The organism is Kitasatospora sp. NPDC088391 (genome assembly GCF_044753345.1).
Classification (GTDB): domain Bacteria; phylum Actinomycetota; class Actinomycetes; order Streptomycetales; family Streptomycetaceae; genus Kitasatospora.
Map to the genome: position 1 here is coordinate 1 of NZ_JBIVNB010000016.1, position 109,829 is coordinate 109,829.

The 109,829-nt window shown below is 75.0% G+C and carries 104 protein-coding genes and 2 pseudogenes (1 of these 106 running past the window's edge); 52 read left to right on the top strand and 54 right to left on the bottom strand.

Annotated elements, in window-relative coordinates:
- The first annotated feature begins 304 nt into the window (after positions 1–304).
- The 3 genes from ACIQBJ_RS32590 to ACIQBJ_RS32600 all read left to right on the top strand — a co-directional run bounded on the left by ACIQBJ_RS32590 (position 305) and on the right by ACIQBJ_RS32600 (position 4,665).
- Positions 305–1,279 carry a carbohydrate ABC transporter permease gene (locus ACIQBJ_RS32590; RefSeq protein WP_400717943.1) on the top strand — a complete coding sequence of 325 codons (975 nt, stop codon included), beginning with the start codon at positions 305–307 and terminating at the stop codon, positions 1,277–1,279.
- Positions 1,276–2,121 (top strand): carbohydrate ABC transporter permease, encoded by an 846-nt coding sequence (locus ACIQBJ_RS32595; RefSeq protein ID WP_400717945.1) that lies wholly within the window; start codon positions 1,276–1,278, stop codon positions 2,119–2,121. Before ACIQBJ_RS32590 ends, ACIQBJ_RS32595 begins: the two co-directional genes overlap by 4 nt.
- A 66-nt stretch (positions 2,122–2,187) precedes the next feature.
- A complete protein-coding gene (locus tag ACIQBJ_RS32600; RefSeq protein WP_400717947.1) occupies positions 2,188–4,665 on the top strand; it encodes a glycoside hydrolase family 3 C-terminal domain-containing protein in 2,478 nt (825 codons plus the stop codon).
- On the opposite strand, the gene ACIQBJ_RS32605 is transcribed toward ACIQBJ_RS32600, so the two are convergent.
- The 3 genes from ACIQBJ_RS32605 to ACIQBJ_RS32615 all read right to left on the bottom strand — a co-directional run bounded on the left by ACIQBJ_RS32605 (position 4,643) and on the right by ACIQBJ_RS32615 (position 7,159).
- Positions 4,643–5,143, bottom strand: coding sequence for a peptidylprolyl isomerase (locus tag ACIQBJ_RS32605; RefSeq protein ID WP_400717949.1), 501 nt, complete (start codon positions 5,141–5,143; stop codon positions 4,643–4,645). The two genes, ACIQBJ_RS32600 and ACIQBJ_RS32605, sit on opposite strands and share 23 nt — an antisense overlap.
- A gap of 130 nt (positions 5,144–5,273) precedes the next feature.
- Complete coding sequence (locus ACIQBJ_RS32610) at positions 5,274–6,509, bottom strand: cytochrome P450 (protein ID WP_400717951.1); 1,236 nt, start codon at positions 6,507–6,509, stop codon at positions 5,274–5,276.
- A gap of 17 nt (positions 6,510–6,526) precedes the next feature.
- On the bottom strand, positions 6,527–7,159 hold the full coding sequence (locus tag ACIQBJ_RS32615) for an AAA family ATPase (protein ID WP_400717953.1): 633 nt from the start codon (positions 7,157–7,159) through the stop codon (positions 6,527–6,529).
- Between the two features lie 174 nt (positions 7,160–7,333).
- On the opposite strand from ACIQBJ_RS32615, the gene ACIQBJ_RS32620 reads away from it, so the two are divergent.
- Positions 7,334–8,515, top strand: a complete 1,182-nt coding sequence (locus ACIQBJ_RS32620) for a hypothetical protein (protein ID WP_400717955.1) — start codon at positions 7,334–7,336, stop codon at positions 8,513–8,515.
- A gap of 22 nt (positions 8,516–8,537) precedes the next feature.
- Here the strand turns inward: ACIQBJ_RS32620 and ACIQBJ_RS32625 are convergent, their stop codons facing one another.
- Complete coding sequence (locus ACIQBJ_RS32625) at positions 8,538–9,299, bottom strand: hypothetical protein (RefSeq protein ID WP_400717958.1); 762 nt, start codon at positions 9,297–9,299, stop codon at positions 8,538–8,540.
- Between the two features lie 270 nt (positions 9,300–9,569).
- Between ACIQBJ_RS32625 and ACIQBJ_RS32630 the strand changes: the two genes are divergently transcribed.
- From ACIQBJ_RS32630 to ACIQBJ_RS32640, 3 genes are all read left to right on the top strand, one after another.
- Positions 9,570–11,855, top strand: a complete 2,286-nt coding sequence (locus ACIQBJ_RS32630; RefSeq protein WP_400718197.1) for an FdhF/YdeP family oxidoreductase — start codon at positions 9,570–9,572, stop codon at positions 11,853–11,855.
- A 114-nt stretch (positions 11,856–11,969) separates the two neighbouring features.
- Positions 11,970–12,143 (top strand): LPXTG cell wall anchor domain-containing protein, encoded by a 174-nt coding sequence (locus tag ACIQBJ_RS32635; RefSeq protein ID WP_400717960.1) that lies wholly within the window; start codon positions 11,970–11,972, stop codon positions 12,141–12,143.
- Between the two features lie 25 nt (positions 12,144–12,168).
- On the top strand, positions 12,169–13,545 hold the full coding sequence (locus tag ACIQBJ_RS32640; RefSeq protein ID WP_400717962.1) for a glycosyltransferase: 1,377 nt from the start codon (positions 12,169–12,171) through the stop codon (positions 13,543–13,545).
- Between the two features lie 35 nt (positions 13,546–13,580).
- On the opposite strand, the gene ACIQBJ_RS32645 is transcribed toward ACIQBJ_RS32640, so the two are convergent.
- Positions 13,581–14,243, bottom strand: coding sequence for a GNAT family N-acetyltransferase (locus ACIQBJ_RS32645; protein WP_400717965.1), 663 nt, complete (start codon positions 14,241–14,243; stop codon positions 13,581–13,583).
- Between the two features lie 300 nt (positions 14,244–14,543).
- Between ACIQBJ_RS32645 and ACIQBJ_RS32650 the strand changes: the two genes are divergently transcribed.
- Entirely contained in the window at positions 14,544–16,946 is a 2,403-nt protein-coding gene (locus ACIQBJ_RS32650; protein WP_400717967.1) for an ATP-binding protein, read from the top strand.
- A 36-nt stretch (positions 16,947–16,982) separates the two neighbouring features.
- On the opposite strand, the gene ACIQBJ_RS32655 is transcribed toward ACIQBJ_RS32650, so the two are convergent.
- Positions 16,983–17,207 (bottom strand): acyl carrier protein, encoded by a 225-nt coding sequence (locus ACIQBJ_RS32655; RefSeq protein ID WP_400717970.1) that lies wholly within the window; start codon positions 17,205–17,207, stop codon positions 16,983–16,985.
- Positions 17,208–17,244: 37 nt separating this feature from the next.
- Positions 17,245–18,093: a hypothetical protein gene (locus tag ACIQBJ_RS32660; protein ID WP_400717972.1), complete on the bottom strand. Its 849-nt coding sequence runs from the start codon at positions 18,091–18,093 to the stop codon at positions 17,245–17,247.
- Between the two features lie 586 nt (positions 18,094–18,679).
- Between ACIQBJ_RS32660 and ACIQBJ_RS32665 the strand changes: the two genes are divergently transcribed.
- From ACIQBJ_RS32665 to ACIQBJ_RS32685, 5 genes and pseudogenes are all read left to right on the top strand, one after another.
- A complete protein-coding gene (locus ACIQBJ_RS32665; protein WP_400717974.1) occupies positions 18,680–19,789 on the top strand; it encodes a phytanoyl-CoA dioxygenase family protein in 1,110 nt (369 codons plus the stop codon).
- Complete coding sequence (locus ACIQBJ_RS32670; protein WP_400717976.1) at positions 19,771–21,060, top strand: DUF6271 family protein; 1,290 nt, start codon at positions 19,771–19,773, stop codon at positions 21,058–21,060. The genes ACIQBJ_RS32665 and ACIQBJ_RS32670 overlap by 19 nt, the downstream gene beginning before the upstream one ends.
- A 134-nt stretch (positions 21,061–21,194) precedes the next feature.
- A complete protein-coding gene (locus ACIQBJ_RS32675) occupies positions 21,195–22,895 on the top strand; it encodes a condensation domain-containing protein (protein ID WP_400717978.1) in 1,701 nt (566 codons plus the stop codon).
- Positions 22,892–24,199 (top strand): MFS transporter, encoded by a 1,308-nt coding sequence (locus tag ACIQBJ_RS32680; RefSeq protein WP_400717980.1) that lies wholly within the window; start codon positions 22,892–22,894, stop codon positions 24,197–24,199. The genes ACIQBJ_RS32675 and ACIQBJ_RS32680 overlap by 4 nt, the downstream gene beginning before the upstream one ends.
- A gap of 85 nt (positions 24,200–24,284) precedes the next feature.
- Positions 24,285–24,503: pseudogene (locus ACIQBJ_RS32685) on the top strand (CPCC family cysteine-rich protein); the annotation flags it as partial.
- A gap of 166 nt (positions 24,504–24,669) precedes the next feature.
- Here the strand turns inward: ACIQBJ_RS32685 and ACIQBJ_RS32690 are convergent.
- The 3 genes from ACIQBJ_RS32690 to ACIQBJ_RS32700 form a co-directional block, all read right to left on the bottom strand.
- A complete protein-coding gene (locus ACIQBJ_RS32690; RefSeq protein ID WP_400717983.1) occupies positions 24,670–25,908 on the bottom strand; it encodes an MFS transporter in 1,239 nt (412 codons plus the stop codon).
- A gap of 154 nt (positions 25,909–26,062) precedes the next feature.
- A complete protein-coding gene (locus tag ACIQBJ_RS32695) occupies positions 26,063–26,653 on the bottom strand; it encodes a hypothetical protein (protein ID WP_400717985.1) in 591 nt (196 codons plus the stop codon).
- Positions 26,654–26,757: 104 nt separating this feature from the next.
- Entirely contained in the window at positions 26,758–27,810 is a 1,053-nt protein-coding gene (locus tag ACIQBJ_RS32700; RefSeq protein ID WP_400717988.1) for a hypothetical protein, read from the bottom strand.
- A 369-nt stretch (positions 27,811–28,179) separates the two neighbouring features.
- Here ACIQBJ_RS32700 and ACIQBJ_RS32705 point away from each other — a divergent pair, with 369 nt between their 5' ends.
- From ACIQBJ_RS32705 to ACIQBJ_RS32720, 4 genes and pseudogenes are all read left to right on the top strand, one after another.
- A complete protein-coding gene (locus ACIQBJ_RS32705) occupies positions 28,180–28,893 on the top strand; it encodes a hypothetical protein (RefSeq protein ID WP_400717990.1) in 714 nt (237 codons plus the stop codon).
- Positions 28,894–28,931: 38 nt separating this feature from the next.
- Positions 28,932–29,405: a hypothetical protein gene (locus tag ACIQBJ_RS32710; protein WP_400717993.1), complete on the top strand. Its 474-nt coding sequence runs from the start codon at positions 28,932–28,934 to the stop codon at positions 29,403–29,405.
- A 95-nt stretch (positions 29,406–29,500) separates the two neighbouring features.
- A pseudogene (locus tag ACIQBJ_RS32715) lies at positions 29,501–30,261 on the top strand (hypothetical protein).
- A 103-nt stretch (positions 30,262–30,364) separates the two neighbouring features.
- Complete coding sequence (locus ACIQBJ_RS32720; RefSeq protein ID WP_400717995.1) at positions 30,365–30,790, top strand: DUF6210 family protein; 426 nt, start codon at positions 30,365–30,367, stop codon at positions 30,788–30,790.
- A gap of 220 nt (positions 30,791–31,010) precedes the next feature.
- Here ACIQBJ_RS32720 and ACIQBJ_RS32725 read toward each other — a convergent pair whose 3' ends face one another.
- The 3 genes from ACIQBJ_RS32725 to ACIQBJ_RS32735 all read right to left on the bottom strand — a co-directional run bounded on the left by ACIQBJ_RS32725 (position 31,011) and on the right by ACIQBJ_RS32735 (position 34,372).
- Positions 31,011–31,766: a hypothetical protein gene (locus ACIQBJ_RS32725; RefSeq protein WP_400717997.1), complete on the bottom strand. Its 756-nt coding sequence runs from the start codon at positions 31,764–31,766 to the stop codon at positions 31,011–31,013.
- A gap of 72 nt (positions 31,767–31,838) precedes the next feature.
- Positions 31,839–32,255 carry a DUF5958 family protein gene (locus ACIQBJ_RS32730; RefSeq protein WP_400718000.1) on the bottom strand — a complete coding sequence of 139 codons (417 nt, stop codon included), beginning with the start codon at positions 32,253–32,255 and terminating at the stop codon, positions 31,839–31,841.
- A gap of 23 nt (positions 32,256–32,278) precedes the next feature.
- On the bottom strand, positions 32,279–34,372 hold the full coding sequence (locus tag ACIQBJ_RS32735; RefSeq protein ID WP_400718002.1) for an FUSC family protein: 2,094 nt from the start codon (positions 34,370–34,372) through the stop codon (positions 32,279–32,281).
- Between the two features lie 436 nt (positions 34,373–34,808).
- On the opposite strand from ACIQBJ_RS32735, the gene ACIQBJ_RS32740 reads away from it, so the two are divergent.
- The 3 genes from ACIQBJ_RS32740 (at position 34,809) to ACIQBJ_RS32750 (ending at position 37,343) form a co-directional block, all read left to right on the top strand.
- Complete coding sequence (locus ACIQBJ_RS32740) at positions 34,809–36,110, top strand: MFS transporter (RefSeq protein ID WP_400718004.1); 1,302 nt, start codon at positions 34,809–34,811, stop codon at positions 36,108–36,110.
- 34 nt (positions 36,111–36,144) lie between these two features.
- Positions 36,145–36,972, top strand: a complete 828-nt coding sequence (locus ACIQBJ_RS32745; RefSeq protein ID WP_400718006.1) for a MarR family transcriptional regulator — start codon at positions 36,145–36,147, stop codon at positions 36,970–36,972.
- A gap of 101 nt (positions 36,973–37,073) precedes the next feature.
- Positions 37,074–37,343: an acylphosphatase gene (locus ACIQBJ_RS32750; protein WP_400718200.1), complete on the top strand. Its 270-nt coding sequence runs from the start codon at positions 37,074–37,076 to the stop codon at positions 37,341–37,343.
- A gap of 21 nt (positions 37,344–37,364) precedes the next feature.
- On the opposite strand, the gene ACIQBJ_RS32755 is transcribed toward ACIQBJ_RS32750, so the two are convergent.
- Entirely contained in the window at positions 37,365–37,817 is a 453-nt protein-coding gene (locus tag ACIQBJ_RS32755) for a cytidine deaminase (RefSeq protein ID WP_400718008.1), read from the bottom strand.
- Positions 37,818–37,883: 66 nt separating this feature from the next.
- Here ACIQBJ_RS32755 and ACIQBJ_RS32760 point away from each other — a divergent pair, with 66 nt between their 5' ends.
- Both ACIQBJ_RS32760 and ACIQBJ_RS32765 read left to right on the top strand, forming a co-directional pair.
- A complete protein-coding gene (locus ACIQBJ_RS32760; RefSeq protein WP_400718011.1) occupies positions 37,884–38,573 on the top strand; it encodes a DinB family protein in 690 nt (229 codons plus the stop codon).
- Positions 38,566–39,498 carry a hypothetical protein gene (locus tag ACIQBJ_RS32765; RefSeq protein WP_400718014.1) on the top strand — a complete coding sequence of 311 codons (933 nt, stop codon included), beginning with the start codon at positions 38,566–38,568 and terminating at the stop codon, positions 39,496–39,498. The genes ACIQBJ_RS32760 and ACIQBJ_RS32765 overlap by 8 nt, the downstream gene beginning before the upstream one ends.
- Here the strand turns inward: ACIQBJ_RS32765 and ACIQBJ_RS32770 are convergent.
- Entirely contained in the window at positions 39,485–39,868 is a 384-nt protein-coding gene (locus ACIQBJ_RS32770; protein ID WP_400718016.1) for a VOC family protein, read from the bottom strand. The genes ACIQBJ_RS32765 and ACIQBJ_RS32770 overlap by 14 nt on opposite strands.
- A gap of 49 nt (positions 39,869–39,917) precedes the next feature.
- The gene (locus tag ACIQBJ_RS32775) at positions 39,918–40,097 is read right to left on the bottom strand and encodes a hypothetical protein (protein WP_400718018.1); all 180 of its coding nucleotides are present in this window, start codon (positions 40,095–40,097) and stop codon (positions 39,918–39,920) included.
- 90 nt (positions 40,098–40,187) lie between these two features.
- Between ACIQBJ_RS32775 and ACIQBJ_RS32780 the strand changes: the two genes are divergently transcribed.
- Positions 40,188–40,889 carry an IMP cyclohydrolase gene (locus ACIQBJ_RS32780; RefSeq protein ID WP_400718021.1) on the top strand — a complete coding sequence of 234 codons (702 nt, stop codon included), beginning with the start codon at positions 40,188–40,190 and terminating at the stop codon, positions 40,887–40,889.
- Positions 40,890–40,947: 58 nt separating this feature from the next.
- Here the strand turns inward: ACIQBJ_RS32780 and ACIQBJ_RS32785 are convergent, their stop codons facing one another.
- Positions 40,948–41,169: a hypothetical protein gene (locus ACIQBJ_RS32785; RefSeq protein WP_400718023.1), complete on the bottom strand. Its 222-nt coding sequence runs from the start codon at positions 41,167–41,169 to the stop codon at positions 40,948–40,950.
- A gap of 330 nt (positions 41,170–41,499) precedes the next feature.
- On the opposite strand from ACIQBJ_RS32785, the gene ACIQBJ_RS32790 reads away from it, so the two are divergent.
- The gene (locus tag ACIQBJ_RS32790; RefSeq protein WP_030916923.1) at positions 41,500–41,703 is read left to right on the top strand and encodes a cold-shock protein; all 204 of its coding nucleotides are present in this window, start codon (positions 41,500–41,502) and stop codon (positions 41,701–41,703) included.
- A gap of 110 nt (positions 41,704–41,813) precedes the next feature.
- On the top strand, positions 41,814–43,220 hold the full coding sequence (locus ACIQBJ_RS32795; RefSeq protein ID WP_400718027.1) for a DEAD/DEAH box helicase: 1,407 nt from the start codon (positions 41,814–41,816) through the stop codon (positions 43,218–43,220).
- A 25-nt stretch (positions 43,221–43,245) separates the two neighbouring features.
- On the opposite strand, the gene ACIQBJ_RS32800 is transcribed toward ACIQBJ_RS32795, so the two are convergent.
- The 5 genes from ACIQBJ_RS32800 to ACIQBJ_RS32820 all read right to left on the bottom strand — a co-directional run bounded on the left by ACIQBJ_RS32800 (position 43,246) and on the right by ACIQBJ_RS32820 (position 48,934).
- Complete coding sequence (locus ACIQBJ_RS32800; RefSeq protein WP_400718030.1) at positions 43,246–43,710, bottom strand: hypothetical protein; 465 nt, start codon at positions 43,708–43,710, stop codon at positions 43,246–43,248.
- 74 nt (positions 43,711–43,784) lie between these two features.
- Entirely contained in the window at positions 43,785–45,176 is a 1,392-nt protein-coding gene (locus ACIQBJ_RS32805; protein WP_400718032.1) for an NAD(P)/FAD-dependent oxidoreductase, read from the bottom strand.
- Between the two features lie 84 nt (positions 45,177–45,260).
- On the bottom strand, positions 45,261–45,629 hold the full coding sequence (locus tag ACIQBJ_RS32810) for a cupin domain-containing protein (protein ID WP_400718034.1): 369 nt from the start codon (positions 45,627–45,629) through the stop codon (positions 45,261–45,263).
- Positions 45,626–47,134, bottom strand: coding sequence for an APC family permease (locus ACIQBJ_RS32815; RefSeq protein ID WP_400718036.1), 1,509 nt, complete (start codon positions 47,132–47,134; stop codon positions 45,626–45,628). The genes ACIQBJ_RS32810 and ACIQBJ_RS32815 overlap by 4 nt, the downstream gene beginning before the upstream one ends.
- A gap of 279 nt (positions 47,135–47,413) precedes the next feature.
- Entirely contained in the window at positions 47,414–48,934 is a 1,521-nt protein-coding gene (locus ACIQBJ_RS32820) for a PHB depolymerase family esterase (protein ID WP_400718038.1), read from the bottom strand.
- A 258-nt stretch (positions 48,935–49,192) separates the two neighbouring features.
- Between ACIQBJ_RS32820 and ACIQBJ_RS32825 the strand changes: the two genes are divergently transcribed.
- Together ACIQBJ_RS32825 and ACIQBJ_RS32830 are read left to right on the top strand one after the other, a co-directional pair.
- Positions 49,193–50,308: a PP2C family protein-serine/threonine phosphatase gene (locus tag ACIQBJ_RS32825; protein ID WP_400718040.1), complete on the top strand. Its 1,116-nt coding sequence runs from the start codon at positions 49,193–49,195 to the stop codon at positions 50,306–50,308.
- A gap of 130 nt (positions 50,309–50,438) precedes the next feature.
- Positions 50,439–51,461: a 2-dehydropantoate 2-reductase gene (locus ACIQBJ_RS32830; RefSeq protein WP_400718042.1), complete on the top strand. Its 1,023-nt coding sequence runs from the start codon at positions 50,439–50,441 to the stop codon at positions 51,459–51,461.
- Between the two features lie 4 nt (positions 51,462–51,465).
- Here the strand turns inward: ACIQBJ_RS32830 and ACIQBJ_RS32835 are convergent, their stop codons facing one another.
- Entirely contained in the window at positions 51,466–51,909 is a 444-nt protein-coding gene (locus ACIQBJ_RS32835; RefSeq protein ID WP_400718044.1) for a hypothetical protein, read from the bottom strand.
- 122 nt (positions 51,910–52,031) lie between these two features.
- Here ACIQBJ_RS32835 and ACIQBJ_RS32840 point away from each other — a divergent pair, with 122 nt between their 5' ends.
- Complete coding sequence (locus tag ACIQBJ_RS32840) at positions 52,032–52,853, top strand: phosphotransferase family protein (protein ID WP_400718046.1); 822 nt, start codon at positions 52,032–52,034, stop codon at positions 52,851–52,853.
- A gap of 7 nt (positions 52,854–52,860) precedes the next feature.
- Here ACIQBJ_RS32840 and ACIQBJ_RS32845 read toward each other — a convergent pair whose 3' ends face one another.
- From ACIQBJ_RS32845 to ACIQBJ_RS32855, 3 genes are all read right to left on the bottom strand, one after another.
- A complete protein-coding gene (locus ACIQBJ_RS32845) occupies positions 52,861–53,772 on the bottom strand; it encodes a GNAT family N-acetyltransferase (RefSeq protein ID WP_400718048.1) in 912 nt (303 codons plus the stop codon).
- A 55-nt stretch (positions 53,773–53,827) separates the two neighbouring features.
- Entirely contained in the window at positions 53,828–54,532 is a 705-nt protein-coding gene (locus ACIQBJ_RS32850; RefSeq protein WP_400718050.1) for an HAD family hydrolase, read from the bottom strand.
- A 107-nt stretch (positions 54,533–54,639) separates the two neighbouring features.
- Complete coding sequence (locus ACIQBJ_RS32855; protein WP_400718054.1) at positions 54,640–55,179, bottom strand: GNAT family N-acetyltransferase; 540 nt, start codon at positions 55,177–55,179, stop codon at positions 54,640–54,642.
- Between the two features lie 152 nt (positions 55,180–55,331).
- On the opposite strand from ACIQBJ_RS32855, the gene ACIQBJ_RS32860 reads away from it, so the two are divergent.
- Positions 55,332–55,739 carry a nuclear transport factor 2 family protein gene (locus tag ACIQBJ_RS32860; protein WP_400718057.1) on the top strand — a complete coding sequence of 136 codons (408 nt, stop codon included), beginning with the start codon at positions 55,332–55,334 and terminating at the stop codon, positions 55,737–55,739.
- A gap of 46 nt (positions 55,740–55,785) precedes the next feature.
- On the opposite strand, the gene ACIQBJ_RS32865 is transcribed toward ACIQBJ_RS32860, so the two are convergent.
- The 6 genes from ACIQBJ_RS32865 to ACIQBJ_RS32890 form a co-directional block, all read right to left on the bottom strand.
- Positions 55,786–56,238: a MarR family transcriptional regulator gene (locus ACIQBJ_RS32865; RefSeq protein ID WP_400718059.1), complete on the bottom strand. Its 453-nt coding sequence runs from the start codon at positions 56,236–56,238 to the stop codon at positions 55,786–55,788.
- Positions 56,239–56,311: 73 nt separating this feature from the next.
- Positions 56,312–57,001: a hypothetical protein gene (locus tag ACIQBJ_RS32870; RefSeq protein WP_400718061.1), complete on the bottom strand. Its 690-nt coding sequence runs from the start codon at positions 56,999–57,001 to the stop codon at positions 56,312–56,314.
- 295 nt (positions 57,002–57,296) lie between these two features.
- The gene (locus tag ACIQBJ_RS32875) at positions 57,297–58,061 is read right to left on the bottom strand and encodes a hypothetical protein (protein ID WP_400718064.1); all 765 of its coding nucleotides are present in this window, start codon (positions 58,059–58,061) and stop codon (positions 57,297–57,299) included.
- Between the two features lie 93 nt (positions 58,062–58,154).
- Positions 58,155–58,943: a hypothetical protein gene (locus ACIQBJ_RS32880; protein WP_400718066.1), complete on the bottom strand. Its 789-nt coding sequence runs from the start codon at positions 58,941–58,943 to the stop codon at positions 58,155–58,157.
- 320 nt (positions 58,944–59,263) lie between these two features.
- Positions 59,264–60,670: a family 2B encapsulin nanocompartment shell protein gene (locus ACIQBJ_RS32885; protein WP_400718069.1), complete on the bottom strand. Its 1,407-nt coding sequence runs from the start codon at positions 60,668–60,670 to the stop codon at positions 59,264–59,266.
- Between the two features lie 383 nt (positions 60,671–61,053).
- The gene (locus ACIQBJ_RS32890) at positions 61,054–61,923 is read right to left on the bottom strand and encodes a patatin-like phospholipase family protein (RefSeq protein WP_400718072.1); all 870 of its coding nucleotides are present in this window, start codon (positions 61,921–61,923) and stop codon (positions 61,054–61,056) included.
- Between the two features lie 207 nt (positions 61,924–62,130).
- Here ACIQBJ_RS32890 and ACIQBJ_RS32895 point away from each other — a divergent pair, with 207 nt between their 5' ends.
- Entirely contained in the window at positions 62,131–63,219 is a 1,089-nt protein-coding gene (locus ACIQBJ_RS32895; RefSeq protein ID WP_400718074.1) for a hypothetical protein, read from the top strand.
- A gap of 52 nt (positions 63,220–63,271) precedes the next feature.
- Here the strand turns inward: ACIQBJ_RS32895 and ACIQBJ_RS32900 are convergent, their stop codons facing one another.
- A complete protein-coding gene (locus tag ACIQBJ_RS32900; protein WP_400718076.1) occupies positions 63,272–64,216 on the bottom strand; it encodes an esterase/lipase family protein in 945 nt (314 codons plus the stop codon).
- Positions 64,217–64,585: 369 nt separating this feature from the next.
- On the opposite strand from ACIQBJ_RS32900, the gene ACIQBJ_RS32905 reads away from it, so the two are divergent.
- From ACIQBJ_RS32905 to ACIQBJ_RS32925, 5 genes are all read left to right on the top strand, one after another.
- Positions 64,586–65,908, top strand: coding sequence for a helix-turn-helix domain-containing protein (locus ACIQBJ_RS32905; RefSeq protein WP_400718079.1), 1,323 nt, complete (start codon positions 64,586–64,588; stop codon positions 65,906–65,908).
- 272 nt (positions 65,909–66,180) lie between these two features.
- Positions 66,181–66,537 carry an ArsR/SmtB family transcription factor gene (locus tag ACIQBJ_RS32910; RefSeq protein ID WP_400718081.1) on the top strand — a complete coding sequence of 119 codons (357 nt, stop codon included), beginning with the start codon at positions 66,181–66,183 and terminating at the stop codon, positions 66,535–66,537.
- 109 nt (positions 66,538–66,646) lie between these two features.
- Positions 66,647–68,041 (top strand): MFS transporter, encoded by a 1,395-nt coding sequence (locus ACIQBJ_RS32915; protein WP_400718084.1) that lies wholly within the window; start codon positions 66,647–66,649, stop codon positions 68,039–68,041.
- A 51-nt stretch (positions 68,042–68,092) separates the two neighbouring features.
- Positions 68,093–69,055 carry a tetratricopeptide repeat protein gene (locus tag ACIQBJ_RS32920; protein ID WP_400718086.1) on the top strand — a complete coding sequence of 321 codons (963 nt, stop codon included), beginning with the start codon at positions 68,093–68,095 and terminating at the stop codon, positions 69,053–69,055.
- An 88-nt stretch (positions 69,056–69,143) separates the two neighbouring features.
- Complete coding sequence (locus ACIQBJ_RS32925; RefSeq protein ID WP_400718088.1) at positions 69,144–70,526, top strand: serine hydrolase domain-containing protein; 1,383 nt, start codon at positions 69,144–69,146, stop codon at positions 70,524–70,526.
- A 39-nt stretch (positions 70,527–70,565) separates the two neighbouring features.
- On the opposite strand, the gene ACIQBJ_RS32930 is transcribed toward ACIQBJ_RS32925, so the two are convergent.
- Both ACIQBJ_RS32930 and ACIQBJ_RS32935 read right to left on the bottom strand, forming a co-directional pair.
- Positions 70,566–71,027 carry a MarR family winged helix-turn-helix transcriptional regulator gene (locus ACIQBJ_RS32930; RefSeq protein WP_400718090.1) on the bottom strand — a complete coding sequence of 154 codons (462 nt, stop codon included), beginning with the start codon at positions 71,025–71,027 and terminating at the stop codon, positions 70,566–70,568.
- A 2-nt stretch (positions 71,028–71,029) separates the two neighbouring features.
- Complete coding sequence (locus ACIQBJ_RS32935; RefSeq protein ID WP_400718203.1) at positions 71,030–72,859, bottom strand: MFS transporter; 1,830 nt, start codon at positions 72,857–72,859, stop codon at positions 71,030–71,032.
- A 226-nt stretch (positions 72,860–73,085) separates the two neighbouring features.
- Here ACIQBJ_RS32935 and ACIQBJ_RS32940 point away from each other — a divergent pair, with 226 nt between their 5' ends.
- Complete coding sequence (locus tag ACIQBJ_RS32940) at positions 73,086–73,583, top strand: DUF6221 family protein (protein ID WP_400718092.1); 498 nt, start codon at positions 73,086–73,088, stop codon at positions 73,581–73,583.
- Between the two features lie 83 nt (positions 73,584–73,666).
- On the opposite strand, the gene ACIQBJ_RS32945 is transcribed toward ACIQBJ_RS32940, so the two are convergent.
- Both ACIQBJ_RS32945 and ACIQBJ_RS32950 read right to left on the bottom strand, forming a co-directional pair.
- Positions 73,667–74,167: a DinB family protein gene (locus tag ACIQBJ_RS32945; protein WP_400718094.1), complete on the bottom strand. Its 501-nt coding sequence runs from the start codon at positions 74,165–74,167 to the stop codon at positions 73,667–73,669.
- A gap of 52 nt (positions 74,168–74,219) precedes the next feature.
- Entirely contained in the window at positions 74,220–76,247 is a 2,028-nt protein-coding gene (locus tag ACIQBJ_RS32950; protein WP_400718096.1) for a beta-galactosidase, read from the bottom strand.
- Positions 76,248–76,514: 267 nt separating this feature from the next.
- On the opposite strand from ACIQBJ_RS32950, the gene ACIQBJ_RS32955 reads away from it, so the two are divergent.
- The 4 genes from ACIQBJ_RS32955 to ACIQBJ_RS32970 all read left to right on the top strand — a co-directional run bounded on the left by ACIQBJ_RS32955 (position 76,515) and on the right by ACIQBJ_RS32970 (position 80,972).
- Positions 76,515–77,831 (top strand): ABC transporter substrate-binding protein, encoded by a 1,317-nt coding sequence (locus ACIQBJ_RS32955; RefSeq protein ID WP_400718099.1) that lies wholly within the window; start codon positions 76,515–76,517, stop codon positions 77,829–77,831.
- 204 nt (positions 77,832–78,035) lie between these two features.
- The gene (locus tag ACIQBJ_RS32960; protein ID WP_400718102.1) at positions 78,036–78,962 is read left to right on the top strand and encodes a carbohydrate ABC transporter permease; all 927 of its coding nucleotides are present in this window, start codon (positions 78,036–78,038) and stop codon (positions 78,960–78,962) included.
- 1 nt (position 78,963) lies between these two features.
- Positions 78,964–79,854 carry a carbohydrate ABC transporter permease gene (locus ACIQBJ_RS32965; protein ID WP_400718105.1) on the top strand — a complete coding sequence of 297 codons (891 nt, stop codon included), beginning with the start codon at positions 78,964–78,966 and terminating at the stop codon, positions 79,852–79,854.
- A gap of 71 nt (positions 79,855–79,925) precedes the next feature.
- Positions 79,926–80,972 (top strand): LacI family DNA-binding transcriptional regulator, encoded by a 1,047-nt coding sequence (locus ACIQBJ_RS32970; protein ID WP_400718108.1) that lies wholly within the window; start codon positions 79,926–79,928, stop codon positions 80,970–80,972.
- Positions 80,973–81,029: 57 nt separating this feature from the next.
- Here ACIQBJ_RS32970 and ACIQBJ_RS32975 read toward each other — a convergent pair whose 3' ends face one another.
- Together ACIQBJ_RS32975 and ACIQBJ_RS32980 are read right to left on the bottom strand one after the other, a co-directional pair.
- Positions 81,030–81,581, bottom strand: coding sequence for a dihydrofolate reductase family protein (locus ACIQBJ_RS32975; RefSeq protein ID WP_400718111.1), 552 nt, complete (start codon positions 81,579–81,581; stop codon positions 81,030–81,032).
- 82 nt (positions 81,582–81,663) lie between these two features.
- Complete coding sequence (locus ACIQBJ_RS32980; protein ID WP_400718114.1) at positions 81,664–82,593, bottom strand: RNA polymerase subunit sigma-70; 930 nt, start codon at positions 82,591–82,593, stop codon at positions 81,664–81,666.
- A gap of 75 nt (positions 82,594–82,668) precedes the next feature.
- Between ACIQBJ_RS32980 and ACIQBJ_RS32985 the strand changes: the two genes are divergently transcribed.
- A complete protein-coding gene (locus ACIQBJ_RS32985) occupies positions 82,669–83,646 on the top strand; it encodes a sigma-70 family RNA polymerase sigma factor (RefSeq protein ID WP_400718116.1) in 978 nt (325 codons plus the stop codon).
- Between the two features lie 7 nt (positions 83,647–83,653).
- Here ACIQBJ_RS32985 and ACIQBJ_RS32990 read toward each other — a convergent pair whose 3' ends face one another.
- The 3 genes from ACIQBJ_RS32990 to ACIQBJ_RS33000 all read right to left on the bottom strand — a co-directional run bounded on the left by ACIQBJ_RS32990 (position 83,654) and on the right by ACIQBJ_RS33000 (position 86,814).
- Positions 83,654–83,932, bottom strand: a complete 279-nt coding sequence (locus ACIQBJ_RS32990) for a hypothetical protein (protein ID WP_400718119.1) — start codon at positions 83,930–83,932, stop codon at positions 83,654–83,656.
- 76 nt (positions 83,933–84,008) lie between these two features.
- Entirely contained in the window at positions 84,009–84,548 is a 540-nt protein-coding gene (locus ACIQBJ_RS32995) for a hypothetical protein (RefSeq protein ID WP_400718122.1), read from the bottom strand.
- A 46-nt stretch (positions 84,549–84,594) separates the two neighbouring features.
- On the bottom strand, positions 84,595–86,814 hold the full coding sequence (locus ACIQBJ_RS33000) for an MMPL family transporter (RefSeq protein ID WP_400718125.1): 2,220 nt from the start codon (positions 86,812–86,814) through the stop codon (positions 84,595–84,597).
- A 108-nt stretch (positions 86,815–86,922) separates the two neighbouring features.
- Here ACIQBJ_RS33000 and ACIQBJ_RS33005 point away from each other — a divergent pair, with 108 nt between their 5' ends.
- Positions 86,923–87,507 carry a TetR/AcrR family transcriptional regulator gene (locus ACIQBJ_RS33005; RefSeq protein ID WP_400718127.1) on the top strand — a complete coding sequence of 195 codons (585 nt, stop codon included), beginning with the start codon at positions 86,923–86,925 and terminating at the stop codon, positions 87,505–87,507.
- Positions 87,508–87,528: 21 nt separating this feature from the next.
- Here the strand turns inward: ACIQBJ_RS33005 and ACIQBJ_RS33010 are convergent, their stop codons facing one another.
- The gene (locus tag ACIQBJ_RS33010; protein WP_400718129.1) at positions 87,529–88,332 is read right to left on the bottom strand and encodes an SDR family NAD(P)-dependent oxidoreductase; all 804 of its coding nucleotides are present in this window, start codon (positions 88,330–88,332) and stop codon (positions 87,529–87,531) included.
- A 115-nt stretch (positions 88,333–88,447) separates the two neighbouring features.
- Between ACIQBJ_RS33010 and ACIQBJ_RS33015 the strand changes: the two genes are divergently transcribed.
- Positions 88,448–89,029 carry a TetR/AcrR family transcriptional regulator gene (locus ACIQBJ_RS33015; RefSeq protein ID WP_400718132.1) on the top strand — a complete coding sequence of 194 codons (582 nt, stop codon included), beginning with the start codon at positions 88,448–88,450 and terminating at the stop codon, positions 89,027–89,029.
- Between the two features lie 99 nt (positions 89,030–89,128).
- On the opposite strand, the gene efeU is transcribed toward ACIQBJ_RS33015, so the two are convergent.
- The 4 genes from efeU to ACIQBJ_RS33035 form a co-directional block, all read right to left on the bottom strand.
- Positions 89,129–89,980 carry an iron uptake transporter permease EfeU gene (gene efeU, locus ACIQBJ_RS33020; protein ID WP_400718134.1) on the bottom strand — a complete coding sequence of 284 codons (852 nt, stop codon included), beginning with the start codon at positions 89,978–89,980 and terminating at the stop codon, positions 89,129–89,131.
- 58 nt (positions 89,981–90,038) lie between these two features.
- Positions 90,039–91,331 carry an iron uptake transporter deferrochelatase/peroxidase subunit gene (gene efeB / locus ACIQBJ_RS33025; protein ID WP_400718136.1) on the bottom strand — a complete coding sequence of 431 codons (1,293 nt, stop codon included), beginning with the start codon at positions 91,329–91,331 and terminating at the stop codon, positions 90,039–90,041.
- Between the two features lie 138 nt (positions 91,332–91,469).
- Positions 91,470–92,630, bottom strand: coding sequence for an iron uptake system protein EfeO (gene efeO, locus ACIQBJ_RS33030; RefSeq protein ID WP_400718138.1), 1,161 nt, complete (start codon positions 92,628–92,630; stop codon positions 91,470–91,472).
- A gap of 307 nt (positions 92,631–92,937) precedes the next feature.
- The gene (locus ACIQBJ_RS33035) at positions 92,938–94,095 is read right to left on the bottom strand and encodes an acyl-CoA dehydrogenase family protein (protein ID WP_400718141.1); all 1,158 of its coding nucleotides are present in this window, start codon (positions 94,093–94,095) and stop codon (positions 92,938–92,940) included.
- Positions 94,096–94,193: 98 nt separating this feature from the next.
- Here ACIQBJ_RS33035 and ACIQBJ_RS33040 point away from each other — a divergent pair, with 98 nt between their 5' ends.
- The 4 genes from ACIQBJ_RS33040 to ACIQBJ_RS33055 all read left to right on the top strand — a co-directional run bounded on the left by ACIQBJ_RS33040 (position 94,194) and on the right by ACIQBJ_RS33055 (position 97,768).
- Complete coding sequence (locus tag ACIQBJ_RS33040) at positions 94,194–94,919, top strand: TetR family transcriptional regulator (RefSeq protein WP_400718144.1); 726 nt, start codon at positions 94,194–94,196, stop codon at positions 94,917–94,919.
- A gap of 186 nt (positions 94,920–95,105) precedes the next feature.
- The gene (locus ACIQBJ_RS33045; protein ID WP_400718147.1) at positions 95,106–95,528 is read left to right on the top strand and encodes a Zn-ribbon domain-containing OB-fold protein; all 423 of its coding nucleotides are present in this window, start codon (positions 95,106–95,108) and stop codon (positions 95,526–95,528) included.
- A 273-nt stretch (positions 95,529–95,801) separates the two neighbouring features.
- On the top strand, positions 95,802–97,220 hold the full coding sequence (locus ACIQBJ_RS33050) for a hypothetical protein (RefSeq protein WP_400718149.1): 1,419 nt from the start codon (positions 95,802–95,804) through the stop codon (positions 97,218–97,220).
- Between the two features lie 197 nt (positions 97,221–97,417).
- On the top strand, positions 97,418–97,768 hold the full coding sequence (locus ACIQBJ_RS33055) for a tetratricopeptide repeat protein (protein ID WP_400718152.1): 351 nt from the start codon (positions 97,418–97,420) through the stop codon (positions 97,766–97,768).
- A gap of 78 nt (positions 97,769–97,846) precedes the next feature.
- On the opposite strand, the gene ACIQBJ_RS33060 is transcribed toward ACIQBJ_RS33055, so the two are convergent.
- A complete protein-coding gene (locus tag ACIQBJ_RS33060; protein ID WP_400718154.1) occupies positions 97,847–98,653 on the bottom strand; it encodes a hypothetical protein in 807 nt (268 codons plus the stop codon).
- A 171-nt stretch (positions 98,654–98,824) separates the two neighbouring features.
- Here ACIQBJ_RS33060 and ACIQBJ_RS33065 point away from each other — a divergent pair, with 171 nt between their 5' ends.
- Positions 98,825–99,250: an SRPBCC family protein gene (locus ACIQBJ_RS33065; protein WP_400718156.1), complete on the top strand. Its 426-nt coding sequence runs from the start codon at positions 98,825–98,827 to the stop codon at positions 99,248–99,250.
- A gap of 15 nt (positions 99,251–99,265) precedes the next feature.
- Here the strand turns inward: ACIQBJ_RS33065 and ACIQBJ_RS33070 are convergent, their stop codons facing one another.
- Positions 99,266–101,284 (bottom strand): SpoIIE family protein phosphatase, encoded by a 2,019-nt coding sequence (locus ACIQBJ_RS33070; protein ID WP_400718159.1) that lies wholly within the window; start codon positions 101,282–101,284, stop codon positions 99,266–99,268.
- Positions 101,285–102,107: 823 nt separating this feature from the next.
- Here ACIQBJ_RS33070 and ACIQBJ_RS33075 point away from each other — a divergent pair.
- Positions 102,108–102,467 carry a 5-carboxymethyl-2-hydroxymuconate Delta-isomerase gene (locus tag ACIQBJ_RS33075; RefSeq protein ID WP_400718161.1) on the top strand — a complete coding sequence of 120 codons (360 nt, stop codon included), beginning with the start codon at positions 102,108–102,110 and terminating at the stop codon, positions 102,465–102,467.
- Positions 102,468–102,522: 55 nt separating this feature from the next.
- On the opposite strand, the gene ACIQBJ_RS33080 is transcribed toward ACIQBJ_RS33075, so the two are convergent.
- A complete protein-coding gene (locus tag ACIQBJ_RS33080) occupies positions 102,523–102,885 on the bottom strand; it encodes a VOC family protein (RefSeq protein ID WP_400718163.1) in 363 nt (120 codons plus the stop codon).
- A 304-nt stretch (positions 102,886–103,189) separates the two neighbouring features.
- Between ACIQBJ_RS33080 and ACIQBJ_RS33085 the strand changes: the two genes are divergently transcribed.
- The gene (locus ACIQBJ_RS33085; protein ID WP_400718165.1) at positions 103,190–104,764 is read left to right on the top strand and encodes an arabinogalactan endo-beta-1,4-galactanase; all 1,575 of its coding nucleotides are present in this window, start codon (positions 103,190–103,192) and stop codon (positions 104,762–104,764) included.
- A 316-nt stretch (positions 104,765–105,080) separates the two neighbouring features.
- On the opposite strand, the gene ACIQBJ_RS33090 is transcribed toward ACIQBJ_RS33085, so the two are convergent.
- Positions 105,081–106,289 (bottom strand): glycoside hydrolase family 6 protein, encoded by a 1,209-nt coding sequence (locus tag ACIQBJ_RS33090; protein WP_400718167.1) that lies wholly within the window; start codon positions 106,287–106,289, stop codon positions 105,081–105,083.
- A gap of 150 nt (positions 106,290–106,439) precedes the next feature.
- Positions 106,440–106,955 (bottom strand): hypothetical protein, encoded by a 516-nt coding sequence (locus ACIQBJ_RS33095; RefSeq protein WP_400718169.1) that lies wholly within the window; start codon positions 106,953–106,955, stop codon positions 106,440–106,442.
- Positions 106,956–107,190: 235 nt separating this feature from the next.
- On the opposite strand from ACIQBJ_RS33095, the gene ACIQBJ_RS33100 reads away from it, so the two are divergent.
- On the top strand, positions 107,191–108,195 hold the full coding sequence (locus ACIQBJ_RS33100) for an ArsR/SmtB family transcription factor (protein WP_400718172.1): 1,005 nt from the start codon (positions 107,191–107,193) through the stop codon (positions 108,193–108,195).
- A 19-nt stretch (positions 108,196–108,214) separates the two neighbouring features.
- On the opposite strand, the gene ACIQBJ_RS33105 is transcribed toward ACIQBJ_RS33100, so the two are convergent.
- Complete coding sequence (locus ACIQBJ_RS33105) at positions 108,215–109,018, bottom strand: AraC family transcriptional regulator (RefSeq protein ID WP_400718174.1); 804 nt, start codon at positions 109,016–109,018, stop codon at positions 108,215–108,217.
- Between the two features lie 49 nt (positions 109,019–109,067).
- On the opposite strand from ACIQBJ_RS33105, the gene ACIQBJ_RS33110 reads away from it, so the two are divergent.
- Positions 109,068–109,541: a DUF2000 family protein gene (locus ACIQBJ_RS33110; protein WP_400718176.1), complete on the top strand. Its 474-nt coding sequence runs from the start codon at positions 109,068–109,070 to the stop codon at positions 109,539–109,541.
- 72 nt (positions 109,542–109,613) lie between these two features.
- On the opposite strand, the gene ACIQBJ_RS33115 is transcribed toward ACIQBJ_RS33110, so the two are convergent.
- Positions 109,614–109,829, bottom strand: the final stretch of a protein-coding gene (locus ACIQBJ_RS33115) for a metallophosphoesterase (protein WP_400718178.1). 1,029 nt of this gene lie beyond the right edge of the window; the window shows 216 of its 1,245 coding nt (coding positions 1,030–1,245); its start codon lies off the right edge, out of view; it ends in the stop codon at positions 109,614–109,616.

The window sequence follows — 109,829 nt, forward strand, 5'->3', positions numbered from 1 at the left end:
CCCTGCTCACCCGGGCCCAGGCGGAGGTCGCGCCCCGCGCCGAGGTCGCGGCCGCCAGCGTCCAGGGCTACATGGACGCCCGCACCGACCGGGCCGGCGCGCTCGGCCGGGCCCGGCACCGCCAGCTCGACCTCCTGCTCACGGGCGCCGCCCCCGCCGCCCAGGCCGCCGCCGCCCCCGCCCCCCCCCGGCGGGGGCCGCCCCCCCCCCCCCCCCCCGGGGCGGGGGGGGGCGGGGCCCCCCCCCCCCCCCCCCCCCCCCCGCGACCCGCCCTCTCCCCGCCCCTGCTCCCGGGAGCCCTCCCTTGGCCGCGACGACCGCCGTCCCCCCGCCGTCCCTGTCTCCCCCGTCCCCTCCTCCGCCCCTTCGCGGCCGCCGGTGGCACCGGCTGGACCGCGCCGCCTCGCCCTACCTGTACCTCGCGCCGTTCTTCCTGGTCTTCGGCGTGTTCGGCCTGTTCCCGATGCTGTACACCGGCTACGTCTCCTTCACCGGCTGGCGCGCGGACCGCCCCGGCAGCTCCGGCGACTGGGTCGGCTTCGAGAACTACCGCCGGCTGCTGGACGACCCGTTCTTCTGGAACGCCGCCAAGAACACCCTGGGCATCGGCGTGCTCGCCACCGTCCCGCAGCTGCTGCTGGCGCTCGGCCTGGCCCACCTGCTGAACTACCGGATGCGCGGGCGGACCCTGCTGCGGCTGGGCGTGCTACTGCCGAACGTCACCTCGGTGGCCGCCGTGACGCTGATCTTCGTCCAGCTGTTCGGCCGGGACTTCGGCCTGGTCAACTGGTTCCTCGGCCTGTTCGGCGTCGGGCACGTCGACTGGCAGGCCGGGACGCTCTCCTCCTGGTCGGCGATCGCCGCGATCGTCACCTGGCGCTGGACGGGCTACAACGCGCTGCTGTACCTGGCCGCGATGCAGTCGATCCCGTTCGACCTGTACGAGGCCGCGGCACTGGACGGGGCGAGCCGCTGGCGGCAGTTCCGTTCGATCACCGTCCCGATGCTGCGGCCGACGATCCTGTTCACCGTCATCGTCTCGACCATCGGCGCGCTGCAGCTGTTCGGCGAGCCGATGCTGTTCAGCCAGCAGCAGGACCCCACCACCGGCGGCTCGCAGCACCAGTTCCAGACCCTGGCGCTGTACTCGTACAACCAGTTCTGGGGCCGCTTCAAGTACGGCTACGGCGCGGCGGTCTCCTGGGCGATGTTCCTGCTGATCGTGCTCGTGGTCGCCGTCAACTTCCTGGCCGCGCGCCGGATGCGGGGTGCCGAGTGAACGGGCGCCGCGGTGCGAACCGCCGACTGACCGCCGGGCGCGGGGTGTACGCGGTGCTCGCGGTCGCCGTGCTGCTCTCGCTGTTCCCGCTGTACTGGACGCTGGTGGCGGCCTCCCGGAGCAACACCGAGATCCACCGGATGCCGCCGGTGCTGCTGCCGGGCGGGCGGCTGTGGCAGCACGTCACCGAGGTGTTCGCGCAGACCGACCTGCGGCTGGCGATGGTCAACTCGCTGCTGGTGGCCGGGACGGTGACCGCCAGCGTGGTGCTGACCAGCACGCTGGGCGGCTTCGCCTTCGCCAAGCTGCCGTTCCGGGGCCGCAACCCGCTGCTGGCCTCGGTGGTGGCCACCATGATGGTGCCGACCCAGCTCGGCATCATCCCGCTGTACATCATGATGGCGAACTGGTTCCACTGGGCGGACCACCTCCAGGCGCTGATCGTCCCGGCCGCCGCCAACGCCTTCGGCCTGTTCTTCATGCGGCAGTACCTGGTCGGCGCCGTCCCCGACGAGCTGCTGGACGCCGGGCGGATGGACGGCTGCTCCACCTGGGGCCTGGCCTGGCACGTGGTGCTGCCCGCGGCCCGGCCGGCGATGAGCGTGCTCGGCATGCTCACCTTCATGGCCGCCTGGAACGACTTCTACTGGCCGAAGGTGGTGATGACCCAGCAGAACCCGACCGTGCAGCTGACCCTGTCCGAACTCGCCAGCGGCTACATCAAGGACTACTCGCTGGTCCTCACCGGCGCGCTGGTCGCCAGCGCCCCCGTCCTGGTCGCCTTCCTGCTGATGGGCCGCCAGATCATCGACGGCATCATGCAGGGCGCCACCAAGGGCTGACCCCCCGCCACCTCTTCCTCCCCGTCTGCCCGTCTCCCCGTCTCATCGAGAGGACACCGCCTTCCCATGGCATCCCGACTCCCCTCCTCCCCCGCCGAGTTGCTGGACGTGGCGGCCAAGGCCCGGCTGGTCTCCGGCGGCGACACCTTCCGGACCAGCGGCGAGCCCGCGGTGGGCCTGTTCCCGATCGTGTGCTCGGACGGGCCGGTGGGGGTGCGGGGCGAGCGGTGGGACGAGGAGGACACGGCGCTGCTGCTGCCGTGCGCGACCGCGCTGGCGGCGTCCTGGGACGAGCGGCTGGTCCACCGGATGGGCGGGTTGCTGGCGGCGGAGGCCCGCCGCAAGGGGGTGCACGTGCTGCTCGCGCCGACCCTGAACCTGCACCGGTCGCCGCTCGGGGGGCGGAACTTCGAGTGCTTCTCGGAGGACCCGCTGCTGACCGGCCGGATCGGCGCCGCGTACGTCGCGGGCGTGCAGTCCGGCGGGGTGGCGGCGACGGCGAAGCACTACGTGGCGAACGACGCGGAGACCGGGCGGCTGACGGTGGACGTCCGGGTGGACGAGCGGACGCTGCGCGAGGTGTACCTGGCGCCGTTCGAGGCGGCGGTGCGGGCGGGGGTGTGGGCGGTGATGTCGGCGTACAACCGGGTCAACGGGACGCCGATGGTCGAACACCCGCTGCTGGCCGAGCCGTTGAAGGGCGAGTGGGGGTTCGACGGGCTGGTGGTGTCGGACTGGGGGTCGGTGCGCGACGCGGTCGGGCCGGGCGCGGCGGGGTGCGACCTGGCGATGCCGGGGCCGAATCCGGCCTGGGGGGCGGCGCTGGCGGCGGCGGTCCGTTCGGGCGCGGTGCCGCTCGCGGCGCTGGAGGACAAGGTGGAGCGGCTGCTGCGGCTGGCGGACCGGGTGGGGGCGTTCGACCCGCCGCCGGCGGTGCGGGCGCCGGTGCCCGTCGGTGCGGCGGTCCGGGCCGAGTTGCGGGCGGCGGCCGCGGCGGGCACGGTGCTGCTGCACAATCCGGGGCGGCTGCTGCCGCTGGACGGTGCGTCGCTGCGCCGGGTGGCGGTGCTGGGGCCGAACGCGGCGACGGCCCGGGTGCAGGGCGGCGGCAGTGCCTCGGTGTTCCCGGCGGCGCCGGTCTCGCCGCTGGCGGGGCTGCGGGCCGCGCTCGGCCCGGGCGTCGCGGTCGAGCACGCGCCGGGGGTGCGGACGGGGCTGCGGCCGACGCCGCTGGCGGCGGCGGACTGCGTGCTGCCGGACGGTTCGGGGCCGGGCGTGCTGGTCCGCTACCTGGCGGCGGACGGGTCGCTGCTGCACGCCGAACCCCGGTCGACGGGGCGGGTGTTGGAGCCGTCCGCGGAGGTCGACCTGTCCCCGGTGCGGACCGTCGAGGTGAGCACGGTGTTCACGGCGCCGTCGTCGGGGCGCTGGCGGTTCGGCGTGGTCGGCCTGGGCGCGCTGCGGCTGACGGCGGACGGGGCGGTGCTGCTGGACGAGTACGTCGCGCCGGTCTCGGACGATCCGACGTACCTGCACGTCGCGCCGTCGTTCCGGCAGGCGGAGCTGGAGCTGGCGGCGGGGCGGCGGGTGCGGCTGGTGGCCCGGCGGGCGGTGGAGGCGGCGCACGGGCGGGTGCTGGTGCTGGCGGCCGACCCGCCGGCGGCGGAGCTGGAGCGGGAGTTCGCGGCGGCGGTGGAGCTGGCCCGGGCCGCGGACGTGGCGGTGGTGGTGGTCGGCACCACGGACGAGCACGAGAGCGAGGGCTTCGACCGGGCGGGGCTGGAGCTGCCGGGCGGCCAGGACGCGCTGGTCGCGGCGGTGGCGGCGGCCAACCCGCGGACGGTGGTGGTGGTGAACGCCGGGAGTCCGGTGCTGCTGCCCTGGCGGGAGCGGGTGGGCGCGGTGCTGACCTGCTGGTTCCCGGGGCAGGAGGGCGGCCACGCGCTCGCGGACGTGCTGCTGGGCCGGGTCGAGCCGGGCGGGCGGCTGCCGACCACCTGGCCGGACGCGGCGGCGGACTGCCCGGTGTACTCGACCGCCCCGGCGGGCGGGCGGCTGGAGTACGCCGAGGGGCTGCACCCGGGGCACCGGGGCTGGCTGCGCTCGGGGCGGACGCCCGCGTACTGGTTCGGGCACGGGCTGGGCTGGGGCGAGTGGCGCTACCTGGCGCTGGACGCCGATCCGGCGCCGGGGCCGGACGGGTCGTGGGCGGTGCGGGTGGCGGTGCGCAACGACGGGGCGCGGCGGTCCCGGGAGACGGTGCAGCTGTACCTGTCCCGGCCGTCCTCGGCGGTGGAGCGGCCGGTGCGCTGGCTGGCCGGGTTCGGGCGGGTCGAGGCCGGTCCTGGCGAGCGGGTGGACGTCGAACTGCGGCTGCCCGCGCGGGCGTTCCAGCACTGGTCGACCGCGGAGCGGGCCTGGCGGACCGAGCCGGGGGCGTTCACGGTGCTGGCGGGCCCGCACGCCGGGGAGCTGCCGCTGACGGCGGTGCTCCGGCCCGGCGCGCGGGCCCGGGCCGCTGCTACTCCACGACCTCGGCGCTGATCAGCACCACGTCCTCCTTGGGGACGTCCGCGTGGCCCTGGTGCGAGCCGGTGCGCACCGACTTGATGGCGTCGACGACGTCCTGGCCCTCGACGACCTCGCCGAACACGGCGTAGCCCCAGCCCTGCGGGTTCTTGCCGCTGTGGTCGAGGAAGGCGTTGTCGGCGACGTTGACGAAGAACTGCGCGGTCGCCGAGTGCGGGTCCGAGGTGCGGGCCATCGCCACCGTGTACTTGGTGTTCTTCAGCCCGTTGTCGGCCTCGTTCTGGATCGGCGCGCGGGTCTCCTTGCGCTTGAGGCCGGGCTCCATGCCACCGCCCTGCACCATGAAGCCGTCGATGACGCGGTGGAAGACCGTCCCGTTGTAGAAGCCGTCGGCGACGTACTGCAGGAAGTTCTGCACGGTGGCCGGGGCCTTCTCGGCGTCCAGCCGGATCACGATGTCGCCGTGATTGGTGCTCAGCTTGACCTTGGACATGGCAACCTCACTGGGGGTCGGGACCGCGCGCCGCGCGGTACGCGAGTACTCAGGTAAAAAGATCGCCGCCCATTCTCGCAGCCCCGCGCCCCCACCCCGCACCACGCCACCCCGGCCCGGCGGGCCGGGCTCAGCCGGTCGGGGTGGCGTGGTGCGGGGTGAAGGTGGTGGGGAGGGTGGTCAGGCCGCGGAAGTTGAGGCTGCGCTGCCAGGTGGGGGCGGGGGTGTCGAGGCGCCAGTCGGGGAGGCGGGTGAGCAGGGCTTCGAGGACGAGGGTGCCCTCCAGCCGGGCGAGGGCCGCGCCGAGGCAGAAGTGCGGGCCGTAGCCGAAGGCGACGTGGCGGCCGCCGGGGCGGTGGAAGTCGAGCCGGTCGGGGTCGGGGAAGACCGCGGGGTCGCGGTTGGCGGCGCCGCAGACCAGCAGGACGGCCTGTCCGGCGGCGATCCGGCGACCGGCCAGGTCGAGGTCGTGGCGGGCCCGGCGCAGCATCAGCTGCACGGGGCTGTCGTAGCGCAGGAGTTCCTCGACGGCGGCGGGTATCAGCTCCGGCCGGGCCCGGAGTTCGTCGGCGGCCCGCGGGTGCCGGAGCAGGGCGAGGGCGGCGTTGCCGATGAAGTGGGTGGTGGTCTCGTGGCCGGCGATCAGCAGCAGGGCGCAGTTGGCGAGGAGTTCGTCGAGGTCCTGGTCGGCGTCGTCGGTGCCGGCGGCGAGCAGGGCGCGCAGGGTGTGGGGGGCGGGGCTCCCGCCCTGCCGGGTGAGCAGGGTCCGGAGGTGGTCGAGCATCCGCTCCATGCTCCGCGAGGCGGCGGCGCTCTCCTCGGCGTCGAGCCGGGAGCTGCCGATGGCGGCGGCGACCGGGTCGGACCAGGCGGACAGGACGGGGCGGTCGGCTTCGGGGACGCCGAGGAGGTCGCAGATGACGGCGAGCGGCAGCGGGCGGGCCAGGTCGGCGACGACGTCGAGCCGGCCGGTGGGGGCCGCGCGGGTGAGGACGCGGTCGACGGCCTCGCCGATCCGGCCGCTCAGCGCCGCCACCGAGCGGGGGGTGAAGGCCCGGCTGAGCAGGCCGCGCAGCCGGGTGTGGTCGGGGGCGTCGCTGTAGAGCATCTGCCGGCTCAGGACCCTCGCCAGCGGCCGGAGTTCTTCGGAGACCGCCTCGATGTCGGGGTAGCGCACCGAGGAGAAGCGCGGGTCGCCCGCGGTGCCGGTGACCACCTCGTGGCCGGTGGCGACCCAGGCGTTCAGGGTGCGGTCCCAGCGGAGTTCGTCGGCGGTCCGGAGGTCCCGGTAGAAGTCGTAGAGCCGGTCCTGGTTCTGCGGCCGGAGGGCGGACAGCAGCGACGGCGGCGCGGTGGGGGCGGTCACCGCCGCAAGGTAACACCTCAGTCGAAGCGGATGTGACGGACCTTCAGCGCGGTGCGGCGCAGGGCGGCGCGCAGCGGGGGGTGCGGGTCGGGGGGCAGCCGGAGCCCGGCCAGGGTGGCGATCCGGTCGGCGACCTGGGGGATCGTCAGGCGGTCGGTGGCGAGGTGGGTGGCGAAGGCGGGGGCGGCGAGCCGCTCCAGGCAGTCGTCGAGGCGGCCGAGCGCGAAGCTCTCCCGCCGGGACGGCCCGCCGCGCCCGGCCAGGCGGCGCAGCCGGTGCACCGGGTCGCGCTCGGCGAGCCGCCGCAGCACGGTGGCACGCTCCGCGAGCAGGGTGAAGTGCCGTACATCGTGCCCGAGTTCACGCAGCCGCCCGACCGTCTCGGCGAAGTACCGGGAGTCGGTGACGGTCATCGGCACCAGCACGGTCCCGACGTGGCGGCGCACGGCGAGGTCGAGCACCTCGACCGTCCCGGCCCGCCAGGCCGGCAGGTCCTGGAAGTCCCCGCGCAGCGCGGGCGGCAGCATCCGGTGCAGCCCGAACCCGAGGTGCTCGGGGTCGCAGACGACGGCCCCGGGCAGCCGGTGGGCGATCTCGTACGCGGTCTGGGTCTTCCCGCCCCCGAAAGGCCCGTTGATCCACAGCAGCATCCCCGCATGCTAGGCCGTTTCACCGGTCGGTTCAGCATTCCGGTCCGGTCGGTCCGCGCCGGGGCCGCCGTCCTCTTCCTCGGGATCGACGACCGACCGAGCACGTCCCCGTCGGCTGCGGCCGACCCGGCAGCGCGTGAACGGGCGTGTACGACGAGCCCATAGGGTGGGCGGATGGATGACGGGTCGACGGCCGGGGCACGGGTGTTCGCCGAGGGTTTCGCGGGGCACGGCGGTGCGGTGGCGGTGGACCGGTGCGGGTGCGGGAAGCAGGGGCGGGCGGTGCGGTTCCACGGGGAGCGGCAGGACGTCTCGGCGCCGGGGTGGCTGCGGTTGCGGGAGCTGGTCGCGGAGGCGGCGGCGGACGGCCGGGAGGAGTTCGCGCCGTTCCGGGGGATGCCGGCGGAGCTGCGGCGGCAGGTGGTGACGCTGCCGGCGGAGGTCGGGGGGCTGACCCGGGTGCGGAGCCTGGTGCTGTACGGCTCGAACCTGGTGCGGCTGCCCGCGGAGGTCGGCGGGATGCGGGCCTTGGAGAGCTTCGAGCCGTACACCTCGTACCGGCTGCACTGGTTCCCGTACGAGTTGGCGCGGCTGCCGCTGCTGCGCGGGAGCACGGTGAGCACCCGGGCCGTGTACGGGAACCCGAAGAACCGGATGCCGTTCCCGGTGCTGGCGGGGCCGGTGGCGGGCGGTGACCCGGCGGCGCTGGACCCGGCGGTGCGGGGCGCGGAGTCGGTGCGGGCGTGCAGCGTGTGCGACGGGCCGGTCGGGGGGACGGCGGGGCTGCGGCAGGCGTGGATCTCGCTGCGCACCTCGGGGCACGACGTGCTGCCGCTGCTGGTGAACGCGTGCTCGGCGGCCTGCCTGGCCGCGCTGCCCGCTCCCCCGCCGGGGTACCTGCCGGGCCCGCACGGGGGGCGGCCGCTGGACGGCCTGGTGGCGACGGCGGAGCTGGTGCTGTTCGCGGACGGGTGCCGGCTGCATGTCCGGGACGTGGCGGCGGACGAGGTGCCGGCGGGGGCGTGGACGGCGGCGGCGGTCGCGGGCGGGCTGGTGGCGGCGGGCCGGGCGCTGGCTTTCGGGACGGTGTCCGACGGGCGGGTCGCGGTGACGGTGGAGGTGCTGGAGCGGGAGCCGGTCCCGGGCCGTGACCGGTTCGACCGCGTGGTGGAGGGGACGATCGACGTCCCCTCGGGCCGGGTCGCGGTGCTGGCGCCGGAGGACGTCCCGTGGGAGGAGGACGTCTTCGCGGTTCCCCCGGGCCCGGTCCGGGTGCGGGTCCACCACCGGCCGGAGCGGGTCCTGGTCCGGATCTGGCCGGTCGCGGGGCCGACCGCGGGGCCGACCGCGCCCTGACGGCCCGGCGCGGCGGGCTCGTTCAGACGGCGCGGGCGGCGAGGGCGGCGACGAGTTCGGCGGCGGTGAGGGCGTCCTCGGCGGGGCAGTAGAGGGTGCGGCCGCCGCGCGGGTGGTCGCCGGTGGTGAGGTGGAGCAGGCCGAGCGGGGGCGCGGGCGCGGGGCGGTCGGCGACCCGGGCGCGGACGGCGGTGACGGTGCCGAGCGGGACGGCGCCGTGCTCGGGGGTGCTGACGGCCTGTCGGGTGATCCGGAGTTCACCGAAGACGGCTTCGCCCAGGGTGTCGAGGGCGAGCAGCGCGGCCGTGAGGCGGTCGTCGGGTCCGTCGGGGGCGCCGCCGAGCAGGGCGTGCGCGACGCGGGTGCCGCCGCCGGTGAGCTGGCGGGCGCCGAAGCCGAAGCCCTCCCGGTCGTCGACCGAGAGGGCGTAGGCGAACAGCGGCGGTCGTCCGTACCGGGGCAGGACGCGCTTGATCCGCAGGCTCAGGGCGCCGCGCGGGGCGGCGGCGCGGACCCGTCCGAACAGGTCGGTGCGGACGGCGCCGCCCTCGTACAGGTGGACGGCCCGGTGGGCGCGCGTCAGCCAGGTGCCGACGGCGCCGGCCAGGGTGAGGAGCAGGCAGCAGGCCACGCCGACGGGGCTGCGGCCGAGGGCGTACCCGGCGGCGGGCAGCAGCGGCCAGCCGGCGGCCACCATCCAGAGCACCCCTCGGTCGTGGTGGCTGCTCAGCGCGGCCCCCAACTGTCGCTGCCGTGCCGCCCGTTCGACCGCCGCTGCCCCCACCGCGCGCCCCCGCCCCGTTCGTCGCCACCGGTTCCGGCCGTCCGCCGCCGGTTCCGGCGCCATCGTGACACCCCGTCAGATCCGCGCGCCAGGGATTTGCCGGGCCCCGGCCCGGACCCCGGCTCGGGCGGTCGGGCGGTCGGGGACCGGCGTGGCGTTCGCGCGGGCGTTCGGCCGACGGGCAGAATCGGGGCGCCGTTGTCGTGTACCGCCTGAGCCGGGAGTGCCGTCGTGACCGCAGCCGAGGATCCTTCGCAGGAGCGTGCCGGGGTGGAGCCGGAGGTGGGGGCGGCGCCCGCGGGGCCGCCCGCGGTGAAGCCGTACCGGCATCCGGCGGCGGGCTGGGGCGCGGCGAAGAGCGTGACGAAGGTGCTGGCGCGGACGGGCGAGTGGGTGGACGGGCCGCGCGCGATCCTGAAGATGAACCACGAGAACGGCGGCTTCGACTGTCCGGGCTGCGCCTGGCCGGACGACTACAAGGGCCTGCACCTGGACATCTGCGAGAACGGCATCAAGCACGTCACGTGGGAGATGACGGGCAAGCGGGTGACCCGGGAGTTCTTCGCCGCGCACACCGTGACGGAGCTGTCGGGGTGGAGCGACTTCGCGCTGGAGGACCAGGGCCGGCTGACCGAGCCGATGGTGTACGACCCGGAGTCGGACCGGTACCTGCCGATCGACTGGCAGGGGGCGTTCGACCTGTTCGGCTCGGTGGTGCGCGGCCTGGACGACCCGAACCAGGCCGCGTTCTACACCTCGGGGCGGCTCGGCAACGAGGCCACCTTCCTGTACCAGCTGATGGCCCGTGAGCTGGGCACCAACAACCTGCCGGACTGTTCGAACATGTGCCACGAGGCGTCGGGCCGGGCGCTGCAGGCGTCGATCGGGACGGGCAAGGGCACCGCCGACCTGAAGGACTGGGAGAGCGCGGACGCGCTGTTCATCATGGGCGTCAACGCGGCCTCGAACGCGCCCCGGATGCTGACCGCGCTGGCCGACGCGACCCGGCGCGGCGCGCAGGTGGTGCACGTCAACCCGCTGGTGGAGGCGGCGGCGACCCGCACCATCGTGCCGCACGAGTTCCTCGACATGGCGCTGATGAAGGCCACCTCGACGGGCACGCTGAACCTGCAGGTGCGGATCGGCGGCGACATGGCGCTGCTGCGCGGCATCGCCAAGGCGGTGCTGGAGCTGGCCGAGCACGACCCGAAGGCGGTCGACCGGCAGTTCGTCGAGCGGTACACCGCCGGGTTCGAGGAGTACCGGGCGCTGGTCGCGGCCACCCCGTGGGAGGAGCTGGAGCGGCAGAGCGGCCTGAGCCGGCCGCAGCTGCTGCGGGCGGCGCAGGTGTACCGGGAGGCGGACCGGTCGATCTTCTCCTGGTGCCTGGGCGTGACCCAGCACGAGCACGGCGTGGACACCGTCCGGGAGATCGTCAACGTGCTGCTGCTGCGCGGCAACCTGGGCCGGGAGGGCGCGGGGCCGTCGCCGGTGCGCGGGCACTCCAACGTGCAGGGCAACCGGACCTGCGGGATCGACCACCGGCCGGCGCCGGAGTTCCTGGACCGGCTGGCGGAGGTCTGCGGGATCGACCCGCCGCGCGCGCACGGGCTGGACACGGTGGCCGCGATCGGAGCGATGGCGCGCGGCGAGGTGAAGGTGTTCCTCGGCATGGGCGGCAACTTCGCGCTCGCCGCGCCCGACACCGCCTACACCTACGAGGCGCTGCGCACCTGCGAGTTGACGGTGCACGTGTCGACGAAGCTGAACCGCAGCCACCTGGTGCACGGGCGGCGGGCGCTGATCCTGCCCTGCCTGGGCCGCACCGAGCAGGACCGGCAGCGCGGCGGCCTGCAGGCCACCTCGGTCGAGGACTCGATGAGCATGGTGCACCTGTCGCGCGGCATGCGGAAGAAGCCGGCGTCCCGGCAGCTGCTCTCCGAGCCGGCCATCGTCGCGGGCCTGGCCCGGGCGGCGCTGCCGGACAGCGCGACGCCGTGGGAGTGGTACGTCGAGGACTACGACCGGATCCGCGACACGATGGCCGAGGTGCTGGACGGCTTCGAGGACTTCAACCGGCGGGTGCGCCTGCCGCTGGGCTTCCGGATCAAGCAGCCGGCCCGCGAGCTGGTGTTCCTGACGCCGTCCGGCCGGGCCGAGTTCTCCACCGCCCCGCTGCCGGACGTGCTGCCCGCGCCGGGGACGCTGGTGCTCGGCACGATGCGCTCGCACGACCAGTGGAACACCACCATCTACTCGGACGACGACCGCTACCGGGGCGTCAAGAACCTGCGGACGCTGGTCTTCATGAACCGGCAGGACATGCGCGAGCGCCACCTCGACGAGCTCGCGCCGGTCGACATCACCGCCACCGCCCGGGACGGCTCCACCCGCGCGCTGCACGGCTACCTCGCCGTCCCGTACGACCTGCCGCGGGGCTGCGCGGCCGGGTACATGCCGGAGATGAACGTGCTGTGCGCGCTCGGCGACTACAGCACGCAGAGCGACCAGCCGATCATGAAGCACCTGAACGTGACGATCACCGCCGCGGGGTGATCCACCGCCGGGGAGGAGTTCGTCACATTCCCGCCTCGATTGTCCGATTGCTTCACCAATTCCCCATATGATCGTTTCCTGTCACCCATCAGGGCGAGGAACGAAGGAGGGGCCGTGTACGGATCGGCGGGCAAGGGCGTGGCGGGTGCCGGGGCACTGCTCGGCGGCGCGGAGCTGGCGCGCACCGGGGCGGGCGCGTCCGCCGTGCTGGTCGTGCTGGCCGCCGTGCTCGTGCTGGGCGGACTGCTGATGGTCCGTCGGGCCCGGATCAGCCGCTCCGGCGACTGATCCGGCCGCGGCTCCGGGAGAATCCGTGTCCCTGCTCGACCCGGCCGGCCTGCTGACCCTGTTCTCGGGCGTCGGCGCGGTGCTGGGCGCGGCGTTCCTGTGCTACCTGTTCGCGCTGGTGGTCCCGCTGCTGCGGCGCCGGCCGGGGCGTCCGGGGTCGGCCGCGGACTACCGGTGGCACCTGTTCGTGCCGTGCCGGGACGAGGAGGCGGTGATCGGCGAGACCGTCCGCCACCTGCGCCGGGCCTGCCCGCAGGCGCACGTGTGGGTGGTCGACGACGACTCCGCGGACGCGACGGCCGAGATCGTCCGCCGGGCCGCCGAGGACGATCCGGCGGTCCACCTGGTCCGGCGCCGCCGCCCGGACGCCCGGCTCGGCAAGGGCGCGGCGCTGAACGCGGCCTACGACGCGCTGTGCGCCTGGCTGCCGCCGGACGCCGACCGCGCCCGGGTGGTCGTGGGCGTCTTCGACGCGGACGGCCGGCCCGCGGACGGCTGCCTGGACCTGGTCGCGGGCCGCCACCAGTTCGGCCGCCCCGAGGTCGGCGGGGTGCAGATCGAGGTCCGGATGCTGAACCGGGACGACGCCCGCCCCGTGCCGGGGGCCGGGGCGCTGCGCACCGCGCACGGCCGGCTGCTGGTCCGGATGCAGGACCTGGAGTTCCGCGGCCCGGTGGCCGCGCTCCAGCTGGCCCGGGCCACCTCCCGCACGGTCTGCCTGGGCGGCAACGGGCAGTTCGTCCGGCTCGCCGCGCTCGACGACCTCGCCGCCGAACGCGGCCGCCCGTGGACGGGGCGCCTGCTGGAGGACTTCGAACTGGGCCTGCACCTGATGCTGGCCGGCTGGGTCAACTCCTTCTGCGCGGACACCCACGTCGAGCAGGAGGCGCTGGCCGACACCCGGCGCTTCCTGACCCAGCGCACCCGCTGGGCGCAGGGCGTGATGCAGTGCGCGAAGTACCTGCCGGCGATCTGGCGCAGCAACCGGATCCCGAACCTCGGCCTGCTGGAGCTGGGCTTCTTCCTCTGCCAGCCCTGGCTGCAGCTGCTCGGCGCACTGCTGTGGCCGCTGCCGCCGCTGGCCCTCGCGCTGGCCTGGCGCCGCGACCCGGACGCCGTGCTCGCCGCCCTCTCCTCCGGCGGCTGGCTGCTCCCCCTGCTGTACGCGGTCGTCGGCGTCGGCCAGTTCGTGCTCTGGGGCCCGGTGTACCGGCGCGCCTGCGAGCCGACGGCCGGCTTCTGGCGCTCCGTCGGCTGGGGCGCGGCCTACCCCGTCTACCTGCTCTCCCTGTACGCGGTCTCCTGGCGCGCCGCCGCCCGCACCGTCCGCGGCCGCACCGGCTGGGCCAAGACCCGCCGCAACGCGGAGACCCGCACCGGCCCGGTCGCCCGCGAGGCGTAGCGCCCGCTTCCCGCCGCGGCGTACCGCCGCGTCCTTCAGGAGCGGTCCTCGTCGGGCGGGAGGCCGAAGAGTTCGGCGCAGGGGGCGAGGCCGTCGAGGGTGATCCGGGGGCGGGTGGTGGCCGTCCAGTCGGCGCGGGTGAGGCGGAAGCGCTGGGTGGTGGCGGGTTCGCCGTGGCGGTTCTCGCGTTCGAGGCCGTCGGGGCGGTAGCCGAGTTTGCGGGAGACGGCGATCGAGGCGGCGTTGTCGGTGAAGGAGGCGGAGGCGGCGTCCTCGGCGCGCAGGCCGGCGAAGGCGAGGTGGAGCATCGCGGCGCGCGCCTCGGTGCCCAGGCCGCGGCCGTGGTGCGGCAGGGTGAGCCAGGAGCCGGAGAGGGTCTCGCGGCGTACCGCGAACTCCTTGGCGCGGATCGACTGGACACCGATCGGGTGCCCGTCGAGGAAGACGGCGAGCGGCAGCGACCAGTCCTCGGGCGTCCAGTTCGCCTGGGACCGCCAGTGCGCGCGCAGCACCGCCCGGGCCCGTTCGGCGGGTGTGCCGTAGGCCCAGTCGGAGCGGAACGGCCGGGTGCCGGGGGCGACCACGCCGTGCGCGGCGCGGTCGGCCAGTTCGAAGAGCTCGGGTTCGGTGGGCAGCCGCAGCTCGACCCGCGGGGCACGCACCCGCAGGCCCGGCAACGGCCAGTGTTCGGTGGGCATCCCCCCAGTCTGCCCGCGCGGGGCGGGCGAGGGGGAGCGGTTTTCGCGGTGGCGGCTCCGTGGCCTGGGCGGTTGTGGTGGACGGCCGGTCCGTCGCTTCCCCGGCGGCGGATAGGCTGGCGCGCGGCCTGCTGCGGAGTCCGGGCGCCGTTCCCATCGTTCGGGGGCGGACGGGCGCGCGGCAAGGTGTTGCCCGTTGACAGGGTGTTGACAGCGCGGGCGTGGCAACACCGGGCGCGGCGGCGCGGGCCGTACGGCGGTGACAGCGCATCAGGAAGTGGAGTGGGGGGACCGGGGCCGGTGACGTTCGGCGAGCGGTTGCGGCGGCTGCGGGAGGAGCACGGGGTCTCGCTGGCGGAGCTGGCCCGCGCGACCCACTACAGCAAGAGCTACCTGAGCCGGGTGGAGACGGGCGGGCGGCCGGGCAACGAGGTGCTGGCGGCGGCCTGCGCCCGCGCGCTGGGGGTGGACGCCGCGCTGCTGGGCCCGGTCGACGGCCCGGGCGGCCGGACGGCCGGCGGGGACGGCGGGGACGGCGACGCGGGCGGTGCGGGCGGCGTCCCGAAGGCGGGGCCCGTCCCGGTGCCGGTGCAGTTGCCGCCCGCGCCGGGCGTGTTCGCGGGGCGGGAGGGCGCGCTCGCGGAGCTGGACTCGGCGCTGGCCGCGGCCCGTTCGCCGTGGGGCGAGGGCGGGCCGCGGATCTGGGTGGTCGACGGGATGGGCGGGATCGGCAAGACCGCGCTGGCGGTGCACTGGGCGCACCGGGCCCGCTCCTGCTTCCCGGACGGGGTGCTGTTCAGCGATCTGGCGGGGCACGGCAGTTCGGGGGCGCCGCGGGAGCCGGGCGAGGTACTGGACAGTTTCCTGCGGGCGCTGGGCGCGGACCCGGGGCTGGTGCCGGCGGGGCTCGCGGACCGCAGCGCGCTGCTGCGCACCCTGCTGGCGGAGCGCCGGGTGCTGCTGGTGCTGGACAACGCGGCGGCCCCGGCCCAGGTCCGGCCGCTGCTGCCGGGGGCGCCGGGCTGCCTGGTACTGGTGACCAGCCGGACCAGGATGGCGGGCCTGGTGGCCCGGGACGGGGCGCGCCGGGTGACGCTGGCGCCGCTGGCGCCGGAGCCCGCGGTGGAGCTGCTGCGCCGGACGCTGGGGGCGGGGCCGGTGGACGCGGACCCGGCGGCGGCCCGCGAACTGGTGCGCCTGTGCGGGCGGTTGCCGCTGGCGCTGCTGCTGGCGGCGGAACGGGCGGCGGCCCGGCCGGGGCTGACGCCGGCCCGGGTGAACGAGGAGCTGCGTTCCGACCGGGACCGGCTGCGGGTGCTGGCGGCGGCGGACGACGGCGACTCGGCGCTGCGCGCGGTGTTCTCCTGGTCGTACCGGGAGCTGGACCCGGAGCCGGCCCGGGCGTTCCGGCTGCTGGCGCTGCACCCGGGTCCGGCGCTGACGGCGGACCCGGCGGCGGCGCTGCTGGGCACCACGGCGGGCAACGCCGGGGAGCTGCTGAACCTGCTGGCGGACGTGCACCTGCTGGAGGTGGAGGCGCCGGAGCGGTTCCGGTTCCATTCGCTGCTGCAGGTGTACGCGCGGGAGCTGACGGAGACCCAGGACCCGGCGCGGGACCGGACGGCGGCGCTGGACCGGCTGTACGACTGGTACCGGCAGGGCGCGGCCGCGGCGGGCCGGCTGCTGGAGCCGGGGGGCCGGTCGGTGGCGGCGGCGCCGCTGCCGGGGGTGCGGCCGCCGGTGTTCGCGGGGTACGGGGACGCGGCGGCCTGGTGCGAGGCGCACCTGGCGGACCTGCTGTCGCTGATCCGGCACGCGGCGGCGACGGGGCGGCCCCCGGCGGCCTGGCAGCTGCCGTTCGCGCTGTGGTCGTTCTTCGATCTGCGGCAGCACCGGGCGGAGTGGTTGAACGCGGCCCGGATCGCGGTCGCGGCGGCCGCGGACAGTGCCGATCCGCGGGCGCTGACGGTGTCGCTGGTGCTGCTGGGCGCGGCGCAGTTCCACGCGGGGCGGCCGGCGGAGGCGGAGATCCACCTGCGGCGGGCGCTGGCCCGCTGCACGGAGGGTGCCCCGGACGCCGCCGACTCCCCCCGCGCCCCGGTCCCGCCGGACGCGGAGAGCGAGTGCGCGGCGCGCAACACCCTGGCGGAGCTGATCCTGCGTCAGGGGCGGGCGGCGGAGGCGCTGGAGCTGCTGGGTCCGGCGCTGGCGCTGTCCCGGGCGACCGGCTACCGCTGGGCGGAGCGGGTGACCCTGGTCAACCTGGGGGACGCCGCGCTGCGGCTGGGGCGGCTGGCGGAGGCGGAGCGGCGGCTGCTGGAGGCGCTGGCGCTGCGTCCGGGCGCGGACCGGCGGACCGAGGGGCTGGCGCTGCTGCACCTGGGCACGGTGCACCGGGCGCTGGGGCGGCCGCCGCAGGCGCTGGGCTGCCTGCGGCGGGCCCTGGAGCTGCACCGGGCGACCGGCCACCGCTGGGCGCAGGGGCGGACGCTGGAGCAGTTGGGGCACACCTTCGCGGCGCTGGGGCGGCCGGAGGAGGCGGCGGCGCGCTGGCGGGAGGCGCTGGAGCTGATGTCGGAGACCGGCGACCCGCGGGCGGCGTACCTGTCGGAGCACGCCCGTCCGGCGGCGGCCCGGGGGCCCGTCGTCGCCCGCATCCCGCGTCCGACCGCGCCCGAGCCGGGGCGGGTGTGGCGCTGGTAGCGGGAGCGGCGACGGGTGCCCGGGCCGCCGGGGCGGCTACTTCGTCAGGAAGCGCTCCCGGACCCGGTCGAGGGTGCGGAAGTCGTCGATGGTGACGTCCTGGAGGTCGATGTTGTCGCCGGTGAGGTCCTCCAGCAGGTCGATGAACTCCAGGAAGTCCATCGAGTCGATCAGGCGGGCCTCGATCAGGTCCTCGCCGGTGCCGATCGGGCCGTCGAGGTCGGGGTTCTTCTCGTGCAGCCAGGCGGTGATGCGTTCCATTGCGGGCGGTGCTCCTCGGTGAGGTGTGTCGGGGTGGTCAGGCGCGGGCGGCGTTGAGGCGGACGAGGGCCGTCTCGGGGCTGCCGTGGGCCAGGATCATGGCGTGCACCCAGCGTTCGAGGCCGAAGGCGACGCAGGCGCTGTAGGCGGCGCCGTGCTCGCCGGCCCGGATGGCGAGGCGCTCGCCGAAGAAGTTGCGGTGCCGGTTGACGGAGGCGATGGCGGTGCCGTCGGGGGCGCTGAACTCGTGCTTGACGGGGTCGAGCTTCATCAGCCTGGCCCGGGAGCCGCCCTTGTCGTAGAAGGGGTCGTCGGCGACGGCGCGGGTGAGTTCGAGGCCGAGGAGTTCGGCGGTGGCGGTGATGTACTCGGCGCCGCGGTCGAGGTGTTCGACGGCGCCGTCCTTGGTGCCGAGGTAGAGCACCTCGCGCATGTGGAAGCCCCACAGGCGGCGCAGTCCGTCGTAGTGGGTCTCGTTGCGGAAGCAGCGGCCGGCGGCGGAGAGCCGGATGCCGTCGCCGACGTCCTGGCCCTCCAGCGAGAGCAGCAGGCCGTAGCAGGTGGCGGAGGGCAGCAGGTGGCCGGTGGGTTCGAGCAGCCGGGTGCCGGGGGTCGCGCCGGCGGCGAGGTCGGCGTGGGTGTCGGCGGTGAAGCGGCCGGCGCCGACGCCGAGGTGCGGGAAGTTGCGGAAGTAGTCGAGCTTGGCGAGGCCGTCGGCGGCGAGCAGCGGCGGGCCGAGCACCTCGGGGGCGGCCAGCTGGGCGGCGAGTCCGGTGAGGAGGTCGTCGAGGCCGCGGAGCAGGGCGGTGCGGACGGGGTCGAGGGTGACGAGTCCGGGTCCGGCGTCGGCGAGGCGGACGCCGGGTGCGGCGGTGGTGGTGCTCATGTCGGGGTTTCCCTCTCAACGGGGGCGGTCGGGCGCGGCGGGGCCGCACGGACGGACGCGGAAGGGTCTCGTCGTGGGGCGGGGCCGCGGGTGTGCGGTGCGTGGGGTCCGGCGTCGAACCCCCGGTGCGGGCCCGGACGGGCGCGGCGGGTGGCGGCGCGGCCGGTGGCGGCGCGGGCCGGCGCCCGGGCAGGGGCGGGCCGACGCTCCGTCAGGGACCGGGGTCGTAGGGGACATTAGGACAGCTTCTCGGTAATTGTCTAGACCAACTCGCAACCGCACCGAGCTTGACCCGAGGCCATCGCCGGTTACCCGGCAGGAACTTGACAATCCTTGTGGTCTGGACCAATGTCGGGGTCCGAGGCCGGAGCGGCCGCGGTGCTCCCCTGCGCCGCCCTTCCCCGCCGCCCGCCTCGACCGGCCCCGCTGCGGGGGCCGCCGCGCCCGGCCGCCTCCCGGCCCGGGGCGCACCCGCGTCCTCCCGTCCCGCCCCGCACCGGGCCCGCCGTCGCGCCCGTGCCGCCGTCGGGACGCCGGACGCCCCCCGTTCGACCGCCTTCCGCCTGCTCCCTGGAGGGGTACTCCCATGTCCGCACCATCGCGCCGCGCCCATCTGTTCCGGGCCGCGAGCGACCGCCCGTACTTCAGCAACGACGGCGAGTCCTACCTCGCCCAGCACACCCTGCGCGAACTGACCAAGTCCCGGCCGCTGCGCGTGCTGTCCGAGGAGGACTTCGCGCACTGGCAGACCTACGGCTACGTGATCGTCCGCGAGGCGGTCCCGGCCGAGCACGCCCGCCGGATGCTCGACTTCGCCTGGGACTTCCAGGGCCTGGACCCCGAGGACCCCGCTACCTGGTACGCGGAGCGGCCGATCCGCAGCGAGCTGGACCAGCAGCTGCTCGTCTACGGCTTCGTCGAGGCGTACCACCACCAGCTGCTCTGGGACAGCCGGCAGACCCGGCGGGTCTACGACGCGTTCGTGGACGTCTGGGACTGCGAGGAGCTGTGGGTCACCCTGGACCGGCTCAACCTGAACCCGCCGAACCGCGGCATCCGCGACCGGGCGCTGATCGACCCCACCGACCGGGGCTTCGACATCGAGCTGCACTGGGACATCGACACCACCCTCGGCGTCCCCCCGCAGCGGGTGCAGGGCATCATCGCGCTCAACGACACCTCCCCGGAGACCGGCGGCTTCCAGTGCAACCCGGAGCTGTTCCGGCGGTTCGAGCCGTGGAAGCTCACCCAGCCGGCCGACCGCGACCCGGTCCGCCCGGACATCGACCGGGCCGAACTCCCGGTCGTCCGGCCCGAACTGCACCCCGGCGACCTGCTGATCTGGAACGGCCTGCTGGCGCACGGCGTCGCCCGCAACCTCTCCGAGCAGGGCGTGCGCGCCGTGCAGTACCTGTCGATGATGCCCGCCCTGGAGGAGCACGAGCGGCTGCGCAAGTCCCGGGTCGACTCCTGGCGGCACCTGCGCACCCCGCGCTGGAACCGCACCCTGGTCGGCGACCCGGTGCTGCACGAGTCCAAGCGCTACCCGACCGGGCAACTCACCGACCTGGGCAGCAAGTTGCTCGGCCTCAGCTCCTGGCACGAGCCCGCTGCCGGGGCTGCCGCCGAGCCCGCCGCCGGGGCCGCCGACACCGTCTCCGCGACCGGAGTGGCCGAGTGCGCCGCGTCTGCCTGACCCTGCCCACCAACCGCTCCTGCCTCCCGGCCCTGCACGGCCTCCTCGCGGAAGCCGCCCACGGGGCAAGGGAGTTCGGGGTCGAGGTGGCCGTCCTGGTGCTGGACTCCTCGCCCGCCCCGGTGGTCGCCGAGCACGCCGCCGCCCTCGCGGCGGCCCCGGCCGCCCCGGGCGTGCGGGTCCACCACCTCGACGAGGACGCCCAACGCGCCTTCCTCACCCGGGCCCTGGCCCGGGCGGGGCTGGCCGGCCAGGACGGCCTGCTCGACCGGCTGCTGCCCGCCACCGTCTCCTACGGCGCCTGCACCGACCGGGCGTTCCTGCTCGCCGAGGCGCTCGGCTGCGCCTCGGTGCACCGCCGCGACTCCGACTCGCGCTACCAACTCCTCGACGGTGCACCGGTGTTCCCGATCGACCAGGAACTCGCCGCGGTCGGCCGCCCGGCCCGCGAGGTGGCCGGCCGGATCGGCGCCGGCCGGCTGGCCCGGCTCGGGCCGCACGCCGCCGACCTGCCGGTGGCCCTGGCCGGGGCCTCCTTCATCGGCGAACTCTCGGTCGACGTCGCGGAGATCCTGGCCCTCGACCCCGGCGTGCACGCCGAACTCGTCGGCCTCTCCCTCCCGCCGACCGTCCCGCCCCCGTGGCGGCCGCAGGCCGTCAAGGAGGCCTTCCGCGGGGCCGGCACCGCGCCGTTCACCGCGGACCGCCCGGTGCTCGGCCAGGTCGCGCCCAACCGGGTCGACATGTGCAACGTCGCCCTCGACCGCGAGGTCTACGCCCGGGTGCCGCTGCCGACGGCCGCCGAGACCATCGGCACCGACTACTTCCTGCTGCACGTCCTGCACCACGCGGGCCTGCCCGGCGTCCTGCACAACCGACACATCGTCAACTTCCACACCGGCGAACGCCGCACCGGCCCCGGCCGCACCGCCTACCACCTGCGGCTCGCCAAGTTCCTCCTCCTCACCGGCAGCCTGAACGGCGTCTTCACCGCCCTCGCCGGGGCCGACCTCCTCGACCCCGACGGCCGCCTGCGCCCCGACCGGATCGCCACCGCCGTCCGCACCGCCCCCGCCCCCGACCCCGCCCGCCTCACCACCGTCGCCGACGCCTACCGCCGCCTCGGCCCCGACTGGTCCGCCCTCACCGACACCCTCGCCACCCACCACGACCGCCTCCTGACCCGCGCCGCCACCGACCTCACCGACTTCGCCGCCCTCCTCGACACCTGGCCCGCCCTGACGGCGGCCGCCCGCCAGGAACGCATTTAGGGGCCCGGGGAACGGCGGCGCCGAGTGGCTGGTGTCCGACGGGCCGCAGGGCGCCACCCCGTTTCGGGCCGAAGGTCCTCGGCTCCGCCCTCCCAGAAGCAAGCCTCCCTCCTCTCCGAAAGGCGCATCCCCCCTTGCCTCCCTCCACCTCACGCACCGTCACCGTCCACTGGGCGTCGGACGGCCCGCGGCGGGGCCCGCTGACCCTCGGTCAGGCCAACATGATCCGGTGCATCCTGCGGGACGGCGCGGCCGACGTGGACATCCACGACGTGTGGCCGGTCCCGGCGGGGGTGTCGACCGGGGCGGTGCTGGACGCCCTGCGCGAGCTGACGCTGCGTCACGAGGCCCTGCGGACGGTGTTCCCGCTCCCGGACGCCGGCCCGCTGCCGGTGGAGCAGGTCGTGCTCGCCGAGGGCGCGTTCACCGTCACCGTCACCGACTTCGACGTGCTCCCGGACGACCCGGCCCGGCACGCGGACGGGCTCGCCCGGGCCGCCCGCCTCGCCCCGTTCGACCTCGCCGCCGACCACCCGCTGCGCACCGTGCTGCTGACCGAGCGCGGCGCGCCCGTCCTGCTCGCCCTGGTGGCCGGCCACGCCGCCGCCGACGGCAGCGCCCTCGCGGTGCTCCGCGCGGACTGGACCGAACTCCTCTCCGGCACCGAACTCCCGGACCGGAAGGACACATTGACGCCCCTCCAGCTGGCCGAGGAGGAGGCGTCCCCGGCCGGTCTGCGCAAGGCCGGGGCCTCGCTGCGGTACTGGGAGAAGATCCTGCGGACGGCGCCGCAGGCGATGTTCGCCGAGCCCCGGGCCCGCACCGCGGGCGGGAGCGCGGCGCAGCTGACGCTCCGTTCGGCGCGCGGCGGCGCCGCGCTGGCCCGCGCCTCCGAGCGGCTGGGGGTGCCCGCCCCGACGGTGCTGCTGACGGCCTGGTGCGCGCTGGTGGCGCACCGCGCGGGGCAGTCCGCGTACCTGGGCGCGGCCCCGACCGCGAACCGCTACAAGTCGCAACTCGCGCGCACCGTCACGCCGTTGTCGCAGGACGCGCTGCTGCTGCTGGACGTCCCGGCGGGCGTCGGCTTCGACGCGCTGCTGAAGTCGGCGTGGGCGGCGGCGCTGAACGCGTACCGGCACAGCCGGTTCGACGCGCTGCGGCTGTGGGAGATGATCGACGCGACCACGGTGGAGCGGGGCAGCCGGTTCGGCCGGGACGTGGTGTACAACGACGTCTCGGGGCTGCCGGGGGCGCTGCGCCCGGCCGCGGCGACGGCGGAGTCCGCGCCCGCCCTCGAACTGGCCTGGGGTGACGAACAGGCCCTGCCCACGGCCCTGTTGACGTTCGTCTACCGCACCGACCCGGTGCTGCACCTGGCGCTGTGGGCCGACCCGCAGCTGTTCGACCGGGCCGAGGCCGAGGGGTTCCTGACCGGTCTGGTGCGGCTGCTGGAGGCGGCGGCGGACGGCGACGTGCCGCTGGCCGGGCTGGCGGCCGTCACCGGCGTGGCCGGTCCGGAGCGGGGCGGCGACTGGACGGTGGTGGACGGCTGCTGGGTCTCCCCGGCGGCGGTCGCGGCGGCGCTCTCCGAGGCCCTGGACGGCCGACCCGCCCACGTCACGGCCGACTTGACGGCGTACCTCGCCGCCCCGGCCGACCCGCGCGGGGCGCACGACGCGCTGATGCGGGTCCTGCCCTCGCGGCCGGGCGTGCTCGCCCCGCGCCGCTACCTGATCGTTCCGGCCGTCCCGGCCGAACCCGGCCTGCCCGCGGGCTGGTTGCAGCAGCAGACACTCCTGGAAGGAACCGGCCGCCCGACGGCCGAGCCGAGATGACCATGGACGACAAGCTTGTCGAGAGCCGCCCGGGCGACGCCCAGGCGGACCCCTCCCCCACTCCCGCCGCTCCCCCGAGCCCGTGGCGCTCGCACCGCTTCCGGCTGCTGTTCCTGGCCCGCAGCTCCTCGCTGTTCGCCGACGGCATGCTGATGGTGTCGCTGACGGCGGCGGTGCTGCGCACCGGGCACGGCGAGAGCGGGGTCGGCTACGCGCTGGCCGCGTGGATGGCGCCGATCGTGCTGCTGGTGCTGTTCGGCGGCGTGCTGGCGGACCGCTTCACCCCGCAGCTGATGATGGTCGGCGCGGACGCGGTGCGGATGCTGGCGATGCTGGTGCTGGCCCTGCTGCTGGCGGTCACCGACGTGTCGCTGTGGCAGGTGATGGCGCTGATGGCGCTCTCCGGCGCGGCGACGGCGATGTTCCAGCCGGGCCTGGCGGGCCTGGTCCCCCGGGTCGCCGAGGACCTCCAGCGGGCCAACGCGCTGCTGCGGATCTCCGAGGCCGTCTGCACGCTGCTCGGCCCGGGCGCGGCCGGCCTGCTGGTCGGCTACTGGAGCGTGGCCGGCTCGTTCACCGCCATCGCGGCGGCGTTCGCGCTCAGCGCGCTGGGCCTGCTCCCGCTGCGCAACCTGGGCGCCGACGAGGCCACCGACGGGACCGCCGACGCCCCCGCGGCCCCGATCTGGCACCGACTGGCCGTCGGCTGGCGGGAGTTCAGCTCCCGGCCGTGGCTGTGGGGCGTGATCGCGGTCTGGTCGGTGTACGGGCTGCTGGTGTTCGGCCCCTCGGTGCCGCTGGGCGCGGTCGCGCTGACCGACCAGCACGGCTCGGCCGGCTACGGCTGGATCGCCTCGGCGGACGGCGCGGGCACCATCGTCGGCGGCCTGCTCGGCATGCGGGTGCGACCGGCGAAGCCCCTGGTGGCGGGGGCCTGCGCGATGCTCTTCTTCTCGCTCAACCCGCTGGCCCCGGCACTGCACTGGTCCTTCGCCCTGACCGCCCTCACCGGCCTGGTCGCGGGCGCGGGCTTCGCCTTCTGGGGCGTGATGTGGTCCACCAGCGTGCAGACCCACATCCCGCTGGCCGTCCTGGCCCGGGTCTCCGCGTACGACGTGGCGGGCTCCATCATGGTGATCCCGGTCGGCCGCGCCCTCTCCGGCCCGGTCGCCGCCGCCTTCGGCACCGACCGCGTCCTCCTGTTCTCCGCCGTCGCGGGCCTGCTCCTGCTCACCCTGATGATCGCCGTCCCGGCCGTCCGCACCCTGGGCCGCACCCCGACGACCCCGCTCCCCGAAAGCTGACACCCCCACCCCGACCCGCCGCCGCCCGCCCGGCTCCGCGCCTCCAGGACCGGGCACAGCGGCGGGTCGGGGCTGCCACTGGCAGGACGACCCGGTACAGCTCCGCCGACCGTTCCCCCCGCGCGGCGCCAACCGGGTTTCACTCGTCGAGGCCCCACGCAACTTCCACGACTACGCAGCCTGCGACCAGCACGGACGGCGGTTCGTCCGACCACCGCCGGAAGAAGAACCGCGCGCCCCCGACCGGCGTCCGATCAACCCGGCCACGGACTCCTCCGAGGAGACCCGGACCACCGGTCGGTGACCGGCGCCGGCCAGGTCCGCGGCGAGCGCGACCTCCACGGCCCGCTGCGGCGGGCCCGCACGGAGCGTCCCGGCAGCGGATCGGACGATCGAGGCCCCAGGGGTGCGGTCAGTCCCACCATAAGTCCCAGCAGCGGTGCTGGACGAAACCTCCGTCCGACGGTCCGTCAGAGCGCGGCGACCCGCGCCCCCGTCTCCCCCACCGCCCCGTCCGCCGCCACCGGCGTCCGGTCGGCGACGGCCGTGGCGGCGGGGACGGCGGGGGCGCGGCGATCCACCGCCCAGGAGGCCGCCGCGATCAGGAAGCCGAGCAGCGAGAGGCCGGCCCCGACCAGGGTGGGGGAGGTCCAGCCCAGGCCGGCGCCGAGGGCGAGGCTGCTGAGCCAGGCGCCCAGCGCGTTGGCCGCGTTGAAGGCGCCCTGCACGGTGGCCGAGGCCAGGGTGGGGGCGCTGCGGGCCTTCTGGATCACCAGGGTCTGCACGGTGGGGACGGTTGCGAAGCCCGCCGTGCCGATCAGCACCACGGTGACGGCGGCCGACCAGCGGGCGTGCGCGGTGACGGCGAACAGCGCGAGCGCGGCGGCCATCGCCAGGAACGCGGCGCAGATCGACGGGCGCAGCGCCCGGTCGGCCGCGTAGCCGCCGATCGCGTTGCCGAGCGTCATGCCGACGCCGAACAGCGCGAGGATCAGCGTGACGGAGCTGTCGGCGAAGCCGGAGACGTGGGTGAGGGTGGGCGTGATGTAGGTGTAGCAGGAGAACAGGCCGGCGCAGCCGAACACCACGGTGCCGAGGGCGAGCCAGAGTTGGCCGCTGCGGAAGGTCCGCAGCTCGGTGCGGATGCCGGCGCCGGGGTGGCGGGGCAGGTGCGGGACGAGCCGGGCGACGGCGAGGACGCCGAGCAGGCCGATGGCGACCACGACGAGCATCGCGGCGCGCCAGCCGAGGCGCTGGCCGAGCAGGGTCGCGGCGGGCACGCCGACGATGTTGGCGACCGTCAGGCCGGAGAACATCACCGAGACGGCGCGGGCCCGCAGGTGCGGGGCGACGAGTTCGGCAGCGGCGACGGCGCCCGCGCCGAAGAACGCGCCGTGCGGCAGGCCGGTGAGCAGGCGGGCCGCGGCGAGGAAGGCGAAGTCCGGGGCCAGCGCGCACAGCAGGTTCCCGAGGGTGAACAGTCCGACCAGCCCGACCAGGACGGTCTTGCGCGGGAGTTTCGCGGCGGCGGCGGTCAGCAGCGGCGCCCCGATCACCACGCCCAGCGCGTACATCGAGATCAGCCAGCCGGCCCGGGGTTCGTCGACGCCGAGGCCGTGCGCGATCTGCGGGAGCAGGCCCATGGCGGTGAACTCGGTGGTGCCGATGGCGAACGCGGTGATGGCGAGGGCGACGAGCGCCAACGGCATGGGGGTGCTCCAAGCGGTGTCGGACGGGGCGGCGCCGACCTCATGTCAACGTTGTCAGCGCCGACCGAGTGTATCCTCGCCCCGGGGCTCCGCCGCAGGTGCGCCCACATGGCGGTCTCCCGTCGCGCGGGTGGCCGCGGAGTGCCGCCGGTGGTCAGCGCCTGGTGACGACCGGCGCGCCGGGGCGGCCGGTGGCGGGGTCGAGGGTGAAGACGGTGACCTCGTATTCGGAGCTGACGGTGATCCGGTCGGGGGCGGTCCACTCCACGCTCGCGTAGGAGCCGATCCCGCCGTCCCCGCGCCACTCGCCGAGCGCCCAGTGCCGGGCGGACCAGCCGCTGCCGGTGACGAGTTCGAAGTGGTGGAGCGGGTCGTCCACGGGGCCCGCGTCCGTCGCGGTCACCAGCCAGTCCGGACGGTCGGGGCGGGTCGCGCGCTTCTCGGACGCCTGGTGACCGCCGAACACGGCGGCCACCAGCAGCACGGGCCCCACGGTGGCGATGAGGCCGACCAGGGCGGCGGCGCAGCCGATCTGCGACCAGAGGGTGCGGAACTCGCACTCCACCACCACCGAGACCACCAGCAGCACCACCGCGGCCCCCACCAACAGCGGCTGGTCGAATCGCTCGACCTCCACCAACCCGCCGGAGCGGGACGCCTGCCGCCCCGGCAGGTACGCCAGCACCGCGAGCAGCGCCAGCCCCCGCAGCGTCCAGGCGATCTGTCTGCGCCGCCGTACCGTCATGCGCTCCCCCGGTGATCGTTCCGCTCTGCAGGGCCGACTCTACTACGGCCTTTCGTACACCCAACCCACCTGTGCCACCGGCCCGTTGGGCGGCCGACGTTCCGTCAGGCGGTGGTCCGGGCGAGGTGGGCGGCGGCCTCGGCCGGGGGCAGCACGCGGAGGAGTTCGGCCCGGCCGGGCAGGTGCGGGAAGAACCGGTCGGCGTTCCAGCTCCGGCCGTAGGCGGGGGTGTCGAGGACGAGGACGCGCCGCCCGTCGACCACGGGGATGTCCTCGGGCAGGCCCTCGTTCCAGATCCGTTCGCCGTCGGGGGCGAGCAGCTCGAACGCGCCGTGGGCGGTGACCCCGCTGCGCCCCCGGGCGGGGGCCGGGTCGGTGGCGAGGCGGACGGCCTCGGCGGACGGGGCCTCGCCGGGCAGGTGGCCGCCGCCGATCAGCAGGTGGGCGAGCAGGGTGTGCAGCTGGAAGTTGTCGCCGATGCCGGCGATCCGGATCTCGTAGCCGGTGCCGCTGGGGCGGTGCAGCACGGTGACGGGGACCTCGTCGAGGACCGCCAGCGCGTACCGCAGGCACTTCAGGTCGTGCGCGCCCAGCGCCGCGAGCGCGTCGACGGCGGGCAGCAGCGCCGCGCCGTACCGCTGCCGGACGGCCGTGCTGCGGCACAGGACGGCGAGCGCGGGGGCCTGCCAGTCCTCGATGCCGCACCAGGCGAGCGCCACCCGCACCGTCTCGTACTCGGCGCCGCCGAGCCGCTCCACCAGGGCCTCGGCCGCGGCCTCGCCGGTGCCGGGCAGGTCGGCGTCCGGGCCCGCGGTCTCCCGCCAGCGCCGGGCCAGCGCGAGCGCGGCCCCGACCTCCTCCTGAACAGCCGTCAGGACCGGCCCGGCGCACGCCTCCGGGTCGGCGCCGCGCTCCACGCAGAACCCGGCGGCGGTGGCCAGCACCGCCCGCGGGCCGGTCTCCGGGAACCCGGGCAGCAGCGCGGCCAACCGCGGCCCGGCCGCCCGGCACTCCGCCTCCCCGGCCTCCTGCAGTGCCCCGCCGAGGATCGCGTTGAACGCCCGCTCGGTCCGGGCCGAGTCCCGGGCGGCGACGCCCTGCTCGAGGTCGGTCAGGTACTGGTCGAGGCCCGGGGCCTGCTTCTTCCGGAAGATCACGGCTGCACGGTAGACGCCCGACGCTCCGTCGATCAACCGTCCGGTCGCTGTCGGCCGCCCCCGCTACCGTGTCCCGGTCCGACCACCTGGAGGAACCGATGGGACTGCCCGTCCCGGCCAGAGCCACTGGCCCCGGACCCGGGTGACCGCCGCCCGGGAACTCCCCGGAACGGTCGACCTCCTCACCGCCCTGGCGACCGACCGGGTCCCCGTGTCCGAGCCGCCACCCTGCACATCCTGCGCCACTGCCTCGACCGCGACGTCCGGCACTCCGGCCGCAGATCCTGATCCCGCCCGGTGCGAATCGACTGGGCGATCGGTCCGGATCATGGAACGATGCCCGCTCCGGGACGAGGGAAGCGGGGCGGCATGGGACTGGACTACAGCTACGAGATCTTCCTGCCATCTCGGGACGTCGGGAGGGCACTGACCCGGCTCGCCGAACTCGCCCCCCGAGGCCGCGACACGCCGCCGCTCCGGGTGACCCTGCCGGGCGGAGAACAGTTGACCGTGCCGTTCACCTCGAACTTCAAGAGCGAACCGGTCGACTGTTCAGCAGGCGGCACGCTCCAACTGGACACTTCGATCGCCATCGGCGTCGACGATGCGGTCCGCGAGTTCTTCCTCCACGACTCCGACGGCGTCGACGAGCAGGGACGCGTGCCGGTCGGGTACATCTACCTGACGGTCGGGTTCTCCCCCGCACAGCACCCGAACTTCGCGTCACTGCAGTTCACCGCCGCCACCTCACGCATGAGCCGGATGTTCGCGCGGTCCGCGAGCGCCAGGAAGACGTTCACCGACCTCACCGCCGCCATCGGTGGCGTGTGCTGTCTGCTCGACACCGAGACCGACGTCCTGGACATCTGCTGGCTCAACGGCGGGACACTCAGGGGCGAGACTGTTCCCGGCACCCGGTTCTCGCGCTTCCACGATCTCGTCGCAACCTGGCACGAGCCGGCGGAACAGAACGGGACGACGCCCGCACGGGGTACGGCACACCCGCCCGGTCCACCCGTTCCGACGGTTCCGACGATCCGGCCACCGGAAAGAAGCGGGTGGTGCTCCAGCCGTAGATCGTGATCATGGATGTGGAGGCCGCCCGACGGTAGCCTGCCCGGGTGGCTGAGACCTGGGACGAAGAGCAGCTGATCGCGGACGGCTTCGAGCGTGTGTACGTCGAGTTGGAGTGGTACGACGGACCGCGCTCCGGCCTCGCCGACATCGATGGGAAGCCCCACTACTTCCAGGGCTTCGACTACGACCACGCCGACGAAGCCGACGAGTACCGCGTCTGGCTCGTGAGCGAGGCCGCGTTGGAGTGGGAGCGCGAGCAGTGGGCGATCTTCGCCAGGTGGAACGAGCTCTCCCGGGCCGGGACGGTCGGGCAGGACAGCCATCCGGGCCACGGCGGGATCTCCGCCCGCTACGACGAGCTGGACCAGCTGTTGGCACCCCATCGCCAGGCGCCGGACGACGCGCGGCGGCTTGTGGGCGAGCTGCGGTTCGACGCCGGCGCCCGCTACCGGGCCGAGGGGCTCGACTACTGGTTCCGGTGGAACGTCCGAGCAGATGAGGCCGCCGTTGATCATTAGGTGTTGTGCGGACAACCAATGATCACGCGGCGGGCTCGGGCGCCGGCGCAACGCCTGCCCACCGGCAGGAAGCCTTCGACGATCCGACGGGCCGGATCGCCAACCGATTCGCCCGAGTTGAACCCCACCGCCGGGTGCCTCGGCTGATCTCCGGACTGCTGTCGGACCTGCCGCGCAAGCACTGCTGGCCCCTGGCCGAGCACGCGGGCGCCGCCACCCCGGACGGCCTGCAGCACCTGCTCCACCGCGCGAAGTGGGACGCCGACGCGATCCGCGACGACGTACGCGCGAACACGCCGCCATCGACCGGGCCCTGTACGTGCCGCGCTCGTGGACCGACCACCCGGACCGATGCCGGAACGTCGGCATCCCAGAACGGGCCGGGCAGCGGCACTCGGCCGGCGCGGGCGCGCAGGGCGAGCGGTACTACGACTGGTCCCAGGTCGACATCCACGGCCCAGCCGGTCGCACCGGCCATTGGTGGCTGCTGATCCGCCGCAACCGCCGAACCGGTGAACTCGCTTTCCGCCACTGCTTCTCACCCCAGCCGGTGCCGCCGTCCGACCTGGTGCGGGTGGCTGGACGGCGCTGGACCTCCTGGCACCGGTGGGTCACCCTCGCCATGCTCACCCCCGTCTTCCTCGTCGTCACCGCGGCCACCGAGCGCCGCGACCGACCCGCCCGCGATGGCTTGATTCCCCCGGTCGGCAACGAGCTCCAGCACCTGTTCGCCACGCTCGCCATCCGGCCGGTCCACGATGTCGCTCACCGGCTCGGCCGGTCCCACCGGCGGCGCCACCATCAAGCCCGCGCCCAGAGCAGCCACTACCGACGCCAAGCCGCGAATCAGGCATGAAGATCACGATCTACGGCCGGAGCACCAGGCCGTGTCTCGTAGTTGATCCTGCGGTGGGGAAATGTCGTTGAGCCCACGGTCAGCGGTCGTGGAGACTGCCGCCGTGAGCTCTCGACGTTTCGTAACGCTTGATCAGGACGGCAGGGCCGACGGGTGGCTGCACGTGGTCGTCGAGGCCCCGACCGGCGTCTTCTACCAGCAGCAGTACGGTGGTCAGCTGTGTCGGCAGGGGCAGGCGGAGGGCTTCCTGGTGCCGGTGTACGGCCCTGACGCGCTGGATGCGCTGCGCCGGCTGTTCGAGGAGGAGTTCGCCGGCGCCGGCACGTGGAACCACTCGTGGCCGGATGACGAGCGCGCAAGGCTGCGCAGAATCATCGAAAGCATCCCCTACTGGGCATCCGACGGGCACACGGAGGATCTGCACGTCCTGCGTCTGGACGAGAGCCGGGTCCGCGACGCCGACGAGTCCTGGGTGCCGGTGATCACGCCGGACGGCCCCGGAGTGCTGCTGTGGGCCAACTCGGACTGAATCGCGGCGATCAGCCGTCCACCCCGAGCCGGAGGACCGGCGCCGCGATGACCACCCCGGCCTTGTATCGGGCCGCCGATCTGTCGCCCCGCTCGCCGGACGCACCCTCAATGATCAGTCGCAGCAGCGTGTCTGATGCGCCGTCAGTCATCCTCGATCGGCCCGACCTCCTGCTGGAGCAACTCGGCGGGCTCGCCGTCCTTGGGCCGGCGGTGCCGGATCACGATTCCGACACCGTGATCACCACAGGCACGGCGGGATCGTCCCAGCCGTGGCGACTGCTCCGGGCCCGGGCATGGTCGAGTGCCCATGGCACGGTCGCTCCGTCCGGGTCCGACCCGGTGGGCCGGTGGCTGCCGCCGCTCAACGGGGATTCGGCACCGCCACCGCGCCCCGCCGCGGGCCGTCTGTTCCCAAGGAGATGGTCGGCCGTGTCCTGGGCGGAATCGGCGGGTGCTCCGACGGCTGTGAGAGCGGCGGCCACCCGTGCGCGCGCTTCCGGCGGCAGCTCGTCGTCGGCGAGCATCGGCAACAGGAGCAGAAGGCGGGCTGCGGTGCCGTGCACGCCGGTTGCGGTCCGGTCCGGCGTCCCGGCGATGTGCGCGATGTCGCGCCAGGACAGGCCCGGGCCGTACCAGTCGCCGTCGAAGCTGGAGAGGACCTCTGCCCGAGGCCGGTCCGGCCGGGTCACCAGGTAGTCGGTTCCGTGGTCACCGGCGAGGTTCCGGTAGACGACGAGGACGTTGTGACCGCCTTGGAACGGGATGCGGAACACCGGCCAGGCCAGGTCGTCCAGGAGGACTTCGGACAGGGCGTCCGCGTCGGCGCCGTCGTCGCCGAACCACTCGGGTGCCGGACGGGTTCCCTCCGGGGTGAACCGGCACATGGCCAGCAGGTGGTTGGACCAGAAGCCGGCGCGCTCGAGCAGGCCCTCACCGGCGGCCAGGGGCCCGTAGTCGTATCCGTCGATCAGCACGGCCTGAGTGTCCCAGGCCCCGCCCACGTCTCCGCCGCCGGTCCGCCGGGAGCAGCGGGGCAACCCTCGGGCTCAGTCCGCAGCGGCGGGGGCCGTGGGCTCCAGGTGGTGCCAGGCGTGGGTGCAGCCGTCGGCGCAGGAGCGGGCGCGGCGGCGGTCGTCGGCGACGGCGAGCAGGGCGACCAGCAGGCGGAAGGACTTGACCCGTTCGTCCGGCGGCAAGCCGGTGATCTTCGTGAGTTGGGTGCCGAGGTGGTGGCCGCGCGTCAGCAGCACCGCCGGGGTGTGGGTGGGGCGGAGGCCGGCCCGGCGGACGCTCTCCGGCGCGTCCTCGGTGAGCGCGCGGGCCTGGAGGCAGTAGCCCACCAGGTCGCGCAGCACGAGGGCCTGCTCGTCGCCGTCCAGGCCCTGGAACCAGGCGGCTCCCTGGTCGAGCGGCCTGGTTCCCTGTGCCAACGCGTTCAGCAGTACCGCCCGCTCGTCCAGCACCGTCCGCGCCCCCGTTCCCCGTCTCAGCCCGGGACGGTCGTGCGGTCGAGGGTAGCGGAGGCCGGGGCCGTGAGGGCGTGGATGCGGCGGACCTCGGCCCGGACGTCGGCCAGCGCGTCGTCGGGGCCGTCGGCGGGCCAGGGCGGTGTGCCGGGGCCGGGGCGGCGGCGCGGGGACGGGCGGTCCAGGGCGTCGGCCGCGGCGGCGAGCGTCCCGGTGAGGTGGCGGGCGGTCGGGGCGGCGGGGGCCGGGGCGCCGTGGTCGCGTTCGACGGCGTACGCGGTGGCGGCGTCGGCGAGGCGTTCGGCGTGCACAGTCAGGCGCAGCCAGTCCGGGCCCGGCGGGCCGCCGGGGCGGAGTTCGGCGGCGGCGGTCTCCGCGGCAGCCCGGGCCTGCGCGAGGGTGCGGTAGGCGGTGCGGCGCAGTTCGGCCCGGCGGGCGGCGGCGGCCCCGTCCTGGCGTTCCCCCAGCACGTGGTCCAGGTAGCGCTGGGTGTGCCGCAGCGCGTGCGCGGCCCGCTGCCCGACCCGGGCCCGGGTGTCGGCGAGGCCGGGCAGGTGGCCGACCAGCAGGACCAGGGCGCACGCCAGCGCGGTGTCGACGAGCCGTCCGCGCGCGGCGCCCCGGTCCCCGCCGACGGTGACGAAGGCCAGCACGGTGACGGTGATCGCGGCGGTCTGCGCGGCGAAGTGCCGCTGCGCGACGGGTATCAGCGCCCCGGCCACCGCCACCGCCCCGACCGGCCACCACGGTTCCGGCAGCACCGGCAGCAGCACCCCGACCAGCAGCACCCCGGCGGCCGTCCCCACGAACCGGTTGACGACCCGCGAGAACAACGGCCCGTAGTCGGGCTTCACCAGGAACGCGGCCGTCACGGGCAGCCAGTACCAGTGCCCGGTCCGCAGCAGCAGCGCCACCACCGCACTGACCCCGACACACACCGCCACCCGCACCCCACCGGCCACCCCGGCCCTCCCCCACGGCCGCACCCCAGGCACCCCGGGCACCGCCCCCGCCACCCCGTCCGCGCCGGGCGACTTCCCGACCGCGCTCCCGGCGCGCGCCGCGGGCTGCGACGCCGCCACCGCACCGGACGAGCCGTCAGCCTGCTTTCCGCGCGCCGCCGGACGTCCCGGGCCGAGGCCCAGGACCCAGGCGGCCAGGGCGCGCCGGGCGACCGCGGTGGCGGGCACCGTTCCGCCGGCGGGGGTGCCGAAGGCGAGCGCGGCGTGCAGGACGGCCCGGTCGAACGCCGCGGTGGCGGGCGTCGAGACGGCGGGCACGGGCAGCGGCCCGGGGAGCCGGTCGGCCCGGACGGCGTCGGCCAGCCTGCGCGGCCCGACGGCGAGCCGCCCGGGTAGCGGACGGCCGTCGTGCAGCAGCGCGACCCCGGCCTCGCACAGCGCCGATGCCGCCGCCAGCCGGACCCGCAGGGCGTCCACCCGCCCGACGGCTCCCGACACCCCGTCACTTCCCGGTGTCCCAAAGTTTCCCCACACCCTCCGTCCTCCCGACGCCCCGTCACGTCCCAGCGCCCCGTCACGTCCCCGTGCCCCGCCGGTGTCCGTCCGGCCCGGGCGGAGGCTTTCGCCGGCCCGGTCGAGGGCGGCGGTGAGCTGTCGGCGGGCGGTTTCGGCGCGGTCGGTCCCGGCCGCGTCGAGTGCGGCGGCGAGGGCGTCGAAGACGGCGGCGACGGCGTGGCGTTCGGCGTGCCGGGGGCGGGGGTGGGTGGTGAGTTGGCGCAGCAGGAGGAGCCAGCCGGCGCCGGCCAGGTAGCAGGCGGCTTTCGCCCAGCCGGGGAGCGGGACGGGCATGCCGCAGCCGAGGGCGGTCAGGACGAGCAGTTGCACGGCGGTGGCGGAGGCGACCGGCCCGGCGACGCTGATCGCTCCGCACAGCAGCCCGACCGCGCCGAGCAGCGGGACGGCCCACCAGCCGGTGGCGACGCCGATCAGCAGTCCGAGGGCGCCGCCGAGCGCGGGGACGGCCTGCTGGACGGCGCCGCCGCGCCGCCCGCCGGGGCGGTCGTTGACGCCCGCGAACATCGCGCCGAGGCCGGCCAGTATCCCTTCGGCGGGGCGTCCGGCGGCGACCGCGAGGCCGAGCGGCACGGCCATGCCGGCGGCCCCGCGGACGGTCGCCGCCCAGGGCACGGGGCCGCGCTGCCGGCGCAGCGGGTGGGTCAGCCAGTCGGGTCGCGCCCACCGTCCATCTCGCCTGTCCGTGGGGGCCCCTTCCGCAGTGCCGTGCTCGGCCTCCCACGGTAGGGCGGCGTTCTGTCGGGGCCGCTTCGGCCGCGTTACGCCGACGTGACGCCTCCCCACCACCCTGTGGGTGCACCGGATCGAGGAGTACGCCCGGCACGGCGGCCACGCCGATCTGCCGCGCGAGCGCGTCGACGGCCGGGTCGGCCGGTGGCATAGGCGGCGGCACGGTCGGCGGCCCGGGCCCGGAAAACCCGGTGCGTCCGCGGCGGCCGCCCGGATAGCGTCCGTTCTTTGCCGGAAAGCGGACGACCGCCGGACGCTCGGCGGACGGACGGGGTGGGCGCGGATGGCGGGCAGGGGCGTTCTCGGGCTGGGGCGCGCGTTCGGCACGCTGTGGTCGGCGGCGGCGGTCTCGACCCTGGGCGACGGCATCGTGGCGGCGGCCGCTCCCCTGGTGGTGACGTCGCTGACCAGGGACCCGGTGCTGGTCGGCCTGTCGGTGTTCGTGCAGCAGCTGCCGTGGCTGCTGCTGGCGCCGGTCAGCGGCGTGCTGGTGGACCGGGTCGACCGGCGGCGGCTGACGGTGGCGATGGACGCGGCCCGGGCGGTGCTGACGGCGGTGCTGGCGGGGTCGGTGTTCCTGGACGCGGTGTCGCTGCCGCTGGTCTACGCGGTGGGCCTGCTGCTGGGTTCCTGTTCGGCGCTCGGCGACAACGCGTCCTCGGCGATCCTGCCGTCGGTGGTGGCCTCGGAGGACCTGCCGCGCGCCAACTCCCTGATGTTCGGGGCGTTCTCGGTCCTGAACAAGCTGTGCGGACCGCCGCTCGGCGCGGCCCTGTTCGGGGTGGCGGCGGGCCTGCCGATGCTGGTCGACGCGCTGAGCTTCGCGGGCGCGGCGGCCCTGGTCTCCACCCTCCGCCTGGCCGCCACCCCGAAGCCCGCCGTCGACACCGAAGAACCCGCCGCCGCCACCCCGAAGCCCGCCGAGCCGGAGGCCCCGATGCGGCGTCAGTTCGTCGAGGGCGTGCGCTGGCTGTGGGGCCAGCCGGCCGTGCGGACGCTGACGCTCGCGCTCTGCCTGATGAACGTGACGCTGATCGCCGGGTTCTCGGTGATGGTGCTGTACGCGCGCGAGCACCTGGGCCTGTCGGACTTCGGCTACGGCGTGCTGCTGACGGCCTCCGCGGTCGGCGGCCTGCTGGGCGCGGCGGTCGCGCCGCGGCTGCAGGCGCGTTTCTCCGCCTCGGTGCTGCTGCGCACGGGGCTGGTGCTGGAGACGCTGACGCACGTCGGCCTGGCGCTGGCGGGGTCGGCCTGGGTGGCGGGCGCGGTGCTGGCGATGTTCGGCGTGCACGGCTCGATCTGGATGGGCGTCGACCGGACGCTGGTGCAGCGGGCCGTCCCGGACGGGCTGCGCGGCCGGGTGAACAGCGTCTTCATGGCCCTGGCGGTGGGCGGTTCGGCGCTCGGCGCGCTGATCGGCGGCCCGCTGGCCCGCGCCTTCGGCCTGACCGGCCCGTTCTGGTTCTCCGCGGTCGTGATGGCCGCGCTCACCGTCTTCGCCTGGCGCCCGTTCAGCCGCACCATCGACACCGCCACCGCGCCCACCCCCGCCCCCACCCCCTCCCCCGTCGCGGAGCCGACCTGACGGTCTGTCACCGGCCCGGGGCATGATGAGGGGCATGACACCCACCGCCCGCCGGATGCACGAGCTCCTGGAGCCGATCTGCCTGGTGACCTACCTGGCCGACGAGTGCAACGAGGAGTTGGCCGCGCTCGGCCACCGCACCTACTGGGACGGCTACTTCGCCTCCCGCGCCGCGCCGCTGGGCCGGGTTCCGGCCGAGGTGGTGGACGCGGCGTTCTACAGCTTCGCCCCGGGCGAGGTGGCCCGGCACATCCCGAGCGCGTGGGAGCGCATCCCGCCCGGGGCGTCCCTGGCGGCGCGGGAGCGCGGCAGCGCGGCCTCGCTGCGGCGCATCCTCGGGCCCGAACTCGCCGACTCCCCGGGGCTGGCCCGCACCGCGGACCTGACGGCGGCGGCCGCGTGCGGCGCGCCCGTGGCGGGCCGGGTGATGTACGCGGGGATGCGCGCCCTCCCGGTGCCGGCCGACCCGGTCGCCCGGCTGTGGCACTGTGCGACGGTGCTGCGCGAGCACCGCGCGGACGGGCACGTCGCGGCGCTGGTCGGCGCCCGGATCGGCGGCACGGAGGCGCACCTGCTCTCGGCGCTGGCGATGGGCATCGATCCGCCGGAGTCCTTCGGCCGGGTCCACCACCTGCCGAAGGCCCGGCTGGCGGCCGCCGTGGCGGGGCTGCGCGGGCGCGGCCTGGTCGACGCCGAGGGGCGGTTCACCGACGCGGGGCGCGCGCTCAAGGAGCGGATCGAGGCGCTGACCGACGAGCTGGCCGCCGCACCGTACGAGGCGCTGTCCCCCGCCGAGCTGGCCGAACTGGCGGCCGGGCTGGAGCCGCTGACGGCCCGGCTGGTGGCGGCCGGTTCGGCCTGACGGGCCGCCGCCCGGCCCGGCCTCCCGCCGTCACCGGGCCCCGGTGCGGTATACCTGCCGGGGAACGGGCGGCAGACACGAACGGTGACGGGGTGGTGCGGGTGGTCCGGCGGCGGGTGCTGGTCTCGGGCACGGTGCAGGGCGTCTTCTTCCGCGACTCCTGCCGCCGGGCGGCGGCGGACGCGGGCGTGGCGGGCTGGGTGCGGAACCTGCCGGACGGGCGGGTGGAGGCGGTCTTCGAGGGCGAGCCGGCGGCCGTGGAGCACATGCTCGCCTGGGTCCGGCAGGGGCCGTCCCGCGCGGTGGTGACGGGGGTCGAGGTGGTCGAGGAAGCACCGGAGGGCCTGCTGGTGTTCGCCATCACCGCCTGACCACCCACCCGCGACCGCCCGTCAGGCCCCCTCGGTCCCCTTGTCCCCCTCGTACGGCCACACGTCGTCGGGGAACACCCGGGCGAACCAGTGCGGCTGGACGTCCCGCAGGCGCAGCGTCCGCCAGCGCGTCGGGTCCTCGGGCAGCGGTACGCCGACCTCGACGTCGGGGCCGTACGCGAACAACCGTTCCTGGCAGACCCCGCAGGGGGCGAGCACCCAGAAGCCGCGGCCGTCGTCGGCGGCCGTCACGCAGACCGAGGCGACCACCTTGCGGTCCTGCTTGTACGCCTCGCAGATCGCGCCGGTCTCGTGGCAGAGCCGCACCGCATTGTTGGGCGGCTCGGGCGCGGTACTGGTGAGCACCGTCCCGTCGTCGAGCCGCAGCGCGGCGGCCCCGGCCCAGTCCTGGCCGGGGAAGCGACGGCGGGTCAGTTCGATCGCGGCGTCCACGAGTTCCCGGTCGATGGCCATGCGGGGCACCCTACCCGGGCGGAAAACCGCTTGCCCACGTACGGGGCCGCCGCCCAGACTCCCGCCATGACGCGTACGGACGACACCCCGGACGATGCCCCGGAGGACACGGAGGACACCCCGGAGGACGCCCCGGGCGACCCGGCCGGGAGCACCCGGCGGGATCTAGGGCTGTACCTGCGGGATGCCCGCGAGGCCCTGCTGTGGAAGCTGGAGGGGCTGTCGGAGTACGACGTGCGCCGCCCGGTGACGCCGACGGGGACGAACCTGCTCGGGCTGGTCAAGCACTTGACGGGGGCGGAGGCCGCGTACCTGGGCAGCGCTTTCGGCCGTCCCTTCCCGGGCGCGCCGGGCCTGTGGGTGGCGGGCGCGGCCGAGCCGAACGCGGACCTGTGGGCCCGCCCGGACGAGGGCCGCGACCACCTGGTGGCGGAGTACCGCCGGGTCTGGGCGCACTCCGACGCGACGGTGGCCGCCCTTCCGCTGGACGCCCCGGGCACCGTGCCGTGGCCGCCGCACTCCCGGCTCCCGCTGGGCCGGATCCTGCTGCACCTGGTCGCCGAGACCCAGCGGCACGCGGGCCAGGCCGACCTGGTCCGCGAACTGCTCGACGGGGCGACGGGGTTGCGCCGCAACGGCGCGGTCCTGCCGGCGGCGGACGCCGCCTGGTGGGCGGCGCACCGCGCCCGGGTCGAGGAGGCGGCGCGCACGGCGGCCCGGGCCGCCGGTGAGGACGTCCCGGCGCGCCGTGGGTGAGGTCCTGCGGAAGGTGGCGCTGCGCGCCCACGCACTGCTGCCCGGGCAGTACGACGAGCGGAAGGTCCTGGCGACCACCGTGGACGCCGGGGGGCGGGCGCTGTGGCTGCTCTGCCCGGACGCGGACGCGGAGACGGACGGGTTCGGCCGGGTCTCGGTCCGGCCCCGGACGCTCCCCTTCGAGGCGCTGCTGGTCGTCGTCGACCGCGGGGTGGCGCGGGAGCAGGTGCTGCCGCGGGTGGGCCTGTCGGTGCACCACCTCGACGCGCTGCCCAACGGGCGGCTGCTGCTGGAGGGCCGGGGCGCCGGGGCGGGGCGGACCGCGGAGATCCGCGGCCGGGACGGCCGGCTCAAGCACGCGTTCGACCTGGGGCGCGGGGTCGAGTTCCTGATGGCCGACCGGCGGCACCACCTGTGGAGCGCGTACGGCGACGAGGGCGTCTACGGCGACCCGGTCGCCGTCGACGGCCTGGTCCGCTGGGACAGCGGCGGGAACCGGCGGTGGGGCTACACGGCGCCGGCCGGCTTCCCGTACATCGACACGGTGTACGCCTTCAACGTCGACGACGGGGTGGCCCGGGCCTGCTACTACCCGGCCTTCCCGCTGCTGGAGGCCCGGGCGGACGGGCGGACCACCGTGCGCCGGTCGCCGGTGGTCGCGCCGCGGGGCCTCGCCGTCCATGGCGGGGAGGCCGTCCTGCTCGGCGGCGACCGGCAGCACGACCTGCTGCACCGCTGCCGGCTGACGGACCGTGAGGTCCGGCCGGTCGAACGGGCCCGCCTGACCTACCCCAACGGCGACCCGCTCGGCCACTACGCCCGCCCGGTCGGCCGGGGCCCCCTGCTGTACCTGCGCGGCCGCACGCCCCGCCAGTGGTACGTGCTGGACGTGCGGACGGCCGTGCTCCCGGTCACCGGTCGGTAGCCTCCCGGTCCGCGGTGCTGCGCAGGACGCAGAACTCGTTGCCCTCGGGGTCGGCGAGGACGGCCCAGCCGCCGCCGTCGGGGTCGCGGCGGTCGGCGACCGGGGCGGCGCCGAGGGCGAGCAGGCGGTCGACCTCCCGGTCGCGGGTGGTGTCGGGCCGCAGGCACAGGTGGACCCGGTTCTTGGCGGTCTTCGGCTCGGGCACCCGGTTGAAGTACAGCACCGGCCCGCCCGGCAGTTCGATCGCCGTCTCGGCCGCCCCGGGCCGGTCCTCCGGATCGGTCGGGGCGCCCGTCACCAGGCTCCAGAACCGGGCCAGCCGGTACGGGTCCGCACAGTCGATCGCCACGTTCTGCACCATCGAGACCATGGGGACGATCCTCTCCCGCCCCGCCCCGCGCCCACCGGCGACCCGCCGTTCAGAGGGCGATCGGACGATACCGGAGCGCCTCCTCGACGATCCGTTCGGCGGCACCGGCGACCCGGAGCCGGGCCGGGCGGGCCGCCTCCCGGGCGAACTCCGCCGGGCTCCGGCTGCCCTCGTACGCGGTGCAGTCGAGCGGCCCGCAGTCGTACCCCGTCCGGGAGTTGAACGCCACCGCGGCTGCTGCCGCACCCCGCCCGCACGCCCTCCCCCGCCCGGCTGGGGTGATCTTCGGCATCCGACCGTCCCCCGAAAGGACCGGCCCGTGCCGAACGCCCTCCCCGACCTCACCGACGTGCTGGCCGCCCACCCGTACCCGGGCCGCGGCGTCCTGCGCTGCCGCACCGCCGACGGGGCGTCACTCGCCGGGTACTTCCTGACCGGCCGCAGCCCGGCCTCCCGGGCCCGGGCCCTGCGGTCCACTCCGGACGGCGCGCTGACCGTCGTCCCCACCGACGTCCGGGCGCACGACGGGCTGCGGCACTACCAGGCGGTGCGGCGGGCCGCCGGGCTGGTGGTGTACGGCAACGGCGAGCAGGTCGCCGCGGTCGCCGACCGGCTGGAGGCCGGGCTCTCCCCGGCCGAGGCGCTCGACGGGCTGGACTACGAGCCCGACCCGCCGATCTTCACCCCTCGCCTGACCGCGATCGCCGACCCGCGCGAGGACGGCCCCACCTGGTTCGGCACGGCGCGCCGCAGCGCGGCCGCCCGGCCCGGCACCGACCGCCTGCAGCTGCGCCTGCCCGCGCTGCTCCCGGCCGAGGGCGTCCTGCTGACCACCTATCAGGGCGCCCCGGCCGCCCCCGGCACCGGCGCCCCGTACCTGGAGGCCGCCACGCCGTACGCCGACGCCGCCCACCTGCTCGACGCCCTGTGGTCCGCCCTCCCGGCCGAACTCCGCGTCGCCGCAGCGGTCTTCGCCCTGGCGGCGTTCCCGGAGGTCCTGCTCCGGCACGCGACCGACTGAGCCGGACCGGGCCGCACGGGGCCGGGCCGGCCGCTCGACGTCAGAGGACGAACGTGCCTCAGAGGACGAACATGCCGGTGTACGGCTGGACGATGCGCTCCTGCCGCGAGCCGAAGTCGACCAGTACGGCGTCCTCGCCCTCGACCCCGACGACCCGGCCGAGGCCGTGGGCGTCATGGGTGACGCGGTCGCCGAGGGCGAAGTGCTTGGGGGGTGCCACGGCCCTGGGCTTGAAGGGGCTGGTGGGAAGGTGACGGGGGACTGCTCCAGATTTTTTCATCCTGCCCAGTATGCGCCGCCGGACGGGGCCCCGGGCACTCCCCCGACGGCAAAATCCGGCGCGGCCGGGGCTCCGGACGGGCCGCGACCGGGCCGTCCGGAGGCGACCCGCCGAAACGCCGGGACCAAATACCCGCCCGCGGTGATCCAGGAACTGCTACAGTTGGCGGAAGTTGCAGTAGTGGTTCCCATGAACTTTGTGTGCGCCTGCTGATGTTTCGCGGGCGCATTTCTTGTTTTCCGGATCTTTTTCCGGGCGGGCGCTCATCGCCGTGACTCGGTGTCCGCATCACGCGGGCAGCGGACAGTCCACCTAGAAGGAGATTTCCACATGGCCAACGGCACTGTGAAGTGGTTCAACGCGGAAAAGGGCTTCGGCTTCATCGAGCAGGAGGGTGGCGGCCCGGACGTGTTCGCCCACTACTCGAACATCAACGCCAGCGGTTTCCGTGAGCTGCTCGAGGGCCAGAAGGTCGAGTTCGACGTCACGCAGGGCCAGAAGGGCCCGCAGGCCGAGAACATTCGCCCGCTGTAATTCCACTGCCCGGCCGTAGCCGGGCAGCGAGGGGCCCGCGCCGCGTGCATCGTCACCCGGTGCGGGCCCTTCGGCGTTCCGCCGGCTCCCGGCTTCGAGGAAGGCCCCGCATGAACCGTTCCGGTCACCCCCCGCTCCACCTTCCCGACACCGAGCCGTCGCGGTCCGCCGCCGAGACCGTCGAGCCGGTCGGGTCCGCCGGACCCGCCGGACCCGCCGAGACCTTCGACGCGTTGGACCTTCCGGCGGAGCTGCTGCGGGTGCTGGCCCGGAGGGGCGTCCGCACGCCCTTCCCGATCCAGGCCGCCACCCTGCCGAGTTCGCTGGCCGGCCGCGACGTGCTGGGCCGGGGCCGCACCGGCTCCGGCAAGACGCTCGCGTTCGGTCTGGCCGCGCTGGCGCGCACCGCCGGGCGGGAGGCCGAGCCCCGGCGCCCGCTGGTCCTGGTCCTGGTGCCGACCCGGGAGCTGGCCCAGCAGGTGACCGAGGCGCTCACGCCCTACGCCCAGGCGCTGTCCCTCCGGTTGGCCACCGTGGTCGGCGGGGTGCCGGTCCGCCGGCAGGCCCAGACGCTGAACCGCGGGGCGGAGGTCCTGATCGCCACGCCGGGCCGGCTCGCGGACCTGATCGAGCGCCGGCTCTGCCGGCTGGACGCCGTCGGCGTCACCGTCCTCGACGAGGCCGACCGGATGGCCGACATGGGCTTCCTGCCCGCGGTCACCGCCTTCCTGGAGCAGGTCCCCGGAGGCGGCCAGACGCTGCTGTTCTCCGCGACCCTGGACCGCGGCGTCGACCAGCTGGTGCGGCGTTTCCTGACCGACCCGGTCTCGCACGCGGTGGACCCGGCCGCGGCGGCGGTCGGCACCATGGAGCACCACGTCCTGCACGTGCAGAGCGCCGACAAGAACGCCGCCATCGCCCACATCGCCTCCCGCGACGGCCGGGTGATCATGTTCACCGACACCCGGCGGGGCGCGGACCACCTGGTCGAGTCCCTGCTCTCGAAGGGCGTGAAGGCGGCCGCCCTGCACAGCGGCAAGTCCCAGCCGCAGCGCACCCGCACCCTGGAGCAGTTCCGCTCCGGCCAGGTCGCCGCGCTCGTCGCGACGGACGTCGCCGCCCGGGGCATCCACGTCGAGGGCCTCGACCTGGTCGTCAACCTGGACCCGCCGGTCGACCACAAGGACTACCTGCACCGCGGCGGCCGCACCGCCCGGGCCGGCGAGTCCGGCACCGTCGTGACCCTGGTCCTGCCCAACCAGCGGCGCGGAACCGCCCGCATGATGAGCGCGGCCGGCATCACCCCCGTCACCACCAGGGTCCGGGCGGGCGACCCGGAACTCACCCGGATCACCGGCGCCCGGGTCCCCACCGGCGTCCCCGTCACGATCCCCGACCCCGTCGTCGAGCGCCCCCGCCACCACCGCGCGACCGCCCGGACCCGCTACGGCCGCCCCGCCGCCGGAACCCGCACCTCCGCAGCACGCGCCGGCGCCCCCCGACCGCCCCGCGGCTGACCGCGCGCACTGCGCCGACCGCCCGTCAGGACCGCTCCGCGGCGAGGTCGGCGCGCATGGCGGTACGGAGGGCGGCGAGGGACTCGTCGTACGCGGTGGCGGCGGTCACGAGCTCGGGGCTGCGGGTGGGCGCCCCGCGCGCGACGATGCCGCGCAGGTCGCGCAGGCGCCGGAAGCAGTCGTCGGACAGGTCGCAGAGCCCGGCCGGGGCGTCGAGGGTCATCTGGTACCGCAGCCCGTACGCGGGGCTGGCCCGCCAGGCGTCGGAGGCCCGCACGACGAGGTCCGCGCGGTCCGGGTGCCGGGCGATCGCGTGCAGGTCGTCGGCGACCCGGGCCAGCGCCGCCAGGTAGTCGGCGTACAGCTGCCGCCGCTGCTCGGCCCACCGCTCCCGGCGGCCGCGCCGGGCCCGCGCGGTGTCCGCGACGAAGGTCGCCCCGAGGCCGATTCCCGCGCCCAGCAAGGTACTTGCGGCTGTCCCCCAGTCCATGCCGTCGACTGTACGCGGCGCCCGGCCGCCCGCGGGGAACAACGGGAGCGGGCGGCCGGGGCGGTGGCGGGGTGTCAGCTGTCGAAGCCGAGGCCGAGCCTGTCCATGGTCTTGAGCCAGAGGTTGCGGCGGCCGGCGTTGCGGTCGGCGCGGTCCAGCGACCACTTGGTGAGACCGATGCCGGCCCAGCGGACGGGCTCGGGCGGGAACGGCAGGGGCTTGCGGCGGACCATTTCGAGCGCGGTGCGCTCGGTGGGCTTCCCGGCGAGCAGGTCGAGCATGACCTCCGCGCCGAAGCGGGTCGCGCCGACGCCGAGGCCGGTGTAGCCCGCGGCGAGGGCGACCTTGCCGTGGTAGGCGGTGTCGAAGAAGGCCGAGAACCGGGTGCAGGTGTCGATCGCGCCGCCCCAGGCGTGGGTGAAGCGCAGGCCGTCGAGCTGCGGGAAGGTCTGGAAGAAGTGCCCGGCCAGGGTCCGGTACGTCTCCGGCCGCTGGTCGTACTCGGCGCGGACCTTGGCGCCGTAGTGGTAGATCGCGTCGTAGCCGCCCCACAGGATCCGGTTGTCCGCGGAGATCCGGTAGTAGTGGAACTGGTTGGCGCTGTCGCCGACGCCCTGCCGGCCCTGCCAGCCGATCGAGGCGAGCTGGGCGTCCGTCAGGGGCTCGGTCATCAGCGCGTAGTCGTAGACCGGCACCGTGTAGGGGCGGATGCGCTTGACCAGGGACGGGAAGACGTTGGTGCCGAGGGCGACCTGTCGGGCGTGCACCCGGCCGTAGGGGGTGCGCACGGCCATGCCGCTGCCGGACTCGGCGATGTCGAGCGCCTCGGTGTGCTCGTGGATGCGGACGCCGAGGTCGGCGCAGGCCCGCTTGAGGCCCCAGGCCAGCTTGGCGGGGTGGACCATGGCCACGCCGTCCTTGTCCCAGAGCGCGCCGAGGTAGGTCGGCGAGTCGACCTGGGCGCGGACGGCGTCGGCGTCCAGGAACTCGTAGTCGCCGTACTGGCGGGCGATCTCGTAGAGCTCGTGGAGTTCCTCGACCTGGTGCGGCTCGGTGGCGACGTCGAGTTCGCCGGTGCGCTCCCAGTCGCAGTCGATGCCGTACTTGGCGACGGAGTCCTCGATGGACTGCAGGTTGCGGGCGCCGAGCTGTTCCAGCGCGGCCATCTCGTCGGGCCAGCGCTCCAGGCCGTTGCCGAGGCCGTGGGTGAGGCTGGCGGCGCAGAAGCCGCCGTTGCGGCCGGAGGCGGCCCAGCCGATCTCGCGGGCCTCGATCAGCACGACGTCGCGGGAGGGGTCGCGCTCCTTGGCGATCAGCGCGGTCCACAGGCCGTTGTAGCCGCCGCCGACCACCAGCAGGTCGCAGCGGGTGTCCCCGGTGAGGGCCGAGTCGGCGTCCGGACGGCCGGGGTCCTCCAGCCAGAACGGGGTGGGCCTGGCATCCCGCAGGGCGTGTACGGGGTCCATGTTCTCGGTTCCTTGCCTAGGGGTTCGGCCCGGCCGCGGGGGAAGGGGCGGCCGGGCCGTTCGGTGCTTCGGGTGTCTCGGGTGTCAGAGGTTCTCGGCCGCGTCCGGACCGAGGTTGATGGTGTAGACCTTCCGGAGCGTCTCGTGGACGGTCCAGGTGGTCCGGTCGCCCTCGCGCAGCACGGCCAGGTCGCCGGGACCGAGCTCCAGGACGGGGCCGTCCTCGAAGGCGACGGTGGCCCGGCCGCTGAGGACGACGAACATCTCGTCGGCCTCGGTGTCGGTGACCACCCCGGGGGTGATCTGCCAGATCCCGCGGATCTGGCGGCCGTCGGCGGACTCCCACACCACCTTGCCGGTGACCTCGGGCGTGCCGGAGACGATCTGCCCGGGGTCGAGCGGGTCGGGCTCCAGTTCGGCGTCCGGGACGTGCAGGGCGAAACTGTTGATCATGCCTCGACGCTATCCGCCGAGGGGCCCGCGGCGGCCCTGTCAGTGTGCGTCGAGTCCGGGTGTCCGCCTGACACCTCGTAGACGGTCCGCGTGTCGCCGACCGGGACGACGGCCGCCGCCCCGGGGGCGAGACCGGCCTTGTCGGCGGCGGCGGAGGCGCGGGCGGCCTTGCGGACGGCCAGCAGCGGGTAGAGCAGCAGCGAGATGCCGACCACCACCAGGCAGTAGACGACGGCCTTGGTGCCTTCCTCGTCGTACTGCTTGACGGCGGCCCAGACGCTGATCGCGGTCAGGCAGACGGTGATCAGGCCGACGCTCCACCAGCCGCCGGGGATCTTGTAGGGGCGCTCCAGCTCGGGCTCGCGGATGCGCAGCGCGATCAGCGCGGCGACCTCCAGCAGGATGCCGATGTTGGTGAGGAAGACGTCGAAGATCACCAGGTTGGCGAAGCTGGAGAAGCAGAACAGCGCGTAGACGACCGAGGAGCCGATGATCGAGGCGACCGGCATCTTGTAGCGCTTGCTCTCCTTGGAGACCCACTTGGGCAGGTAGCCGTCCTGCGAGAGCGCGGAGGGCAGCCGGGAGTAGGAGGCGAGCAGCGCGGAGAACATCGCCACCGAGGCGAACAGGCCGCCGATGGTGACGGTGTACTGCAGCCAGGGGCCGGCCAGCTCGCCGGCGATGTCGGAGAACGCGCCGTCCTGCCAGGACTTCCAGCCGGCCTCGCCGTCGGCGCCGACCGCGAGCGCGGCCAGCGAGGGCAGCAGGTAGCCGACGACGATCAGCAGGACCGCCCAGAACAGCGCCCGGGGCAGGTGCTTCTTCGGGTTCTCCATCTCACCGGCGACGGTGGAGACGGAGTCCCAGCCGGAGTAGTTCCACATCACGATGAACAGGCCGGAGCCGAAGGCGTCCCAGGTGGACTGGCCCTGTTCGGCGGTGAACGAGGAGACCGGGTTGGTGCCCTCGGTGACCAGCTGGTAGATGCCGATCGCGGTGAGGAGGACCATCGGGGTGAGGCAGATCAGCGCGAACGCCACCGAGGAGTCGCCGACCCAGCCCGCGCCCATCAGGTTGAGCAGCGTGAAGACGACGATGACGCCGACGCAGATCACCCAGTTCAGGTCGACCTGGATGCCCGCCAGCTCGAACAGCACGTGCTTGCCGGGGGCGACCGCCCCGATCAGGCTCGACAGGTAGGAGGTGAACATGACCGGGTAGAGCGCCATGTCGACGAAGCTGCACACCCACTGCAGCAGGCCCTGCTGGAACGCCCAGAACCGGCCGAGGCCGCGCTTGACCCAGTGGTAGTAGCCGCCCTCGACGGGGATCGCGGTGCCGAGCTCGGCGCAGACCAGGGCGTGCGGGACGCTGTAGATCAGCGGGGCGATCAGGATGAGCAGCATGCCCATGCCCGGCCCGGACGTCGAGAAGAGCGGCTCGATGCCGTAGGCGCCGCCGGAGACGCTGAAGAAGATCAGGGCGACCAGGGGGACCAGGCTCACGCGCTTGGGCGTTGCCCACCGGGTCTCCGGCGGGGCCACGGGGATGGCGGTCATTTTCACCTTGGCAATCGAATGTCGGTACGTATCTGGCGGCACGAGTCTTGCCGCCCGTGTGACCTGGGACAATCTTCCAAGCTGTCAGAGGTCTTGTTGCGCCTCTGACACAGTGGACGCCCGGGGGCCGCGCCCGGCCCGATCGCCCGCCCCGGAGCAGGGCGGGGACGCGGAACGGGCGCGGTCAGGACACGAAACGGACCCGATGCCCGGCCTGATGCCCCGTCAGGCGGCGCAGCCGCCGTCGGCGAGGACGTAGTACCCGGCGGCGGTCTCCTTCAGGGTGTGGGTGACGAACAGGTTCCACAGGCCCATGTTCTGGTTCGAACCGTTGGCGTAGGCGTAGCCGCCGCTCTGGTGGGCGCGGCCGGCGGCGACCTGCTGGTAGTTGTTGTCGGTCCAGCAGCTGACGGGGTGACTGCCGCCGCCGGTGGTGGTGGCGGTGACGGCGGCGGACGCGGCCCCGGTGGTGCCGTCCGGGCCGACGGCGGCGACGGTGTACGGGTAGCCGGTGCCGGCGGTCAGGCCGGTGTCGGTGTAGGCGGTGGCGGTGGCGGTGCCGACCGGGGTGCCGGCGCGGTACACGGTGTAGGAGGCGGCGCCGGGGACGGCGTTCCAGGCGAGCGCGGCGGTGCTGTCGGTGGTGGCGGTGACGGCCAGTCCGGTGGGCGCGGGCAGGGTGCCGGTGCCGGGGGTGCCGCCGCTGCCGTCGAGGCCCCAGAACAGGCCGGTCCAGTAGGAGGAGCAGAGGGTGTTGAGGAAGTAGGCGCCGGTCTGCCCGCAGTTCTCGGTGCCGCCGCCGGGGGCGACGGGCAGGCCGTGGCCCATGCCGGCGACGCTGTACAGCTGGACGGCGGGGCGGCCGGTGCCGTCGTTGTAGGTGCTGAGGGTGGTGCTGCCGGGCAGCGACCGGGTCGTGGCGGCGCCCTGTCCGATGCCCCAGACATCCGTCCACTGGTCGCGCAGTTCGGTGGCGTTGACGGGGGCGACGGTGCTGTCGGAGGTGCCCTGCCAGATCGCCACCCGCGGCCAGGGGCCGGTCCAACCGGGGGCGGAGGCGCGGACCTTGTCGCCCCACTGGGCGGGCGTCAGGTTCCGGCTGCCGTTCTGGCAGCCGGCGGCGGCGGACTGGGTGGTGGCGCACTGGGCGGGCAGGCCGGCGGCGATCGAGCCGCCCGCGAACACGTCGGGGTAGTCGGCGAGCAGGTCGGCGGCCATCCCGGCGCCCGCCGACAGGCCGGTGACGTAGACCCGGGACGGGTCGGAGCCGTAGGCGGCGACGGCCTTGTCGACCATCTGCTTGACCGACAGCGCCTCGCCCCTGCCGCGGGTGTCCTTGCTGCTGTCGAACCAGGAGAAGCAGGACAGCGCGTTGTTGGCGGCGCCGGTCTGCGGGAGGACCAGGGCGAAGCCCCAGCGGTCGGCGAGCTGCGCCCAGCCGGAGCCGTTGTAGTAGTCGGCGGCGGTCTGGGTGCAGCCGTGCAGCGCCACCACCAGCGGCTTGCCGGCCGGCAGCCCGGCCGGGACGTAGCTGTACATGGCGAGGTTGCCGGGGTTGCTGCCGAAGCCGGTGACCTGGACGGGTCCGGCCGCGGACGCCTGCGGCGCCCCGGTCAGCAGCCCGGCGGCCAGCGCGACGCCGACCAGCAGTGCCCGCACCGCCCGCACCGCCCTCGTCGCCCTCGTCGCCTTCGTCCGGCGGCCGGTCCGTCCTGCCGTCGTGCTGGTGCCTGCGCGTCCTGACATGTGGGGGCTCCGCTCTCTGCGAGGTGCTTCCGGTCCGGCGGGGTGGGGGGGTGGCCGGGCACGGTTCGCGGTGAATCATCGGCGCGGGGCGGGCGGCGGCCCATGGGGCGGTGCACCACGGGCGGGCCGGGCGGCATGGCGGCGGCGGACATTGAGGCGGCGTCGGGTTCCCGGTCACCGTCCGCCGCGTCCTTTCGATCACCGCCCTGCCGCGCCTCCCGCGCCGGGCCGGGCCCCGGGGGTAGCGTTCGACGGGTCATGCCCACCATCACCGACGAACCGGACCGGCCCGACGCCTTCCCGTTCCTGACCTCCCTGGTGCGGTTCTCGCCGTTCCTGCTGATCGCCCTGTCGGCGGCGGCGGACGCCGAGACCCCGGCCGGGCAGCGCTACGACCGTTTCGTGGTGGCCGCGCCCGCGCTCGCCGCCGCGACCTGGGGCCCGCTCGGGACGCTGGTGATCGGCACGCTGGCGGTGGTCGCGGAGGTGGTGCTGGCGCTGCTGCGGGAGGGCCGGATCGGCGCCTCGGGCACCTCGGTGATCGCGGCGACGCTGACGGTCAGCCTGGCCGCCGCGTACACCGCGGGCATGCGGGTGCGCCGCGAACGGGACCTGGCGCTGGTGCGCTCGGTGGCGCGGACGGCGCAGGAGGTGGTGCTGCGCCCGCTGCCGGACCGGATCGACGGCGTCGACCTGGCGCTGTACTACCGGGCGGCGGCCGCGCAGGCGCAGATCGGCGGCGACCTGTACGAGGCGGTGCGGACGCCGTACGGGGTGCGGATCATCCTGGGCGACGTGCAGGGCAAGGGGCTGCCGGCGGTGGAGACGGCGGCGGCGCTGCTGGGCTCGTTCCGGGAGGCCGCGTACGACGCGCCGGACCTGCCGAAGCTGGCGGGGCGGCTGGAGACGGGGCTGCGGCGCTACGCGGAGCGGGCGTCCTCGCCGGACGCGGCGGAACGGTTCGCCACCGCGGTGCTGCTGGAGATCCCGGGCGACCGGCCAGAGGCGCGGCTGCTGAACTGCGGGCACCCGTCGCCGCTGCTGGTCCGGGCGGACGGGGTCCGGCCGATCGAGCCGGAGGCGCCGCTGCCGCCGCTGAACCTGTCGGCGCTGGTGTCCTCCGACTACCACCCGCAGACGGTGCCGTTCGGGCCCGGCGACCGCATCCTGCTCTACACCGACGGCGTCAGCGAGACCCGGGACCGGCGCGGCGAGTTCTACCCGCTCACCGAACGCCTGGCCCACTGGACGGCGGAGCCCTCCCCCGTCCTGCTCGACCGCCTCCGCCGCGACCTGCACCGCTACGCGGGCGGCCCGGCCGACGACGACGTCGCCGCGCTGGTCGCCGAACGGCACGTGCCCGCGGACGACTGACGGCCGACAGCCGACGACTGGCCGCCGGCCGCTGACGGACCGTCAGGACGGCGGGTTCGGCTCCCGGTCTCCCCGCTCCGATGACCGGACGGTAGCCTCTTGGGCCGTGCCGATGTCGAAGGAGCCGCCGGTGTCCGAGGACCGTCCCCTGCCGTTGCGGATCGCCGTGTTCGGCGCGGGCAGCATCGGCTGCCGGCTGGGCGGGGCGCTGGCCGCGAACGCCGATGTGACGCTGGTCGGGCGGGCGGCCGCGATGGCCGAACTCGACCGGGAGGGCCTGACCGTGACCGGGCCGGGCGACCGGCGGCTGCACGCCCGGCCGCGCACCGCGGTGGACGCCTCGGCGGTGGCGGGCGCCGACTACGTGCTGGTGACGGTGAAGTCGACGGGTACGGCGGAGGCGGCCCGGCTGCTGGCCCCGCACCTGTCCCCGGGCACGGTGGTGCTGAGTTTCCAGAACGGGCTGCACAACGCGGAGGTGCTGCGCGCGGGCCTGCCGGGGCACCGGGTGCTGGCGGGCATGGTGCCGTACAACGTGGTGCGCACCGGCCCGGCCTCGTTCCACCAGGGCACCGAGGGCCGGCTGATGCTCGAACGGGCGGACGCCGCCGCCCCGTTCGGGCGGGTGGCGCGGGCGGCGGGGGTGCCGGTGGAGGCCCGCGCCGACATGCCGCAGGTGCAGGCGGCGAAGCTGCTGCTGAACCTGAACAACGCCGTGAACGCGCTGTCCGGCCTGCCGCTGCGCGAGCAGCTCGGCAGCCGCCCGTACCGGCTGGTGCTGGCCCGCTGCCAGCGCGAGGCGCTGGCGGCGTTCCGGGCCGCGGGCCTGCTGCCGGCCCGGCTGGGGCCGGTGCCCGCGCCGTGGACGCCCGCCGTGCTGGGGCTGCCGGACGGGGTGTTCCGCCGGGTCGCGGCGGCGAGCCTGCGGGTGGACGCGCAGGCCCGCTCCTCGATGTGGGAGGACCTGCAGCGGGGCCGCCCGACCGAGGTCGACGAACTGCAGGGCGAGGTGGTCGCCCTGGCGGAGCGTCACGGCCTGCCGGCCCCGGCCAACCGGCGCCTGCACGCCCTGGTCCGGGCCGCCGAGGCGGCGCAGGCGCCGCCGCGCTGGTCCGGCCCGGACCTGCTGGCCGCCCTCGACCGGGAGGGCTGAGGGCTCAGCCCCGGCCCGGGTCCGTGAGGTGGTTGTCCTGGTTCATGGTGCCGACCTTGCCGATCTGCAGGGTGATGCCGTGGGTGCCGCCGGAGATCTCGTTGTGGATGTGGTTGACCTCGACCCGGGTGCCGGGCCCGGGCCGCAGGGTCTCCAGCAGTTCGCGCAGTTCGACGGCGGCGTCGGGGTGCGCGGTGAGGACGGCCAGCAGCCGCTGCTCCCAGTCGCGTTCGACCCTGGCCCGCAGTTCGGGCTGCTCCCGCTCCTCGGCGTCCAGCAGTTCCGCGTAGTCGACCTCCAGCCGGGCCGCCTCGACCCGGCCCTCCCGGCCCCGGGTCAGCAGCCGGCCGACCCGGTCGCGGACCTGCGCCCACAGGTCGGTCGCCACGGCGCCCGCCATCGCGGTCGCGCCCGCCGCCGCCAGTTCGGCCAGTTCGGTACCCACCATTGCCGTTCCCCCTTCGTCCGTCACGGGTATCCCCACCTTAGTGATGCGCGCCCCCGTCCGGGCGCGCGTCCCCCGACCGGGCCGGTTCCCTGGCCCTCGCCCCCGGGAGCCGACGGACCGCCATGACCTCGCAGACCCCGCCCTGGAGCACCCACCTGCTCGACCTCGGGCCGGAGACCGTCCGCAAGCGCTTCCGCCCGGGGGCCGACGGCGAGGCGGCCCGGGAGTGGCGGGCGCTGACCCTGCTGGACCGGTACGCGCCGGGGCTGGCGCCGCGCCCGCTCGCCCGGGCGGACGGGGTGGTGACGATGTCCCGGCTGCCGGGGGTGCCGCTGCGCGGGGGCGCGCTGACGCCGGAGCGGCTGGACGCGCTGGCCGGGGCGGTGGACCGGCTGCTGCGGGCCGTCCCGGCGGAGGTCGCGGCCCGGCTGCCGGCCCGGCGCTGGGACGTGCCGCACACCGTGGCGGCGATCCGGGCCCGGGCCGGGGCCGCCCCGCCGCCCGCGGACCCGGAGCAGCGCCGCGCCCTGGCCGAGGGGCTGCGCTGGCTGGCGGTCGCCGAACCCGACCTGCGGGCCTACGGGTTGGCGACCCGGCCGGTGCTGGGGCAGGCGGACGGGAACCTGGCGAACTTCCTCTGGGACGGGGCGGACGTCCGGCTGGTCGACTTCGAGGACTCGGGGCGCAGCGACCGCCCGTACGAGCTGGCGGAGCTGCTGGAGCACGTGTCGGCGTGGGTCCACCCGGGGGCGGTGCTGGACGGGGCGGAGCTGGTGGCGCGGTTCGGGCTGTCGGCGGCGGAGTCGCGCCGCCTGCTGGTGTGCCGCCGGCTGTTCGCGCTGCTGTGGCTGGTGCTGCTGGGCGCGGGCCCGGCCGGGCTGCGGGACAACCCGCCGGACACGGTGTCCCGGCAGGCCGCGCGGCTGCGGGCGCTGCTGGGCTGACGTGCCGTCAGGGGGTGGTGAGGTCCTTGCCGACCACGGAGGTGGCGCGGCGCACCGTCATGCCGATCTTCAGGTAGAGGTCGAGCGCACCGGTGCCGGAGTGGGTCCACAGCGTGCCGTGGGCGAGCCCGGCGCGCCGGCAGGCGGCGAAGCTGTACCGGAGCAGGTGGCGGGCGATGCCGCGGTGGCGGAACTCCCGGTCGACGGCGAGGGTCTCGACGTAGCCGTCGGTGCTGCCGGGGCGGACCAGGGACAGGGCGGCGCCGACCACCCGGCCGTCGACCAGGGCCAGCGGGGAGCGGTCGGGGGCGAAGCTCTCGCGGTGGAGGTGGAAGGCCGCCCACTCCTCGAACGGCTTGCTGCGCTCCTGCCAGTCGCCGAAGGCCGCGTCGGAGAGGCGGTGGACGGCGTGCGCGTCGTCGGGGTGGAACGGGCGGACCGTCACCCCGGCGGGCGGGGGCGGGAGTTCGGTGTCGTCGAGCGGGATCTCCAGCAGCCAGTTGGTGGCCCTGGGCCGGTAGCCGTGCGTCTGCAGCAGGGCGACGGCGGCGGGGTCGCGGTCGTCGACGGTCTGGGTGAGCAGGCTGTCGCCGCGTTCGCGGGCGCGCCGTTCGGTCCAGTCGAGCAGGGCGGCTCCCAGTCCCCGGCCCCGGTGCCCGGGGTGGACGGCGACGGCGGTGCGGCGGTCGGTCCAGGCCCAGGCGGCGAGGTCCCCGCCGGGTGCGCGGACCAGGACGACGTCGGCGGCGGGGTCGAGGCCGTCCCGCTTCAGGACGGCGTCGAGCGCGTCGGGGTCGGCGGTGGCGTCCGGGTCGAGCACGGTCCGGCAGGCCGCGGCCAGGGCCTGCAGCCGGGGCCGGTCGGCCGCCGGGTCGATCGGGTGCGCGGTGTAGCCGGCGGGCAGGTGCGGTGCGGCCATGCGTCGTTCCCCCTCGGTGTGGTGGGTCGGCGGTGTCGGTCGTGCGGACGGTGCGTCAGGCGGCGGGCCGGGCCGCGACGGCGTGCAGCAGGGCGGGCAGGCGGCGCAGGTCGTCGAGGAGGACGGCGCCGGTGCCGGTGGCGCGCAGGGCGGCGCCGGTCGGGCCGCCGGTGTAGCCGTAGCAGCGCATGCCGGCGGCCCGGCCGGCCGCGAGGCCGTTCGGGCTGTCCTCGACCACGGCGCACGCCGCGGGGGCGTGGCCCGTCCGGGCGGCGGCGTGCAGGAAGACGTCGGGGAAGGGCTTGCCCCGGGGGACCTCGCTCGCGCTGAAGATCCGGCCCTCGAACAGCTCGTACAGACCGGTCCGGCCGAGGGTGTGCCGCATCTTCTCGTGGCTGCCGCTGGAGGCGACGCAGTACGGCAGGTCGAGCCCGGCCAGCGCCTCCGCGATGCCGTCGACGGGGGTGAGTCCGGCGTCCACCTGCTCCCGGTGCCGCTCCTCGAAGCGCCGCTCCCACTCGGCGGCGGCCTCGGCGCCCAGCCGGTCGCGGACCTGCTGCCAGATCGCGGCGTGCGTCCGCCCGATGAACCGGGCCACCACCTCGTCGGCGGACAGCGGCCAGCCCAGTTGGGCGCCGATCTCCACCTGGAGCCGGACCGCGATCCGCTCGGTGTCCACCAGCACGCCGTCGCAGTCGAAGATCACCAGCTCCACGGGGGCGAGCAGCGGTTCGTCCACGGTCTCCTGAAGGTCTGTCACCGGGGCAGCATAGGCACGGACGGCTCCGCGATCATCCCGATATTCCGCCCGGGCCGCGTTCTCCCCGGTGGGAGCCGGGCCCCGGTCCGCACCGTCGTCCACCGCGGTCACGGTCTGACGTAGCGCCACATGTCGCGCGGTTCGCCGCCGATCTCCTGGTGGGCGGTCCGCAGCCCGGCCCGCCGGTAGCCGGACCGTTCGGCGGTGCGCAGCGAGGCGGCGTTCCACGGCTCCACGTGCAACTCCAGCCGGGCGATGCCGAGTTCCTCCAGCGCCCACCTGCTGACGGCGCGCAGCCCGATCCCGGCGGCGCCCCGGCCGCGCGCCGAGGGGGCCAGCCAGTAGCCGGTGGACGCGCACCCGCGCAGCGCGAGGTCGGCGACCCACAGCCCGACGTTCCCGACCGGCCGCCCCTCGGGGTCGACCAGCACGAAGGGGTAGCCCGTCCCGATCTCCGTCCGCCGCCACTGCCGCTCCAGGAACGCGGCGGCCGCCGCCTCCCCGTACGGCGCGGGCACCGTGGTGATCAGCGGAATGTACGGGTCCGCCGCGGCCTCCCGCAGCAACCCGGTGTCCGCCTCCCGCCACCCGCGCAGCCGGTACCCGCGCTCGGCCGCCAGCTCGGGCATCTCCCTGGGAAGTTCCATACCGCCATTCTCCCCCGCCCCCGGCTCCGGCCCGGCGGGTGTCCGCCGGTGCCGTTCGTCCTGGGAGGAACGTCCGACGGGCTGTCATGATGGTCGTGCTGTCACCGTCGGCGGGGGTTCCGCCGCACTGCTCGGGGGAGTCCACTGTGTCCGTGCCCACCGCTTCGGAAGTCCTGGCCCGCTACCGGCGGGCGATGCTCGACCTGGACGCGGACGCGCTGGCCGCGCTCTACGCGCCGGACGCGGTGCACGAGTTCCCGTTCCGCTTCCCCGGGTTCCCGGAGCGCTTCGAGGGGCGGGAGGCCGTCCGGGCCGGGTACGCGGCGGCGTGGGCGGCGACACCGGCCCGGCCGAGGGAGATCGTCGAAACGGGGCTGCACCGCTCGGCGGACGACCCGGAGGTCCTGCTGGTGGAGCAGACGGTGCGCGGTGAACTCGCGGGTGGGCGCGGGGAGTTCACGATGACCGGGCTGCTGGTGCTGCGGGTCAGGAACGGCCTGCTGGTGCACGTCCGCGACTACCTGGACGGCCTGGCGGCCTCCGGCGGCCGCCCGTCCTGACGCCCCGTCACCCGGCGGCGTCACCCGGCGGCGGCGGTACGGCCGGTCACTCCTGGACGAGGCGTTCCAGGACGGCCATCGCGGCGATCACGGTCTGCCGTTCCTCCTCGGTGCACTTGGTGCGGAGTTCGGCGGCGAGCCACTCGCCGCGGGCCCGGCGCCCCTGCTCGCCGCGGCGGCGTCCCTCGGGGGTGAGGGCGATCAGCAGTCGGCGCCCGTCGCCGGGGTCGCGGCGGCGCTCCACCAGCCCCTGGTCGGCGAGCGCGGCGATGGTGGTGGCCATCGACTGGTGGCGCATGCCCTCGGCGGCGGCCAGGTCACTGGTGGTCAGCCCGTGGCCGCCGCTGTCCAACAGCCGCCCCACGGCGGCGGCCTGGGTGAGCGTGAAGTCCCCGATGCCGGTGGCCGCGCGGATCCGGCGGCGCAGTTTGCCGATCACCGAGCGCACCTGCTGGGAGGCGCGCAGGGCGGACGGCGCGGCGTCGGGCTCTTCGCTCATGGGGTTCAGCGTAGGTTTCCCCCGGTGCTATGTACAGTTTTACTGTAGATGTGTGCGACGGCACCGGTACGGTTCAGGCCAGCGGGAGGCCGTACTCCGCGAGCCAGTTGCGCAACTGCTCCCGTTCGGTGCGGACCAGCGAACCGCCGGTGAACCGCGGGTCGTCGGTGAGTTCGGCGAGGCAGCCGGGCGGTGGAACGAACGTTTCTGCATCCTCGGCGGACTCGAACTCGGCTTCGGCGAGCACCAGTCCGCGCAGCGCCCCCTCGAAGGCGTCCACCCCGAGCGGGCCGACGCTCAACCGGGTCTTCACCAGGTCGGGGCCGGGCAGCGTCGTCAGCAGCAGCGCGTGCTCCTCCGCCGAGAGGTACAGGTTGGTGATCAGGCCCTGCACCGCGCCGGCGCCCGCCCCCGGCGGCGCCGGGAGCTTCTGGGTCAGCTTGTACGCGCACTCGCCGGTGTCCAGCCGTTCCATCCGGCGCAGCCGCAGCCGGGTGCCGGTCACGTACCGGTCGGTGATCCGGCGGGCGACGGTGACGGCGGCCGGCGACGGCGCCCCGGCCAGCAGGAAGCGGCGCTCCCGTTCGACCCGCGCGTACTTGCCGATGGCCGCCCCCGGCCACTCCGACCGTTCCGACCGTTCCGGCCGCTCCGGTCCGGTGGGGGCCGACTGCCCCGGGCCCTTCGCCCACTCCTCCGCCGACCGGTCCACCGGTCGGTCCGCCGTCCGGTCCTCCGGGCGCTCCCCCGTGCACTCCCCCATGCGCTGCTTCTTCCCCTCTGTGGTGCTCTCCCCGTGCCGCGCCCGCCCCGCCGTGGCGGCGGCGATCCGCGCGGCTCCCCGTCGGCCGCCGGACCGGAACCCCGGAACCCCCGTCCCGCCGCGTCGGGCGACCTTCGTCCAGCCTAGACCGGGAACCGGCCCCGCACGGCCGACCCGCCCGGATACCCCCGGACGGGTGTCCCCGTCGAAAGGCCCGCACGTTCCGCCGGCTGCGACCGGACGGTCCGTGCGGGCCGCTCCCGGGGGTACCGGGCCGACTCGGCCGGCCGCTGCCTCAGCCGCCCAGTGACGGGAACAGGCTGAGGAAGGGGTCCGTGGTGACGGAGATGCCCCGGCCGAACGGGTCGTCGAAGTCCCAGATCAGGAACAGCAGGAACCCGATCAGCGCGGCGAAGGTGCCGGCCAGGATCAGTTCGCGCGCCGAGCGGCGGATCTGCAGGGCGAACACCATGCCCACCGTGATCACCGCGCCGATGATGAGGCCGAACCAGACCACGCCGGGCATGGTCGGGCCGACGTTCCCGCCGCGCGAGGTGCGGGCCTCGTCGACGGTGGCGATCCGCTCCATCATCGCCTGGTACGCCTGCGCCTGGTTGTCGTTCTCCGAGGCGTGGGTGGCGACGTCGGTGCGCAGCTTGGCGAGCAGGTCGTCGCCCTCCGGGGAGATCTCCCCCTCGACGCGCATGTGGTGCCACTCGCTGTTCACCACGAAGCTGACGTAGGCGTCGACGTCCTTGTTCACCACCGCGCGGAAGTCGGCGGGGAACACCTCCGCGCGGGCGCTGATCTCGTGCAGGGCCTGGGCCTCGCGCTGCACGTCGTCCTGCGCGGACGCCCGGGACTCCCAGACGCCGGCGATCGCCAGGCCGAGCACGATGGCATAGACCACGCCGATCATCATCGTCATGTACTCGATGACGTCGGGCGTCTCCGAGGTGTCCTCGTCCTCGGCGGCTCTACGACTTCTCAGCAGCACGACCACGACGACGACCAGGCAGGCGCCGGCCATCACAAGGGCGAGTGCCAGCCATTCGGGCATGACGGTTCCTCTCCTGAATTGTTCGAATCGTTCGACTCGTTCGACCTGAAGAACGGGAAGGAAGGGGCGCTGCGCCGCGCGGCCGACGCTCCGTCAGGAGCGGCCGCGGCGGGCGCCACCGGTGCCACCGGCCTTGCCGCGCGGGCGCAGCGCCGCGGCGGCGAGCACCGCGGGCACGGTGACCACCAGCATCGTGGTGGTGGTCGGCACGGCCTTGTGCCTGGGTGCGGCCGCGGGCTGGAGCGGCGGCGGCAGGTGCACGGACGGCTTCGGCGCGGGCCGCACGGGCGCGGGGCTCGCGGGCGGCGGCGAAGGCGGCTCCGGGCTGGGCGCGGGCGGCGGCACCGGGGTGCGGACCGGCGGCAGCACGGGGACCGGCGAAGGCTTCGGCGGCACCGGCGGCGCGGGCGTCGGCGGCCGCGGCGCGGGGGTGGGCGTGGGGGTCGGGGTGGGCTTCGGACTCGGCGTCGGCGTGGGCTTCGGCGTGGGGGTGGGCGTGGGCGTCGGCTTCGGGGTCGGCTTCGGCGTGGGGGGATGGCAGTGGTGCCCGTGCCCGTCGTGATCGTCGCCGTCATCGTCGTCGCCGTGCCCACCGTGACCGCCGCCGCCCTGCGGCCGGAGCGGGACGCTCGCCCCGCCGCCGGCGTCCACCTCGACGTGCACGCCCCCGGCGGTGACCGCGGTGTGCACCTTGACGCAGATGTCGAGCCGGTGGTCGTCCCGGTCGTGGGCGACGGACGCGGCCTGCGCGGCGCCGGTCAGCACGGCGCACACCACCGCGACCCCGGCCAGCGCGGCTGCGGCGCGGGCGCCCCGCCGGGCACCGGACCGGGCCGTTGGGGGGATCGGCGGGCCGTCGGGTCTGGAGAGTGGTAAGGCCACGGGGGCCGTCCCGTCACCGGCGGGCGGCCGGTCGTTGCGCTGCATGGGGCGTGGTCCAACCTTCCGATGGCTGTGGGCGACTGGCCGGGGGCGGGCCGGGGCGGTGAGCGGGACAGCGGGGCGCTCGCCGCTTCGGGTACGGCCGGGGCGGCCGGAGCGCAGTCGAGGGCGCGCCGGACGATCCGCCGCCTTTCCGCCCGATGGGCAGAAACGGACCGGCATGATCAATCCGACGCACCCTCAACGTGGTGTGCCGCCTTTTGGTTACGGCCGGCGGCGGGCCGTCACTGCTGTCCGCGGAACGGTCTGCGGAGCGCGGCTCAGCGGTGCGCGATCTCCACGTTCTCCAGCACGCCGAGGGCGTCCGGCACCAGGATGGCGGCCGAGTAGTACGCGGTCACCAGGTAGTTGATGACGGCCTTCTCGTCGATGCCCATGAAGCGGACCGACAGGCTGGGCTGGTACTCGTCCGGGATGCCGGTCTGGTGCAGGCCGATGACGCCCTGGTTGTCCTCGCCGGTGCGGACCACCAGGATGGAGGTGGTGTTCTCCTTGGTGATCGGGATCTTGTTGCAGGGCAGGATCGGGACGCCGCGCCAGGCCGGGACCTTGTGGCCCTGCATGTCGACGGTGTCCGGGTAGATGCCGCGGGCGTTGAACTCCCGGCCGAGGGCGGCGATCGCCTTCGGGTGCGCCAGGAAGAACTCGGAGTCGCGGCGGCGGCTCAGCAGCTCGTCCAGGTCGTCGGGGGTGGCCGGGCCGGAGTGGGTCTGGATGCGCTGGTCGAAGGAGCAGTTCGAGAGCAGGCCGAACTCGCGGTTGTTGATCAGCTCGTGCTCCTGGCGCTCGCGGAGCGCCTCGACGGTGAGCTTCAGCTGCTGCTCGATCTGGTTCATCGGCTGGTTGTACAGGTCCGCGACCCGGGAGTGGACCCGGAGCACGGTCTGCGCGATGGAGAGCTCGTACTCGCGCGGCTTGAGTTCGTAGTCGACGAACGCGGTGGGCAGCAGGTGCTCGCCCTCGTGGCCGGCCGACAGCGCGATCTCGGCCTCGCCCAGCTCGTTCTGCCGCTGCAGCGGCAGGCTGGCGAAGTCCCGGATGTGGGCCTGCAGGCTCTCGGAGAGCGCCAGCACGGTCTCGAAGTCGGCCCGGCTCAGGGTGAGCAGGGTGCCGTTGGTCTTGGCGGTGGCGGTGTAGTCCCAGGTCGCGTCGGCGTCCAGCAGGGCGTTCTCGCCGAACCGGTCGCCGTCGCCGAGGACGCCGATCACCGCGTCGTCGCCGTACTTGCCGGTGGAGACCTGGTTGATCTTGCCGTGCGCGATCAGGTGGATCTTGTCGGACGGGGTGCCGCGCTCGACCAGCACCTCACCGGCCCGGAACTCCCGCTGCTGGCAGCGGTCGGCGAGGGTGGTCAGCACCTCGTCGTCCTCGAAGCCGCGCAGCAGGGCGAGTTCGCCCAGCTCCTGCGGGATGACCCGGACGTCGCCGCCGGTCTGGATGAACTCGATCCGGCCGTCGCCGACCGTGTAGGTAAGGCGCCGGTTGACCCGGTAGGTACCGCCGGAGGTCTGCACCCAGGGCAGCATCCGCAGCAGCCAGCGGGAGGTGATCTCCTGCATCTGGGGCGCGGACTTGGTCGTGGTGGCCAGGTTGCGGGCCGCGGCGGTGGTGAGGCTGGTCTGCTGGCGCTGCGCCTGCTGAGTCTCCGGGCTGCTGTCCACGGACATCGGGCCGGGCTCTCCATTCGTCTCGCACGGCACCTGACGAACCGTCAGATCCGTGAACGTGATAGGGCGTTGGCAATAGGAAGCGGAAGGTGCCGACGGGGGTCTGCCGTGCTGCTCGCGCCGCGTTCCCGACCGCCTCCGGAACACTAGATCGTTCCGGGCCCGGTAGGGCCGTTGGAACGCACGCTGCACCCAATCAGGTGAACCTTGCCCTCGGGAGGATTGGCGGCGCGAAGAGCGTTTCGGGCGCCCCCGGGTCACCCGCACCCCCACTGACCTGCATGATCGCCGGACCGCCGCCGGGAACGGCCGGACGCCCCCGCGAGGCGGGGGCGTCCGGGGTGGCGCGGGCACACGAGGGGCGCACTCCGGCGGACTCCGGGTCAGCCCACCGCGTCCCGGCGGTCGTCGAGCAGGCGCTCCAGGTAGGCGGAGGCAGCGGCGTGGCCCAGTGCGATCCGCCGCCGGACGGTCTCCAGTTCGGCACGACCGGAGGGCAGCGGTCCGCGCCCGGCCCGCACCAGGGCGTCCTCGCCGCTGGGCAGCACGTGCACGGTGACGCCGGGCCGGGGCCGGCCGATCTCGGCCTCCACGGCGGCCCGCCGGGTCATCTCGAACGCCACGTGCGCGAGTTGCCAGGGCAGCCGGGGCACCTCCAGCCGGTGCCCGGTCTGCCGGATGCGCAGCGCGTACACCGTGGTCGCGCCGAGCGAGGCGGCCACGCCGATCGGCAGCGAGTCGATCAGGCCGCCGTCCAGGTAGTGCTCGCCGCCGAGTTCCACCGGCGGGAACAGGCCGGGCACGCAGCAGGAGGCCAGCAGGGCGGGGATCAGCGGCCCGTGGTCGAAGTAGTGCGCCTCGGCCCGTTCGATCGAGGAGGCCGGGCAGACGAACGGGACCGCCAGGTCCTCGATCCGGGTGTGCGGGGCGAAGTGGCGGAGCAGCATCCGGCGCGCGGCGGCCTCGGAGGTCAGGCCGGCCCGGACATGGCGCACGTTCGACAGGAACGCCCGGAGCGAGGGTTTCATCACCTTCATGCCGATGAACTCCTGCCAGAGTTCGGACAGTTCGGCGACCACCGAGAGCGTCGGGTTCTTCGCCAGGATCGCGCCCTGGACGGAGCCGATCGAGGTGCCGACCACGATGTCGGGGGTGATCCCGGCCTCCAGCAGCGCCCGGATCATGCCGACCTGGTTGCCGCCGCGGTCGCCGCCGCCGCCGAGCACGAACGCGACCTTGCCCTGACCGTCCATCAATCGCACCTGCCTCCCTGTTCGTCCCCTCCGCCTCCGCCCCCGCACGCCCGACGGGCCCGCCCGGCCATCGTCGGATCGGCTTCCGGTGCTCCGCAACCGCGCCCGGGCCCGGCTGCGCCCGTCCGCCGCACGGTCGCCCCGATCGGGTCAGCCGTGTGGATCTTCGGCTGGCCGGGGGCCCGGCGCCGTGAGAGATCTTGATCCATGCACAGGACTCCGCCCGGCCCGGGGCCCTCGCGGCCGATCCGGGTCCTCCGCGCCCCGGCCGCCGCGCTCCGGGACGCCCTCGCGCTCGGCGCCCTGACGATCCTTCTGCTCCTGCTCTCTCCGCTGCTGCTGGCGCTGCGCCTGCTGCTGCCGACTCCGGCCGGGCGGGCTGCCCTCCCGGCCCGGCTCCCGCTGTTCTGGGCCGCGTACACGGCCGGTTTCTCGCTGACCGCACTGGCCGGTTCGCTGCGGCTGCGGGCGCGGCCCGGACGGGGCGGGCCGGACGACTGGTCCCTGCTCACCGCGCGGGCCGGGCAGCGCTGGCGCCGGCTGGCCGGGAGCTGGGCCGGGCTGCACTGCCGGATCGAACTGCCTTGCCCGGCCCCGGACCCGGAGCTGCCGGTGGTCGTGCTGGCCCGGCACGCCGGGGTGCTCAACACCCAGGTCGCCCTGGCGGCGGTGACGGCCGTGCTCGGCCACGACCCGCGCGGCATCGTCAAGCGGTGCGTGGCGCTGGAGCCCGGTACCCGGGCGCTGCTGCGCGGCGTCCCGCTCTCGCCGTTCCGCTGGAACCGGGCCGGGCGGGCCGCCGCACTGGCCGAACTCTCCGCCACGGGGCGGGCGCTGGCGGGTGGCGAGGCGTTCTGGCTGTATCCCGAGGGCACCAACTACAGCACTGCCCGGCGCACCGCCGCGATCGCCCGGCTGCGCGCGGCGGGGCGGGACGCCCTCGCCGACCGGGCCGCGGCGATGCGGCACGTGCTGCCGCCGCACCTGCCGGGGGCGCTGGCCCTGCTCGCCGCCGCGCCCACCGCGCAGGTGCTGGTCTGCGCCCACACGGGCCTGGAGCGGTTGGCCCCGTGGATGCTCGACCCCGGCTACGCGCCGGGCCCGGCCGGGGAGTTCCGGATGCGCTGGTGGACGTTCCGGGCCGAGCAGGTCCCGCGCGAGCCGGCCGCCTTCGCCGACTGGCTCTACGACCGCTGGCAGGAGGTGGACGCCTGGATCGCCGCCCCCCGCCCGGCGGACGACCCCGCGGCCCCGGCCCCGGCCCCGGCTCCGGTCGCCGACGTCGACCCGGCCTGACGGCCCGGGCCGCCGGCCCGGAGCGGCGGCCCGGCGCGGCGGCCCGGCGGGCTCAGAGCAGCGGGCCGGTGACGGGGAGCACCACCTGGCACGGGACCGGCCGCGGGTGCGCCGGGTCGAGCGCGTTGAGCACGTCGGTCAGCGCCACCGGGTCGTAGCCGATCTCCAGGTGGTCGGTGGCGTCCAGGGCGCACTGGTCCTGCACCAGGATGTTGGTGACGTGCGGGCCGGGCGGCAGGAAGGAGTTGGTGTACGGGGTGACCACCTCGTCGTACTTGGTGGCGATCACGGTGTACTCCACGCCGGGGACGGTCGCGCCGCCCGCGTTCAGGGCGGTCAGGAACGGCGAGCCGATCTCCTGCTCCACGCAGGCCGCGCAGGGGCCGGACAGGAGGTCGTTGGCGGGCTCCAGGATGCGCAGCTGGCGGCCGAGTTCGGTGATGCCGTCGAGGGTGGTGCCGTAGTTGCTGGGGGCCAGGCCGACCAGCTTGCCGACCTTGGCCGCGCCGCCCAGGTTCTTCAGGTAGTAGCGCGGCAGCATCCCGCCCTGCGAGTGGCCGACCAGGTCGGCCTTCGCCGCGCCGGTCGCGCCGAGCACCCGGTCCACGAAGGCGGCCAGGGTGCGGGCGCCGTCGGCGATCGGGCCGGTGCCCTGGACCGGTGAACCGGCGGACGGGCCGCCGTAGTTGAAGGTGTAGACGCAGTAGCCCTGGTTGGCCAGCAGCGGCGCGGCGCCGCCCCAGTTGTCGTTCCGGTTCTCCAGGGTGCCGTGCACCAGCACCACCGGGTTCGGGTGCGCCGCGCCCGGGCGGCAGGACCAGTCGTCGGCCCCGGCCGGACTGCTGCCGGGGAAGAAGAAGCCCTTGACGAAGCCGGCCGAGAAGTGGGTCTCCACCGGCCTGGTCCCGGTGGCGGCCGCGGGCTGCGCCCCGGCGGCCAGCACGCCCGTCGCGGCGAGGGCCGCGAGCACCGTTGCCCGTACGCTGTTTCTCCGCATTCCGCACACCTTCCGTGGTGGACCGCCGGACTCCGGGAATTCCCCCGTTCCGCGGGTTCGGCTCGAAGCTAGGATCGGCCCGACGGGTCGTCAACACACCGCGGGCCGCCCGGCGTAAAGTCCATCCGCGGGTGCCAGGAATTCCCTCCCCCCTCCGGCGGAACTGTCATCGGCGCGAGTGTTTCGGCCCGCACCACCCGCCGCCCACGGGCACAAGCTTGCGCCGGACCTATTGACCCGCGGGTAACCCCGCCGCATACTCCCGGTGGCCCGGGCTGCTTCCGCAGGCCCGGTGCATTCCGGACGATCGGATTATCGCTACCCCGAGGAGCGGAATTGGGAGGGCCCTGGGAAGGACTTCCGCGGGATTTGCCGAGCGCACTGAGAGCGGAGCAGCAATCCCTCGCGGCCGAGATCATCCGCGAGATCAGATCGGCCGTCCCGGAATTCTCCCGGCCGCTCTCCGGTCAATTCGGCACCGGTATCCAGCAGGGCGTGGAGACCGCGCTCGCCGAGTTCGTCGACCGGATCTCCGGGCTGCCCGCGCCCGGCCCGCGCCAACTGCGGGTCTACCGCTCGCTCGGACGCGGCGAACTCGCCGAGGGCCGCAGCCTGGACGCCCTGCAGGCGACGTTCCGGCTCGGCGCCCGGATCGCCTGGCGCCGCTACGCCCGGGTGGCCCGCCGCCGCGGACTGGGCCCGGAGCAACTGGTCACCCTGGCCGAGGCGGTGTTCGCGCACATCGACGAGGTCGCGGCCGCCAGCGTCCAGGGCTACATGGACGCCCGCACCGACCGGGCCGGCGCGCTCGGCCGGGCCCGGCACCGCCTGCTCGACCTCCTGCTCACGGGCGCCGCCCCCGCCGACCTGGCCGCCGCCGCCCAGGCCGCCGACTGGCCCCTGCCCGCCCTGGTCGCCGGCGTCTCCCTCGACCCCCGCCCCGGCCCGCCCGCCGCTCCCCCGCCGCCCCCCTCCCCCGAACGCCCGCCGGGCCCGGCCCCGCACCACCGCGCCGGAACGGCCTCGGCACCTGCTCCCGTCCTCGCCTCCGCCTCCGCATCCGCTCTCGAACGTCCGCCCGGAGCGCCGCCGTCCCGTCCGACGCACCGTCAGCCCGCCTCCGCCGCCGTCCTGTCGGTGCCACCGGCCCGGTTACCGGAGCACGTGCTGGCGGGCCTCGACGATCCGCGGCCGCACCTGCTGCTGCCCGACCCGGGGCCGCTGTCCGCCGATCCGCAGCTCGCCGCCGCACTGCACGGGCGCGGCGCGGTGATCGGTCCGGCGGTGCCGCCCGCGCAGGCCGCGCAGTCGCTGCGCTGGGCCCGCCTGGTCCGGGCCTCGCTGGCGGAGGCCCCGCAGCGGCCGGTGGACTGCCGCGAGCGGCTCGGCGACCTGCTGCTGCTCACGGACCCGGCGCTGGTCCGGCTGATCACCGAACGCCGCCTGGCCCCGCTGGCCCCGCTCACCCCCAAGCAGCGCGAGCGGCTGGCCGGCACCCTGCTCGCCTGGCTGCAGACCGGTCGCGGCACCGCCCCGGAGGTCGCCGCCCGCCTCGGCATCCACCCCCAGACCGCCCGCCAGCGCCTCCACCGGGTCCACCAGCTCTTCGGCCCGGCGCTCGCCTCCCCCCACATCCGCTTCGAACTCGAAGTGGCCCTCCGCGCCGATGCCGCCGCCACCCACCGCCCCTGACCCGCCCTCACCTCCCCGACCTCCCAGACCTCCCCACCTCGCCCCGCCACGCCCTGACGCGCCCCGGCGCCCGCCCGGCCCGCTGCCCTGACCCGCCCTCGCCTCTCTCGCCTCCCCACCTCGCCTGACCCTGCCCCGCCCTCACCTCTCCTCACCTCCCAACCTTGCCCCGCCACGCCCCGGTGCCCGCCCGGCCCGCCGCCCTGATCCGCCGCGCCGCCCGGCGGGATGCACGCGTCCACCCGACCGCGGAACCGTCCTACGATGAGCGGATGGACAACCGCGTGCAGGTCGCAACTGCCGGTCACTCGCACCAGCGCGCCGACGGCGAGCGCCTGGACACGGCCGCGGCGATCCTCGCCCTGCTCGCGGACCGCACCCGGCTGGCCCTGCTGGAGCACCTCGGGCACGGCGAGGCCGACGTCACCACCCTCGTCGAGGCCACCGGCGCCGCCCGGCCCTCCGTCAGCCAGCACCTGGCGAAGCTGCGCCTCGCCGGGCTCGTCGCCACCCGGCGGGACGGCCGCCGGGTCGTCTACTCGCTGCGCCACGGCCACCTGCGCCGCCTCGTCGACGAGGCCCTGAACGTCGCCGACCACCAGCTCGGCTCACTGCCCCCGCACGACTGAACCGCCCCGCCCGGCCACTCCCCGGGCCGTCGAAATCAACACGTGCATCCATGCGCACATGTTGACTATTCTGGTGGGGCCACGCCACCTTCGAGCCGGGGACGGGCCGATGCTTTCCGTGCTGCGCAACCGCACCTACCGCCACCTGTTCACCGCCCAGGTCGTCGCCCTCGTCGGCACCGGCCTGGCCACCGTGGCACTCGCCCTGCTCGCCTACGACGTCGCCGGCGCGAACGCCGGGGCGGTCCTGGGCACCGCGCTGGCGATCAAGATGGTCGCCTACGTGACGATCGCGCCGGTCGCGGGCGCGCTGGCCGGACGGGTGCCCCGGCGGGCGCTGCTGGTCGCCATGGACCTCACCCGGGCCGGCGTCGCCCTCGCGCTGCCGTTCGTCACCCAGGTCTGGCAGATCCACCTGACGGTCTTCCTGCTCCAGGCCGCCTCCGCCGCGTTCACCCCCACCTTCCAGGCGACCGTTCCCCAGGTCCTGCCCGCCGAGCGCGACTACACCAACGCCCTGTCGATGTCCCGGCTCGCCTACGACCTGGAGTCGCTGTTCAGCCCCGCCCTCGCGGCAGTGCTGCTGACGCTGGTCTCCTACAACTGGCTGTTCGCCGGGACCACCGTCGGCTTCCTCGCCTCCGCCGCCCTCGTCGTCTCCGCCGTCCTGCCCAAGGCCCCCGCCGCCGAACCGACCGCCGCCGACCCCGTCGGCACCGAACCCACCGGCACCGAACACACCGGCGGCGCCCACCGGAACGCGGCCTTCGGCGCCCGCCTCTTCCTGGCCACTCCCCGCCTACGCGCCCTGATCGCCCTCGACCTCGCGGTCGCGGCCGCCGGGGCGATCGTCTTCGTCGACACCGTCGTCGTCGTCCGCGAGCACTTCCACCGCCCCGCCGGAGCCGTCTCCCTCGCCCTCGGCGCCTACGGGGCCGGCTCCCTGCTCGCCGCGCTGCTGCTGCCCCGCCTCCTGGCCCGGGTCGGCGACCGCGCCGTCATGCTGCCCGCCGCCCTGGCCCTGCCGGTGGTCCTCGCCGCGGCCGCCGCGATCACCGCCGCCGCGCCCGGCAGCGCCGCCTGGGGCGCCCTCCTCGCCGCCTGGGCCGTGATCGGTGCCGCCGGTTCGGCCGTCCTCACCCCCGGCGGCCGCGTCGTCCGCCGCTCCACCGCCGACGCCGACCTCCCCGCCGCCTTCGCCGCCCAGTTCTCCCTCTCGCACTCCTGCTGGCTGCTCACCTATCCCCTCGCCGGCTGGCTCGCCGCCGGGGCCGGACTCCCCGCCACCGCCCTCGTGCTCGCCGCCGTCGCCCTCGCCGCCGCCCTCGCCGCCACCGCCCTGTGGCCCCGCCACGACCCCGACACCCTCGAACACGTCCACACCGACCTCCCCGCCGACCACCCCCACCTCGCCCGGGCCCACCCCACCCCCGCCGGCACCTGGTCCCACGGCCACCGCTACGTCATCGACCACCACCACCCGCACTGGCCCCGCCCCGCCTGACCCACCCCCGGCCGGGACGGACCCGCCACCTGCTGCGATACCCTCCGCGCCATGACGGATCGTGAACGGACGGCACACCTGGCGGTGGCCCGGGTACTGGCCCACTGCGGGGGTGACCCGGCGGCCGCGCTCGGGCAGGTGGCGGCAGCGGTGGCCGCCGCGCCGGGGGCGGCGGAGCCGTACGAGGTGCTGGGGCGGCTGTGGGCGGAGCAGCGGGCCGCGTTGGCGCCGCTGCTGGCGCGGGCGGGCAGCCTGAGCACGGTGCTGGCGCACGCGTACGTCCGGTACCTGGAGGGTGATCCGGACGGGGCGGTGCTCGCGCTGGGCTCGGTGGCGGGGGCGCGCCCCGCGGTGGCGTGGGCGGCCGCGCCGTGGTTCGCCGATCCGCGGGTGGTGGCGGAGGTGGACGCGGAGGCGCTCGCGGAGGCGGCCCTGCGGATCGGCGACGGCGGGCATCCGCTGGACGCGCCGGAGTCGGCGGAGGCGCTGGCGCCGTGGGTCGCGGCGGTGGAGGCGGTGGCGGCGCGCCCGCCCGGGCCGGAGGCGCTGGCCCGGTTCGCGCTGTTCCTGCGGATGTGCGGCCGGGCGGAGCGTTCGCTGGAACTCTGCGACCGGGCCGACGCGGTGCGGCCGGTGATGCTGACGGCGGTGGTCCGGGCGGGGAGCCGCCGGGTGCTGGGCGACCTGGACGGGGCGGCGGCCGCGTTCGAACAGGCGCTGCTGCTGGACCCGGCGAACTGGTCGCTGCACCTGGACCTCGCCGATCTGTGCGCCTCCCGCGCGGACTTCGCCGCCGCCGTGGCGCACGCCGCCCGCGGCCTGTCCCACGCGCCGGACGAACTCCTGCTGCGGGCCGCGCACGCGGCGTACCGGACGGCGCTGACCGGTGACGCCGGGGCGTTCCGCCACCTGCTGGAGCTGGCCGGGGAGTTGGAGCCCGGCCCCTACCGGGACGGCCTCCTGGAGTACGCCCGTTCCGCCGACGGCCTGCCGGAGGAGTTGCGGGCCGGCTGACGGCCGTGCGGGGCGCCGAGGTCGTTCGACGGCGTACGGCATATCATCCGACCCGCGGCAGTGGACGGCGGACGGGGAGGTCACCGGCATGGCGAAGGCGCTGGAAGCGCTCGGCAGGTCCGACGGGCTCAGTGGGCTCGGCGGGTTCGACGAGTTCTGCGAAGGGGCGTTGGCCGAGCACGGCTGTGCCTCCGTCAGTGTCGCGGTGGTGGACGACGAACGGACCGTACTGGCCCGGGCGTACGGGCTGGCGGATGTCGCCGAGGGGCGGGCCGCGACGCCGGGGACGGTGTACGGGCTGGCGTCGGCGACCAAGCCGTTCACGGCGCTGGCGGTGTGCCTGGCCGCCGACGCGGGGCTGCTGGACCTGGACGCGCCGCTGCCGGGGCGCCACCGCTTCGGCGCGCCGACGGCCCGTCAGCTGGCGCGGCACCGGGGCGGGTTCCCGGCGTACTACGACTTCCGCTACGCGGACGCCGCCGACGCGGGTCGGCCGGTGGACGTGGCCCGGTACGCGGAGCAGGTCCGGGCGCCGGGCGGCGCGTTCGAGTACTCCAACCTGGGCTACCGCGAACTGGGCCTGCTGCTGGAGCGGGTGACGGGCCGTCCGCCGGCCGCGTACCTGCGGGAGCGGATCGCCGAACCGCTCGGCCTGGACAGCTTCTCGCTCGGGCCGGTGTCCACCGGCGCCGGTCCGGTCGCGGCCCGGTACACGGCGGACGGCCGGGCCTACCCGGTGTGCCGCAGCAGCCACCCGACGGCGGGCGAGGGCTGGGCGACGGCCACCGACCTGGCCCGGTTCGCCCGGCACGGGGCGGGGCTGCTGGCGCCGGGCACCGCCGCCGCGCGGCACGACGCGCTGCCGATCCCGGGGCGGCTCGGCTACGGCCTGGGCCTGGTGGTGCAGCGCACCGCGGACGGCGAGGTGATGGCCAGCCACGGCGGCGGCATGGGCGGGGTCGCCGCGATGCTGATCGACCTGCCGGGGCGGGGCCTGTCGGCGGCCGTGCTGGCGAACTCCACGAACAAGGCGGCCCGCGACGCCGTGGTCGGGCGGCTGGCGGCGGCGCTGGCCCCCGGGTTCGACACCGCCGCGCACCTCGCGCCGGTGCAGGAACCGGCCCGGCCGTTCGCGCTGGCCCCCGGTCGCTGGGCGGGCGCGGTCGACACCGCGGAGGGCGGCGTCCTGCTGCGCCTGGTGGTGCGGGCGGACGGCCGGGTCGAGGTCGGCCTCGCCGACCGTCCGGCGCTGACCGTCCCGGCCGTCGCCTCGGCGGACTGGGACGTCCGGCTCACCGCCCCGCTGCAGCTCCCGACCGCCGACGCGCGGCGCAACAGCCCCGCCCTCGGCCTCGAACTCCGCGCCGAGGAGGGCCGGTTGACCGGCCGGGCGATCGCCTTCAAGGACGGCGACCGCAGCGGCCTGCTCGGCCCCTACCTGGTCCACGACTGCACGCTCCGCCCGGTCTGACCCGACACGACCCCGCCGGGCCGAACGGGCCGGGCGGGGTCAGCCCTCGAAGGCGACCAGGCGTTCCAGCACCGGCAGCGCCGCGACCAGCAACTCCCGCTCCTCGGCGGTGAGTTCGTCGGTGCGGCGGGTCAGCACCTCGGAGCGGCGCTGCCGGGTGTCGGCGAGCAGTTCGACGCCCTCCGGGGAGAGTTCGACCAGCGCCGAGCGGCGGTCGTCCGGGTCGGGGATCCGGCTGACCAGCCGGGCGGCGACCAGCGGGCCGACGGTGCGGGTCATCGACGGGGCGGCGACCCGCTCCAGGGCGGCGAGTTCGCCGAGCCGGATCGGGCCGTGCTGCTCGATCCGGGCCAGCGCGGAGAGTTGCGCGAAGGTGAACTCCTGCCGGTCGGAGGCCTGGGCGAGCTGGCGGTGCAGCCGCGCGATCACCAGGCGCAGCCGCACCACCTCGGCCGGGTCGAGCCCGCCTCCGGCGGCGGGTTCCCGCTGTTCCACTGTCACGCTCAGGCAACTCCGCGGGCGGCTGGGGCGTTCCCGTCCGCGGCGTCGTTCCCCCCGTTGCCCGCGGCGCCGTCCGCACCGGCACCCGCACCGCCGTCCGTACCCGCGCCCGCGCCCGGGCCGCCGTCCGGCACCGGCTTCCCGTCCCGGCCGCGCAGCAGCGAGGCCGCGGCGGCGACCAGGGACATCACGATGGCGAGCGAGAAGACCACCATCAGGCCGTCGTGGAACGGGCCGGAGATCAGGTTCGGGAAGAACTCCCGGCCGGTGAGGGTCTGCGCGTTGGCGGCGGGCAGCGTGGACAGCACGTGCGGGCCGAGCAGTTCGTGGATCGGGTTGTAGCCCAGGAAGGCCGCGAACAGCGTTCCCACGGGCGGGAGCTGGGCGACCGCGTGGGCGTCGGCCGGGGAGACGCCCTGGGCGGTGAGGCCGTCGTTCAGGGTCTGCGGGAGGGAGCCGGCCAGGCCGGCCACCATCAGCGAGAAGAAGACGCCGATCGAGAGCACCATGCCGGCGTTCTGGAAGGTGGCCCGCATGCCGGAGGCCGCGCCGCGGTCGGCGGCCGGAACGCTGGACATCACCAGCGCGGTGTTGGGCGCGGCGAACAGGCCGCCGCCGAGGCCGTTGAGGAAGACCAGCAGGGAGAACCAGACGTACCCGAAGTCGGTGGGCAGGAGCAGCAGTCCGGCGAACGAGGCGGCCATCACCACCAGGCCGCCGGCCGCGAACAGCCGGGCGCCGAACCGGTCGGAGAGGTAGCCGGCGACCGGTCCGGCCGCCAGGAAGCCGACGGTGAGCGGCACCAGGTAGATGCCGGCCCAGAGCGGGGTCTGCTCGTACTCGTAGCCGTGCAGCGGCAGCCAGATGCCCTGCAGCCAGATGATCAGCATGAACTGGAGGCCGCCGCGGGCGACCGAGCCGAGCAGGGTGGCCAGGTTGCCGCCGGCGAAGACCGGGTCGCGGAACAGGCGCAGCGGGAACATCGGTTCGGCGACCCGGCTCTCGATCACGCAGAACGCGAGCAGGACGGCGGTGCCGCCGATCAGGCCGGCCAGCACCCAGGGGTTGGTCCAGCCCATGGTGTGGCCGCCGTAGGGCTGGATGCCGTAGGTGATGCCGGCGAGCAGCGCGGTGAGGCCGACGGCGAAGCTGACGTTGCCCCACCAGTCGATCTTCCCGGGGCGGCGGACGCCGGTCTCGTGCAGCGAGCGGTAGGCCCAGACGGTGCCGATGATGCCGATCGGGACGTTGACCCAGAAGATCGACCGCCAGTTCCACTCGGCGAGCAGGCCGCCCAGCACCAGGCCGACGAAGGAGCCCGCGATGGCGGCGACCATGTTGACGCCGAGGGCCATGCCGCGCTGCCGGGCCGGGAAGGCGTCGGTGATGATCGCGGCGGAGTTGGCCATCAGCATCGCGCCGCCGACGGCCTGGAGCACCCGCCAGCCGATCAGCCAGAGCGCGCCGCCGCCGCCGTCCATCGGGTCGAGCGAGAGGATCACTGAGGTGACGGTGAAGATCAGGAATCCGGCGTTGTAGATCCGCACCCGGCCCCAGATGTCGCCGAGCCGGCCGAGCGTGACCACCAGGACGGCAGTGACCAGCATGTAGCCCATCAGCATCCAGAGCAGGTAGCTGACGTTGCCGGGCTCCAGCGGGTTCAGGTGGATGCCGTTGAAGATCGCGGGCAGCGAGATCAGCACGATCGAGGAGTTGATCGTGGCGATCAGCATGCCGAGCGTGGTGTTCGACAGCGCGATCCATTTGTAGCGGGGGTGCTCCGCCCCGACCCACCGCTGCTTCCTCGCGTCCGTGCCCGCGTCCGCGCCCATCCGCGCCATCTCCCGCCCGCCCCTCGGAGCCACCGATCCGATAGTTAGCTGATGTGAACTAAATTACCGCCACCCGCCGCCCACCACCAGACCCCGCCACCGGACCACGGCCACCCGACCCCGGCCACCGGGCCCGACCGGCAGGCCCTAAAGTCGTGGCCCACGGATGCCGCGCGCGCCCCGCCCGGCCCGTCCCCGCCCCCACCATCGCTGCGGAGTCGAACCCGTGAACGACGGAACCGTGCACGACGATCCGGTGACGGCCGCCCTGGTGGCCTTCCTTCGGGCCCGGCTGGAGGAGGACGAGCGAGCGGCCCGGGCCGCGACCGGCGGGCCCTGGACGGCGGACCCGGTGACGGGGGTGGTGCGCGGCGCGGACGCGGCGGTGGTCGCGGAGGTGCGCGTCTCGGCGGCCGACGCACTGCACCTGGCCCGGCACGATCCGCGGCGGGCCTTGCTCCGCGCGTACGCCCTGCGGCAGGTGGTGGATGCCGCCGCCACCGGTTGCGGCCCGGCCTGCCGCGCCGAACACGCCTTCGACCGGGGCTGCGCGCTGCACCGACTGGGCCCCGTCCACGAGCAGGACGGGGCCCGTTGGCTGATCGACGACACCGGCGCCCGGCACGAACCCCCGCCGGTCGTCACGGCCTGGACGCTGCGCCTGCTCGCCCTCCCGTACGCCCATCACCCGGACCACCGCCCGGAGTGGGCGCCGGGCCGCTGACCGAGCAACCGGCACCCCGCTGCTGGCGGCCCGTTCCGCTCCTGAACGCTCCGCCCCGGACCGCCCGCTCCCGCCCCGGCGGCTCAGCCGAGGACCAACCGCTGCCTGCCGTCGATGAGTTCGCGCACCGCGTCCAGGTGCCCGGCGTGGGTGGCGGTCTCGGTGATGACGTGCAGGACGACCTCGCGCAAGGTGTCGTAGCGCCAGCCGCCGAAGAAGTCCGGCCACCAGGCGGGGGCGGCGTCCAGGTCGGCGCCGGCCAGCACGGCGTCGGCGCGGGCGCTCTCCTCCCGGTAGCGGGCGAAGACCTGTTCGGCCGTCAGCTCCGCCGAAGGGTGCCAGGCGTCGTCGGCGGCTCCGAGGATCTCCTCGATCGCGGCCGGTTCGCCCGCCGCGACCGCCCGGAACCAGAACTTCTCGTCGTCCAGGGCGAGGTGGTGCACCAGCCCGAGGCACGTCCACCCGGAGGGCAGGACGGGGCGGCGCAGCGCCTCCTCGTCCAGCCCTTCCAGGATCTCCATGACGTGCGCGCGCTTGCCGTTCAGGACGCCGGTCAGCGTCGCCAGTTCAGTGGTGTCGGCCATGCCGGGGACGCTACCGGCCCGGACCGACAGCGCGTCCCCGACCGGCGGACCCTCAGTACCGGACCACCCGGGTGCCCCCGGCCGGGACGGTGACGCTGCCCGGGACGGGCGTGCCGGTGAGGAGTTCGGTGCCGGGGGCGGCGAGCGGCAGGACGGCGTCGGTGTCGGCGTGGTTGACGGCGAACAGGTAGCGCCGCCCGTCCTCGGCGGCCCGCTCGACCACCTCCAGGTCGTGCGGGAGTCGAGGGAGCGTCAACCCGGCGTCGGCGGAGGCGAGTTCGACGATCCGGGCGAGTCCGGCGGCGTCCAGGCGGGCCGAGACGTAGTAGGCGTGGCCGGTGCCGGCGGCGTGCCGGGTGACGGCGGGCTGTCCGGCGGCGGGGCCGTCGGCGTAGCGGTACAGGACTTCGGCGCCGTCCGGCACCACGTACTCGGTCCAGGCGTCGGCGCGCAGCGCGGGGCCGCCGTCGACGGCGGCCAGGGCGACCTCCTGGCCGGCCCGGAGCGGGGCGAACTCCTCGACGGCGAGGCCGAGGACCTCGCGCAGCGCGCCGGGGTGCGGGCCGGGGTGGACGGTGTCGTGCTCGTCGACGATGCCGGAGAAGCAGGAGACGACGAGGGTGCCGCCGTTCTCGACGTACTGGCGGAGGTTGCGGGCGGCGGCCTCGGTCATCAGGTAGAGGGCGGGGGCGACGACCAGCGGGTAGCGGCCCAACTCGGCCTCGGGGTGGGCGAAGTCGACGGTGAGGTGGGCGTCCCAGGTGGCGGCGTACCAGGCGTCGGCGCGTTCGCGGGCGTCGAGGTCGACGCTGGGGCGCCACTCCAGGCGCTGGGCCCACCAGGACTCCCAGTCCCAGAGCAGGGCGGCGTCGGACCGCACCAGGCTGTCGCGGATCTCCGCGAGCTTCCCCAACTCCGCGCCGAGGGAGACGACTTCGCGCCAGATCCGGCTGGAGGTCCCGGCGTGCGGGAGCATCGCGGAGTGGAACTTCTCGGCGCCGTACCGGGAGGCCCGCCACTGGAAGAACATCGCGCCCTCGGAGCCGCGGGCGACGTGCGCGAGGCTGTTGCGGGCGAGTTCGCCGGGGCGCTTGGCGAGGTTGCGGGGCTGCCAGTTGACGGCGCCGGTGGAGTGTTCGAGCAGCAGCCAGGGGCGACCGCCGGCCACCGAGCGGGTGAGGTCGGCGGCCATCGCCAGGTTGAGGTGGCTGCGCGGGTCCTCGGCGACCAGGTAGTGGTCGTTGGCGACCAGGTCGACCTCGCGGCCCCAGGCCCAGTAGTCCAGCGACTGGCACTGGCTGAGCGCGGTCATGAAGTTGGTGGTGACGGGGATGCCGGGGGCGAGCCGGTGCAGCAGGTCGCGTTCGCGCTTGAAGTTGGCGAGGATCGCGTCGTTGGTGAAGCGGGCGTAGTCGAGCTGCTGGGCGGGGTTGCCGGCGGTGGGGGTCAGCCGGGGCGGCCGGACGTCGTCCCAGCGGGTGTAGCGCTGGCCCCAGAAGGCGGTGCCCCAGGCGGAGTTGAGTTCCTTCAGGGTGCCGTACCGCTCGCCCAGCCAGCGCCGGAAGTGGGCGGCCGATTCGTCGCAGTAGCAGTCGCTGACCGGGACGCCGTACTCGTTGTGGACGTGCCAGAGGGCGACGGCGGGGTGGCTGCCGTAGCGGCGGGCGAGCTGTTCGGTGATGGCGGCGGCGGCGTGCTGGTAGGCGGGCGAGCTGTGGCAGATCGCGCCGCGCGAGCCGAAGGAGTGCCGGTGGCCCTCGCGGGTGACGGGCAGCGCCTCGGGGTGGTCGCGGTAGAACCAGGCGGGCGGGACGACGGTGGGGGTGGCCAGGTCGGCCCGGATGCCGTGCGCGTGCAGCAGGTCGAGCAGCCGGTCCAGCCAGCCGAACTCGTAGCTGCCGCGCTCGGGTTCGAGCAGCGCCCAGGAGAAGATCCCGACGCTGACCATGGTGACGCCGGCCTCGCCCATCAGCCGGACGTCCTCGGCCCAGACCTCCTCCGGCCACTGCTCGGGGTTGTAGTCGCCGCCGTAGGCGAGCGGGGCGAGTCCGAGCGGGCGGGGGTACCGGGGGTGATCCATGGGGTGCTCCATCGAGAAGAACTGTGAACGTGCACACCCCGTTGACCACCGGGCCGCGCTGTGTCTCGCCCAGATAACCGTATGACTTCAGGGATTGACAAGTATCTCCCGGGTTTCCGTACTGTGAACGTGCACAGCAGCCGGACCGGCCCGGGCCCCCTCGCGTCGAGTCCCCGCTCGTGCCGGCGGCCGCCGCGCGCCCCCTCGCCCGGCGGCCGTCCACGACTTCCCTCACCCCGCGTCCCCGTGATCCTCGGGAGGATCTCCATGCACCGTCGCCTCGCCCTCGCCGCGGCCGCCACCCTGTGCGGCACCCTCGCGCTGTCCGCGTGCTCGTCCGACGGCGGTTCCGGCGACGCCCCCGCGGCGGCGTCCGGTCCGGTCAAGCTGACCTTCTGGTCCTGGGCGCCGAACATGGACAAGGTCGCCGAGGTCTGGAACAGGACCCACCCGGACGTCCAGGTCAGCGTGCTCAAGCAGGCCGGCGGCGACGACCTGGTGACCAAGACCATCACCGCCGCGAAGGCCGGCAACGCGCCGGACCTGATCCAGGCCGAGTACCAGGCGCTGCCGACCCTGGTCTCCAACGACGTGCTCGCCGACATCGCCCAGCAGGCGGGCGGCGCGAAGCCGCAGTTCGCCGACGGGGTGTGGAAGCAGGTCACGCTCGGCTCCGACGCGGTCTACGCGATCCCCGAGGACACCGCGCCGCTGGCCTTCTACTACCGCAAGGACCTGTTCCAGCAGTACGGCCTCACCGTGCCCACCAGCTGGGACGAGTTCGCGGCCGCCGCCCGCGCGCTCAAGCAGAAGGCCCCGGAGAAGTCGCTCACCACCTTCTCCGCCAACGACCCGGGCCTGTTCGCCGGCCTGGCCCAGCAGGCGGGCGCCAAGTGGTGGACCGCCGCGGGCGACAGGTGGAGCGTGGCGATCGACGACCCGGCTACGAAGAAGGTCGCGGACTTCTGGTCCGGCCTGGTGAAGGACGGCGCGGTCGACAACCAGCCGATGTACACCCCGTCGTGGAGCAAGGCGCTGAACGACGGCACCCAGATCGGCTGGGTGTCGGCGGTGTGGGCGCCGGGCGTGCTGACCAGCTCGGCCCCGGACACCAAGGGCAAGTGGGCGATGGCCCCGCTGCCGCAGTGGCAGGCCGGCGCGGCGGTGACGGGCAGCTGGGGCGGCTCGGCGACCGGCGTCACCACGGGCGCGGTGAAGTCGGGGCACGCGGACGCGGCCGCGAAGTTCGCCACCTGGCTGAACACCGACCCGGAGGCGCTGGCGGCGCTGGTGAAGGAGGCCAACATCTACCCGGCGGCGACCTCGGCGCAGAGCGGCGGCCTGCTGTCGGCGGCCCCGGAGTTCTTCGCCGACCAGGCGGACTTCTACCCGAAGGCGGCGGAGATCGCCAAGGGCACGGCGGCGGCGGCCTGGGGGCCGAACGTGAACGTGGCGTACTCGACCTTCAAGGACGCGTTCGGCAAGGCGGCGCAGGAGAAGGGCGACTTCTCCGCGGCGCTGGCGGCGATGCAGCAGTCCACGGTGGCGGACCTGAAGAAGAACGGTTTCCAGGTCGCCGGCTGAGTCCTCCCCGTCCGGCCCCGGCATCCTGTCCGACCCCGGCATCCTGTCCGACCCCGGCATCCTGTCCGGCCCGCACGGCCTGCCCGGCCCCGACGCCCCGTCCCGGCCCGCACGCCCCGTCGGGGCCGGGCCGCAGTCCCCCGGTCCGCCGCCCCGCCCGGCGGCGGGCCGGGTCCACCCCTCCCGATCCCGCAAGGAGCCGCCATGGCCTCCCCTCCCCCGCCCCGCCCGGTACGGCGGCGCGGCACGCTCGCGCCGTACGGCTTCCTCGGCCCGGCCGCCCTGCTGTTCACGCTGTTCTTCGCGCTGCCGATCGGCTACGCGGTGTACCTGAGCCTGCGCTCGGTCAGGGTGAAGGGCCTGGGCCTGGGGTCGCACGCCCGCACCGAGGTGTGGGCGGGGCTGTCGAACTACGCCTCGGCGCTGTCGGACTCCGAGCTGCTCGCGGGCTCCGGCCGGGTGCTGCTGTACGGGGCGCTGCTGGTGCCGACGATGCTGGGGGCGGCGCTGTTCCTGGCGCTGCTGCTGGACGTGCCGCGGGTGCGGCTGCGGGCGTTCTCCCGGCTGGTGATCTTCCTGCCGTACGCGGTGCCGGGGATCGTCGCCTCCACGCTGTGGGGGTTCCTGTACCTGCCGGAGGTCAGCCCCGGCTACTACCTGCTGCGGCAGGCGGGGCTGGGCGGCCCGGACCTGCTGCACGGCGGCGGGCTGTACCTGGCGATGGCGAACATCGCGGTCTGGGGCGGCACCGGCTTCAACATGATCGTCATCTACACCTCGCTGCGGGCGCTGCCGGGCGAGCTGTACGAGGCGGCCCGGCTGGACGGCTGCTCGGAGCTGCAGATCGCGCTCCGGATCAAGATCCCGATGGTGGCGCCCTCGCTGGTGCTGACCTTCTTCTTCTCGATGATCGCGACCCTGCAGGTGTTCGCCGAGCCGATGACCCTCAAGCCGCTGACGAATTCGATGAGTTCGACCTGGTCACCGCTGATGAAGGTGTACCGGGACGCCTTCGTGCAGGGCAACGTGTACTCGGCGGCGGCGACCTCGGTGGTGATCGCGGCAGCCACCCTGCTGCTGTCCTTCGGGTTCCTGAAGCTGGTCGACAAGCGCACCGACGGAGGCAGTTGAGATGAGCACCATCACCCCCGCCCGCCCCCGCACCACCGTGCCGCGCCGGACGGCCCCGTCCCCGCGCCGGACGGCCTGGACGCCGACCCTGCTCCTGCTGCTGGGCGCGGTGTACTGCCTGGTGCCGGTGGTGTGGGTGCTGACGGCGGCGACCAAGAGCCGCGACGAGCTGTTCACCACCTTCACCTACGCGCCGGGGACGGGCTTCTGGGACAACCTGGCCGAGCTGTCCTCCTACCGGGGCGGCGTGTACTGGCAGTGGATGGCGAACTCGGCGCTGTACGCGGGCGCGGGCGCGCTGCTGTCGGCGGCGGTGTCCGGGGCGACCGGCTACGCGCTGGCCAAGTACCGCTTCCGGGGCCGCTCGACGGTGTTCAACGTGCTGCTGGCGGGCGTGCTGATGCCGCCGATCACGCTGGCCGTCCCGCAGTACCTGCTGATGGCGAAGGCCGGCCTGGCGGACAGCTACTGGTCGGTGCTGCTGCCGAGCGTGCTGTCGCCGTACGGGATCTACCTGTCGCGGATCTACGCGGAGGCGGCGATCCCGGACGAGGTGGTGGAGGCGGCGCGGGTGGACGGGGCGCGCGAGTGGCGGCTGTTCCGGAGCGTGGCGCTGCCGATGATGGTGCCGGGGCTGGTGACGGTGTTCCTGTTCCAGTTCGTGGCGATCTGGAACAACTTCCTGCTGCCGTACATCATGCTCGGCGACGACCACAGGTTCCCGGTGACGGTGGGCCTGTACTCGCTGCTCCAGCAGGGCGCGAACGAGCCGGCCCTGTACACCCTGGTGATCACCGGCGCGCTGCTGTCGGTGCTGCCGCTGGTCGCGCTGTTCCTCGGGCTGCAGCGGTACTGGCGGGTCGACCTGCTCTCCGGCGCGGTGAAGTCCTGACGGGCCGTCGGTCGCCCCGTCCCGCCAGTACAGTGGCCCCGACACCTCGATCTGCAAGGACCCGCATCCCGATGACGGAACCAGCGCCCCGCGGCCGGGCGGCCGGACGGCCGAAGCGCCCGCCGACCATCCACGACGTCGCCGCGGTGGCGGGCGTCTCGCGCGGCACGGTCTCCCGGGTGCTGCAGGGCGGGCACAACGTCAGCCCGGCCTCGCGGCGGGCGGTGGAGGCGGCGATCGCCGAGCTGGGCTACGTGGTGAACCGGGCGGCCCGCAGCCTGGTGACGCAGCGCTCCGGTTCGGTGGCGTTCCTGCTGACGGAGCCGCAGGAGCGGTTCTTCGAGGACCCCAACTTCACGACGCTGCTGCGGGGTTGCACGGCGGCGCTGGCGGAGCACGACATCCCGCTGCTGCTGATGACGGCGGGCGACGACGCGGAGCGCCGCCGGGTGACGCGCTACCTGGCGGCGGGGCACGTGGACGGCGTGCTGCTGGTCTCCTCGCACCGGGGCAACCCGATGATCGAGCACCTGCGGGAGGCGGACATCCCGATGGTGTGCTGCGGCCGCCCTCTGGGCCAGCGCGGCCGGGTGCCGTACGTGGCGGCGGACGACCGGGAGGGCGCCAAGGACCTGGTGCGCCACCTGCTGGGGTCGGGCCGGTCCCGGATCGCCACGGTCGCGGGCCCGCAGGACACCCCGGGCGGGGTGGAGCGGCTGGCCGGCTACCGGGAGGTGCTGGCCGAGTACGGGCTGCCGGTGGACGAGGCGCTGGTCGCGCAGGGCGACTACAGCCGGGCCGGCGGGGAGGCCGCGATGCGCGAACTCCTCTCCCGGGCACCGGACTTGGACGCCGTCTTCGTGGCCTCCGACCTGATGGCGGACGGCGCGCTGTCGGCCCTGGAGCACGCGGGCCGCTCGGTGCCGGGGGACGTCGCGGTCGGCGGTTTCGACGACTCGCCGGTGGCGGCGGGCGCCCGTCCGCCGCTGACGACGATAAGGCAGCCCTGGGACCGGATCTCCGCCGAGATGGTCCGCCTGCTGCTGGACCGGATCGCCGGCCACGACGCGCCGACGGTGATCCTGCCGACCGAGCTGGTGGTCCGCGACTCCGCCTGAGAACGCCGCCGTCCCCCCGGCCCCGGTGACGGTCCGTCACCGGGGCCGGCGGCTTCGTCAGGCCCGGACGTACCGGCTGTAGAGGTGCGGTCCGACGGGTTCGGCCTGCGCGCAGCGGAAGCCGCCGGTGGCGGCGCCCTCCGGGAACAGGCGGCTGCCGGTGCCGAGCAGCACGGGGACGGTGACGAGGCGGTACTCGTCGACCAGGTCGGCCCCGACCAGTTGGTGGACCACGCCGACGCTGCCGGTGACCACGACGTCCCGGGTCTCCGTCCGGACGGCGGCCAGCAGGTCGCCCTCCAGCAGCCGGGAGTTGGCCCAGCCGGAGGCGTCGGTGAGGGTGCGGGTGGCGACCAGCTTGTCGGCGGCGTTCATCCGCTGCGAGAACTCGTCCTCCCGGGTGGGCCAGAGTTCCCCGAAGTGCTGCCAGGTGCGGCGGCCGAGCAGCAGCACGCCGTCCCGCAGCAGGCCGCCGAGGCGGAACTTGTCGCCGACCACGTGTTCCGGCCCGTAGCGGAACATCCAGCCGCCGGGGGCGGTGCCGTCCGAGCCGTCCGGGTCCGCGGTGCGGCCGTCGAGGGTGGTGAAGCCGATGACGATGACGCTCATGGTGGTGCTTCCTTCCGGTGCGGTGTCTCACCGGTACGTACCGGCGGCGGCGCCGGAACTCATCGGCGCGGCGGGCCCGGGTTCAGCGGGCCTGCTCCGGCAGGCCGAAGGTGCGCAGCACGGCCGGGTCGGTGAAGACCGTGTTGCGGGTGACCAGGCCGTCGGCGAACTCCAGCAGTTGGACGCTGTGCAGCAGGTGGCGGTCGCCGTCCCGCGCGTAGGCGGCGAACGCGGGCTGGCCGTTCGCGCCGACCGGGCGGGTGCGCCAGTCGGTGCCGCGCATCGCGTACACCCGGGCCATGAACTGTCCGTAGGGCCGGGCGCCGCGGTACCAGAGCGCGAGCGGCGGCATCTCCAGGACGGCGTCCCGGGCGAGCAGGCCGACCAGGGCGGGCACGTCGGCGGCCTCGAACGCGGCGAGGTAGCGGTCGACGGCCGCGCGCTCCCCGTGCTCCCCGTGTTCCCGGAGCCGGTCGGCGGACCGGGCCGCCCCGTGCTCCGCGAGGGTGGCCCGGGCCCGCTGCAGGGCGCTGTTGACGGCGGGGACGGTGGTCCCCAGCTGCTCGGCGACCTCGGCGGCGCTGAACGCCAGCACCTCCCGCAGCACCAGTGCGGCGCGCTGCCGGGCGGGCAGCAGTTGGACGGCGGCGACCCAGGCCAGCCGCAGGTCGGTGCGGGCGTCCGGGTCGAGGCGGGCGTCCGGGAACGGTTCCAGCCAGGGCACGTCGGGGGCGGGGGCGAGCGGTGCGCCGGGGTCCTCGTCCGGGGCGCCGAGTCCGGCGGGCAGCGGGCGGCGGGCCCGGCCCTCCAGGGCGGTGAGGCAGGCGTTGGTGGCGATCCGGTACAGCCAGGTGCGGACCGAGGCGCGCGCCGGGTCGTAGCGCTCGCGCGCGTTCCAGGCGCGCAGCAGGGTCTCCTGCACCAGGTCCTCGGCGTCGTGGAAGGAGCCGGTCATCCGGTAGCAGTGGGCCGTCAGTTCGCCGCGGTGCGCTTCGAGTTCCACGTGGGGCATCCTGCCGCACGCGCGGGGCCGGCCGCGGTCGCGCCTTGCGTTGTCGGACCCGCGCACTAGGCTGGCCGGGTGCCAATGATCATGGATCGTGACGGGGTGGCGGAGCAGCTGGAGCCGTTCCGGCGGGAGCTGACGGCGTACTGCTACCGGATGCTGGGTTCGGCCTTCGAGGCGGAGGACGCGGTGCAGGAGACGCTGGTCCGCGCCTGGTCGAAGTTCGACGGCTTCGAGGGGCGGTCCGCGCTGCGGACGTGGCTGTACCGGATCGCCACCAACGTGTGCCTGGACATGGCGCCGGCGGCGCAGCGGCGGGCCCGGCCGATGGACCTGACCTCGCCGTGCCCGGCGGCGGCGCCGAACCTGGCGCAGCTGGAGGAGAACCTCTGGGTGGGTCCGGTGCCGGACGAGCGGGTGCTGTCGGGCGATCCGGCGGAGGTCGCGGTGGGCCGGGAGTCGATCCGGCTGGCGTTCGTCTCGGCGCTGCAGAAGCTGCCGGCCCGGCAGCGGGCGGTGCTGATCCTGCGCGAGGTGCTGGCCTGGTCGGCGGCGGAGACGGCGGAGCTGCTGGAGACCTCGGTGCCGTCGGTGAACTCGGCGCTGCAGCGGGCCCGGGCGACGCTGGGCGACCGGCCGGCGACGGGCGAGACCTTCAAGCCGCTGGACGAGACGCAGCGTTCACTGCTGGCCCGGTACGTGCAGGCGTTCGAGTCCTTCGACATCGAGGGCCTGAAGCGGCTGCTGCACGAGGACGCGGTGCTGAACATGCCGCCGTACCAGATGTGGGTGCAGGGCGTGGTGGAGCTCGGCGAGTGGTGGCAGGGCGCGGGCTGCGGCTGCGCGGGCTCCCGGCTGATACCGGTGGCGGCGAACGGCGAGCCGGCCTTCGCCCAGTACCGCCCGGCGGAGGACGGCGAGGGCTGGACGCCGTGGGGCATCACCACCCTGGAGATCGTCGACGGCCGGATCGCCACCATGACCAACCACATGGACGTCGAGCGCCTCTTCCCGCTCTGGAACCTCCCGGCCCGCCTGCCCGCCGAACCGCGCGCCTGACGTCCCGTCAGCCCGTCTCCTGCTCCGCCGGGAGCGCCTCGGCGAGGCCGGTGAGGTCGAGCAGCAGGCGCAGCCGGGGCCCGGCGCCGCGCAGCACCACCTGGTGGCCGGCCCGCCGTCCGAGGACCGCCAGCCTGCCGAGCAGGCCGAGGTCCCCGGGCCCGGGCCGGCGGACCTCGCCGACCAGCAGGACGATCCGGACGGGGGCGGTGCGCCCGTGCAGCAGGGCGGCGAGCCGCTGTTCGGCCCCGCCCCGGTCGCTCGGCGCGAACTCCAGGTTCTCCATGCCCGTGCTGACCGCCGCCCGGCCCGGGATTCATCGGTCCGACCCCGATCCGGCCGAAAACGGCCGGGTCCGGCCGTCAGGCGGTCGCGGCCGGCCGGGCGGTGGAGGCGAAGTCGTCGCCGCTGAGGGCGGCGAAGCGGTCGGCGGTGTCGGCGGTGATCCGGTAGAAGCCCTGCACGCTGACCGCGGACCGCAGCCGGCCGTCCTCGACGTGCTTGAGCTGCCGGACCTTGCCGCGCTGGTTGCACCAGGTGAGGTCGGCGAGGTCGGCGCCGGGCACGGTGGTGTCGAAGCGGACGGGGGTGGCGTCGAGGTGGACGGCCTCGGCGCCGCAGCCGCCCTCGCCGAGCAGCGACCAGCGGCCGTGGCCGTCGGGGGTGCGGCAGCACGGGCGGTCGTCGGCGGGGGCGAGCACCCGCATCCGGCTGACCAGGTGCAGGACGCCGCCCTTGACGTGCACGGCGTACACCTCGCTGTCGGGCCGGGCTCCGGCCCAGCGCGGCAGCGAGGTGTGGACGCCGCTGAACGCGACGGGCGGGCGCTGCCCGGTCAGGCCGGCCCGCTGCAGTTCGCGGCACGTCCAGTGCGTCCACAGCACGGTGAAGTGGTTCGACATGCCTGGACCCTACGGCCGGGTGCCGACACTCCGTCAGCCGCCTCCGTCAGCCGCGCCCCGCGTCCGCGCCCGCCTGCGTCTGCGCGGGCTGCCGGGGCGTGGCGGCGGGGAGGTTCGCGCCCTCGATGTCGACGTCGGGGGTGAGGCGGTCGAGCCAGCGGGGCAGCGCCCAGGCGCGGCGGCCGAGCAGGGCCATCGCGGCGGGGACCAGGGTGAGCCGGACCACGAAGGCGTCGACGAAGACGCCGAAGGCGAGGGCGAAGCCGATCGACTTGATGATCGGGTCGTGGTTGAAGACGAAGCCGCCGAACACCGCGACCATGATCAGCGCGGCGGCGGTGACCACCCGTCCGCTGCGGGCCAGGCCGTGGGTGACGGCCCCGGCGGCGTCGCCGGTGTGCTGGAAGTGCTCGCGCATCCGGCTGACCAGGAACACCTCGTAGTCCATGGCGAGGCCGAACAGCACGCCGATCAGCAGGACCGGCAGGAAGCTGGTCACCGGCCCGGCGGAGGGGATGTCGAGCAGGCCGTTCAGGTGGCCGTGCTGGAAGACCCAGACGGTGGCGCCGAGCGAGGCGGCGATCGACAGCAGGAACCCGAGCACGGCCTTGAGCGGCACCAGCACGGAGCGGAACGCGAGGGCGAGCAGGATCAGCGCGAGCACCACGATCAGGCCGACGAACAGCGGGAGGGCGTCGGCGAGCTTCGCGGAGACGTCGATCGCGGCGGCGGTGGACCCGGCGATGTAGAGGGTGCCGCCCTGGGCGGTGACGGTGTCCTTGTGGGCGCGCAGCCGGTCGACCAGGTCGCTGGTGGCGCGGTCGTCGGGGCCGGTCCTCGGGACGACGGGGACGGCGTACAGGGTGCTGTCGGCGTTGGCGACGGGGCGGCCGACGGCGGCGACGCCGGGGTCGGCGGAGAGCGTGGCGTGCAGGGCGGTGAGCGCGCCCTCGCGGTTCGCGGCGGGCATCGCGCCGGTGTCGACGACGGCGACCAGGGTGGCGTTGAAGCCGGGGCCGAAGCCCTCGCTGAGCAGGTCGTACCCCTTGTGCTGGGTGCTGGCGACGGGCTGCGAGGCGTTGCCGGGCAGGCCGAGGCGCAGGTCGCGGGCGGGCAGGGCGACGGCGAGCAGCGCGACCACGCCGGTGAGCAGCACCAGCAGCGGGCGGCGGGTGACGCCGCGGGCCCAGCGCGCGGACCAGGTCTCCCCGGCCTTCGGGGTCCGGGCGTCCTTCGGGCCCTTCGGTGCCTTCGGTGCCTTGGGGCGCAGCCGTTCGCCGGCCAGGCCGAGCAGGGCGGGGACGAGGGTGACGGCGATCAGGACGGAGAGCAGCACGGTGGCGGCGGCGGCCAGGCCCATCACGGTGAGGAAGGGGATGCCGGTGACGGCGAGCGCGGCGAGCGCGATCACCACGGTGGCGCCGGCGAAGACGACGGCGCTGCCGGCGGTGGCGGTGGCGCGGGCGGCGGACTCCTCGATCCCGCTGCCGGGTTCGGCGAGCTGTTCGCGGTGCCGGGCGATGATGAACAGGGCGTAGTCGATGCCGACGGCGAGGCCGATCATCAGGGCGAGGACGGTCGCGGTGCCGGTCATGTCGACGACGTTGGCGACGAGTTGGGCGCCGAGCACGCCGATGCCGACGCCGACGAAGGCGGTGAGCAGCGGGAGTCCGGCGGCGACCAGCGAGCCGAGGGCGACGGCGAGCACGGCGAACGCAACGACCACGCCGACGATCTCGGCGGGTCCGCCGACCTCGACGGGGGGCGCCATCACGGTGCCGCCGTACTCGACCTGGAGCCCGGCGGCGCGCAGCGGCGCGGTGGAGCCGGTCAGGGCGTCCTTGGCGCTCTCCGGCACCTGGTGCGCGGGCTGCTGGAACTGGACGTCGGCGAAGGCGATCCGCAGGTCGGGCGAGAGGGTCCGCGCGGTGTAGGGGTCGGCGACGTGGACGACGCCGGGGACCTGGGCGGCGTTCTTCAGGCCCTCCTTGACGGCGGCCTTGGCGGCGGGGGCGTCCAGGGTGGTGCCGGGCGGGGCGGCGACCACGATCCGGGCGGTGCCGCCGGCGGATTCGGGGAGTTCGCGCTCCAGCAGGTTCTGGGCCTGCTGGGACTCGATGCCGGGGACGGAGAACTCGTTGCTGACCGGTCCGGCCAGGGTGGTGCCGAGGACGCCGACGACGGCGAGCAGCAGGGCCCACAGTCCGATGACGAGGCCGCGGCGGCGAACCGCCCAGCGTCCCCACGCGTACAGGACCGACGCCATCGCGTCCCCCTCGTGTTCGACAGGCCGTTCGGCAGGCCAGTGGATTATTGCAGCCTAAGGTAACTTTGCAGACGACTGCAAAATTACCGCCACTGGTAGCATGCCGCCATGGCAGAGGGCGCGAGGGAACGCGGCAAGGCCCGGCGCCGGGAGGCGATCCTGCGGGCCGCCTACGGGCTGTTCGCCGAGCGGGGGTTCGACACCACGACGATCGCCGAGATCGCGGACCGCGCGGAGGTCTCGCCGCGCACCGTCACGCTGTACTTCCCGACCAAGCTCGACCTGGCGACCTCGCACCTGTCCGAGTTCACCGAGCGGCTGAGCCGGGCCCTGGAGAGCCGCGCCCCCGGGGTGACGGCCTTCCGGGCACTGGAGGACTGGCTGCGCGAGGACCTCGCCGTCCACGACGGCACGGGCGAGCTGGACGAGCTGCGGGAGCGGATGCTGGACCGCAACCCGCAGCTGCGCGCCCTGGCCGGCAGCGGCCTCGCCGAGGCGATCCAGCAGGGCGCCCGGATCTTCGCCGCCGAGCGCGGCAGCGCCCCCGACGCCTTCGTGCCCCGGATGGTCGCCGCCGCGACCGCCGCCGCCCTCGGCGAGCTGTACGCCCGCCCCACCGAGGCCAACCTGGCGGCCGCGACGGCCTTCCTGTTCGGCGGCATCTCCGCCCTCCCGGCGGACGACCGCCCCTGACGGACCGTCGGGCCGGGCGGCTCAGGAGAAGGTGCCGCCGTCGGCGGACAGCACGCCGCCGGTGATGAACCCGGCCGCGGGCGTGGCGAGGAAGACCACGGTGGCGGCGATCTCCTCGGGGCGGCCGTAGCGGCCGAGCGCGTTGGCGGCGCGCTGCGCGTCGGAGTGCGGGCCGTCCTCCGGGTTCATCTCGGTGTGCACCGAGCCGGGCTGGACCACGTTGACGGTGATGCCGCGCCCCGCCAGCTCCTGGGCGGCGCTGCGGCTGTACGCGGTGACGGCGGCCTTGGTGGCGGAGTAGTCGGCCAGGCCGGGCAGCCCGGGGCGGGCGGCCAGGTTGGAGCCGATGGTGACGATCCGCCCGCCGTCGGCGAGCCGGGTGGCGGCGGCCCGGATCGCGGCGGTCACCCCGGTCACGTTGACGGCCAGCTGGCGGCGCAGCGCCTCCTCGTCGGCGGGCTCGTCGACCCGGCCGCCGGCCAGCACGCCCGCGTTGTTGACCAGGACGTCCAGTCGGCCGAAGTCCGCGGCGACCGCGGCCACGAGGGCGGCGACCTGCCCGGCGTCCGCCTGGTCGGCCCGGTACGCGGCGGCCCGCCGGCCCAGCGCCCCGATCCGCCGGACCACCTCCTCGGCGCGCTCCGCCGAACCGCTGTGGCTGATCGCCACATCGGCCCCGGCGGCGGCCAGGGCGAGCGCGGTGGCCGCGCCGATGCCCCGGGAGCCCCCGGTGACCAGGGCGGTGCGGCCGGCCAGCACATCGGGCGCGAAGGTCCGGGCGGCGGCAGTGACGGTGTTGGCGGCAGTGGTGGCGGTGAGCGTCATGACGGTTTCCCCTCCGAGTTCTGTACCGTGCGGTACACAAGAAGGAAGCTATCATATCGATCGGTACAGAAATCGGGACGGCCGGAACAGCGAACCGGCGGAAGGGCAGGGCGAAGTGACGGGGCGTCCGCGCGCGTTCGACCTCGACGAGCGGCTGGAGTGCGCGATGCGCGTCTTCTGGCGGCACGGCTACGAGGGCACCGCGCTCTCCGACCTGACGGCCGCGATGGGCATCAACCGGCCCAGCCTGTACGCCGCGTACGGCAACAAGGAGGCGCTGTTCGGGCTCTGCCTGGACCACTACCACCGCGGCCCGGCCCGGCACGTGCACGAGGCGCTGGCCGCGCCCACCGCCCGGGCGGTCGCCGAGCGGCTGCTGCGCGGCACCGTCGAGGTGGTCACCCGCCCCGAGGGTCCGGGCTGCCTGCTGGTGCACGGCGCGCTGGCCACCGGCCCCGGCTCGGCCGCCGTCCGGGCCGACGCCACCGCCCGGCGCGCCAGGTCCCGGGCCCGGCTGCGGCAGCGGCTGGAGCAGGCCGCCGACACCGGCGACCTCCCGCCCGGCACCGACCCGGCCGCGCTCGCCGACTACCTGAGCACGCTCACCTACGGCCTGGCCGTGCAGGCCGCCGACGGCACCCCCGCCCCGCACCTGCTGCGCACCGCCGAGTACGCGCTGCGCGTCTGGCCGGCCTGACCCGGCCGCCCCTCGTCGGCCTCCCGGGAACGCCGAACCGCCCGGCCGCCGCGGGGTGCGGCGATCGGGCGGTTCGGGGGTGCGGGTGCCGAGCGGCCGTCAGGCGGCCTTCGGCTCCGCGGCCGGCGTGGGGCGCAGCGGCGGGGCGCCGGCCGCCTTCGGCTTGCGGAAGAAGAAGAACAGCGTCGGCACCAGGTAGAGCAGCCAGACCGTCACCTGGACCACCGTCGGGTCGGGCTGGAAGTTGAACACGCCCTTCAGCAGCGTCCCGTACCAGCTGTCGACCGGGACGGTGCTGGAGATGTTGAACGCCTGGTCGTGCAGGCCGGGCAGCCAGGCGGCCTCCTGGAGGTCGTGCACGCCGTAGGCGAGGACGCCCGCCGCGACCACGACCAGCATGCCGCCGGTCCAGGTGAAGAACTTCGCCAGGTTGATCTTCAGCGCGCCGCGGTAGAACAGCCAGCCCAGCACCGCCGAGGTGAGCAGGCCGAGGACCGCGCCGACCAGCGGGTTCCAGCCGTCGCCGGTGGCCTGCACGGCCGTCCAGATGAACAGCGCCGTCTCCAGGCCCTCGCGGCCGACCGCGAGGAAGGAGGTCACCACCAGGGCGACGGTGCCCATCGCCAGCGCGGCGTCCAGCTTGCCGTGCAGTTCGGACTTCAGGTGGCGGGCGGTGCGCCGCATCCAGAAGACCATCCAGGTGACCAGGCCGACCGCGATGATCGACAGGCTGCCGCCGAGCGCCTCCTGGGCCTCGAAGGACAGCTGGTTGGAGCCGAACTGGAGCACCGCGCCGAACGCCATCGACAGCGCGACGGCGCTGCCGACGCCGGTCCAGACCGGGCCGAGGCGGTCCTTGCGGCCGGTCTTGACGAGGTAGGCGATCAGGATGCAGACCACCAGGCTGGCTTCGAGGCCCTCGCGCAGGCCGATCAGGTAGTTGGCGAACACGGCGGTTCTCCTCCTTCGGGACTTCAGAAGAGTGGGGGGCGGGGTCAGCCGAAGGGGGTCAGCCGAAGAGGGTCTGGCCCCACCACTCGCCGGGCTTGCGGACACCGGGCGGGCAGGCGAAGTGGGCGGAACCGACGTGCGTGATGTACTCGTTCAGCTTGTCGTTGGCCGCGAGCCTGGTCTGCAGCGGGACGAACGCCTTGCGGGTGTCGCGCTGGTACGCCAGGAAGAACAGTCCGGCGTCCAGACGGCCGAGGCCGTCCGAGCCGTCGGTGAAGGAGTAGCCGCGGCGCAGGATCATCAGCCCGTTGTTGCTGTCGGGGTGCGCGAGGCGGACGTGCGAGTCCTTCGGCATCGCCGACAGGTCGGGGGTGTCGCGTTCCTTCTGCTTGCCGTAGGGGGCGCCCTCGACCTTGGTGCGGCCGAAGACGTCCTCCTGCTCCTTGAGCGAGGTGCGGTCCCAGGTCTCGATGGTCATCCGGATGCGGCGGGCCACCAGGTAGGAGCCGCCGGTCATCCAGTCGGCGCCGTCGCCGGGGGCGGCCCAGACGTGCTGGGACAGCGCGTCCGCGTCGGTGCCCGCGATGTTGTGGGTGCCGTCCTTGAAGCCCATCAGGTTGCGCGGGGTCTGGCTGTCCGGCGTGGTCGAGGAGGTCTTGCCGAAACCGAGCTGCGACCAGCGGACGTTGACCACGCCCATGCCGATCCGCGCCAGGTTGCGGATCGCGTGCACCGCGACCTGCGGGTCGTCCGCGCAGGCCTGCACGCACAGGTCGCCGCCGCTGCGGCCGGCCTCCAGCCGGTCGCCCTTGAACTTCGGCAGCTCGACCAGCGCCTCCGGCCGCTTCGCCTTCAGGCCGAACCGGTCGGTGCCGTCCTTCTCGAACAGCGTCGGGCCGAACCCGATGGTCAGCGTCAGCCGGGAGGCGGGCAGGCCGAGCGCCTCGCCGGTGTCGTCCGGCGGCGACTCGGGGAGGACGCCGACGGCCCCGCCGCCGACCTCGCGGCCGCCGGTCATCGCGGCGGCGGCCTTCGTCCACTCCTTGAGCATCTTCACCAGCGCGTCGCGGTCCGTGGTGATCACGTCGAACGCGGCGAAGTGCAGCCGGTCCTGGACCGGCGTCGAGATCCCGGCCTGGTGCTCCCCGTAGAACGGGACGTCGGCCTGCTGCGGCGCGGCGGCGCTGTCCTCGCCCGACATGGTCGCGGCGGCGACCGTGCCCACCGCCGCGGCGCCGAGCGCGACGCCCGCGCCCGCCCAGCCTATGACGGCCCGTCGGCTGAGCCCGGCGCGCCGCGCCTCCTCGCCGGCCCCGGCGGGGGCCGCGTGCTGCTCGTTCTCGGCGTCCATCTCTGACGTTCCCTCTCGGACGTGGCCTGCACTGCTTCGGGTCCTCGCACAGTTGCTCGGTCCCTGACGGGGGCTTAGCTTACGCTGCCCTTACTCCGGCCCGACTGGACCGTGACGTGCTGCTTCTGGCCGTCGGGTCTACTTGGTGACGACGGCGGCGGCGAGCTTGGAGAGGGGTTCGCCGAGGGAGTTGACGGCGTCGGAGAAGGTCTTGCGCTGGTCCTCGGTGATCTTGTCGTAGGGGGTGAAGGTGCCGTCGGCGGCGCGGTACTTGGCGAGGAGGGCGGTGATCTTCTCGAACTCGGTGTCGAGGGTCTTGGACAGGGCGGGGTCGTTGTCGGCGGCGACGGGCTTGAGGAGTTCGTAGGCCTGGCGGGCGCCCTCGACGTTGGCGGCGAAGTCGGACAGGTCGGTGTGGCTGTAGCGGTCCTCCTCGCCGGTGATCTTGTTCTTGGCGACCTCGTCGAGGAGTTCCTTGGCGCCGTTGGCCATGCCGGTGGGGGTGATCTCGGCGCTCGGGATGCGCTTCTGCCAGTCCTTGAGGTCGGTGACGAGCCGGGCGGCGAGGGCCTTGTCCTCGTCGGTGATCCTCCCGTCGGCCCAGAGGGACTTCTCGATGCGGTGCCAGCCGGTCCACTGCTGGCCGTCCTCGAGGGCGTCCTCGCGGGTGTCGGTCTTCGGGTCGATGTCGCCGAAGCTCTCCGCGACGGGCTCGGTGCGCTCCCAGCCGGTGCGGGAGGGGGCGAACAGGGCCTTGGCCTTCTCGAGGTCGCCGGCGGTGACGGCGGCGGCGAACTGCTCGGCGACGGGGATCGTGGCGTCGGCCTGTTCCTGGGCGTAGGCGCGGTAGTCGGCCACGGCGCGGGTCAGGCGCTCGTCGGCCTTGGCGGGGGCGGTGGCGCCGGCGGCGGTGACGGTGATCTTCCGGCGGATGCCGTCGCCGGTCATGCCGGGCTTGCAGGCGACCTCGTAGCTGCCGGCCTTGATCTCGGCGTTGACGGTGACCTTGGTGCCGGGGCCGATGTTCTCCCGCTCGGTGACGATCCTGTCGCCCTCGCCGTAGACGTAGACCTCGGTGGTCTTGCCGCCCTTGTTGGCGACCGCGAACTCGACGTGCCCGGCGGGGAACGAGGTCCGCGACAGCTCGCACTTGTCGTCGGTCGCGGTGACCTGCACCGGCCCGGACGCCGCGTCCGCCGAGCCCTTGCCGTCGTCCTTCTTCGAACAGCCCACCAGCCCCGCCCCCGCCACGGCGAGGACCAGGAACGCGGCAGCGACAGAACGACGACGGGCAGACATGCTCACTCCAGGGGCGAGGGTGCGACGGGAACCGACCGACCGCCGGGGCAGCACTCCGGGGCCGCGCAGTAAGCTAAGGCATACCTTAGATCCCCCGCCAGACCCCGACGACACCCCCGCCCGGCCACCCATCGCCCCTCATCCACCCCACCCGCCCAATCCGCCCCTCCCGCAGGCGAGTTGCCCCCTCCCCGGGCACTCCCACCCACCCGGGGTGTGACCGGAACCACGCCTGACCTGGCACTTCGTCAAGACTGGGCAAAGGCTTCGGATTCCCGGGAGGCGGGGGAACGACCCGGCCGGACGGCTACTGGGGGAGGTTGCGGGCCATCACGATGCGCTGGACCTGGTTGGTGCCCTCGTAGATCTGGGTGATCTTCGCGTCCCGCATCATCCGCTCCACCGGGTAGTCCCGCGTGTACCCGTACCCGCCCAGCAGCTGCACCGCGTCGACCGTGATCTCCATCGCCGCGTCCGAGGCGTAGCACTTGGCCGCGGCGCCGAAGAAGGTGAGGTCGTTGTCGCCGCGCTGGGACTTGGCGGCGGCGGCGTAGGTGAGCTGGCGGGCGGCCTCCAGCTTCATGGCCATGTCGGCGAGCATGAACTGGACGCCCTGGAAGTCGGCGATCGGCTTCCCGAACTGCCGGCGCTCCTTGACGTAGCCCTTGGCGTAGTCCAGTGCGCCCTGGGCGATGCCCAGGGCCTGGGCGGCGATGGTGACCCGGGTGTGGTCGAGGGTGCGCATGGCGGTGGCGAAGCCGGTGCCCTCGGCGCCGATCATCCGCTCCGCCGGGATGCGCACGCCGTCGAAGTACACCTCGCGGGTCGGGGAGCCCTTGATGCCGAGCTTCTTCTCCGGCGCGCCGAAGGAGACGCCCTCGTCGCCCTTCTCCACCACGAACGCCGAGATGCCCTTCGACCGCTTCTCCGGGTCGGTCACGGCCATCACCGTGTAGTACTCCGAGACGCCCGCGTTGGTGATCCACCGCTTCACGCCGTCCAGGACCCAGAAGTCGCCGTCGCGCACCGCCCGCGTGCGCATCCCCGCCGCGTCGGAGCCCGCCTCCGGCTCCGAGAGGCAGTACGAGAACATCCCCTCGCCCCGCGCCAGCGCCCCCAGGTACTTCGCCTTCAACTCCTCCGAACCCGCCAGCTGCACCGGCAGCGACCCCAGCTTGTTCACCGCCGGGATCAGCGACGACGACGCGCACACCCGCGCCACCTCCTCGATCACCAGCACCGTCGCCAGCGCGTCCGCCCCCGCACCCCCGTACTCCTCCGGCACGTGCACCGCGTGCAGGTCCGCCGCCCGCAACGCGTCCAGCGCCTCCTGCGGAAAACGCCCCTCCTCGTCGACCGCCGCCGCGAACGGGGCGATCTTCGCCTCCGCCAACGAACGCACCGACTCCCGGAGCATCTCGTGCTCCTCGCCGATCCGATACAGGTCGAAGTCCTGGGTGGTCATGGCAGTCTCCTCAGTGTGGCACTCAGTACCCCCGATTATGCACACTGAGTACCGCCGATCACAGCCTCGACGCCCCGGTCGGTGCTACCGTCCGGGGTATGAGCGAGGTGCATGGGCGGGAACGGACCGCCGGCGGCGAGAAGGGGCGGCCGACGATGCGGGACGCCCTGGTGGAGGCGGCGTTCCGGCTGTTCTCGGAGCGGGGCTTCGAGCAGACCACGGTGGACGACATCGTCTCGCTCGCGGGGGTCGGCCGGCGGTCGTTCTTCCGCTACTTCCCGTCCAAGGAGGCGGTGGTCTTCCCGGACCACGACGGCTGCCTGGCCGACATGACGGCGTTCCTGGCCGGGGCCGACCCGGCCGGCGACCCGGTGGAGCAGGTCTGCGACGCGGCCCGCCTGGTGCTGCGGATGTACGCGGCGAACCCGGCCTTCTCGGTGGGGCGCTACCGGCTGACGAAGCAGGTCCCGAACCTGCGCATCCACGAGCTGTCGGTGGTCTGGCGCTACGAGCGCACCCTGGCCGGCCACCTGCGCTCGCGCTACGCGGCCCGCGCGGACGGCGGGCTGCGGGCGGACGTGATCGCGGCCGCCGTGGTCGCCGCGCACAACTACGCGCTGCGGGCCTGGCTGCGCTCGGGCGGCGAGGGCGACGTGGGCGCGGCGGTGGACGAGGCGCTGCAACTGGTGGCGGACACCTGGGGCGGGGGCGCCGAGGGCGGCGGGACGGGCTCGGCCGACGAGGAGGTCGTGGTGATGGTGGCCCGGCGCGGCACCCCGATGTGGCGGGTGGTGCAGGGGGTCGAGGCGGCCCTGGAGGGCTGATCCTCGGCCGGGCACCCCGGCGGGGAATCTGACGGCCCGTCGAACATCGGACGATCGGACTGGCACTCGGTACCTTTACAGGAGGCACTGAGTGCCATACCTTCCTTCTGGCAGACGCCCCGACCGCACGCCCTCGTACCGGGCGGCGGTACGGCGGCCCACCCCCGGCCCAGGGAGGACACGGCCATGACCCTCATGCTCGCACCGGCCGCACCGACGACGACCCAGGCGATCCCGACGATCCCGGCGCCCCCGACGCCCCTGTCCGCCACCGCCGCGCCCGGCGAGGCGGAACTCGCCTACCTGCGCTGCCACTGGTGCCACTCGGCCAGCGCCACCACCTGCCTGCTCTGCCCGGTCTGCGGCTCGGCCGACCTGGAGCCGGCCCCCGCCTCCGGCCGCGGCACGGTGCAGCGCCTGCTGCGCCCGACCCGCCGCGGGCCGCACCTGAACCGCCCGTACCTGATCGTGCTGGACGAGGGCTTCACCGTGCAGGCGGCGGTGCTCGGCGGACTGCCGGGCGCGGTGCCGATCGGCGCGCAGGTGCAGCTGGTCACCAGCGAGGAGGGCGGCCGGGTGCTGACCTTCCGCCTCACCCCCCGGACCTGACGGCCGGAAACCCCGGCACCCCTACCCGGCGCCCCTACCCGACTCCCCGCATCTGACGCCCCGTCGGAAAGCTTCCGGCGCGCCCGGACCCCGCCTCTCCCACTGGCACCCCGTGCCACCGGGAGGGGCTTCTCCTTTCCCGGAAATCCCCCTGGTGCGCACACTTCCCACACGGGGTGCAGTGGGGGTGACGGCGTGGCGTGAACCCGTGCACGGAGCGCTGTCGCGCGGGTAGGGTCGGTGACGTTTGTCGTTCCGGGGGAGGTAGTCCACGTGCTCGATCTGAGCCCTCGTCAGTCGGCCGCCGGGTGGCGGCCGCCGTCCGGCCCGGCGCCGGGGCGGGAGTGGCGCAAGGGTCTGGCGGTCAATCCGGCGACGCCCGCCGAAGTGCTGTGCCGCCTGCTGGAGGACGGTGCGGAGCCGGGCTGGCTGGCCCGGCGGCCGGGGCTGCCGTGCCGGGCGTTCGAGGAGGCGCTGGCGCACGGCGACTGGCGGGTGCGGGCGGCGCTGGCGGAGCGGGCGAACCTGCCGGTGCGGGTGCTGTCTGCGCTGGCCCGCGACCGGGAGCGCCGGGTCCGCCGGGCCGCGGCCTCGGCGGCGCAGCGGGTGGCGCTGCCGCCGGAGGTGCTGGCGGCGCTGGCGGGCGACCGCGACCCGGACACCCGGCGCCGGGTGCCGTCCTGCGCGGGGCTGCCGGCCGAACTGCTGGTGCGCCTGGCGCAGGACGCCTCGCCGCTGGTGCGGGCGGCCGCGGTCCGGGCGGGGAGCTGGCCGGAGCTGCCGCCGCGGGTGCGGACGGCGCTGCGGGCGGACCGCGACCAGGCGGTGCGCTCGGCGGTGCAGCGGGCGCTGCGGGTGGAGCGTCCGCTACCGGTGACGCTGGCGGGGTACATCGCGGAGAGCGACCCGGTGCGGCGGGAGCGGACGGCGGCGGGGGCGGCGCTGGAGCGGGCGCTCGGCCAGTGGCTGCTGCTGGACGACGACCCGCGCATCCGGTGCGCGGTGGCGGCCAACCCGGAACTGCCGACGGACCTGGCGATGGCGCTGGCGGGCGATCCGCACGAGGGGGTGCGCCTGGAGGTGTCGCTGCGGGGCGACCTGACGGAGGATCAGCGTTCCACGGTGCACTACCGGTTGCCGGACGGGCCGCCGCCGGAGCTGCCCTGGGTGGCGGAGCGGGCGGGCGATCCGGCGGAGCTGCTGCGGCTGGCCCGGTCGGCGCACCCGGCGGTGCGGCGGGCGGTGGCGGCGCTGGAGCGGCTGCCCGGCGAGGCGGTGGCGCTGCTGGCGGCGGACCCCGAGCTGTCGGTGCGCCTGGCGCTGGCGGAGCACTGCGCGGACGCGCCGGGCGAGCTGCTGCGCTCGGTGTACCTGGAACTGCACGGACCGGCCTCGCTGCTGGCGCGGCCGGGGTTCGGGGCGCCCGGGCTGGCCGGGCTGGCGGACCGTCCGGAGCCGGCGCTGCGGCTGGCGGCGCTGCGGGACCCGGAGGCGCCGCCGGAGGTGCTGGCGGCGCTGGCCCGGGACGCGGACCCGGCGGTGGCACGGGCGGCGGCGGGCGATCCGCGACTGCCGCTGGAGGTGCTGCTGGACCTGCTGGCGGACGGGGCGCACCCGGTCGAGGCGGCGGCGAACCCGGCGCTGCCGGTGGCGTTCATGCACCGGCTGCTGGACTTGGCGGCCGACGCCTGACCGCCGCCGGGAGGGCGTCGTCCGCAGTGGGGAGGGCGTCGTGCTCAGTCGGGAGGGCGTCGTGCTCAGTCGGGAGGGCATGGTCCGGGGCCGGGAGGGTGCCGTCCGCGGTCGGAATAGCCCTGGATCGGTGAATGTTCAACCACCTGTCGGGTCACGGCGACCCGGCGGAACCCGGACCACGGGAAGGAACGGACATGACCACCGACCTCGGCCTGAACAGCGGCACCACCGCCGAGCGCTGGGACCGCGCCCGGCTGTTCTTCGACTCCAAGGCGTACGCGGACGCCGCGCGCATCCTGGTGGGCGTGGTCGAGGAGTCGCCGGAGCAGGTCGGCCCGCGGCTGCTGCTGGCCCGCGCCTACTACCACTCCGCCCAGCTGCGGCGCGCCGAGGAGCAGCTGCGCGAGGTGATCGAGCGGGACCCGGTGGAGCACTACGCGCACCTGGTGCTGGGCCGCACCCTGGAGCGGCAGGGCCGGAGTGCCGAGGCCGCCCCGTACCTGCGGCTGGCGGCCGCGTTCGACGGCGAGTTCCCCTCGATCTGACGGAGCACCTCCCGCGCGGCGGAACGCCCCTGCCCCCGACCGGATTCCTGGTCGGGGGCAGGGGCGTTCCCGGCCGGCTCACTTGGGGAGCTTGAGGTTCCACATCGTCAGGTCCGCCTCCAGCTCGCCGTAGCTGCCGTCGTCGGGGTGCAGGGCGGTGACGTTCACCAGCGTGAGGGGCGAGCGGCCGTCCACGACGCACACCCGGTCGCCGACCGAGACCTCGACCTCCTGGCGGAGCTGGGTGGTCAGCAGGGTGCGGCAGTCCTCCGCGGTGGGGGCGCCGGCGCCGGTCCAGGTGGCCACCTGGCCCTTGATCTTCATGCCGCCCTGGATGCGCTGCGCGCTGGGCCAGATGTCGCCGATGGTGTCCTTGTCGCGCACCCGCGGCGGCGTCGTGGCCAGGTCGATGCCCGCCAGGCCGAAGCGGACCTTCCCGCTCCAGCTCACCGCCGAGGCGGCCGACGGCGGGGCGGCGGTGGCCCCCGGCTGGGTGGCGGCCGTCCCGCCCCCGGTGGAGGCCGCGACGGTGGACTGCGGAGCGGGGGCCGGTCCCGCCGAGGGGCCCGCGCCGCCGCCCCCGGAGAAGGCGGCGATCGCGCTCGCCACACCGGCCGCGGCGCTGACCACGGCGGCGATCACGCCCCAGGTCTTGGCCGCCGAGGACCTCGGCTCCGGCCGACCGGGCTGCTGCTGACCGGGGTAGGGCTGGCCGGGCTGGGAATGCCCCGGGTACGGGGGCTGCTGCTGGCCGGACTGCGGGTGGCCCGGGTACGAGTAGTCCGGGTACGAGTGGTCCGGGTGGGCCCCCGGCCGGTGCGCCGACCGGCCGTCGGCTCCCGGGGTTCCGTCGGGCGGTGTGTGCTGCGACGGCTGATCCTGCATCAAGTCCCCCGACCTGTGACGGAACTGGCTTGCTCATGCCGAGAACGGCTGCCGGAACCATAGCCGATCCCCCGACCTGCGCGCTCGTCCCACCGGGCCGTGCCTTTGCCGTCGCGCCGCGATCCTTGGCAGGCTGGAGGGAGCACCGTCGACGGAACGGAGGCGCCCGCGATGCGGACCCTGGAGGAGCAGATCGAGGTGACCGCCCCGGTGGGGGCGGCCTGGGCGCACCTGCACCGGGTGGCGGAGTACCCGCGCTTCGTCGGCGGGGTGGTCCGGGCGGACGCCCGGGGGCGGCACCACGCGCACCTGGACGTGGAGTTCGACGGGGGGCGGCACGCGGTGGACGCCGAGTTGACGGACCGCGGCCGGGGCCGGGTGATGAGCTGGGAGACCCGGACGGGGCCGCCGCTGCGCGGCACCTTCGCGCTGTACCCGCTGGACGCCGGGCACACCCGGGTGCAGGTGCGGGTCGAGTACGACCCGGACGGGCTGACGGCGGCACTGGGCGGGCCGCGCGGGTTCGCGCAGAGCCGGGCGGTGGAGGAGGCGGTCCGCGCCGACCTGGCGCTGTTCAAGCGGCTCTGCGAGGAGTGAGCGCGCCGGCCCCCGTCAGGCCCCGAAGGGCAGCTCGGCCCAGATCACCTTCCCGCTGTCGGGGTAGCGGGTGCCCCAGCGCTCGGCGAGCTGGGCGACCAGGAACAGGCCGCGCCCGCCCTCGTCGGTGTCGGCGGCGTACCGCAGGTGCGGGGAGGTCGCGGAGCCGTCCCAGACCTCGCAGATCAGCGCGCGGTCACGGAGCAGCCGGACCCGGATCGGGGCGGCGGCGTACCGGATCGCGTTGGTGATCAGTTCGCTGAGCACGAGTTCGGCGGCGAAGGCCTGCTCGCCGAGGCCCCAGTCGTCGAGGCGGCGGGTGACGGCGGCCCGGACGCGGGCCACCGCGGCGGGGTCGGCGGGGACCTCCCAGTCGGCGACGTGGTCGGCGGGCAGCGCGCGGGTGCGGGCGACCAGCAGCGCGATGTCGTCCGCCGGCGTGTCGGGCAGCAGGGCGTCGAGCAGGTCCTGACAGGTCTGCCGGGGGTCGCGGCCGGGGCGGGCGAGCGCGGTGCGCAGCAGTTTCAGGCCATGGTCGGGGTCGTGGTCGCGGGACTCCACCAGCCCGTCCGTGTACAGCACCAGGCTGCTGCCCTCGGCGAGCTCCAACTCACAGCTCTCGTACGGGAGTCCGGTGATGCCGAGGGGCGGCCCGGCGGGCAGGTCGGGGATCTCGACCCGGCCGTCGGGGTGGACCACGGCGGGCGGCGGGTGGCCGGCCCGGGCGAGGGTGCAGCGGCGGCCGACCGGGTCGTAGACGGCGTACAGGCAGGTCGCGCCGGTGATCGGGCGCTCCGGGTGGCCGGCCCCCGGGTGCTCCTGGTCGAGGCGGTTGACCAGGGCGTCGAGGTGGCCGAGGAGTTCGTCGGGGGCGAGGTCGAGGGAGGCGAAGGTGTGCACGGCGGTGCGCAGCCGGCCCATGGTGGCGGCGGCGTGCACGCCGTGGCCGACCACGTCGCCGACCACCAGGGCGACCCGGGCGCCGGACAGCGGGATCACGTCGAACCAGTCGCCGCCGACGCCGGCGTGCGCGGGCAGGTAGCGGGAGGCGACCTCCAGGGCCTGCTGCTGCGGCAGTCCGGCGGGCAGCAGGCTGTGCTGCAGGGCGACCGCCATGGTGTGCTCGCGGGTGTAGCGGCGGGCGTTGTCGACCAGGACGGCGGCGCGGGCGGTGAGCTCCTCGGCGAGGGTGCGGTCCTCCTCGTCGAAGGCCGGGCGGGGGCGGGCCCGCCAGAAGGTGGCGATGCCGAGCAGCGCGTCCCCGGCGGCCAGCGGCACCGCGATCAGGGTGTGCACCTGCTGGGCGCGCATCGCGTCGACGGTGCCGGGGCTGATGTCGTCCCAGGCGGCGAGCGCGGCCGTCAGGTCGGGTTCGGCGACCGAGCGGCCGTCGGCCATCGCGCGGGCCCGCGGGGTGCCGGGGACCAGCGGCACCGCCGATCCCGGTACCAGCAGCGGGGACCACTCACCGACCCCGGCGAGCGCGGCGCGGCGCATCGGGCGGCCCCGGTCCGGGTGCGGGTCGCCGCCGTCGAGGACGCCCTCGTACAGGTCGACGCTGGCGAAGTCGGCGAACGCCGGGACGAGGGCGGCGGCGAGTTCCTGGCAGGTGCGGGTGATGTCGAGGGTGGTGCCGATCGAGCCGCCGGCCCGGTAGAGCAGTTCGAGCCGCCGCCGGGCGGTGTCCGGGGCGTCGTCCGCAGCGGTGTCCGGGTCTGCGGGCGGGACGGCGGGCGGGGCGCTGTCGCGGAGCGTGGCGAGTCGGCAGGGCGGGCCGCCGGAGCGGTCGGTGGGGTGCAGGTCGACCGCCAGGGTGCGGCCGCCGGCCCGCACGGGGGCGTCGGTGGCCTCCGGCCCGGCGTCCAGCAGGGCGGTCAGCGCGGGCGGCAGGCCGAGGGCCCCGAGCGGGCTCCCCTCGCAGTCGGCGGGCAGCTCCAGCAGGCGGCGGGCCTCGTCGTTGGCGTACAGCAGGCGTTCGGCGTCGAGCAGCAGCACGCCCTCGCGGACGACGGTGGGCTCGGGGACGGGCGTCATCCGCACCGTCCGACCGGGGAGGAGCGCGTCGGGCGGGGGCCCGGGGCCGTACCCGGCGAGCCCTGCTGCGGGGCCGGCCGCAGGGCCGGGACCGCCCACAGGCCCGGGACCGGCCGGGGACGCGGGGTCGGCCTGGGACGCGGGGTCGGCCTGGGACGCGGGGCCATGGGCAGTCGGCCTGCGGAGGTCCGGTCCGCGCCGCTGCGTCCACCGAGTGCTGCCCGAAACCGGGTCATACCCCCATTCCTACACTCCCCGGTCGGGCCGGGCCAATGGCCGCGCCCGGATTTCCGCTGCTGATGTGCTGTTTTTCATCCGGCTTTATTCGACTGACAATCCGTCAGGGGGTTGCCATGCTGTGCCGCATGGACGACGAGGAGAAGTGGGTGTCGCTGTTCGGGTGGCCGAACGAGGCGGGCCGTCCCCGACCGCACGAGCAGTTGGGCGCTTGACTGCGCGCCCACGGCATCGACTGGCGGGCGATCGACGAGCAGGACGTCCGGATCGACCACTCCTGCGGCATCGGCCCGGACGGCCACTGGTGGGGCTGGCTGCAACTGCGGGTGGACGCGACCGCGTTGCGGCGGCTGGGCCTGCACCCCGAGCAGCCCTCGGCCGTCCCCGCCGATCCGCCGCCGCCCGCGTGGTGGGGCCGGTGGTGAGGGGTGGCCGCCGGCAGGTGGTGAGGGGCGGCCGCCGGTGGTGAGTGGTGCCCGTCGGTGCGGGCCGTCCGTTTTCCGGTACCCCGGGTGCGGCGGGCGGACGGGGTGGGGCCAGGATGGGTGGATGTAGAAGCCAAGCATCTGCGCGAGGAGGTCCCGCCATGCCCCACATCACCGTCGACTACTCGCCGCAGCTCGCCGACGCCTTCGACCGCCCCGAGTTCGTCCGCGAGCTGCACCCGCTGGTGCGCGAGCGGGTGGCCTCCCGGGGCGTCTGCAAGACCTTCTTCCGGCAGGCCGCCGAGACCTGGGTGGACGACGCGGACGGCCAATTGGTCGCCTTCGTGCACATCGCGATCGGACTGCTCCCGGGACGGCCCGAGGGGCTGAAGGCGCGACTCTCCGAGGAGGTGCTGCGCCTGCTGGACAAGCACCTGCGGCCCACCCTCGGCCGCGAGGTGGTGCGCTCGGCGGAGGTCCGCGACCTCACCGCCTCCTACCGCCTGCGCACCGGCTGGTAGCCCTCCCCCACCTCCGGGGCTCCGGGCCTCCGGGGCTTCGCCGGACCGCCGGGGTTCAGCGGTGGCCGAGCACGTTCACCACCCGGCCGTTCGGGTCGCGGACGAAGAAGCGGCGCACGCCCCACTCCTCGTCGCTCAGCGGGTGGACAATCTCCGCCCCCGCCGCCCGCATCGCCGCGTATGCCGCGTCGACGTCCTCGACCTCCACACTGACGTCCGGCACCAGCGCGGCGGTGGCGTCCCGCGTCATGAAGCTCAGCTGGGCGGTCGGGCTGCCCGGGGCGGCCAGCGTCATGATCCACCCGTGGTTCATCACCTCCTCGAAGCCGAGCCGCCCGTAGAACTCCCGATTCTCGGCCTGCCCGGCCTCCCCCTCCCGCGCCACCCGCACGTTCGGCACCACCCGCCGCACCGCCATCGCCCACTCCCTCCTCCGGTTCCGTACTCCACGGGTAGCACACTGCGCCGACAGGCCCGGCCCCCTGACGCGCCGTCGCCTCCCCAGCGGGCTGTGAACGTTCACATGAATTGACCTCGGGTACCTTGCCAAGGATCCCATCCATGCGCTTTTCTATGCGGAATACGTCGGCTCGTGGGTGTGTACGTTCCCATCGGGGTCGGGCCACTGCCCGAACCCGGCCGACGGGCCTCCCCCACCCGGCCCGGCGGGCGACCGGCCTTCCCCCGGCCCGTCCCGCCCGCCCCCATCGCCAAGGACGACGATGCACCAGGCACTCAAGCGCGCGCTCGTCAGCGCCGCCGCCGCGATCCCGCTCGCCACCACCGCCGTCGCCGGCGTCCCCGGCACCGCCCACGCGGCCAGCACGCTCGGCAACGGCGGCTTCGAGACGGGCGGCACCGGGACCGCCACGCCCGCCGGCTGGTCCACCTACTCGGCGGCGGGCAGCGACAGCGCCTCCTTCACCGAGGCCGGCGGGCACGGCGGCTCCTACCGGCTCACCCACTACGCCGCCTCCGCCTACAAGGTGGAGACCTACCAGTACCTGTCCGGCCTGGCCGACGGCAGCTACACGCTGACCGCCTGGGTCCGCTCCGGCGGCGGCCAGAACTCCGCCTACCTGGCCCTGCGCAACTGCGGCTCCGCCGAGCAGCGCACCGACCTGCCCGTCACCCCGAACGGGGCCTGGGTCCGGCTGGTCACCCCGGTCCGGGTGACCGGCGGGCAGTGCACGATCAGCATCGTCTCCGACGCCAACGCCGGGAACTGGATCAACGTCGACGACGTCACCTTCGCCCCCGGCTCGACCGGGGTGGCCGTCCGGGGCGTGGACGTCTCCACCCTGAAGAAGAGCGAGGACAAGGGCGGCGTCTACAAGTACGCCGACGGCACCACCGGGGACGCGCTGAGCATCCTGCACGCCAACGGCGCGAACTACGCGCGCCTGAAGGTGTGGGTGAACCCCGCCGACGGCTACAACACCAAGGCCCGGGTGCTGACCATGGCGAAGCGCGCCAAGGCGCTCGGCATGGGCCTGCTGATCGACTTCCACTACTCCGACACCTGGGCCGACCCCGGCGCGCAGACCGTGCCCTCCCCCTGGTCCGGCTACAGCCTCGCCCAGCTCGAATCGGCGGTGTACGACCACACCTACGACGTCCTCGACGCGCTGAAGGCGCAGGGCACCACCGCCGACATGGTGCAGATCGGCAACGAGATCAACGGCGGCATGCTCTGGCCGCAGGGCTCCACCTCCAACTGGTCGAACCTGGCGGCGCTGCTCACCCAGGGCGCCAAGGCCGCCAAGGCGGTGAGCGGCTCGACCAAGGTCGCGCTGCACCTCGCCAAGGGCGGCGACGACGCCGGGGCCCGGACCTTCTTCGACAACGCGGTGGCCCGGGGCGTGCCGTTCGACCTGATCGGACTCTCCTACTACGGCTACTGGCACGGCCCGCTCAGCGACCTGCAGACCACCCTGGACGACCTGGCCGCCCGCTACGGCAAGCAGGTGTTCGTCGCCGAGACCGCCAACGCCTTCACCCTCGCCAACAACGACGCCCTGGAGAACAACCTCGCCACCGCCGCCCAACTGCAGGCCGGCTACCCCGCCACCCAGGCCGGCCAGGCGGCCGGCCTGCGCGACGTGCTGAACGTGGTCGAGGCCGTCCCGAACGGCCGCGGCCTGGGCGTCTTCTACTGGGAACCGACCTGGACCGCCGTCCCCGGCAACGGCTGGAACCCCGCCGACCCGGCCTCCGGCGACGCCTGGGAGAACCAGGCCCTGTTCGACTACAGCAACAAGCCGACCGCCGCGACGAGTTGGCTGCGCCACCGCTGAGGCGGACGCACCGCGCCCGGGCAGGAGCTTCGGCCCCTTGCCCGGGCGCGGCCGGAAAGCGGTTTCCCGTTGGTCCGACGGACCTGGCGGAGTGCCGTCGGTTTCGGAAAGCGGTTTCCCGTTCGTTCGACGGACTTGACGGAGCGTCACCGGAAAGCGGTTTCCGGTTCGTCCGACAGATTGGGCGGCGTGTGGCGGGAAAGCGGTTTCCCGTTCGCCCGCCGAGCCCGTCACCGCGTCACCACGCCGCCACGCCGCCACGCCGCCACGCCGCCGGAAAGCGTTTTCCCGCCGGTCCGGCGAACCAGACGTCGCGTCAGTGTGTCGGGAAGAGCCCGGTGTTGAAGCCGAGCTTCGGGGCGGCGTTGGCCGCGAGGGCGTGGGCCTGTGCGGGCCACCAGGCGCCGGCGGCCGGGTCGACGGTGCCGTATTCGGGGTCGGCCGGTCCGGCGGTGCCGCGGGTGCAGCTGCCGTCGGACTCGCCCGGGACCTTGATCCACAGGAAGGCGTCCAGCAGCGGTTGGCGGGTGTCGGCGGTGGGCCGGGCGCCCAGGCCGCGGCCGGGCGGGTTGCACCAGGTCTGCGGGTCACCGGTGTACTTGCCGGGTTCGGGTGTCCACGGGCCCTGCCCGTTGCGGCTGCTGTCGATCACGAAGTGGGTCAGTTCCGCGTCGGCGGGAACCCGGCTCGCGTACCAGGCGTCGGCGTCGGCGGCCGGCCAGTACTGGTTGGCACAGGAGTCGGCGGTGGCGCCCGGGGTGTTCCGCAGGTACCAGACGCACTTGGAGACCAGGGTGCCGTAGCGGGTCAGCGCGGCGTCGGGCTGGTAGTTCGACACGTTCAGGAAGAAGCCCTGGGCGCGGGCCACTCCGGCGTCGATCAGCAGTTGGGCCTGGGTGCCGACGTTCTGCCAGCCGCTGTGCCCGGCGTCCAGGTAGACGATCGCCTGCCGCTGTTGCTGGAGCCGGTCGACGGCGGCGGAGATCTCGGTGAGGCGGTCCTGCTGCTGGGCGGCGGTGCCGCCGCAGAACGCGGGCGACAGTGCGAGGCCGTCCGGTTCCAGGACCACGACCGTCCGGCGGTCGCCGATGCCGCGCGCGAGGGCGTCGATCCAGGCCGCGTACTCGGTGCTGTTGGAGGCGCCGCCCGCGGAGTACTGCGAGCAGTCCCGGCCGGGCACGTTGTACGCCACCGCGACCGGGACCTGCCGGGCCCGCGCGGCCTTCGCCTGGAGCGCCGCCATCGCGTCGGTGGTCTCCTGCGGGGTCGCCGTCCCGTTGAACCACTGCGCGACCGGCCAGGACGCCAGCAGTGCCATCGACGCGGCCCCGGGCAGGTCGTGGGCCTTCAGGTCGGTCAGGGCCTGCTGGCCGGCCTTGCTCCCGGGGTCGACGTAGAACCGGGTGTCCGGTGCGAGGGTCCGCGCCGCGGGCGTCGCCGCCTGGGCGGGCACGGCGGCGCCGAGGCCGGCGGCGAGCAGGGCGGCGAGCGACAGCGCGGTTCGGACGGGGCGGGGTGGGCGCATGGCAGGTCTCTCCCGGCAGGGATCGGCGATCGGACGGAGCCGCCATGCACCCACCTCTGTCGACGCCCCGTCAAGACCGCGCCCCGGCCGCCCGCCCCCACCCGCCCGCTCCGCTGAAACTTTCACCTGCCGCCGGGCGGGGGCCGACTGTCAGTACCAGCAGCGCGTGTAGGCGCGGCTGGTGTCGTACGAGCCGTCGCTGAAGTTCCAGGTCGGGGTCCGGCCCTCGCAGCTGTGACCGTTCGCGGTGAAGCTCATCACGCCGTAGTAGTGGCGCTCCGAGGACGGGTTGCTGTAGATCGACAGCATCGGTGACTCCCACCAGGAGCCCTGCGGGCCGGAGTTGGCGGTGCCCGTGCCGGCGTTGTTCAGGAGCGCGATCTGGCCGTTCCCGTAGGTTCCGGCGGTGAAGTGGACCTCGGCGTACGCCTGGGCGGTGCAGGAGTTCCAGGCGAAGTAGAACTGGCCGAGGCTGCCGGACGGGGAGTTGATCTGCTGGACCGGGCCCAGCGCCGACAGGCCGCAGGCGTGGGCGGACGACGCCCCGACGGTGGCGATGGTCAGGCTCGACGCCGCCACGCCGAGCGCCACGATCGCGGCACGGACGCGGACGCGAGCACGGGTGTGGGTGCGGGCATAGGTGCGGATACGGGTGCGGACAGTCATGACGAAATCCCTCCAGGGTTACTACAGAAGGCAGTTGGGCGCGGCGGGCGGTCCGTTCCGCCCGTCGCGGCGTGGTGCGGGCTCCATCCTCCGGAGAGCGGTTCCGGTCGGCGCGGGGTTTCGGCGCTGTCCGAAACCGCGCGGTAGCCGGGTGCCGTCCGCGGCTGGCACGATGCGGGTCGGGGTCGGGGCGGGGTCGCCGGGGGGGCGGCGCGGCGTGGCCGGGGGGGCACGGATGCTACGGATTCACTTCACGGCCCAGGACTTGGTCCGGGTGGACCTGATCGAGCCGCTGCCCGAGATCAGCGAGGCGGTGCTGAGCCTCCAGGTCGCCCGCCGCACCGACCAGGAGGTGCGCTTCGGCGCCTGGCGGACCGGGCTGCGCACCCAACTGCCCGCCGGGGTCGGGCCCTTGCTGGATCTCGTTCCCGCCCGGGGCTGGATACCGGACTTCCTCACCCCGACGACGAATCCCGGGGAGCCGGCTGCGGCTCTGGAGGACGTCCGCGCGACCCCGCGGCACCGGTTGGCGGCCGACCTGGGCCGGTTCGCGGGGGCGAGGCCCCTGCCCGACTGGGTCAGCTCCCTCGGCCACGGTGATCCCGGGGCGATGGATGTCGTCGTCCGGGCGTTGGGTGCGTACCACGCCGCGGTGATCGCTCCGCGGGTCCGGGCTCTCCAGGGCGTTCTCGACGCCGAGTTGGCCCGTCGGACGACGAGCCTGTACCGGCGCGGCATCGGCGGTCTGCTGGGCGGTCTGCATCCCGCGCTGCTCTGGCGCCCGCCCGTGCTGACCGTCCCGGCCCGGGCCGACGCGGACGTCCACCTCGCCGGGCGCGGTCTGATGCTGGCGCCCATGCTGTTCTGCGGCCCGCTGCCGCGGCTGGTCGACGGGGGCGCCGACCGGGTGCCGGTGCTCTGCTACCCCCTGCCCTTCGACCTCGCCGCGAACCCGCTGTCCGACGCCTCGCCCGCCCAACAGCGGCAGCACGCCTCGGCGTTGGGGCGGCTGCTCGGCACCACCCGCGCGGCCGCTCTCCGCGCGATCGCCTCGACGCCCGGGCTCAGTACGGCCGAACTCGCCGACCGGCTCGCCGTCTCGCTCGCCTCGGCCTCCGAGCACGCCACCGTCCTGCGCCGGGCCGGTCTCACCACCACCCACCGCGACGGGCCCCGGGTGCGCCACCACCTCACCGCGGCGGGTGCCACCGTCCTCGCCGCCCCGATCGCCGCGCCCTGACCGGGCGCGGTGCGGCCGCCTACCGCGTTCGGCGGGCGTAGCGGCCCGGGGTGGTGCCGAGGATGCGGCGGAAGTGGCGGGTGAGGTGGGACTGGTCGTGGAAGCCGAGGGTGGTGGCGACGGTGGCGGCGGGGTGGCCGTCGAGGAGGAGGCGGCGGGCCCGGTCGACGCGGCGTGCGGTGAGGTACTGGTGCGGGGGCAGGCCGAACGCGGTGCTGAAGGCGCGGACCAGGTGTGCGGGGTGGGCGTGGAGTTGCGCGGCCGCCTCGTCGAGGGTGGTGCGTTCGGTGAGGCGGGCGTCGAGCAGGTCGCGGAGGTCGTGGGCGAGGGTGGAGCGGGCGGGTGCGGTCGGTCGGGCCTGCGGCGGGCGCAGCAGGGTGCGGAGCCGTTCGCCGATCAGGGCGAGTCGGCTCTCGGCCTCCAGTTCGTCGCCCACCGTGCCGAGGACGGTGTGGAGTCGGCCGACCCGGTGGCGCAGCAGGGGGTCGGCGAGGTCCGGTCCGTCGACGGCGGCGCCGATCAGCTCCTCGCCGATCCGGTCGGGTTCGAGGTAGAGGACGCGTTTGCGGAAGCCGCCGTCGGTGGCCGGTGAGCCGTTGTGCGGGACGTGCGGCGGCAGCAGGCTGACGGTGTCGTGCGGGGTGCCGCGGCGGTGGCGGTCGAGGTCGTAGCGGACCGCGCCGTGGTCGACGATCAGCAGGGTCCAGGAGTCGTGGACGTGCATGGGGTAGCGGTGTTCGGTGAGGTGCGCGTGGAGCACCTCGACCACGCCCGGGACGTGCGGGCGCCAGGCCGTGATCTCCTGCCGGGGTGCCGCTGCCATGCAAGGAACGTACAAGACCGGGCGGCGGGCCGACCGGCACGCTCACTCCATGGACGCTTCCCCCTCCCCCGTTCCTGCCGCCCCGGCCGCCACCGCCGTGCCCGCCCCGGCCGCCCGTTTCGACACGAAGATCGCCGTGCTGCTGCGCGAGGACCTCGCGCCCTGGCAGCGGCTGAACGTGACCGCGTTCCTGGTGAGCGGGCTGGGCACCGCCGTCCCGGAGTTGATCGGCGAGCCGTACGCGGACGCGGACGGGACGGGCTATCTGCCGATGTTCCGTCAGCCGGTGCTGGTCCTGGAGGGCGGCCGGGAGGTACTGGCCGCAGCGCACGGGAAAGCGGTTTCCCGCGGCCTTCCGGTGGCGGTGTTCACGGCGGAGCTGTTCGGCACCGGCAACGACCGGGACAACCGGGCGGCCGTCCGCGCCGTTCCGGCCGCCGCGCTCGACCTGGTGGGCCTCGCGCTGCACGGGCCGCGCAACGCGGTGGACAAGGTGCTCAAGGGCGCCCGCATGCACCCTTGAGCAGTCTGCCCGCGATGGTGCCCGGTCGCGGTCTTCGCCCGCGCCGGGCGACGGGCCGTTCCCGTCCCGGGGTCAGGCCCGGAGCGAGGCGAGGGTGACGACGGTGATGTCGGAGGGCGCGCCGACCCGGACGGGCGGGCCCCAGGCGCCGGCGCCGCGGGTGACGTACAGCTGGGTGTCGCCGTAGCGTTCGAGGCCGGCCACGGTCGGGTTGGCCAGTTCGGCGAGGTAGTTGCCGGGCCAGAGCTGTCCGCCGTGGGTGTGGCCGGAGAGTTGCAGGTCGACGCC

What these genes read in the sequence shown, in the direction of transcription:
- ACIQBJ_RS32600 (WP_400717947.1), top strand. Translation starts at nt 2,188, where the DNA reads ATGGCATCCCGACTCCCCTCCTCCCCCGCCGAGTTGCTGGACGTGGCG.
- ACIQBJ_RS32605 (WP_400717949.1), bottom strand. Translation starts at nt 5,143, where the DNA reads ATGTCCAAGGTCAAGCTGAGCACCAATCACGGCGACATCGTGATCCGG.
- ACIQBJ_RS32615 (WP_400717953.1), bottom strand. Translation starts at nt 7,159, where the DNA reads ATGCTGCTGTGGATCAACGGGCCTTTCGGGGGCGGGAAGACCCAGACC.
- ACIQBJ_RS32620 (WP_400717955.1), top strand. Translation starts at nt 7,334, where the DNA reads ATGGATGACGGGTCGACGGCCGGGGCACGGGTGTTCGCCGAGGGTTTC.
- ACIQBJ_RS32645 (WP_400717965.1), bottom strand. Translation starts at nt 14,243, where the DNA reads ATGCCCACCGAACACTGGCCGTTGCCGGGCCTGCGGGTGCGTGCCCCG.
- ACIQBJ_RS32655 (WP_400717970.1), bottom strand. Translation starts at nt 17,207, where the DNA reads ATGGAACGCATCACCGCCTGGCTGCACGAGAAGAACCCCGACCTCGAC.
- ACIQBJ_RS32660 (WP_400717972.1), bottom strand. Translation starts at nt 18,093, where the DNA reads ATGAGCACCACCACCGCCGCACCCGGCGTCCGCCTCGCCGACGCCGGA.
- ACIQBJ_RS32665 (WP_400717974.1), top strand. Translation starts at nt 18,680, where the DNA reads ATGTCCGCACCATCGCGCCGCGCCCATCTGTTCCGGGCCGCGAGCGAC.
- ACIQBJ_RS32680 (WP_400717980.1), top strand. Translation starts at nt 22,892, where the DNA reads ATGACCATGGACGACAAGCTTGTCGAGAGCCGCCCGGGCGACGCCCAG.
- ACIQBJ_RS32690 (WP_400717983.1), bottom strand. Translation starts at nt 25,908, where the DNA reads ATGCCGTTGGCGCTCGTCGCCCTCGCCATCACCGCGTTCGCCATCGGC.
- ACIQBJ_RS32695 (WP_400717985.1), bottom strand. Translation starts at nt 26,653, where the DNA reads ATGACGGTACGGCGGCGCAGACAGATCGCCTGGACGCTGCGGGGGCTG.
- ACIQBJ_RS32705 (WP_400717990.1), top strand. Translation starts at nt 28,180, where the DNA reads ATGGGACTGGACTACAGCTACGAGATCTTCCTGCCATCTCGGGACGTC.
- ACIQBJ_RS32735 (WP_400718002.1), bottom strand. Translation starts at nt 34,372, where the DNA reads ATGGCCGTGCCGCTCGGCCTCGCGGTCGCCGCCGGACGCCCCGCCGAA.
- ACIQBJ_RS32740 (WP_400718004.1), top strand. Translation starts at nt 34,809, where the DNA reads ATGGCGGGCAGGGGCGTTCTCGGGCTGGGGCGCGCGTTCGGCACGCTG.
- ACIQBJ_RS32745 (WP_400718006.1), top strand. Translation starts at nt 36,145, where the DNA reads ATGACACCCACCGCCCGCCGGATGCACGAGCTCCTGGAGCCGATCTGC.
- ACIQBJ_RS32755 (WP_400718008.1), bottom strand. Translation starts at nt 37,817, where the DNA reads ATGGCCATCGACCGGGAACTCGTGGACGCCGCGATCGAACTGACCCGC.
- ACIQBJ_RS32760 (WP_400718011.1), top strand. Translation starts at nt 37,884, where the DNA reads ATGACGCGTACGGACGACACCCCGGACGATGCCCCGGAGGACACGGAG.
- ACIQBJ_RS32770 (WP_400718016.1), bottom strand. Translation starts at nt 39,868, where the DNA reads ATGGTCTCGATGGTGCAGAACGTGGCGATCGACTGTGCGGACCCGTAC.
- ACIQBJ_RS32785 (WP_400718023.1), bottom strand. Translation starts at nt 41,169, where the DNA reads ATGAAAAAATCTGGAGCAGTCCCCCGTCACCTTCCCACCAGCCCCTTC.
- ACIQBJ_RS32790 (WP_030916923.1), top strand. Translation starts at nt 41,500, where the DNA reads ATGGCCAACGGCACTGTGAAGTGGTTCAACGCGGAAAAGGGCTTCGGC.
- ACIQBJ_RS32795 (WP_400718027.1), top strand. Translation starts at nt 41,814, where the DNA reads ATGAACCGTTCCGGTCACCCCCCGCTCCACCTTCCCGACACCGAGCCG.
- ACIQBJ_RS32800 (WP_400718030.1), bottom strand. Translation starts at nt 43,710, where the DNA reads ATGGACTGGGGGACAGCCGCAAGTACCTTGCTGGGCGCGGGAATCGGC.
- ACIQBJ_RS32805 (WP_400718032.1), bottom strand. Translation starts at nt 45,176, where the DNA reads ATGGACCCCGTACACGCCCTGCGGGATGCCAGGCCCACCCCGTTCTGG.
- ACIQBJ_RS32810 (WP_400718034.1), bottom strand. Translation starts at nt 45,629, where the DNA reads ATGATCAACAGTTTCGCCCTGCACGTCCCGGACGCCGAACTGGAGCCC.
- ACIQBJ_RS32820 (WP_400718038.1), bottom strand. Translation starts at nt 48,934, where the DNA reads ATGTCAGGACGCGCAGGCACCAGCACGACGGCAGGACGGACCGGCCGC.
- ACIQBJ_RS32825 (WP_400718040.1), top strand. Translation starts at nt 49,193, where the DNA reads ATGCCCACCATCACCGACGAACCGGACCGGCCCGACGCCTTCCCGTTC.
- ACIQBJ_RS32835 (WP_400718044.1), bottom strand. Translation starts at nt 51,909, where the DNA reads ATGGTGGGTACCGAACTGGCCGAACTGGCGGCGGCGGGCGCGACCGCG.
- ACIQBJ_RS32840 (WP_400718046.1), top strand. Translation starts at nt 52,032, where the DNA reads ATGACCTCGCAGACCCCGCCCTGGAGCACCCACCTGCTCGACCTCGGG.
- ACIQBJ_RS32845 (WP_400718048.1), bottom strand. Translation starts at nt 53,772, where the DNA reads ATGGCCGCACCGCACCTGCCCGCCGGCTACACCGCGCACCCGATCGAC.
- ACIQBJ_RS32855 (WP_400718054.1), bottom strand. Translation starts at nt 55,179, where the DNA reads ATGGAACTTCCCAGGGAGATGCCCGAGCTGGCGGCCGAGCGCGGGTAC.
- ACIQBJ_RS32865 (WP_400718059.1), bottom strand. Translation starts at nt 56,238, where the DNA reads ATGAGCGAAGAGCCCGACGCCGCGCCGTCCGCCCTGCGCGCCTCCCAG.
- ACIQBJ_RS32870 (WP_400718061.1), bottom strand. Translation starts at nt 57,001, where the DNA reads ATGGGGGAGTGCACGGGGGAGCGCCCGGAGGACCGGACGGCGGACCGA.
- ACIQBJ_RS32875 (WP_400718064.1), bottom strand. Translation starts at nt 58,061, where the DNA reads ATGCCCGAATGGCTGGCACTCGCCCTTGTGATGGCCGGCGCCTGCCTG.
- ACIQBJ_RS32885 (WP_400718069.1), bottom strand. Translation starts at nt 60,670, where the DNA reads ATGTCCGTGGACAGCAGCCCGGAGACTCAGCAGGCGCAGCGCCAGCAG.
- ACIQBJ_RS32890 (WP_400718072.1), bottom strand. Translation starts at nt 61,923, where the DNA reads ATGGACGGTCAGGGCAAGGTCGCGTTCGTGCTCGGCGGCGGCGGCGAC.
- ACIQBJ_RS32895 (WP_400718074.1), top strand. Translation starts at nt 62,131, where the DNA reads ATGCACAGGACTCCGCCCGGCCCGGGGCCCTCGCGGCCGATCCGGGTC.
- ACIQBJ_RS32900 (WP_400718076.1), bottom strand. Translation starts at nt 64,216, where the DNA reads ATGCGGAGAAACAGCGTACGGGCAACGGTGCTCGCGGCCCTCGCCGCG.
- ACIQBJ_RS32910 (WP_400718081.1), top strand. Translation starts at nt 66,181, where the DNA reads ATGGACAACCGCGTGCAGGTCGCAACTGCCGGTCACTCGCACCAGCGC.
- ACIQBJ_RS32915 (WP_400718084.1), top strand. Translation starts at nt 66,647, where the DNA reads ATGCTTTCCGTGCTGCGCAACCGCACCTACCGCCACCTGTTCACCGCC.
- ACIQBJ_RS32920 (WP_400718086.1), top strand. Translation starts at nt 68,093, where the DNA reads ATGACGGATCGTGAACGGACGGCACACCTGGCGGTGGCCCGGGTACTG.
- ACIQBJ_RS32925 (WP_400718088.1), top strand. Translation starts at nt 69,144, where the DNA reads ATGGCGAAGGCGCTGGAAGCGCTCGGCAGGTCCGACGGGCTCAGTGGG.
- ACIQBJ_RS32935 (WP_400718203.1), bottom strand. Translation starts at nt 72,859, where the DNA reads ATGGGCGCGGACGCGGGCACGGACGCGAGGAAGCAGCGGTGGGTCGGG.
- ACIQBJ_RS32945 (WP_400718094.1), bottom strand. Translation starts at nt 74,167, where the DNA reads ATGGCCGACACCACTGAACTGGCGACGCTGACCGGCGTCCTGAACGGC.
- ACIQBJ_RS32950 (WP_400718096.1), bottom strand. Translation starts at nt 76,247, where the DNA reads ATGGATCACCCCCGGTACCCCCGCCCGCTCGGACTCGCCCCGCTCGCC.
- ACIQBJ_RS32955 (WP_400718099.1), top strand. Translation starts at nt 76,515, where the DNA reads ATGCACCGTCGCCTCGCCCTCGCCGCGGCCGCCACCCTGTGCGGCACC.
- ACIQBJ_RS32960 (WP_400718102.1), top strand. Translation starts at nt 78,036, where the DNA reads ATGGCCTCCCCTCCCCCGCCCCGCCCGGTACGGCGGCGCGGCACGCTC.
- ACIQBJ_RS32965 (WP_400718105.1), top strand. Translation starts at nt 78,964, where the DNA reads ATGAGCACCATCACCCCCGCCCGCCCCCGCACCACCGTGCCGCGCCGG.
- ACIQBJ_RS32970 (WP_400718108.1), top strand. Translation starts at nt 79,926, where the DNA reads ATGACGGAACCAGCGCCCCGCGGCCGGGCGGCCGGACGGCCGAAGCGC.
- ACIQBJ_RS32975 (WP_400718111.1), bottom strand. Translation starts at nt 81,581, where the DNA reads ATGAGCGTCATCGTCATCGGCTTCACCACCCTCGACGGCCGCACCGCG.
- ACIQBJ_RS32980 (WP_400718114.1), bottom strand. Translation starts at nt 82,593, where the DNA reads ATGCCCCACGTGGAACTCGAAGCGCACCGCGGCGAACTGACGGCCCAC.
- ACIQBJ_RS32985 (WP_400718116.1), top strand. Translation starts at nt 82,669, where the DNA reads ATGATCATGGATCGTGACGGGGTGGCGGAGCAGCTGGAGCCGTTCCGG.
- ACIQBJ_RS32990 (WP_400718119.1), bottom strand. Translation starts at nt 83,932, where the DNA reads ATGGAGAACCTGGAGTTCGCGCCGAGCGACCGGGGCGGGGCCGAACAG.
- ACIQBJ_RS32995 (WP_400718122.1), bottom strand. Translation starts at nt 84,548, where the DNA reads ATGTCGAACCACTTCACCGTGCTGTGGACGCACTGGACGTGCCGCGAA.
- ACIQBJ_RS33000 (WP_400718125.1), bottom strand. Translation starts at nt 86,814, where the DNA reads ATGGCGTCGGTCCTGTACGCGTGGGGACGCTGGGCGGTTCGCCGCCGC.
- ACIQBJ_RS33005 (WP_400718127.1), top strand. Translation starts at nt 86,923, where the DNA reads ATGGCAGAGGGCGCGAGGGAACGCGGCAAGGCCCGGCGCCGGGAGGCG.
- ACIQBJ_RS33010 (WP_400718129.1), bottom strand. Translation starts at nt 88,332, where the DNA reads ATGACGCTCACCGCCACCACTGCCGCCAACACCGTCACTGCCGCCGCC.
- efeB (WP_400718136.1), bottom strand. Translation starts at nt 91,331, where the DNA reads ATGGACGCCGAGAACGAGCAGCACGCGGCCCCCGCCGGGGCCGGCGAG.
- efeO (WP_400718138.1), bottom strand. Translation starts at nt 92,630, where the DNA reads ATGTCTGCCCGTCGTCGTTCTGTCGCTGCCGCGTTCCTGGTCCTCGCC.
- ACIQBJ_RS33035 (WP_400718141.1), bottom strand. Translation starts at nt 94,095, where the DNA reads ATGACCACCCAGGACTTCGACCTGTATCGGATCGGCGAGGAGCACGAG.
- ACIQBJ_RS33040 (WP_400718144.1), top strand. Translation starts at nt 94,194, where the DNA reads ATGAGCGAGGTGCATGGGCGGGAACGGACCGCCGGCGGCGAGAAGGGG.
- ACIQBJ_RS33045 (WP_400718147.1), top strand. Translation starts at nt 95,106, where the DNA reads ATGACCCTCATGCTCGCACCGGCCGCACCGACGACGACCCAGGCGATC.
- ACIQBJ_RS33055 (WP_400718152.1), top strand. Translation starts at nt 97,418, where the DNA reads ATGACCACCGACCTCGGCCTGAACAGCGGCACCACCGCCGAGCGCTGG.
- ACIQBJ_RS33060 (WP_400718154.1), bottom strand. Translation starts at nt 98,653, where the DNA reads ATGCAGGATCAGCCGTCGCAGCACACACCGCCCGACGGAACCCCGGGA.
- ACIQBJ_RS33065 (WP_400718156.1), top strand. Translation starts at nt 98,825, where the DNA reads ATGCGGACCCTGGAGGAGCAGATCGAGGTGACCGCCCCGGTGGGGGCG.
- ACIQBJ_RS33070 (WP_400718159.1), bottom strand. Translation starts at nt 101,284, where the DNA reads ATGACGCCCGTCCCCGAGCCCACCGTCGTCCGCGAGGGCGTGCTGCTG.
- ACIQBJ_RS33075 (WP_400718161.1), top strand. Translation starts at nt 102,108, where the DNA reads ATGCCCCACATCACCGTCGACTACTCGCCGCAGCTCGCCGACGCCTTC.
- ACIQBJ_RS33080 (WP_400718163.1), bottom strand. Translation starts at nt 102,885, where the DNA reads ATGGCGGTGCGGCGGGTGGTGCCGAACGTGCGGGTGGCGCGGGAGGGG.
- ACIQBJ_RS33085 (WP_400718165.1), top strand. Translation starts at nt 103,190, where the DNA reads ATGCACCAGGCACTCAAGCGCGCGCTCGTCAGCGCCGCCGCCGCGATC.
- ACIQBJ_RS33090 (WP_400718167.1), bottom strand. Translation starts at nt 106,289, where the DNA reads ATGCGCCCACCCCGCCCCGTCCGAACCGCGCTGTCGCTCGCCGCCCTG.
- ACIQBJ_RS33095 (WP_400718169.1), bottom strand. Translation starts at nt 106,955, where the DNA reads ATGACTGTCCGCACCCGTATCCGCACCTATGCCCGCACCCACACCCGT.
- ACIQBJ_RS33100 (WP_400718172.1), top strand. Translation starts at nt 107,191, where the DNA reads ATGCTACGGATTCACTTCACGGCCCAGGACTTGGTCCGGGTGGACCTG.
- ACIQBJ_RS33105 (WP_400718174.1), bottom strand. Translation starts at nt 109,018, where the DNA reads ATGGCAGCGGCACCCCGGCAGGAGATCACGGCCTGGCGCCCGCACGTC.
- ACIQBJ_RS33110 (WP_400718176.1), top strand. Translation starts at nt 109,068, where the DNA reads ATGGACGCTTCCCCCTCCCCCGTTCCTGCCGCCCCGGCCGCCACCGCC.